Origin of the sequence: Streptomyces venezuelae ATCC 10712 (genome assembly GCF_008639165.1) — a bacterium.
GTDB lineage: Bacteria > Actinomycetota > Actinomycetes > Streptomycetales > Streptomycetaceae > Streptomyces > Streptomyces venezuelae.
This window is the reverse complement of record NZ_CP029197.1, coordinates 3,965,636-4,079,513: the sequence shown is the minus strand read 5'-3', so window position 1 is coordinate 4,079,513 and position 113,878 is coordinate 3,965,636. Positions and strand designations below refer to the sequence as shown.

Annotated in this window: 104 protein-coding genes and 1 tRNA gene (2 of these 105 cut by a window edge); 57 read left to right on the top strand and 48 right to left on the bottom strand. The window is 70.7% G+C overall.

What is annotated here, in order from left to right; translation table 11 throughout:
- The 8 genes from DEJ43_RS18695 to DEJ43_RS18660 all read right to left on the bottom strand — a co-directional run.
- On the bottom strand, positions 1–190 hold the 5' end (the start) of the coding sequence (locus DEJ43_RS18695) for an acyl-CoA dehydrogenase family protein (protein WP_015034954.1). The gene continues 839 nt to the left of window position 1, outside the view; the window shows 190 of its 1,029 coding nt (coding positions 1–190); its start codon is at positions 188–190; its stop codon lies off the left edge, out of view.
- 1 nt (position 191) lies between these two features.
- The gene (locus DEJ43_RS18690) at positions 192–1,187 is read right to left on the bottom strand and encodes a bifunctional MaoC family dehydratase N-terminal/OB-fold nucleic acid binding domain-containing protein (RefSeq protein ID WP_015034953.1); all 996 of its coding nucleotides are present in this window, start codon (positions 1,185–1,187) and stop codon (positions 192–194) included.
- On the bottom strand, positions 1,184–2,350 hold the full coding sequence (locus DEJ43_RS18685) for an acyl-CoA dehydrogenase family protein (protein WP_041662669.1): 1,167 nt from the start codon (positions 2,348–2,350) through the stop codon (positions 1,184–1,186). The genes DEJ43_RS18690 and DEJ43_RS18685 overlap by 4 nt, the downstream gene beginning before the upstream one ends.
- Positions 2,351–2,595: 245 nt before the next feature.
- Positions 2,596–2,901: a hypothetical protein gene (locus DEJ43_RS18680; protein WP_015034951.1), complete on the bottom strand. Its 306-nt coding sequence runs from the start codon at positions 2,899–2,901 to the stop codon at positions 2,596–2,598.
- 408 nt (positions 2,902–3,309) lie between these two features.
- Entirely contained in the window at positions 3,310–3,834 is a 525-nt protein-coding gene (locus DEJ43_RS18675) for an O-acetyl-ADP-ribose deacetylase (RefSeq protein ID WP_015034950.1), read from the bottom strand.
- Positions 3,835–3,988: 154 nt separating this feature from the next.
- Positions 3,989–4,192, bottom strand: coding sequence for an antitoxin (locus DEJ43_RS18670; RefSeq protein ID WP_015034949.1), 204 nt, complete (start codon positions 4,190–4,192; stop codon positions 3,989–3,991).
- Between the two features lie 212 nt (positions 4,193–4,404).
- A tRNA-Ser gene (locus DEJ43_RS18665) sits at positions 4,405–4,491 on the bottom strand.
- Positions 4,492–4,540: 49 nt separating this feature from the next.
- Positions 4,541–6,073 (bottom strand): S1C family serine protease, encoded by a 1,533-nt coding sequence (locus DEJ43_RS18660; RefSeq protein WP_041662668.1) that lies wholly within the window; start codon positions 6,071–6,073, stop codon positions 4,541–4,543.
- Positions 6,074–6,276: 203 nt separating this feature from the next.
- On the opposite strand from DEJ43_RS18660, the gene DEJ43_RS18655 reads away from it, so the two are divergent.
- From DEJ43_RS18655 to DEJ43_RS18645, 3 genes are all read left to right on the top strand, one after another.
- A complete protein-coding gene (locus DEJ43_RS18655; protein WP_041662666.1) occupies positions 6,277–7,098 on the top strand; it encodes a glycerophosphodiester phosphodiesterase in 822 nt (273 codons plus the stop codon).
- 134 nt (positions 7,099–7,232) lie between these two features.
- Positions 7,233–7,835 carry an ATP-binding protein gene (locus DEJ43_RS18650; protein ID WP_071891400.1) on the top strand — a complete coding sequence of 201 codons (603 nt, stop codon included), beginning with the start codon at positions 7,233–7,235 and terminating at the stop codon, positions 7,833–7,835.
- A gap of 292 nt (positions 7,836–8,127) precedes the next feature.
- Complete coding sequence (locus DEJ43_RS18645; RefSeq protein ID WP_041662663.1) at positions 8,128–9,105, top strand: DUF5926 family protein; 978 nt, start codon at positions 8,128–8,130, stop codon at positions 9,103–9,105.
- 220 nt (positions 9,106–9,325) lie between these two features.
- Here the strand turns inward: DEJ43_RS18645 and DEJ43_RS18640 are convergent, their stop codons facing one another.
- Together DEJ43_RS18640 and DEJ43_RS18635 are read right to left on the bottom strand one after the other, a co-directional pair.
- Positions 9,326–9,967, bottom strand: a complete 642-nt coding sequence (locus tag DEJ43_RS18640) for a hypothetical protein (protein ID WP_051025899.1) — start codon at positions 9,965–9,967, stop codon at positions 9,326–9,328.
- Positions 9,968–10,185: 218 nt separating this feature from the next.
- A complete protein-coding gene (locus DEJ43_RS18635; protein WP_015034944.1) occupies positions 10,186–10,866 on the bottom strand; it encodes a bifunctional DNA primase/polymerase in 681 nt (226 codons plus the stop codon).
- A gap of 565 nt (positions 10,867–11,431) precedes the next feature.
- Here DEJ43_RS18635 and DEJ43_RS18630 point away from each other — a divergent pair.
- Both DEJ43_RS18630 and DEJ43_RS18625 read left to right on the top strand, forming a co-directional pair.
- Positions 11,432–12,883 (top strand): PP2C family protein-serine/threonine phosphatase, encoded by a 1,452-nt coding sequence (locus DEJ43_RS18630; RefSeq protein ID WP_078508690.1) that lies wholly within the window; start codon positions 11,432–11,434, stop codon positions 12,881–12,883.
- Between the two features lie 197 nt (positions 12,884–13,080).
- Positions 13,081–14,541 (top strand): aminopeptidase P family protein, encoded by a 1,461-nt coding sequence (locus tag DEJ43_RS18625; RefSeq protein ID WP_015034942.1) that lies wholly within the window; start codon positions 13,081–13,083, stop codon positions 14,539–14,541.
- 85 nt (positions 14,542–14,626) lie between these two features.
- Here DEJ43_RS18625 and DEJ43_RS18620 read toward each other — a convergent pair whose 3' ends face one another.
- Positions 14,627–15,163 carry an ATP-binding protein gene (locus tag DEJ43_RS18620; protein WP_015034941.1) on the bottom strand — a complete coding sequence of 179 codons (537 nt, stop codon included), beginning with the start codon at positions 15,161–15,163 and terminating at the stop codon, positions 14,627–14,629.
- 213 nt (positions 15,164–15,376) lie between these two features.
- Here DEJ43_RS18620 and DEJ43_RS18615 point away from each other — a divergent pair, with 213 nt between their 5' ends.
- The 9 genes from DEJ43_RS18615 (at position 15,377) to DEJ43_RS18575 (ending at position 25,210) form a co-directional block, all read left to right on the top strand.
- Positions 15,377–16,171: a hypothetical protein gene (locus DEJ43_RS18615; RefSeq protein ID WP_015034940.1), complete on the top strand. Its 795-nt coding sequence runs from the start codon at positions 15,377–15,379 to the stop codon at positions 16,169–16,171.
- A gap of 144 nt (positions 16,172–16,315) precedes the next feature.
- The gene (locus tag DEJ43_RS18610) at positions 16,316–17,089 is read left to right on the top strand and encodes a YcnI family copper-binding membrane protein (protein ID WP_015034939.1); all 774 of its coding nucleotides are present in this window, start codon (positions 16,316–16,318) and stop codon (positions 17,087–17,089) included.
- A gap of 45 nt (positions 17,090–17,134) precedes the next feature.
- The gene (locus DEJ43_RS18605; protein WP_015034938.1) at positions 17,135–17,863 is read left to right on the top strand and encodes an SCO family protein; all 729 of its coding nucleotides are present in this window, start codon (positions 17,135–17,137) and stop codon (positions 17,861–17,863) included.
- Positions 17,860–18,339, top strand: a complete 480-nt coding sequence (locus DEJ43_RS18600) for a copper chaperone PCu(A)C (RefSeq protein ID WP_015034937.1) — start codon at positions 17,860–17,862, stop codon at positions 18,337–18,339. Before DEJ43_RS18605 ends, DEJ43_RS18600 begins: the two co-directional genes overlap by 4 nt.
- 45 nt (positions 18,340–18,384) lie before the next feature.
- Positions 18,385–20,331, top strand: a complete 1,947-nt coding sequence (locus tag DEJ43_RS18595; RefSeq protein ID WP_015034936.1) for a copper resistance CopC/CopD family protein — start codon at positions 18,385–18,387, stop codon at positions 20,329–20,331.
- Between the two features lie 3 nt (positions 20,332–20,334).
- Positions 20,335–21,606 carry an iron uptake transporter deferrochelatase/peroxidase subunit gene (gene efeB, locus DEJ43_RS18590; RefSeq protein WP_015034935.1) on the top strand — a complete coding sequence of 424 codons (1,272 nt, stop codon included), beginning with the start codon at positions 20,335–20,337 and terminating at the stop codon, positions 21,604–21,606.
- A gap of 78 nt (positions 21,607–21,684) precedes the next feature.
- Positions 21,685–22,620: a prephenate dehydratase gene (gene pheA / locus DEJ43_RS18585; protein ID WP_015034934.1), complete on the top strand. Its 936-nt coding sequence runs from the start codon at positions 21,685–21,687 to the stop codon at positions 22,618–22,620.
- 497 nt (positions 22,621–23,117) lie between these two features.
- Entirely contained in the window at positions 23,118–24,407 is a 1,290-nt protein-coding gene (gene serS, locus DEJ43_RS18580; RefSeq protein ID WP_015034933.1) for a serine--tRNA ligase, read from the top strand.
- Positions 24,404–25,210, top strand: coding sequence for an HAD family hydrolase (locus DEJ43_RS18575; protein ID WP_015034932.1), 807 nt, complete (start codon positions 24,404–24,406; stop codon positions 25,208–25,210). The genes serS and DEJ43_RS18575 overlap by 4 nt, the downstream gene beginning before the upstream one ends.
- 167 nt (positions 25,211–25,377) lie before the next feature.
- Here the strand turns inward: DEJ43_RS18575 and DEJ43_RS18570 are convergent, their stop codons facing one another.
- The gene (locus tag DEJ43_RS18570; protein WP_015034931.1) at positions 25,378–26,052 is read right to left on the bottom strand and encodes a rhomboid-like protein; all 675 of its coding nucleotides are present in this window, start codon (positions 26,050–26,052) and stop codon (positions 25,378–25,380) included.
- A gap of 35 nt (positions 26,053–26,087) precedes the next feature.
- Positions 26,088–27,491, bottom strand: a complete 1,404-nt coding sequence (gene lpdA, locus DEJ43_RS18565) for a dihydrolipoyl dehydrogenase (protein WP_015034930.1) — start codon at positions 27,489–27,491, stop codon at positions 26,088–26,090.
- A gap of 121 nt (positions 27,492–27,612) precedes the next feature.
- Between lpdA and DEJ43_RS18560 the strand changes: the two genes are divergently transcribed.
- Positions 27,613–28,362 carry a FadR/GntR family transcriptional regulator gene (locus DEJ43_RS18560; protein WP_015034929.1) on the top strand — a complete coding sequence of 250 codons (750 nt, stop codon included), beginning with the start codon at positions 27,613–27,615 and terminating at the stop codon, positions 28,360–28,362.
- Complete coding sequence (locus DEJ43_RS18555; RefSeq protein WP_015034928.1) at positions 28,362–29,648, top strand: CynX/NimT family MFS transporter; 1,287 nt, start codon at positions 28,362–28,364, stop codon at positions 29,646–29,648. Before DEJ43_RS18560 ends, DEJ43_RS18555 begins: the two co-directional genes overlap by 1 nt.
- Before the next feature lie 83 nt (positions 29,649–29,731).
- Here the strand turns inward: DEJ43_RS18555 and DEJ43_RS18550 are convergent, their stop codons facing one another.
- The 4 genes from DEJ43_RS18550 to DEJ43_RS18535 are packed head-to-tail and all read right to left on the bottom strand — an operon-like array spanning position 29,732 to position 33,291.
- Positions 29,732–30,451, bottom strand: coding sequence for an ABC transporter permease (locus tag DEJ43_RS18550; RefSeq protein WP_015034927.1), 720 nt, complete (start codon positions 30,449–30,451; stop codon positions 29,732–29,734).
- Between the two features lie 14 nt (positions 30,452–30,465).
- Entirely contained in the window at positions 30,466–31,377 is a 912-nt protein-coding gene (locus DEJ43_RS18545; protein ID WP_015034926.1) for an ABC transporter ATP-binding protein, read from the bottom strand.
- Between the two features lie 49 nt (positions 31,378–31,426).
- Positions 31,427–32,329, bottom strand: coding sequence for an ABC transporter permease (locus DEJ43_RS18540; RefSeq protein WP_015034925.1), 903 nt, complete (start codon positions 32,327–32,329; stop codon positions 31,427–31,429).
- A complete protein-coding gene (locus DEJ43_RS18535; RefSeq protein ID WP_041664045.1) occupies positions 32,326–33,291 on the bottom strand; it encodes an ABC transporter ATP-binding protein in 966 nt (321 codons plus the stop codon). Before DEJ43_RS18535 ends, DEJ43_RS18540 begins: the two co-directional genes overlap by 4 nt.
- Positions 33,292–33,566: 275 nt before the next feature.
- Between DEJ43_RS18535 and DEJ43_RS18530 the strand changes: the two genes are divergently transcribed.
- From DEJ43_RS18530 to DEJ43_RS18505, 6 genes are all read left to right on the top strand, one after another.
- Complete coding sequence (locus DEJ43_RS18530) at positions 33,567–34,400, top strand: M24 family metallopeptidase (RefSeq protein ID WP_233447963.1); 834 nt, start codon at positions 33,567–33,569, stop codon at positions 34,398–34,400.
- Positions 34,400–36,193: an SDR family oxidoreductase gene (locus tag DEJ43_RS18525; protein ID WP_015034922.1), complete on the top strand. Its 1,794-nt coding sequence runs from the start codon at positions 34,400–34,402 to the stop codon at positions 36,191–36,193. Before DEJ43_RS18530 ends, DEJ43_RS18525 begins: the two co-directional genes overlap by 1 nt.
- Before the next feature lie 75 nt (positions 36,194–36,268).
- The gene (locus DEJ43_RS18520) at positions 36,269–37,216 is read left to right on the top strand and encodes a MerR family transcriptional regulator (protein WP_041664044.1); all 948 of its coding nucleotides are present in this window, start codon (positions 36,269–36,271) and stop codon (positions 37,214–37,216) included.
- Between the two features lie 123 nt (positions 37,217–37,339).
- The gene (locus DEJ43_RS18515) at positions 37,340–37,900 is read left to right on the top strand and encodes an RNA 2'-phosphotransferase (protein ID WP_015034920.1); all 561 of its coding nucleotides are present in this window, start codon (positions 37,340–37,342) and stop codon (positions 37,898–37,900) included.
- 15 nt (positions 37,901–37,915) lie between these two features.
- Complete coding sequence (locus tag DEJ43_RS18510; protein ID WP_041664043.1) at positions 37,916–38,368, top strand: hypothetical protein; 453 nt, start codon at positions 37,916–37,918, stop codon at positions 38,366–38,368.
- 88 nt (positions 38,369–38,456) lie between these two features.
- A complete protein-coding gene (locus DEJ43_RS18505; RefSeq protein ID WP_015034918.1) occupies positions 38,457–39,350 on the top strand; it encodes an LLM class flavin-dependent oxidoreductase in 894 nt (297 codons plus the stop codon).
- On the opposite strand, the gene DEJ43_RS38145 is transcribed toward DEJ43_RS18505, so the two are convergent.
- Positions 39,259–40,014, bottom strand: a complete 756-nt coding sequence (locus DEJ43_RS38145) for a DUF6083 domain-containing protein (RefSeq protein ID WP_233448067.1) — start codon at positions 40,012–40,014, stop codon at positions 39,259–39,261. The two genes, DEJ43_RS18505 and DEJ43_RS38145, sit on opposite strands and share 92 nt — an antisense overlap.
- Positions 40,015–40,274: 260 nt before the next feature.
- Between DEJ43_RS38145 and DEJ43_RS18495 the strand changes: the two genes are divergently transcribed.
- Complete coding sequence (locus DEJ43_RS18495; RefSeq protein WP_015034916.1) at positions 40,275–41,135, top strand: Cof-type HAD-IIB family hydrolase; 861 nt, start codon at positions 40,275–40,277, stop codon at positions 41,133–41,135.
- A gap of 10 nt (positions 41,136–41,145) precedes the next feature.
- On the opposite strand, the gene DEJ43_RS18490 is transcribed toward DEJ43_RS18495, so the two are convergent.
- The 4 genes from DEJ43_RS18490 to DEJ43_RS18475 are packed head-to-tail and all read right to left on the bottom strand — an operon-like array spanning position 41,146 to position 49,020.
- On the bottom strand, positions 41,146–42,861 hold the full coding sequence (locus DEJ43_RS18490) for a GAF domain-containing sensor histidine kinase (protein ID WP_015034915.1): 1,716 nt from the start codon (positions 42,859–42,861) through the stop codon (positions 41,146–41,148).
- A 19-nt stretch (positions 42,862–42,880) separates the two neighbouring features.
- Positions 42,881–46,462, bottom strand: a complete 3,582-nt coding sequence (gene cydD / locus DEJ43_RS18485) for a thiol reductant ABC exporter subunit CydD (protein WP_051025898.1) — start codon at positions 46,460–46,462, stop codon at positions 42,881–42,883.
- Positions 46,463–46,491: 29 nt separating this feature from the next.
- Positions 46,492–47,493: a cytochrome d ubiquinol oxidase subunit II gene (cydB, locus tag DEJ43_RS18480; RefSeq protein ID WP_015034913.1), complete on the bottom strand. Its 1,002-nt coding sequence runs from the start codon at positions 47,491–47,493 to the stop codon at positions 46,492–46,494.
- 18 nt (positions 47,494–47,511) lie between these two features.
- A complete protein-coding gene (locus DEJ43_RS18475; RefSeq protein ID WP_015034912.1) occupies positions 47,512–49,020 on the bottom strand; it encodes a cytochrome ubiquinol oxidase subunit I in 1,509 nt (502 codons plus the stop codon).
- 205 nt (positions 49,021–49,225) lie between these two features.
- Between DEJ43_RS18475 and DEJ43_RS18470 the strand changes: the two genes are divergently transcribed.
- Complete coding sequence (locus DEJ43_RS18470; protein WP_015034911.1) at positions 49,226–49,606, top strand: cyclophilin-like fold protein; 381 nt, start codon at positions 49,226–49,228, stop codon at positions 49,604–49,606.
- Here DEJ43_RS18470 and hisC read toward each other — a convergent pair whose 3' ends face one another.
- Complete coding sequence (hisC, locus tag DEJ43_RS18465) at positions 49,607–50,704, bottom strand: histidinol-phosphate transaminase (protein ID WP_015034910.1); 1,098 nt, start codon at positions 50,702–50,704, stop codon at positions 49,607–49,609.
- A gap of 394 nt (positions 50,705–51,098) precedes the next feature.
- On the opposite strand from hisC, the gene DEJ43_RS18460 reads away from it, so the two are divergent.
- The 3 genes from DEJ43_RS18460 (at position 51,099) to DEJ43_RS18450 (ending at position 54,759) form a co-directional block, all read left to right on the top strand.
- On the top strand, positions 51,099–52,205 hold the full coding sequence (locus tag DEJ43_RS18460; protein ID WP_015034909.1) for a LacI family DNA-binding transcriptional regulator: 1,107 nt from the start codon (positions 51,099–51,101) through the stop codon (positions 52,203–52,205).
- A 284-nt stretch (positions 52,206–52,489) separates the two neighbouring features.
- Complete coding sequence (locus DEJ43_RS18455) at positions 52,490–53,914, top strand: metallophosphoesterase (protein WP_015034908.1); 1,425 nt, start codon at positions 52,490–52,492, stop codon at positions 53,912–53,914.
- Positions 53,915–54,075: 161 nt separating this feature from the next.
- A complete protein-coding gene (locus DEJ43_RS18450; RefSeq protein WP_106433726.1) occupies positions 54,076–54,759 on the top strand; it encodes a hypothetical protein in 684 nt (227 codons plus the stop codon).
- A 107-nt stretch (positions 54,760–54,866) separates the two neighbouring features.
- Here the strand turns inward: DEJ43_RS18450 and thiC are convergent, their stop codons facing one another.
- Positions 54,867–56,660 carry a phosphomethylpyrimidine synthase ThiC gene (gene thiC, locus DEJ43_RS18445; RefSeq protein ID WP_015034906.1) on the bottom strand — a complete coding sequence of 598 codons (1,794 nt, stop codon included), beginning with the start codon at positions 56,658–56,660 and terminating at the stop codon, positions 54,867–54,869.
- Between the two features lie 179 nt (positions 56,661–56,839).
- On the opposite strand from thiC, the gene DEJ43_RS18440 reads away from it, so the two are divergent.
- Positions 56,840–58,267 (top strand): YibE/F family protein, encoded by a 1,428-nt coding sequence (locus DEJ43_RS18440; protein WP_015034905.1) that lies wholly within the window; start codon positions 56,840–56,842, stop codon positions 58,265–58,267.
- A gap of 58 nt (positions 58,268–58,325) precedes the next feature.
- On the opposite strand, the gene DEJ43_RS18435 is transcribed toward DEJ43_RS18440, so the two are convergent.
- From DEJ43_RS18435 to DEJ43_RS18420, 4 genes are all read right to left on the bottom strand, one after another.
- Positions 58,326–58,769, bottom strand: a complete 444-nt coding sequence (locus tag DEJ43_RS18435) for an SsgA family sporulation/cell division regulator (RefSeq protein WP_041664040.1) — start codon at positions 58,767–58,769, stop codon at positions 58,326–58,328.
- A 138-nt stretch (positions 58,770–58,907) separates the two neighbouring features.
- Complete coding sequence (locus DEJ43_RS18430) at positions 58,908–59,645, bottom strand: IclR family transcriptional regulator (RefSeq protein ID WP_071892466.1); 738 nt, start codon at positions 59,643–59,645, stop codon at positions 58,908–58,910.
- A 270-nt stretch (positions 59,646–59,915) separates the two neighbouring features.
- Positions 59,916–60,134 carry a DUF5326 family protein gene (locus tag DEJ43_RS18425; protein WP_015034902.1) on the bottom strand — a complete coding sequence of 73 codons (219 nt, stop codon included), beginning with the start codon at positions 60,132–60,134 and terminating at the stop codon, positions 59,916–59,918.
- Between the two features lie 214 nt (positions 60,135–60,348).
- Positions 60,349–60,666: a cupin domain-containing protein gene (locus DEJ43_RS18420; RefSeq protein ID WP_015034901.1), complete on the bottom strand. Its 318-nt coding sequence runs from the start codon at positions 60,664–60,666 to the stop codon at positions 60,349–60,351.
- Between the two features lie 51 nt (positions 60,667–60,717).
- On the opposite strand from DEJ43_RS18420, the gene DEJ43_RS18415 reads away from it, so the two are divergent.
- From DEJ43_RS18415 to DEJ43_RS18395, 5 genes are all read left to right on the top strand, one after another.
- Entirely contained in the window at positions 60,718–61,095 is a 378-nt protein-coding gene (locus DEJ43_RS18415) for a phage holin family protein (RefSeq protein ID WP_041662660.1), read from the top strand.
- Between the two features lie 9 nt (positions 61,096–61,104).
- Entirely contained in the window at positions 61,105–61,596 is a 492-nt protein-coding gene (locus tag DEJ43_RS18410; protein ID WP_015034899.1) for a low molecular weight protein-tyrosine-phosphatase, read from the top strand.
- Between the two features lie 5 nt (positions 61,597–61,601).
- Positions 61,602–62,726, top strand: a complete 1,125-nt coding sequence (locus DEJ43_RS18405; RefSeq protein WP_041664038.1) for a cystathionine gamma-lyase — start codon at positions 61,602–61,604, stop codon at positions 62,724–62,726.
- A gap of 248 nt (positions 62,727–62,974) precedes the next feature.
- Positions 62,975–63,871 carry a LysR family transcriptional regulator gene (locus tag DEJ43_RS18400; protein WP_015034897.1) on the top strand — a complete coding sequence of 299 codons (897 nt, stop codon included), beginning with the start codon at positions 62,975–62,977 and terminating at the stop codon, positions 63,869–63,871.
- A 54-nt stretch (positions 63,872–63,925) separates the two neighbouring features.
- Positions 63,926–64,405, top strand: a complete 480-nt coding sequence (locus tag DEJ43_RS18395; RefSeq protein WP_015034896.1) for an NUDIX domain-containing protein — start codon at positions 63,926–63,928, stop codon at positions 64,403–64,405.
- Here the strand turns inward: DEJ43_RS18395 and DEJ43_RS18390 are convergent.
- Both DEJ43_RS18390 and DEJ43_RS18385 read right to left on the bottom strand, forming a co-directional pair.
- On the bottom strand, positions 64,348–65,601 hold the full coding sequence (locus DEJ43_RS18390) for a globin domain-containing protein (protein ID WP_106433725.1): 1,254 nt from the start codon (positions 65,599–65,601) through the stop codon (positions 64,348–64,350). The two genes, DEJ43_RS18395 and DEJ43_RS18390, sit on opposite strands and share 58 nt — an antisense overlap.
- Before the next feature lie 105 nt (positions 65,602–65,706).
- Positions 65,707–66,360 carry an HAD family hydrolase gene (locus DEJ43_RS18385; protein ID WP_015034894.1) on the bottom strand — a complete coding sequence of 218 codons (654 nt, stop codon included), beginning with the start codon at positions 66,358–66,360 and terminating at the stop codon, positions 65,707–65,709.
- 100 nt (positions 66,361–66,460) lie between these two features.
- On the opposite strand from DEJ43_RS18385, the gene DEJ43_RS18380 reads away from it, so the two are divergent.
- The 3 genes from DEJ43_RS18380 (at position 66,461) to DEJ43_RS18370 (ending at position 68,408) form a co-directional block, all read left to right on the top strand.
- Complete coding sequence (locus tag DEJ43_RS18380) at positions 66,461–67,321, top strand: GNAT family N-acetyltransferase (protein ID WP_015034893.1); 861 nt, start codon at positions 66,461–66,463, stop codon at positions 67,319–67,321.
- Between the two features lie 99 nt (positions 67,322–67,420).
- A complete protein-coding gene (locus DEJ43_RS18375) occupies positions 67,421–67,879 on the top strand; it encodes a MarR family winged helix-turn-helix transcriptional regulator (RefSeq protein ID WP_015034892.1) in 459 nt (152 codons plus the stop codon).
- Positions 67,880–67,955: 76 nt separating this feature from the next.
- Entirely contained in the window at positions 67,956–68,408 is a 453-nt protein-coding gene (locus tag DEJ43_RS18370) for a GNAT family N-acetyltransferase (protein WP_015034891.1), read from the top strand.
- Between the two features lie 66 nt (positions 68,409–68,474).
- Here DEJ43_RS18370 and DEJ43_RS18365 read toward each other — a convergent pair whose 3' ends face one another.
- Both DEJ43_RS18365 and dnaB read right to left on the bottom strand, forming a co-directional pair.
- Positions 68,475–69,854, bottom strand: a complete 1,380-nt coding sequence (locus tag DEJ43_RS18365; protein ID WP_041664036.1) for a serine hydrolase domain-containing protein — start codon at positions 69,852–69,854, stop codon at positions 68,475–68,477.
- A gap of 356 nt (positions 69,855–70,210) precedes the next feature.
- Positions 70,211–71,695 carry a replicative DNA helicase gene (gene dnaB, locus DEJ43_RS18360; protein WP_015034887.1) on the bottom strand — a complete coding sequence of 495 codons (1,485 nt, stop codon included), beginning with the start codon at positions 71,693–71,695 and terminating at the stop codon, positions 70,211–70,213.
- Positions 71,696–72,117: 422 nt separating this feature from the next.
- On the opposite strand from dnaB, the gene DEJ43_RS18350 reads away from it, so the two are divergent.
- Positions 72,118–73,455 (top strand): MATE family efflux transporter, encoded by a 1,338-nt coding sequence (locus tag DEJ43_RS18350; RefSeq protein WP_015034886.1) that lies wholly within the window; start codon positions 72,118–72,120, stop codon positions 73,453–73,455.
- 84 nt (positions 73,456–73,539) lie between these two features.
- Here the strand turns inward: DEJ43_RS18350 and rplI are convergent, their stop codons facing one another.
- From rplI to rpsF, 4 genes are all read right to left on the bottom strand, one after another.
- The gene (rplI, locus tag DEJ43_RS18345; protein ID WP_015034884.1) at positions 73,540–73,986 is read right to left on the bottom strand and encodes a 50S ribosomal protein L9; all 447 of its coding nucleotides are present in this window, start codon (positions 73,984–73,986) and stop codon (positions 73,540–73,542) included.
- An 18-nt stretch (positions 73,987–74,004) separates the two neighbouring features.
- Positions 74,005–74,241, bottom strand: a complete 237-nt coding sequence (rpsR, locus tag DEJ43_RS18340; protein ID WP_005315025.1) for a 30S ribosomal protein S18 — start codon at positions 74,239–74,241, stop codon at positions 74,005–74,007.
- 55 nt (positions 74,242–74,296) lie between these two features.
- Positions 74,297–74,887 (bottom strand): single-stranded DNA-binding protein, encoded by a 591-nt coding sequence (locus DEJ43_RS18335; protein WP_015034883.1) that lies wholly within the window; start codon positions 74,885–74,887, stop codon positions 74,297–74,299.
- Positions 74,888–74,961: 74 nt separating this feature from the next.
- The gene (gene rpsF, locus DEJ43_RS18330; RefSeq protein ID WP_015034882.1) at positions 74,962–75,252 is read right to left on the bottom strand and encodes a 30S ribosomal protein S6; all 291 of its coding nucleotides are present in this window, start codon (positions 75,250–75,252) and stop codon (positions 74,962–74,964) included.
- 283 nt (positions 75,253–75,535) lie between these two features.
- Here rpsF and DEJ43_RS18325 point away from each other — a divergent pair, with 283 nt between their 5' ends.
- The 3 genes from DEJ43_RS18325 to DEJ43_RS18315 all read left to right on the top strand — a co-directional run bounded on the left by DEJ43_RS18325 (position 75,536) and on the right by DEJ43_RS18315 (position 78,203).
- Complete coding sequence (locus DEJ43_RS18325) at positions 75,536–75,850, top strand: hypothetical protein (RefSeq protein WP_015034881.1); 315 nt, start codon at positions 75,536–75,538, stop codon at positions 75,848–75,850.
- Between the two features lie 120 nt (positions 75,851–75,970).
- A complete protein-coding gene (locus tag DEJ43_RS18320) occupies positions 75,971–77,089 on the top strand; it encodes a lipid II:glycine glycyltransferase FemX (RefSeq protein ID WP_015034880.1) in 1,119 nt (372 codons plus the stop codon).
- Positions 77,090–77,171: 82 nt separating this feature from the next.
- Positions 77,172–78,203, top strand: a complete 1,032-nt coding sequence (locus DEJ43_RS18315) for an alanine racemase (RefSeq protein WP_015034879.1) — start codon at positions 77,172–77,174, stop codon at positions 78,201–78,203.
- A 15-nt stretch (positions 78,204–78,218) separates the two neighbouring features.
- Here DEJ43_RS18315 and DEJ43_RS18310 read toward each other — a convergent pair whose 3' ends face one another.
- Both DEJ43_RS18310 and DEJ43_RS18305 read right to left on the bottom strand, forming a co-directional pair.
- Positions 78,219–79,736: a glycosyltransferase family 87 protein gene (locus tag DEJ43_RS18310; protein ID WP_041662654.1), complete on the bottom strand. Its 1,518-nt coding sequence runs from the start codon at positions 79,734–79,736 to the stop codon at positions 78,219–78,221.
- Between the two features lie 111 nt (positions 79,737–79,847).
- The gene (locus tag DEJ43_RS18305) at positions 79,848–82,598 is read right to left on the bottom strand and encodes a transglycosylase domain-containing protein (RefSeq protein ID WP_078508688.1); all 2,751 of its coding nucleotides are present in this window, start codon (positions 82,596–82,598) and stop codon (positions 79,848–79,850) included.
- 373 nt (positions 82,599–82,971) lie between these two features.
- Between DEJ43_RS18305 and DEJ43_RS18300 the strand changes: the two genes are divergently transcribed.
- The 3 genes from DEJ43_RS18300 to DEJ43_RS18290 all read left to right on the top strand — a co-directional run bounded on the left by DEJ43_RS18300 (position 82,972) and on the right by DEJ43_RS18290 (position 86,118).
- A complete protein-coding gene (locus DEJ43_RS18300; protein WP_015034876.1) occupies positions 82,972–83,652 on the top strand; it encodes a PadR family transcriptional regulator in 681 nt (226 codons plus the stop codon).
- Between the two features lie 48 nt (positions 83,653–83,700).
- Entirely contained in the window at positions 83,701–84,783 is a 1,083-nt protein-coding gene (locus DEJ43_RS18295; RefSeq protein WP_015034875.1) for an inositol-3-phosphate synthase, read from the top strand.
- Positions 84,784–84,858: 75 nt separating this feature from the next.
- Positions 84,859–86,118: an MFS transporter gene (locus DEJ43_RS18290; protein ID WP_015034874.1), complete on the top strand. Its 1,260-nt coding sequence runs from the start codon at positions 84,859–84,861 to the stop codon at positions 86,116–86,118.
- 85 nt (positions 86,119–86,203) lie between these two features.
- On the opposite strand, the gene DEJ43_RS18285 is transcribed toward DEJ43_RS18290, so the two are convergent.
- Positions 86,204–87,670: a CCA tRNA nucleotidyltransferase gene (locus DEJ43_RS18285; RefSeq protein ID WP_181399505.1), complete on the bottom strand. Its 1,467-nt coding sequence runs from the start codon at positions 87,668–87,670 to the stop codon at positions 86,204–86,206.
- Positions 87,671–87,884: 214 nt separating this feature from the next.
- Here DEJ43_RS18285 and DEJ43_RS18280 point away from each other — a divergent pair, with 214 nt between their 5' ends.
- The 7 genes from DEJ43_RS18280 (at position 87,885) to trxA (ending at position 97,639) form a co-directional block, all read left to right on the top strand.
- A complete protein-coding gene (locus DEJ43_RS18280) occupies positions 87,885–90,254 on the top strand; it encodes a DUF6049 family protein (RefSeq protein WP_015034871.1) in 2,370 nt (789 codons plus the stop codon).
- Positions 90,255–90,299: 45 nt separating this feature from the next.
- The gene (gene murJ, locus DEJ43_RS18275; RefSeq protein WP_015034870.1) at positions 90,300–92,567 is read left to right on the top strand and encodes a murein biosynthesis integral membrane protein MurJ; all 2,268 of its coding nucleotides are present in this window, start codon (positions 90,300–90,302) and stop codon (positions 92,565–92,567) included.
- Positions 92,568–92,685: 118 nt separating this feature from the next.
- Complete coding sequence (locus tag DEJ43_RS18270) at positions 92,686–94,410, top strand: protein kinase family protein (RefSeq protein WP_015034869.1); 1,725 nt, start codon at positions 92,686–92,688, stop codon at positions 94,408–94,410.
- 108 nt (positions 94,411–94,518) lie between these two features.
- Positions 94,519–95,229 (top strand): RNA polymerase sigma factor SigM, encoded by a 711-nt coding sequence (gene sigM / locus DEJ43_RS18265; RefSeq protein WP_041662652.1) that lies wholly within the window; start codon positions 94,519–94,521, stop codon positions 95,227–95,229.
- Positions 95,226–96,164 carry an anti-sigma factor gene (locus tag DEJ43_RS18260; RefSeq protein ID WP_015034867.1) on the top strand — a complete coding sequence of 313 codons (939 nt, stop codon included), beginning with the start codon at positions 95,226–95,228 and terminating at the stop codon, positions 96,162–96,164. The genes sigM and DEJ43_RS18260 overlap by 4 nt, the downstream gene beginning before the upstream one ends.
- A gap of 139 nt (positions 96,165–96,303) precedes the next feature.
- Complete coding sequence (trxB, locus tag DEJ43_RS18255; protein ID WP_015034866.1) at positions 96,304–97,269, top strand: thioredoxin-disulfide reductase; 966 nt, start codon at positions 96,304–96,306, stop codon at positions 97,267–97,269.
- Positions 97,270–97,315: 46 nt separating this feature from the next.
- Positions 97,316–97,639: a thioredoxin gene (gene trxA, locus DEJ43_RS18250; protein ID WP_015034865.1), complete on the top strand. Its 324-nt coding sequence runs from the start codon at positions 97,316–97,318 to the stop codon at positions 97,637–97,639.
- A 113-nt stretch (positions 97,640–97,752) separates the two neighbouring features.
- Here the strand turns inward: trxA and DEJ43_RS18245 are convergent, their stop codons facing one another.
- The 9 genes from DEJ43_RS18245 to rpmH all read right to left on the bottom strand — a co-directional run bounded on the left by DEJ43_RS18245 (position 97,753) and on the right by rpmH (position 104,498).
- Positions 97,753–98,370: a GNAT family N-acetyltransferase gene (locus tag DEJ43_RS18245; protein ID WP_015034864.1), complete on the bottom strand. Its 618-nt coding sequence runs from the start codon at positions 98,368–98,370 to the stop codon at positions 97,753–97,755.
- A 160-nt stretch (positions 98,371–98,530) separates the two neighbouring features.
- A complete protein-coding gene (locus tag DEJ43_RS18240) occupies positions 98,531–99,631 on the bottom strand; it encodes a ParB/RepB/Spo0J family partition protein (RefSeq protein ID WP_071891394.1) in 1,101 nt (366 codons plus the stop codon).
- Complete coding sequence (locus tag DEJ43_RS18235) at positions 99,628–100,704, bottom strand: ParA family protein (protein ID WP_078508685.1); 1,077 nt, start codon at positions 100,702–100,704, stop codon at positions 99,628–99,630. Before DEJ43_RS18235 ends, DEJ43_RS18240 begins: the two co-directional genes overlap by 4 nt.
- A 236-nt stretch (positions 100,705–100,940) precedes the next feature.
- The gene (rsmG, locus tag DEJ43_RS18230; protein ID WP_041662647.1) at positions 100,941–101,657 is read right to left on the bottom strand and encodes a 16S rRNA (guanine(527)-N(7))-methyltransferase RsmG; all 717 of its coding nucleotides are present in this window, start codon (positions 101,655–101,657) and stop codon (positions 100,941–100,943) included.
- 117 nt (positions 101,658–101,774) lie between these two features.
- The gene (locus DEJ43_RS18225; RefSeq protein ID WP_015034860.1) at positions 101,775–102,287 is read right to left on the bottom strand and encodes a Jag family protein; all 513 of its coding nucleotides are present in this window, start codon (positions 102,285–102,287) and stop codon (positions 101,775–101,777) included.
- Positions 102,288–102,316: 29 nt separating this feature from the next.
- Positions 102,317–103,642 (bottom strand): membrane protein insertase YidC, encoded by a 1,326-nt coding sequence (gene yidC, locus DEJ43_RS18220; RefSeq protein ID WP_015034859.1) that lies wholly within the window; start codon positions 103,640–103,642, stop codon positions 102,317–102,319.
- Positions 103,643–103,645: 3 nt separating this feature from the next.
- A complete protein-coding gene (gene yidD / locus DEJ43_RS18215) occupies positions 103,646–103,972 on the bottom strand; it encodes a membrane protein insertion efficiency factor YidD (RefSeq protein ID WP_015034858.1) in 327 nt (108 codons plus the stop codon).
- Complete coding sequence (rnpA, locus tag DEJ43_RS18210) at positions 103,969–104,340, bottom strand: ribonuclease P protein component (protein ID WP_071891391.1); 372 nt, start codon at positions 104,338–104,340, stop codon at positions 103,969–103,971. Before rnpA ends, yidD begins: the two co-directional genes overlap by 4 nt.
- Before the next feature lie 20 nt (positions 104,341–104,360).
- A complete protein-coding gene (rpmH, locus tag DEJ43_RS18205; RefSeq protein ID WP_030205020.1) occupies positions 104,361–104,498 on the bottom strand; it encodes a 50S ribosomal protein L34 in 138 nt (45 codons plus the stop codon).
- Positions 104,499–104,894: 396 nt separating this feature from the next.
- On the opposite strand from rpmH, the gene dnaA reads away from it, so the two are divergent.
- From dnaA to gyrA, 7 genes are all read left to right on the top strand, one after another.
- Positions 104,895–106,670 (top strand): chromosomal replication initiator protein DnaA, encoded by a 1,776-nt coding sequence (gene dnaA, locus DEJ43_RS18200; RefSeq protein WP_015034856.1) that lies wholly within the window; start codon positions 104,895–104,897, stop codon positions 106,668–106,670.
- A gap of 841 nt (positions 106,671–107,511) precedes the next feature.
- Entirely contained in the window at positions 107,512–108,642 is a 1,131-nt protein-coding gene (gene dnaN, locus DEJ43_RS18190) for a DNA polymerase III subunit beta (protein WP_015034855.1), read from the top strand.
- A 109-nt stretch (positions 108,643–108,751) separates the two neighbouring features.
- Positions 108,752–109,630 carry a phosphogluconate dehydrogenase (NAD(+)-dependent, decarboxylating) gene (gene gnd / locus DEJ43_RS18185; protein WP_041662643.1) on the top strand — a complete coding sequence of 293 codons (879 nt, stop codon included), beginning with the start codon at positions 108,752–108,754 and terminating at the stop codon, positions 109,628–109,630.
- A 60-nt stretch (positions 109,631–109,690) separates the two neighbouring features.
- Positions 109,691–110,812 (top strand): DNA replication/repair protein RecF, encoded by a 1,122-nt coding sequence (recF, locus tag DEJ43_RS18180; protein WP_015034853.1) that lies wholly within the window; start codon positions 109,691–109,693, stop codon positions 110,810–110,812.
- Positions 110,809–111,372 carry a DciA family protein gene (locus DEJ43_RS18175; protein ID WP_015034852.1) on the top strand — a complete coding sequence of 188 codons (564 nt, stop codon included), beginning with the start codon at positions 110,809–110,811 and terminating at the stop codon, positions 111,370–111,372. The genes recF and DEJ43_RS18175 overlap by 4 nt, the downstream gene beginning before the upstream one ends.
- A gap of 263 nt (positions 111,373–111,635) precedes the next feature.
- The gene (gene gyrB / locus DEJ43_RS18170) at positions 111,636–113,666 is read left to right on the top strand and encodes a DNA topoisomerase (ATP-hydrolyzing) subunit B (RefSeq protein ID WP_015034851.1); all 2,031 of its coding nucleotides are present in this window, start codon (positions 111,636–111,638) and stop codon (positions 113,664–113,666) included.
- 41 nt (positions 113,667–113,707) lie between these two features.
- Positions 113,708–113,878 carry the start of a DNA gyrase subunit A gene (gyrA, locus tag DEJ43_RS18165; RefSeq protein ID WP_015034850.1) on the top strand. 2,460 nt of this gene lie beyond the right edge of the window, so 171 of the gene's 2,631 nt are visible here — the first part of the coding sequence; its start codon is at positions 113,708–113,710; the stop codon falls past the right edge of the window.

The following is a 113,878-nucleotide window of genomic DNA, read 5'->3' as shown; positions in this document are numbered from 1 at the left end:
GGAGGACCAGGCCGAGCAGTCCGGTCTCCTCGACGGCGCCGGGGAGTCCGGCGGCGCAGAGCGCCTTCCAGAGCTCGGCGTCGGTGCCGGTGCCGGCCGCCCTGAGCCGCTCGTGGGTGGCGAGATCGGTGAAGATCCGGGCCGCGAGCTCGCGGGCGGCCTCCTGCTCCTCGGTGGGGGTGAAGTCCATGTCAGTCCTCCTCTCCCGCGCGGAACACGGGAAGTTCCAGCTCTTCGTCGACCCGCAGGAACTCCAGCCGCACCGGCATCCCGATCCGCACCTTGTCGTACGGCACCCCCACCACGTTGCTGATCATCCGTACGCCCTCGGCGAGTTCGATCAGTCCGACCGCGTACGGCGGGTCGAAGGCCGGGAAGGGCGGGTGGTGCATCACCACGTACGAGAAGACGGTGCCGGTGCCGCTCGCCTCGACCGTGTCCCACACGCCCGAACCGCAGTCGGCGCACCCCGGGAGCCAGGGGAGGCGGAGCGCCGCACAGTCGCCGCAGCGCTGGATGAGCAGCCGGTGCTCGGCCACGCCCTCCCAGAATCCGGCGTTGTCCCGGTTGATCACCGGCCGGGGCCGCCGGGCCTCGGCCTGGGGCCCGCCCGCCCGGGCGCCTTGGCCGCCCCCACTGGCCCGGGCCTCGCGCTCGGGCCCGCGCGGCCGCCCGGCGGGGGCGTACTTGAGGATGCGGAAGCGGTGGGTGCCCGCGAGCTCGCCGTCGGCGCGGACGTCGGTCCTGGTGGTGACGAAGTGTCCCGCCCCGAGTTTGGTGGTCTTGAGCGCCGACACGGACTCGATGACGGTGTCGAAGGTGATCCGGTCACCGGGCCGCAGCGGCTTGAGGTACTCCTGCTCGCAGTCGGTCGCGACCACCGACGTGTATCCGGCGCCGTCGAGGAGGGCGAACAGCTCGTCGTAGGCGGACGAGCGGTCCGTGTGCCCCGAGAGTCCGCCCATCGTCCAGGCCTGGAGCATGGTCGGGGGCGCGACGGCGTCGGGCCCCCGGTAGGCGGGGTGGGTGTCCCCCATGGCCTCGCACCAGTGCCTGATCATGGGCAGGTTGACCGGGTCCTTGCCGGTGCCCGCGGTGGCGGCGGCCTTCCCCTCGAACTCCACGAGCCGCTCGTACAGCCCGTCCGGCGACGGGACCGGTCCGCCCTGTGTCCGTGTGAGGGTCATCGTCGACCCCTCCCCTTCATGCCGAGCCGCATCCTCGCGACGATCTCGCGCTGCACCTCGCTCACCCCTCCCCCGAAGGTGTTGATCTGCGCGGCCCGGTTCATGCGCTCCAGCTCACCGCCGTCGAACTCCCCCGGCGATCCCGCTCGCACCGTCCCCGACCCACCCGCGATCTCCTGACATATTCGATACACCTCCACCGCCGATTCGGTTCCCACGAACTTCACGCCGCTCGCGTCCCCCGGGGCCAGTCGGCCGGCCCCCACATCACCCACCAGACGCCAGTTGAGCAGGCGTGTCGCCGCCAGCCTGGCGTGTGCCTCGGCGGCTCGGATCCGCACCCAGGGCTCGTCAATGCGGCGCCTGCCCGTCACCGGATCGGGGGTGCGGGCCCGGTCGAGCACGGCGGTGAAGAAGTCCTCGGCCTGCATGCCGATCGCGGCGAGGGCGACCCGCTCGTGGTTGAGCTGGTTGGTGATGAGGCCCCAGCCGCCGTGCTCCGGCCCGACGAGGTTCCCGGCGGGGACCCGTATCCGGTCGTAGTACGTGGCCGTGGTCGTCAGGCCGCCCACGGTCGCGATCGGCGTCCAGGAGAAGCCGGGGGCGTCGGTGGGGACGAGGACGATCGAGATGCCCCGGTGCGGGGGCGCGTCGGGGTCGGTGCGGCAGGCGAGCCAGATCCAGTCGGCGTTCTGGGCGTTGGAGGTGAAGATCTTCTGGCCGTCGATCAGCCAGGAGTCACCGTCGCGGACCGCCCGCGTCCGGAGGGAGGCGAGGTCCGTGCCCGCCTCGGGCTCGCTGTAGCCGATGGCGAAGACGGTCTCGCCGCGCAGGATCCGGGGCAGGAAGAAGGCCTTCTGCTCCTCGGTGCCGTAGGCCATGAGGGTGGGGCCGACGGTGTTGAGGGTGACCATCGAGACGGGGGCGCCGGCGCGGTAGGCCTCGTCGAAGAATACGAACTGCTCGTCGGGTCCGCGGCCCTGACCGCCGTACTCCTCCGGCCAGCCGAGGCCCAGCATCCCGTCGGCGCCGATCCGGCGGAGCAGCAGGCGGTGGGCGGCGGTGTCCGTCGCGGGGGGCGGCCCTTCGGGCATCACATCCCGGAAGTACGCGCGGAGTTCGGCGCGCAGCCGCAGCTGCCGCTCGGTCGGGGCGAGGTGCACGGCGACGGCCTCCCGTGGGACGACTGAGGTTTCTGACTGTCCGTCAGATTCAGGACCCCTGTCAAGGTCGACGACCGACCGCGCCCGCGTGGGGCACACGAGGAACGGCGGCGGGGGGCGCACGAGGGACGACTGCGGGGCGCACGCGAGGACGGCCCGCACGCCGGTACCGAAGTACCGTCGTGCGGGCCGTCGTTCACACCGCGGTCACGCCCCCCGACGAGCCGACTGTGAGGCCTTCGGGGTCACCACCACGGGTTGAAGTTGACCACCGCGTTGTTCTGCGCGATGTGGGTGAACGCGGAGCCGTTCACGCTGGCCGTGTTGTTCTGGTTGGAGGCACCGGAACCGGTCGCCACCTGCTGCGTCGTGGTCGAGTTGCCGAAGTTGTCCCCGCCCACGCCGCTGCCGATGATCGTGGCGACGCTCGTGTTCGATCCGTCGTCCGCGAACCCTCCGTTGTCGGCCTGGGCCACCCCGGTGAAGAGCGCGGCGGCGAGGGGCAGGGCGGCGGCAGCGGCGAGGATGCGGGCGGTACGGATGCTTGCCATGTCTGTTCCTCCGGGAACCTGAAGCTGGTGCTGTTGCACGGAACTGCTCTGAATGGATCTGAAGTACGGCCATGTCCAAGGCAGTTGGCCGACCGCCCCGGTCGTTTGTGCTCGACGTCGCGAATCCAGAGTTGCCCACCGAATCCCCGGCGAACCACCCCGGAGCGCCCGATTCCCCCGCAAGCGTGAGGACAAGCAGATAAACCCCGGCACTCCCGGAAAAGGCCCAGCTCACCGCGGCGGAGCGGGCACGGAACCGGCGCGGCCCGTATGCCGCAAGGGAGGAAGCGTTCCGGCAGATTTTCTGCAAACCTCTTCCTCGGAAGAACGCCACGGCGCGTCTCCGGAACGAATGAATCGAACATTCGCGTCACGCGGGCCGAGGAATTCGATCCCGCTCTCGCGCCCCTAAGGGAGGTCCCGCTCGCCCACCGCCGCCTCGAAGGCCGCGTAGGCGCCGGCGTCGAAGAGGACGAACCTGACCTCTTCCACGGCGGTACGGGCGCCCCGTACGGTCTCGACGGCGATCCGGGCCCCGTCCTCCATCGGCCAGCCGTAGATTCCCGTGGAGATGGCGGGGAAGGCGACCGTGCGGTCCCCCGACTCGTCGGCGACACGCAGGGATTCGCGGTAGCAGGAGGCCAGCAGCGCCGACCGGTCCTCGTCGCGCGACCAGACCGGTCCGACCGTGTGGATCACGTGCCGGGCCGCCAGGCGTCCCGCCGTGGTCGCCACGGCCCGCCCGGTCGGCAGCCCCTTGCCGTAGTGGGAGCGGCGCAGATCCTGGCAGGCCGCGAGGATCTCCGGGCCGCCCTTCCGATGGATCGCGCCGTCGACCCCGCCGCCGCCGAGCAGCGAGGAGTTCGCGGCGTTCACGATCGCGTCCACCGCCTCGGCGGTGATGTCTCCTTGCACGAGCACGATCCGCACCACGACGCGCCCCCTTTCGCTGCTGTCACACCGTTCCCAGGGGGTCCATTGAAAACCCGGAAGGGGCGCCCCGGATATCGATTTCGGGGGCGCCCCTGCCGGTCGCTTCGCGCTTTCACGCACCTACACGCTTTCGCGCGGCTTTCGTGCCTCCGCGTTACGCCTGCGGCGGGGGCGGGGGCGGGGGATTCTGGCCGGTGCCTCCGAGCTGCTCCTTGAGCTTCTCCTGGGCGGTGTCGACCTGACTGCTGTACTTGCCCTGGGTCTTCCCGTCGACGAAGTCGCCTGCCTTGTCGACGCCCTGGGAGGCCTTGTCCTCGTGGCCCTTCAGCATTCCCTTGAGCTTGTCCAACATAGACATCCTGGCCCTCCTAGCCACTGGTCCAGCCCCTCCAGCATCAGGGCACCACCCGAGTCCCGCATCCGCAGAGCCGACCGGCCCCTACGCTCCCGGCCCGCGCCGGGCCGCCGGACGCCCGCCCGCCGGGGGCACGCCGGCCCGACAGGCGCACGCAGAAGGGGCGCCCCGTCGCCGGGACGCCCCTTCTGGTCAGCGCGTTCACTGAGCTGCTGCGGTGGGTGTGGGATTTGAACCCACGGAGACATCGCTGCCTCGACGGTTTTCAAGACCGTTCCCTTAGGCCGCTCGGGCAACCCACCCCGCGCCGCCGGTGGTGGCCACGGGCGACGCGGGGGACAGCCTAGCCGGTCAGCTGTCGCCGGTGCGTTCGCCGAGGACGACCGTGGCCGTGGAGGTCTTGCCGTCGCGCTCGTAAGTGATCTTGACCGAGTCGCCGGGCTTGTGGGTCCAGATCTCGCTGATGAGGGTCGGACCGCTGTCGATCTGGTGGTCGCCGAAGCCCGTGATCACGTCCCCGGGCTTCAGGCCGGCCTTCGCCGCCGGGCCGTCGGGGGTGACCGAGGGCGTGCCGCCCGAGCCCTGCGCGGCGATCTTCGCGCCCTCGCCCTGCTGCTGCATGTTCACCGTCGCGCCGATCACCGGGTACACCGGCTTGCCCGTCTTGATCAGCTGCTGGGCCACGTTCTTCGCCTGGTTCACCGGGATGGCGAAGCCCAGGCCGATCGAGCCCGCCTGGGACTGGCCGAAGCCGCTTCCGGTGGACTGGATCGCGGAGTTGATGCCGATCACCGCTCCGCTCGCGTCGAGCAGCGGCCCGCCCGAGTTGCCCGGGTTGATCGACGCGTCCGTCTGCAGCGCGCTCATGTACGAGTTGCTGCCGCCCGAACCGTCGCCCGAGGCGACCGGGCGGTTCTTGGCGCTGATGATGCCGGTGGTCACGGTGTTGGACAGGCCGAAGGGCGCCCCGATCGCGATCGTCGAGTCGCCGACCGCGACCTTGTCGGAGTCGCCGAGCGGCAGCGGCTTCAGCCCCTTCGGGGCGTTGGTGAGCTTGAGTACGGCCACGTCGTAGCCCTCGGCGCGGCCGACGACCTCCGCGTCGTACGCCTTGCCGTTCGGGAAGGTCACGGAGAGCGTGCCGCCGTCCGCCGCCGACGCCACCACGTGGTTGTTGGTGACGATGTGGCCTTCCTGGTCGTACACGAAGCCCGTGCCCGTACCGCCCTCGCCCTGCGAACCGCCGGACTTCGCCTGGATCGTGACCACGCTCGGCAGGGCCTGCGCGGCGACCGCCGCGACCGTCCCCGGCTCGCGCTTGAAGCTCGCCGGGGCGTCGCCCGAGGACACCGTCGTCGAGCTGACGTCGTTGTCTCCGCGCTGGGCGGCCCAGTACCCGATGCCGCCGCCGATGCCGCCCGCGACGAGCGCCGCGACCAGGACCGCCGCCACCAGGCCGCCGGTGCGCCGCCGTCCCGCGGGGGCGGCGGGCACGGGCGGGACGGGGGCGCCCCAGGCGGGCACGGCCGGCGGAGGCGGCGGCCAGCCGCCGGCGCCCGCGGCATGGGAGGGCTCGGCGTGCGCCGGGGTGTGCGCCTGAGAGTGGGGCTGGGGGTGCGCCTCGGGGTGGGGCTGGGGGTGCGCGAGTGTCGGGGGGTCGTTCGGGGCCGGGGGCGGGGTCTGCGCTGCCGCAGGGGCGGGCGCCGCATGCGCCGGGGCGGGCGTCGTCTGGCCGGCCGGGGCGTGGGTCGGCTCGGCCTGGCCCGCCCGCGCGCTGTCCGGCTCCGTGGCGGAGGAAGACGTGGGAGGCGTGGGAGGCGTGGGAGGTGCGGACGGGGCAGCCGGTTCCGCCGGTACCGCCGTGCCCTCGTTCTCGGTGCTCACAGCTCGCTCTCCTCGTTGACTGCGCGGGGTGGTGGTACCTACGGGGGCACCTGCCTGGCTCCAGGGTGCTGCACAAGCTTTTCCCACAGGACGTCAGACCGCTGTAAGGCGGAGCTGTGCGTTCGCACCCCCACCTTTATATACGGACAGAACGGACGCCTTCCGGTGTGCCCGCCCCACCCCGCCAATGGCACCATGACGCCGTGACTCACGCACGGCAGCACCCGAACCGCGGCCCCGTCCAGGTCGTCGCCCACCGCGGAGCCTCCGAGGACGCTCCGGAACACACCCTGGCCGCCTATGTGAAGGCCATCGAGGACGGCGCCGACGCCCTGGAGTGCGACGTCCGGCTCACCGCCGACGGCCACCTCGTCTGCGTCCACGACCGCCGCGTCGACCGCACCTCCAACGGCCGCGGCGCCGTCTCCGCCCTCGAACTCGCCGATCTCGCCGCCCTCGACTTCGGCACCTGGAAGGGCCGCGAGGACTCCCGAGAGAGCCCCGACCGGAGCGACCCCGGATCGACCTCGGTCCTCACCCTGGAGCGCCTCCTGGAGCTGGTCTCCGACGCCGGGCGCCGGGTCGAGCTGGCCATCGAGACCAAGCACCCCACCCGCTGGGCGGGCCAGGTCGAGGAGCGGCTGCTCCAGCTCCTCAAGCGGTTCGGCCTGGACGCGCCCGCGTCCGCCGCGGACTCCCCCGTACGCGTCATGAGCTTCTCGGCCCGCTCCCTGCACCGGATCGCCGCGGCCTCGCCGACGCTCCCCACCGTCTCCCTCGCCCAGTTCGTCTCGCCGAGGCTGCGCGACGGGCGGCTCCCCGCGGGCGCGCGCATCGCCGGGCCTTCGATCCGGATCGTCCGGCACAATCCGGCGGTGATCCTGCGGCTGCAGAAGGCCGGTCACCAGGTGCACGTCTGGACCGTGGACGAGGCGGAGGACGTCGAGCTCTGCGAGCGGCTGGGCGTGGACGCGATCATCACCAACCGTCCCAAGCAGGTGCTCGCGCAGCTGGGCCGCGACTGAGTCTTCCGACCTGCCGACACCCGCCGGGCGTCCGATTCCCGTCCCCTGAACCCCTCCTTTCCCTTACGCCACAAGGGTCGGCGGGGCCTGCGGGGAGTGCACCGGCGCGTTCACCGCGTACGCGATCGTCACGAGTGCCTCATCGAACGCGGATTGGCCGGTTTCCGGTCCAGTCCATTGGGGCATCCACACGGTGGCGTGGGGCAAAGGAGGTCTCGGGGGTGGCGTTGGTGGTGGCACAGGAGGTGCCCACGTCGTCGAGCATGGCCGTACCCCATGGCCCTGCGGGCGTGGGTGAGGCGAGACACCGGATGCGGGACGAGCTGTACCGCAGCGGGGTGTCCGATTCGGTCGTCGACGACGCGGTGCTGATCCTTTCCGAGCTGCTCAGCAATGCCTGCCGGTACGGCAGGCCGCTGGGGCGGGCGGATCGTGGCGACGGGGATGTACGGGCGGCCTGGCGGGTCGACTCGGCGGGCGGTCTCAGGGTCGAGGTCACGGACGGCGGCGGGCCGACGCGGCCCGTTCCGGCGACGCCCTCGGTCACCGCACGGGGCGGGCGCGGGCTGAACATCATCAGCGCGCTGGCCCAGGACTGGGGCGTACGGGACAGCGCGACCGGCGAGGTCACGGTCTGGGTGGTGGTCACCGAGGGACACCGCCGTGAGGACTTCGCGGCCCGAGTGGGCGGCGGCTCCCGCTTCGACATCCTGGACGCGTACGACGACCTGGACTGACGGGGTACGGCGCTCTGGACTGACGGCATTCGGGGACCTGGAGGACGACGTACGACGACCGGCTGGCGGCGTACGGCGAGCTGGACTGGCGGCGTACGGCGCGGCGCACGGCGAGTCGGCCGGCCGGCCGCGTTCGGCGCTCCCCACCGATCGCGTACGGCCCCGGTGGCCGCCGTCCCGCTCATGGGGCAGCGGCCCGCCTGAGGGGTGTGGGTGCCCGGTGCGGCTAGGCTCGCGCCGGAACAAGCACCGCACACGCACCGCACCGCCGCGATCGGGAGAAAGCCACACCATGGCCAAGAAGCGCCCCCAGACGAAGGCCGGCAAGACCGGCCAGGCACAGGTCACGAACGGGGAGATCCCGGTCGTCGGGGCGCGCGAGCCGTGCCCGTGCGGTTCGGGCCGCCGCTACAAGGCGTGTCACGGCCGGGCCGCCGCGCACGCCGTCACCGAGCTCGTCCAGCGTCCCTTCGAGGGCCTGGCCGGCGAGTGCGACTGGGTCGCGCTGCGCGAGCTGGTGCCCGCCGCGACCGTGCCGCTCACCCTGAAGGACGGCCTCCCGGAGGGCGTTCCCTCGGTGACGCTCGCGACCGTGCTGCCGATGGCCTGGCCGGCGCTCCGCCGGGACGACGGCTCGGTCCTGCTCGCCCTGCAGAACGAGGCCACCTCCGGCGACCTCGCCCGCGACCTCGCCGACACCCTTCAGCGCGCCCTTGAGGCCGAGCCGGGCACGCCGATCCCGGCGCGCCGGGTTCCGGCCGAGGGCCCGCGCCTCCAGGACCTGCTCGACGCGGACGCCGAGTTCGCGCCGGAGGTCCACACGGGCTTCGAGTTCTGGATCCCGCAGTCCGCCGACGGTGCCGACCCGGAGGTCGCCGCCTCCCTGGAGCGTGCCAACGCCGCCGCGATCCCGACGGTGAAGCTGGCGAGCGTCGACTCGGCGTACTGGTGCGAGACCCCGGAGAAGAACCACCTGCGCTGGGTCATGCCGTACCCGGAGGAGAAGCTCCTCGACGCGCTCGCCCGCCTGCAGGCCGCCGGTTCGACCTCCCTGGGTGCCGACACCCGCTTGGTCGGTTCGTTCCGTGCCCACGGGCTGATGGTGCCGGTCTGGGACCTGCCGACGGCGATGACGGCCGAGGAGTGCGAGAAGCCGGCCGCCGAGTTCGCCGAGCGGCTGGCCGGGGCGCTCGCCTCGGACGCCCCGCTCACGGCCGAGGAGCGGCGGGCGCGCGGCGGCCTCACGAACCGTCAGGTGACTCTCAGCTGATACCCCAGGTGGTATCGGTGACTGACAGACCGACCAGTCGGTGACTTCGGCCACAACCTGGTCTTCGGACAGGTAAATCCCTGTCCGAATAACCGAGATCGAATTTGCGAACAGCAGATCTCTTGTTACCGTTCTGGAAGCCCGGTCGCTGGTGCATCCCCCGTCGCCAGCGATCGGGCCTTTCCATGTCCGCTTCCGGCGAGGTCCGGGGCGTCGACCCTCAACTTCCTTCGCTGTCCGCGGTGTTGCTGCCCGCTCGGAGCAGCAGCGGAGTGTTGTCCCCCTCGCCCGTACCCGCGAATTCCGCCACCGCCGTATACGCCGTGGACGCGCCCTTGCCGCGCTCCCTGGGTGTTTCACAGGTTCCCGGTTCGTCCTGCGCGGGGACCGGGCAGCGGACTTGTACGGTCCGCCCACCGGGTGCCAGGAGGGTCAGAAACGCGTCGAGATTCTGGCCGGTCGCGTTCCGGTAGTACGTACGCGCCCAGGTGTCCGGTCCTTCCGCGAGCACACAGGTCTGCGCCTCGACCCCCTCGGGAGAGGCTAGTTCCGGCCCACAGTGCGTGACCCGCTCGGGGGAGTCCTGACCGGCTCCAGCCACGGAGCCCGGAGTGGACCCGGCGGCGGGCCCGGATACGGGCCCCGGAGCGGCGGAGGTCGCCGGCGCGGGAGCGGCCTCCGGCGCGCGGGGCTCCAGGCCGAGGCCCTCCCACAGGTCGCCGGGCTTCGCGTCGGCCCCTCCGGCCGCCCCGGCCGGTCGTACGGGTTCGCCCGTTGGGCCCGCCATCGCGACGAGCGGCAACAGGACGGCGGCCGTGACGACGGCCCCGAGTCCGACCACGCGGAGGTTCACCGGACTCATGTGCCCCACCTGCTCCTGCTCGGCTGGAGATCTTGAACGGTGGGGTGAACATAGCGGCGGCCGACGGGCGCCCGGTCGGCCGCGCGCCCGTTTCCCGTACAAGTCGGACCAGGACACACCCGTTCGGGTGAAGAGAAGTGCCGGCCGCCGCCTCAGTACGCCGACGGCGACCCCCTCAGTACGCCAGCCGCCGCCTCAGTACGCCGCCGGCCGCCGCCTCAGTACGCCAGCCGGCTCCCGCCGCCCGGGGTGCTCGTGCTCGCCTCGATCAGCGCGTCGACCACGGCCTCCACGTCCGGCAGCCACGGCCGGGCCGAACCGGCGAGCGGAGCCCGCTCCCAGCGCACCTGGCCGGTCCCGGCGACCGACGGCGGCAGGAGTAGATAGCCGCCCTCTCCATGGAACCGCAGCGAACTGGGCACGCTGTCCTTCGCGTACAGCAGCTCACCGAGCCGTTCGAGGCCGTACGGGGCCACGAGGATCGACCACCGCGTCGGGGTGGCCACCACCGGGCCGAGCCGCATGCCCGTCGCGTCGAGCGCGGCGAGCGCCCGCGCGCCCGCCACCGCGGGCAGGCTGACCGCGCAGGGCGCGCGGCCGCCGGTGGCGAGGACGACCGGCGCGTCCGGGCGCCTGGTCCACCACCAGCGGATCATCCGCTCGTCCGTGGTGGCGGCGAGCAGTCCGGGGTCGTAGGGGTGGGCGCCGGGCACCACGCAGTCCGGGTCGGGGCAGGAGCAGGCCGGGCCCGCGGCCGTGCGGGTCGTCGCTCTCAGGCCCGCTCCCGGCAGGACGGGCCAGCCCCACTCGACGGCGAAGGTGACCGCCGCGTCGAGCCGGGCGGTCCTCGCCTTGCGCCGGAACCGGAGCCTGCGTCGCCTTCCGAGGATCTCGCGCATGTGCGCTCGTTCCTTTCCGTTGAACGCCGAATCCACATCACACCATGTGCAGGACACTTCACCGTGCGTATCAGCGCGTACCGGGTCGGCGGAATGGCGGCCCCCGTCGCAGCGGGGGCGGCCGGGCCGGAACCAGGTGGAACCACGTGGAACCAGATGGAGCGAGCTCAGTACCAGGTGGAGCCGGGTCAGAACGAGGTGGAGCCGGGGTCGGAACCAGGGCGGGTCAGAACACGTTCCCCGCCACTCGGTGACGGGCTGCGGCCTGCGGCGAGAAGGACGCCGGGGTTCCGCGTCACGGTCCGGGGCGGCTTCAACTGCCCCTGCCTGTCATCGATTACGTACCCAGCACGCTCGGAATGACGCGCCTTCAAACGACGCCAGTCGACCGCAAAAGGTGCACACCGAGGACAATTTTCGGCCAACTTCCCTCGTACTTCAACCCCCTCGCACGACCTCACGGACACCACAAGTCCCGTGGGGACAATGCTGGACATCGTTCCTCTTGTGCGTGTACATGTGGATGCATCGAGCGGCTCAGAATGACATGGGGGTTTGCGATGCTATGGCGTCAAACGCACCGGTCGGAAAGCCGACTGACATGAGTGCCCCGCACTTGCCGAAAGTGGCTGGAATCGATTCCACGGTTCCCGGGTCCCCGCACACTACGTCGCCCCTTCCCGGGGTCCCCGCGGCCGCGGCACCCTCCGACCCGGTCCCCCCGCCCGGCGCGCTGATCCAGGACCGCCTCGCCTCCTGGGTCTCCGACCTCACCACCCTCCACGAACTCACCGAGCGCCTCATCAGGACCGCCGTCCTCGACGAGGCCCTCCGTGAGGTGCTCGCCGCCGGCGCCGCCCTCGTCGGGGCCCGCCGCGGCATGGCCGTCCTCGAACCGGCCGACGGGCTCGGCCCCGCCTCCACCATCGGACTCGGCCTCGCCCACGCCGATCTGGGCACCATCGAGACCGTCCCGCGCGGAACCAGCAGCTACGGCCGTCTCCTCGACGGCCTTCCCGATCCGGTCCACCCCGAGCGGGTCCCCGATCCGATCGCCATCCGTGACGTCCGCACCGAGGAAGGCCTCGATCCGCGCCACCGCGAGGTCGCCGCCCGCCTCGGCTACGCCGCCAGTTACGCCCTGCCCCTCGCCACCGAGGAGGCGGGCCGGCTCGGTGCCGCCGTCTGGCTCTACGACGAACCCGCCGAACCCACCGACCGCCAGCGCCACCTCATCGGGCTCTACGGCCGGTTCGCCACCGAGCACCTCGCCCGCCTGCTCCAGGTCGAGCGCGCCCGCGTCCAGGTCGCGACCGTCGCGGAGGAGCTGCTGCCCAGCCGTCTCCCCCGCGTCCCCGGCGTCCAGCTCGCCGCCCGCCACCGCACCGGGCCCCGCGGCGGGGGCGACTGGTACGACGCGCTGCCGCTGCCCGAGGGGGCCCTCGGCCTCGCCGTCGGCTCCGTCTCCGGCACCGGGCCCAGCGCGCTCGCCGCCATGGGGCGGCTGCGCGCCTCCCTCCGGGCGTACGCGGTGATGGAGGGCGAGGACCCGGTGGCCGTCCTCTCCGACCTGGAGCTGCTGCTCCGGCTCACCGAACCGGCCCGGTCGGCGACCGCGCTCTTCGCCTACGCCGAGCCTGCCCGGCGCAGGATCGTCCTCGCCGGGGCCGGCCACGCCCCGCCGCTGGTCATCGGCGACCGGCGGACCGAGTTCGTCGAGACCTCGCTCTCGGCCCCGCTCGGGATGCTCTCCTGCTGGGAGGCGCCGAGCGTGGAGCTGTCCCCGGCGCCCGGAGAAACGGTGCTTCTGTACACGGACGGGCTGCTGCGCCGTACCGGCGACGCCATGGACCGGGCCTTCGCCCGGCTCCACGCGGCGGCGTCGAGCGTGCCGAAGGCGGACCGGCACGACCCGGGCGCCGTCGCCGACCACGTGCTGCGGACCCTGCTGCCCGAGGGCCTCGACCCGGCCGTGGACGGTGAGGACGTGGTGCTGCTCGCCGCGCGCTTCGACTAGGGGGCGTCTTGCCGATGGGCGGGGGGGTGCCTTGCCGATCAGGCACCTGACGGCACCGGTGAGGAGGAGTAAGCGGACCGGTGAGGACGAATAAGCGGAGCGTGAGATTCCGGTAATGGGTCTTCCGGCCCTGGGCCCCCTTCCGTACGACCGTACGATGGTGGGGGTTCAGTGTCGTACCAAGAGGAGGCAGACCCGTGGCCGAGGAGCTCACGCCGGAGACCCCGGAAGAGACTGAGGAACAGGCGATCAAGCAGCGGAAGAACGGCCTGTACCCGGGCGTCTCCGACGAGCTGGCCGAGAACATGAAGTCCGGCTGGGCCGACACCGAGCTGCACGGCCTCGAGCCGATCGCCCAGGCCGACAAGACCGCTGCGCGCCGCGCCGCGCTCTCCGCCCGCTTCCCGGGCGAGCGCCTGGTGATCCCGGCCGGCAACCTGAAGACCCGGTCGAACGACACCGAGTACAGCTTCCGCGCCTCCACCGAGTACGCGTACCTCACCGGCGACCAGACCCAGGACGGCGTCCTCGTCCTGGAGCCGGTGAAGGACGGCCACGAGGCCACCCTCTACCTGCTGCCGCGCTCCAACCGCGAGAACGGCGAGTTCTGGCTGGACGGCCAGGGCGAGCTGTGGGTCGGCCGCCGCCACTCCCTCACCGAGGCCGAGCAGCTCCTCGGCCTCCCCGCCAAGGACGTCCGCGAGCTCGCCGACGCGCTGCGCGAGGCCACCGGCCCCGTCCGCGCCGTCCGCGGCCACGACGCCGGCATCGAGGCCGCGCTCACCGACAAGGTCACCGCCGAGCGCGACGAGGAACTCCGCGTCTACCTCTCCGAGGCCCGGCTCATCAAGGACTCCTTCGAGATCGCCGAGCTGGAGAAGGCCTGCGCCTCCACCGCCCGCGGCTTCGAGGACGTCGTCAAGGTCCTCGACAAGGCCGAGGCCACCAGCGAGCGCTACATCGAGGGAACCTTCTTCCTGCGCGCCCGCGTCGAGGGCAACGACATCGGCTACGGCTCCATCTGCGCCGCCGGCCCGCACGCCACCACCCTGCACTGGGTCCGCAACGACGGCGACGTCCGCTCCGGCGACCTGCTGCTGCTCGACGCCGGCGTCGAGACCACCGAGCTCTACACCGCGGACATCACCCGCACCCTGCCGATCAACGGCCGGTACACCGAGCTCCAGCGCAAGATCTACGACGCCGTGTACGAGGCGCAGGAGGCCGGCATCGCCGCGGTGAAGCCCGGCGCCGCCTACCGCGACTTCCACGACGCCGCCCAGCGCGTCCTCGCCGAGAAGCTCGTCGAGTGGGGCCTCGTCGAGGGCCCGGTCGAGCGCGTCCTTGAGCTCGGCCTGCAGCGCCGCTGGACCCTGCACGGCACCGGTCACATGCTCGGCATGGACGTCCACGACTGCGCCGCCGCGCGCACCGAGGCGTACGTCGACACGACCCTGGCGCCGGGCATGTGCCTGACCGTCGAGCCGGGACTTTACTTCCAGGCCGACGACCTGACCGTGCCCGAGGAGTACCGCGGCATCGGCGTCCGGATCGAGGACGACATCCTCGTCACCGAGGACGGCAACCGGAACCTTTCGGAGGCGCTGCCCCGGCGCGCCGACGAGGTCGAGGCGTGGATGGCCGCGCTGAAGGGCTGAACACCGCGTACGTTGGAACCGAAGGGCCCTCGCCGACCGACCGGCGGGGGCCCTTCCCCGTGCCGTACGGCTCCCGCGCGACGGCTCACGCCATGAGCAGGGAGGGGGTGTCCTTCCACTTCAGGATCTTGTCGAAGCTGACCACCGCACCGCCCCTGGCCGACCGGTTGCCGAACTGCACGTGGTCCGCGAGCTCCTCGATCAGCCGCAGCCCCCGGCCGTGCTCGGCGTCCGCCGGCGCCACCGGCCGCGCGGCACCGGGACGGCCCCCGCCCCGAGCGCCGTTCTCGACACCGGTCTCGGCACCGGTCTCGGCGCCGGCCTCGGTCCGCGTCTCGGCACGCGGGAAGCCCGGGCCCGAATCGGCCACCTCGATGCGGCAGGTCTCGCCGTCCAGATACGCCGTCACCCGGTACGCCCCCGCCGCCGCGCCCGGCCCCGGGGCGGCACCCGCGCCGCCGTGCTCCACCGCGTTCGCACAGGCCTCCGTCAGCGCGACCGACAGTTCGTAGGACACGTCCGGATCGACGCCCGCCGTCTCCATCGTGCCCATCAGAAGCCTTCGCGCGAGCGGCACGCTCGCGGCCTCACGCCGCAGATGGAGTGACCACCAGATGCTCATGCTCCAGCCTCCCGGCAGCGGCTCGACATACCGATACCTATTGCCGGACAGAACCCTTCGTAAGCGCGAAGAAGCGTCAAGAGCGCTCGTTCGGCGGATGCACCGGGCGCGTGCGCCGGTGTATGTCACCTCGAAGACCCCCAAGGACCCCAAGAACGACCTTCCGGACCTGCCTCATCCCGGTGGGGCCCGTGGTGCGATGATGGGCCCGCCATGTCTGCCCCCGCGCTCGCTCCACGGCTGCTGAGGGCCGCGGTGTTCACCGCGGTCTGCGTCGTGCTGTCCGCGCTCGGCCACGCCCTCGCCGCCTGCGCGGGCATCGCCCTGTGGACCATGCTCGCCGGATTCCTCGGTGTCTTCGGGATCACCGTCCTGTTCACCGGACGCGAGCGCTCCCTCGGCTTCGTCGTCGGCGCCCTCGCCGGCGGACAGCTCGGCCTGCACCTCCTCTTCGGCCTCGGCCAGCGCCACCTCGGCCTGAGCGCCCAGGCCGACGACGCCCTGGTGCGCATGGCGGCCCGGCTGGTCTGCGGCGCGGGGACGGCGTCCCTCAGCACCGCCGACGCCACCCGGATCGTCCGCGACGCGGGACTCGACCCGGCCGGCGTCCAGGCCGGCGGACACGCCCACCTCGGACACGCGGCCGCCACGGCCACCGCGCCCACCGGTGAGCTGCTGCCCGGTCTGCCCATGGTCCTCGGCCACCTGCTCGCCGCGCTCGCCGCCGGCTGGCTGCTGCGCCGGGGCGACCACGCCCTCACCCGGCTCGTCGAGCTCTCCGAGCAGGGCGCGGCCGAGCTCGCCGAATGCGCCCTCGTGCGCTCCCTGTGGGCCGCGCTCCGTCTCGTACGCGCGCTGCTCACCGGTCTCGCGGGCGCCCCGGCCGACGGGGCGCGGCGGACGGTCCGCACGTCCTTCGACTCCTCGCCGCCGCCGGTGGCCGAGGCCCTCCAGCACACCGTGATCCGGCGCGGCCCGCCGGCCGGGGACTGCGTCCTCGCAGCCTGACGCGGACCGCTCATCGGGAGCGGGGCCGCGCCCGTCCGCACGCCTGCCCAGGGCCGCCGCCGGTGCACCGCCCGGTCGTCGTTCCCTTCGCTCTCTGGCGCGTCGGATCTCCTCGACCTTCTTCGAGCTGGAGTGTCTTCTGCCATGAACGTTTCCCGTATTTCCGCCTCCCGTGCCGTCCTCGCCGGGGGCATCGCCCTCACGTCCGTCGTGCTGCTGTCCGGCACGGCCTTCGCGCACGTGAGCGTGCAGCCGCAGGGCGAGGCCGCCAAGGGCGGCTACGCGACCGTCAACATCAAGGTCCCGAACGAGCGCGACAACGCCTCCACCGTGAAGCTCGAGGTCAGCTTCCCGCTCGACCACCCGCTGGCCTCCGTCATGCCGCAGCCCATCCCCGGCTGGAAGGCCGAGGTGACCAAGAGCAAGCTCAGCAAGCCGCTGCAGCTGCACGGCAAGACCATCAACGAGGCCGTGTCCAAGGTGACCTGGACCGCCGACGGCTCGAAGATCGGCCCCGGCCAGTTCCAGCAGTTCCCGCTCTCCCTCGGCCAGCTCCCCGAGGACGCCGACCAGCTCGTCCTCAAGGCCGTCCAGACGTACGACAACAAGGAGGTCGTGCGCTGGATCGAGGAGCAGAAGGAGGGCGCGGAGGAGCCGCAGAACCCCGCCCCCGTCCTGAAGCTCTCCGCCGCCTCCGCCGACCACCACGGCGGCGGCGCCGCCCCGTCCGCCTCGGCCTCCGCCGACGAGAAGGCCGGGCACGACGCCAAGTCCGGTCACGACGCGGACGCGAAGAAGGAGACGGCCTCCGCCGACTCCTCCGACACCACCGCCCGGATCCTCGGCGTCATCGGCATCCTCGTCGGTGTCGCGGGCGTCGCCTTCGGTGTCCTCGCCGGCCGCCGCCGCTCGGCCTGACGGCCGCACCTCACCCAGCGAAGCGAAAGAAGCGGAAGACTCAGCATGTCCGCAGAGAAGACCTCTCCGAAGCCCGAGGCCGGCCCGGCCCGGCCCGGTCGGCGCACCCCGCTGATCGTCGCCGCGGTCGCGATCGTCGCCGCGCTCGGCATCACCGCGGCCGTCGGCCTCGGCAACGACGACAAGCCCTCGGGCAGCGGCGCCGGCTCCGTCGCCGTGGTCTCCGGTGGCGACGACTCGACCAAGGCCGCGACCGTCCTCGACCGGCCGTTCACCAAGCCCGGACTCGTCCTCACGGACACCAAGGGCCAGAAGTACGACCTGCGGGAGCGGACCAAGGGCAAGCCGACGCTCATCTACTTCGGCTACACGCACTGCCCCGACGTCTGCCCCCTGACGATGAGCAACATCGCCATCGCCAAGAAGCAGCTCCCCAAGGCCGACCAGGACAAGCTCCAGGTCGTCTTCGTCACCACCGACCCCGAACGGGACACCTCCGCCGAGCTGGCCAAGTGGCTGCCCGCCGCCGGTGACCCCTCCTTCACCGGGCTCACCGGCGAGTTCTCCACCATCCAGGCGGGGGCCCGGCAGATCGGCATCGGCATCGACCCGCCGAAGAAGGAGAAGGACGGCACGGTCGTCTCCATGCACGGGGCACAGGTGATCGCCTTCTCGCCGACGACCGACCAGGGCTACGTCCTGTACGGCGAGGACGCGACCGTCGACGACTACGCCAAGGATCTGCCGAAGCTCATCAAGGGGGAGAACCCGTGAACCGCCGCACCACCACCCTGTCCGCCTCCGTGGCGCTCGCCGCCGCGCTCGCACTGACCGGGTGTTCGTCCTCGTCCGACAGCTCCGACGGCGCCGCCTCCGGCGGCAAGCCGAAGCTGGAGGTCAGCGGCGCCTTCATGCCCCAGCCCGTGATGGACATGGCCGGCGGCTTCCTCACCATCAAGAACGACAGCGCCACCGCGGACAAGCTCACCTCGGTCACCAGCGACATCTCGGACGACGTCACGATCCACGAGACGAAGAACCAGAAGATGCAGGCGGTGAAGTCCTTCGACATCCCCGCGAACGGGGAGCTGAAGCTGGCCCGCGGGGGCAACCACATCATGTTCATGGAGCTGAAGAAGAAGCCCAAGCAGGGCGAGAAGGTCAGCATCGAGCTCCACTTCGAGAAGTCCGACCCGATCAAGGTCGACCTTCCCGTCGAAGCCGCCAACCACAACCCGCAGCAGCACTGAGCGCGTTGACGGAGTTCTCACAGAACTGACGGAGTGAACCGGAAGATGACAACCACCGCCCCGCGCCTCGGTACCGCCCTGGCCCGGCTGCTGATCCTCGCGGCCGCGCTGCTCGGCACGCTGCTCGCCGGTGCCGCCCCCGCCTCCGCGCACGCGGCACTGACCGGAAGCGATCCGAAGGACGGGGCGGTGGTCGCCACCGCTCCCAAGGAGGTCAACCTCACCTTCTCCGAGCAGGTCGCCATGAGCCCCGACTCGATCCGGGTCCTCGACCCGGCGGGCCGCAGGGCCGACACCGGCGAGATACGCGACCTGTGCAGCGGCTCCATCGTCCGGTACGGCGTGGGGCTCCGCGCCGGGCTGCCGGACGGCACGTACACCGTGGCCTGGCAGACCGTGTCGGCCGACAGCCACCCCATCGCGGGTGCCTTCACCTTCTCCATCGGCGCCCCTTCCACGACGTCCGTGGCGCTGCCCGACCGCACCGCCGGCGGCGGACTCGTCGGCGCCCTCTACGGCATCGCGCGCTACGTCTCGTACGCCGGCTTCGCCGTCCTCGTCGGCGGCGGTGCCTTCGTCCTGGCCTGCTGGCCGCGCGGCGCGAGCGTCCGTCCCGTCCAGCAGACCGTGGTCCGGGGCTGGCTCGCCCTCACCGGCGCCACCCTCGCCATGCTGCTCCTGCGCAGTCCGTACACCGGCTCCGGCGAGCTCTCCGACGCCTTCGACCTGGCGGGTCTGAAGGCGGTCCTGGAGACCAAGACCGGCGCCGCGCTCACCTCCCGGCTGCTGCTGCTCGGCGCGGCCGCGCTGTTCGTGGCCGTCCTCTTCGGCGCCTACGCCCGGCGCACCGACCCCAAGGAGAAGAAGGACCTCTCCTTCGGGCTCGGTCTCGGCGGCACCGTCGTCGCCGCCGGGATCGCCGGCACCTGGGCCCTGGCCGAGCACGCGTCGACCGGTCTCCAGCCCGGCATCGCCATGCCGGTCGACATCCTGCACCTGCTGGCCGTCGCCGCCTGGCTCGGCGGGCTCACGGTGCTCCTCGTCTCCCTCTACAAGGCACCCTCCGTCGAACGCTCGGCGGTCGAGCGCTTCTCCAAGGTGGCCTTCGGGGCCGTGGCCGTCCTCGCCGCCACCGGGATCTACCAGTCCTGGCGGCAGGTCGGCTCCTGGTCGGCCCTGACCGGGACCCGCTACGGACAGCTGCTGCTCGTCAAGATCGGTCTGATGTGCGTCCTCATCGGCATCGCGTGGATCTCGCGCCGCTGGACCCAGCGCCTGGCCGACACCAAGCCGACCGGGGAAACCGGGGAGGGTGAAGAGGCCGGCGAGGCCGAGGAAGGCGACGAGGCCGGGGAAGGCGACGAGGCCGAGGAGCGTGAAGAGGCCGAGCAGAACGGCGCGGAGGCCGCCGATCCCGAGCGGGCCGCGCAGCTCGCCCGGCAGCGGGCCGCCGTCGCCACCGCGCGGCGCAAGAGGGAGCGGGACGCCGACCCGGAGCGGGCCGGTCTGCGCCGCTCGGTGCTGACCGAGGCCGCCGTCGCCGTCGTGCTGCTCGCCGTGACCACCGTCCTCACCTCGACCGAACCCGGCCGCACTGAGGAGGAGGCGGCGCGGGGCACCGCCGCCTCCGGCCCGGCGGCCGTACCGGACCGGCCCGTGGACATCCGGCTGCCCTTCGACACCGGCGGCGTCGACGGCAAGGGCGTCGTCCGGCTGAGCCTCGACCCCGGCCGCACCGGCGCCAACGCGCTCCACCTCTTCGTCGAGCGCCCCAACGGCAAGCCGCTGGACGTCCCCGAGATCAAGGTCGCGCTCACCCTGGAGGCGAAGAACGTCGGCCCGCTGCCCGTCGCCCCCGACCGGATCCAGACCGGGCACTGGAGCGCGAGCGGCGTCCAGATCCCGATGCCCGGGGAGTGGCGGATCCAGGTGACCGTCCGTACCTCCGACATCGACCAGACCACCATCGAGAAGAACGTGAAGATCGGCTGACCCGTGACCGAGAACGACAACCTTGAGATCTCCCGGCGCCGGCTGCTCGGCACCGTCGGCGCGGCGGGCGCGGCCGGACTGGTCATCGGCGCCGCGGGCGGCGCCGGGGTCTCCGCCGCCGTGTCCGGCGACGGCACCGCCGCCGGGACCGGAGCCGGCGGCGCCCCCGCGCTGACGACGGTCGGTGCGACCGAGGTGATGTTTCACGGGAAACATCAGGCCGGCATCACCGATCCCCTCCAGTCCCGCGGTCATCTGATCGCCTTCGACCTCGCCCCCGGCGCCGGCCGCAAGGAGGCGATCGCCCTGCTGCGCCGCTGGTCGGTGTCGGCCAAGGCGCTGATGGCGGGCAAGGCCCCGGCCGGGGACACCGGCGTCGCGCTCGACGCGGGCCCCTCCTCCCTCACGGTCACGATCGGCTTCGGCCGGACGTTCTTCGACCGCACCGGGCTGGCGGCGCGCCGCCCCGCCCAGCTCGACCCGCTGCCCGCGTTCTCCTCGGACGCGCTCGATCCGCGGCGCTCGGAGGGTGATCTGTGGGTGCAGATCGGCGCCGACGACGCGCTCGTCGCCTTCCACGCGCTGCGGACCCTCCAGAAGGACGCGGGCGACGCGGCCCGGGTGCGCTGGCAGATGAACGGCTTCAACCGCTCGGCCGGGGCCACCGCGAAGCCGATGACCGCGCGCAACCTCATGGGGCAGGTCGACGGCACGGGCAACCCGAAGCCGACCGACCCCGACTTCGACCGGCGGATCTTCGTCCCGGCCGGGGCGACCGGCCCGGCCGCCTGGATGGCCGGTGGCTCGTACGCGGTGGTGCGCCGGATCCGGATGCTCCTGGACGACTGGGAGAAGCTGCCGCTCGACCGGCAGGAGAAGGTGATCGGGCGGCGGAAGTCCGACGGGGCACCGCTCACCGGCGGCACCGAGACCACCGAGCTCGAACTGAACAAGCTCGGTCCGGACGGGAAGCTGGTCATCCCGGACAACGCGCACTCCCGGATCTCCGCCCCCGAACAGAACGGCGGGGCGGCCATGCTGCGCAGGCCGTTCTCCTTCCACGACGGCATCGGTCCGGACGGGACGCCGGACGCGGGTCTCCTCTTCATCTGCTGGCAGGCGGATCCGCTGCGCGGCTTCGTCCCGGTGCAGCGCAAGCTCGACCGGGGCGACGCGCTGTCGGAGTTCATCCGGCACGAGTCGAGCGGTCTCTTCGCGGTCCCGGGCGGCCCCGCCGAGGGCGAGTACGTGGGCCAGCGGCTCCTGGAGTCGTGACGCCGTCGGACGCGGGCGGGACGTCCGCGTCCCTCCGGGCGGGCGGCCCGCGGCCCCCGGGCCCATTAGGGTGACGGTATGTCCGCCACCCGGTACACGTATCTCGGCCCCGAGGGCACCTTCACCGAGGCCGCGCTGCGTACGCTGCCCGAGGCCGCGACGAGGGAACTCGTCCCGATGGTCTCGGTCCCGGCCGCGCTCGACGCCGTACGGAACGGGGAGGCCGCCGCCGCGCTCGTACCGATCGAGAACTCGGTCGAGGGCGGGGTGACCGCGACCCTGGACGAGCTGGCCTCCGGCGAGCCGCTGATGATCTACCGCGAGGTGCTGCTCCCGATCGCCTTCGCGCTGCTGGTGCGCCCGGGGACCAGGCTGTCGGAGATCAAGACGGTGACGGGTCACCCGGTGGCCCAGCCGCAGGTCCGGAACTGGCTGCGGGCGCATCTGCCCGAGGCGGTGTGGGAGTCGGCCGCGTCCAACGCGGACGGCGCCCGGCTGGTGCAGGAGGGCCGCTTCGACGCCGCCTTCGCGGGGGAGTTCGCGGCGGCCACGTACGGCCTGGAAGCGCTGGTCACCGAGATCCACGACGCGGAGAACGCGGAGACGCGGTTCGTCCTGGTGGGCAGGCCGGCCCGGCCCGCGGCGCCGACCGGCGCGGACAAGACCTCGGTGGTGCTCTGGCTGGGTGACGATCATCCGGGTGCCCTCCTCGAACTGCTCCAGGAATTCGCGGTGCGCGGGGTGAACCTGATGCTGATCCAGTCCCGGCCCACGGGGGCGGGGATCGGGAACTACTGCTTCGCCGTGGACGCCGAGGGACATATCTCGGACCGGCGGGTGGGCGAGGCGCTGATGGGGCTCAAGCGGATCTGCCCCAAGGTGCGCTTCCTCGGCTCGTACCCGAGGGCGGGCGTCGCGGTGGAGGACGTGCGCGCACTGCGGCGCGGCACGTCGGACCAGGAGTTCATGGCGGCCTCCGACTGGCTGGCGAGGGCCCAGGACGGTCGGGCCTGACCCGATACTGACCGAACGCTCCCGACGGCGGGAGCGTTCGTCCACAGGTGCGAACCGATAGTCCTACCTGCGTATTTTCACTTCCCCACAGCAGTTATCCACAGGCTCCGCGTGCGACCTGGGGACAAGTCGACAGCCCACCCCGACAAGGTCGACAAATCGCCCTAGCAACTCCCCGGCGGCATCCTGCCTGTCCACAGCGCTGGGAAGACGCCCTCGTCAGCACCCCTCGCGCGACCAACTCTTTGGAGCGAGCAATTCCCACCCAAATGAGTGGCTCAATGGTGTTTGATCACGGAATTCGCAGGTGCGGGGCGGGAAATCCACGCGATCTTCCCGGTAGTCCACAGATCTTCCGCACAGCCTGTGGATAACTGAATGAGCGCGCCGTGAGCCCAGCATTTCCGGGTATCCCAATTCGGGCAAAACAACACGCGTGACGTTCGCGTGACGTTATCCGGTGGGGTGGGACGAACGCGCACCGGTAGCCTGGTGGGGTGATTGACCTTCGCCTGCTCCGTGAGGACCCCGACCGTGTTCGCGCCTCCCAGCGCGCCCGTGGAGAGGACGTCGCGCTCGTCGACGCCCTGCTCTCCGCCGATGAGCGGCGCAGGTCGTCCGGCGTCCGCTTCGACGAGCTCCGATCCGAGCAGAAGGCGCTCGGCAAGCTGATCCCCAAGGCCACCCCCGAGGAGCGCGCCGAGCTCCTGCAGAAGGCCGAGCAGCTCAAGACCGACGTCAAGGCCGCCGAGGCCGAGCAGAACGAGGCCGACGAGACGGCCAGGAAGCTGCTGCTCCAGCTCGGGAACATCGTCCACACGGACGTCCCGGTCGGCGGCGAGGAGGACTTCGTCGTCCTCGAGACGCACGGCACCATCCGCGACTTCGCGGCCGAGGGCTTCGAGCCCAAGGACCACCTGGAGCTCGGCGAGGCGCTCGGCGCCATCGACGTCGAGCGGGGCGCCAAGGTCTCCGGCTCGCGCTTCTACTACCTGACCGGCGTGGGCGCCCTCCTGGAGCTCGCCCTGGTCAACGCGGCGATCGCCCAGGCCACCGAGGCCGGCTTCATCCCCATGCTGACCCCGGCGCTGGTCCGTCCGCGCGCCATGGAGGGCACCGGCTTCCTCGGCCAGGCCGCGGAGAACGTGTACCACCTGGAGAAGGACGACTACTACCTCGTCGGCACGTCCGAGGTGCCCCTCGCTGCGTACCACATGGACGAGATCATCGAGGCGGACAAGCTGCCGCTGCGGTACGCGGGCTTCTCGCCCTGCTTCCGCCGCGAGGCCGGCACGTACGGCAAGGACACCCGCGGCATCTTCCGCGTCCACCAGTTCGACAAGGTCGAGATGTTCTCCTATGTCGCTCCGGAGGACGCCGAGGCCGAGCACAAGCGGCTCCTGGAGTGGGAGAAGCAGTGGCTGACCGGCCTTGAGCTGCCCTTCCAGGTCATCGACGTCGCCACCGGCGACCTCGGTGCCTCCGCCTCCCGCAAGTTCGACTGCGAGGCGTGGATCCCGACCCAGGGCAAGTACCGCGAGCTGACCTCGGCCTCCAACTGCGACAGCTTCCAGGCCCGTCGCCTCTCCGTCCGCATGCGCGACGACCAGGGCGGCAAGAAGGTCGTGCAGCCGCTGGCCACCCTCAACGGCACGCTCTGCGCCGTCCCGCGCACCATCGTGGCGATCCTGGAGAACCACCAGCTCGCCGACGGCTCGGTGCGGGTGCCGGAGATGCTGCGGCCTTACCTCGGCGGCCGTGAGGTCCTGGAGCCGATCGCCAAGTGAGCCCCTTCCCCTACCGCCTGGTCGCGACGGATCTCGACGGCACGCTGCTGCGCGCCGACGAGTCCGTCTCGGACCGTACGCGGGACGCGCTCGCCGCCGTCACGGCGGCGGGCGCCGCGCACATCGTGGTCACCGGCCGGGCGGTGCCCTGGACCCGGCACATCCTGGACGACCTCGGCTACGAGGGCATCGCGGTGTGCGGGCAGGGCGCGCAGGTCTACCACGCGGGGGAGCACCGGCTGCTCACCTCGCTGACCCTGGACCGGCAGCTCGCCGGTCTCGCCCTCTCCAAGATCGAGGCGGAGGTGGGCCCGCTGGCGCTGGCCGCCAGCCGTGACGGTCTGGAGGGCGAGGTCCTGATGGGCCCCGGCTACCGGGCGCACGAAGGGCCGCTGCCGTACGTGCCGTACGAGGACCCGGCGGAGCTGTGGGCGGCGCCGCTGACCAAGCTGTACCTCCAGCACCCGACGCTGACGGACGACGAGCTCACCCGGGCCGCCCGGGAGACGGTCGGCGGTCTGGTGGACGTCGTCATGGCCGGTCCGGGCATCGTGGAGATCCTGCCGCTCGGCCTGAGCAAGGCGACGGGCCTCTCGCTCGCGGCGCGCCGGCTGGGTGTGAAGGCCGCGGAGACGATCGCCTTCGGCGACATGCCGAACGACATCCCGATGTTCGGCTGGGCGGCCCACGGCGTGGCCATGGGCAACGCGCACGACGAACTGCGGGCGGTGGCGGACGAGGTCACCACCTCGAACGAGGAGGACGGCATCGCGGTCGTCCTGGAGCGTCTTCTGTCGGCCTGACCGGCTGAGGGGTTCTGTCGGCCTGACCGGCTGAGGGAAGACCCGATCGGCTACGGGGAGACCCGACCGGAACGAGGCAGGGAAGAGGGGGCGGCCTCGCGCGGACCAGGTCCGCGCGCTCGAAGCGGCCGCCCCCCTTCGGGAGGTCCCCCGTGCCCCCCGTACAACTAGTGTGCGCCGGGGGTCTGTTCGGGAGCGACTGGTTTTCCGCGGGTGAGCGGGTAACAGGCGAGGCCGATCGCCAGCGAGATCGCGTGCCCGAGGTCGGTGTACGTGCGGTCGGTGAGCAGCGGGACGACGAAGAAGGCCACGACCGCCGCGAGGTAGAGCCAGCGCCAGGGCCTGGGCAGCCGGTAGGTGAGGATGCCCGCCGAGGCGGCGAGGCCGTAGCTGACGCCGATGTCGACGACGTGCGCCATGCTGCGCGGCACGTCGTGGAGGCGGATGGCCACCAGGACGACCTGCTGGCTGATCAGGGTCGCCGCGACATGGGCGGTGGCGACGACGAAGAGCCATTTCGCCGTGCCGAGCCAGCGCTCCACGGGCGCGTGGATCAGCTCGAACAGCGCCGCGTACAGCAGCAGGTCGGCCGGGTCCTCGATCCAGAACGCGCTGCCGAGCAGGGCCCGCAGCGGGTGGTGGGACAGCTGGTGGAGATTGCTGCTGTTGCGGTGCAGGAGATAGGTCTCGAGTCCCTGGGGGGACAGCGCGATGACGAGGCTGGTGATCGCGATGACCGCCAGCCAGACATGCGTACCGGGTGACGAACGCACCCACGACCTGATCGGTCGGGACGGTTCGCCACCCGGAAGGATTCCGCTGTTTCCAGCTTCGATCGGCACGTTCCCGTGCCTATCACCCCAAGCTGGGAGAAACCTCAGAAATTGATCATGTGTCCCGCGATGCCGTGGATCGCTTCCTTCACGGCCTCGCCCAGCGTCGGGTGCGCGTGGACGTTCCGCGCGACCTCGTGGACCGTGAGGTCCCACTGCTGGGCCAGGGTCAGCTCGGGCAGCAGCTCGGTGACGTCGGGGCCGATCAGGTGGGCGCCGATGATCTCGCCGTACTTCGCGTCGGCGACGATCTTGACGAAGCCGGTGGCGTCGCCGAGACCGTGCGCCTTGCCGTTGGCCACGAAGGGGAACTTGGCGACCTTGACGTCGAAGCCCTTCTCGCGGGCCTGCGCCTCGGTCCAGCCGAAGCTGGCGATCTGCGGCTGGCAGTAGGTGGCGCGCGGGATCATCGGGTAGTCGAGCTCCATCGTCTCGGCGTCCCCGATGGTCTCGGCGGCGATGACGCCCATGGCCTCGGCGGTGTGCGCGAGCATCAGCTTCGCGGTGACGTCACCGATGGCGTAGATGTGCGGCACGGAGGTGCGGCAGCGGCCGTCGACGTCGATCGCGCCGCGCTCGGTGAGCGCGACGCCGGTGGCCTCGAGGCCGTAGCCGGTGACGTTCGGGGCGAAGCCGATGGCCTGCAGGACCTTGTCGGCCTCCAGGACCTTGCTCGCGCCGTCCTTGCCGGTGACGGTGACGCGGACCTGCGGGCCGGACTCGTCGATGGCCTCGACCCGGGTGGAGGTCAGGACGTCGATGCCGAGCTTGCGGTACTGCTTCGCGAGCTCCTTGGAGACCTCTTCGTCCTCCAGCGGCGCGATGCGGTCGAGGAACTCGACGATCGTGACCTTGGTGCCGTAGTTGTTGAGGACGTACGCGAACTCGATGCCGATCGCGCCGGCGCCGGCGATGACGATCGACTTCGGGGCGTCCTCGGCGAGGATCTGCTGCTCGTACGAGACGACGCGGTCGCTGAGGGCGGTGCCCGGGAGCAGGCGCGGGGTGGCGCCGGTCGCGATGATGCAGTTGTCGAACGTGATCGTCTCCGAGGTGCCGTCGGACTTGGCGACCTGGAGGGTGTTCGCGTCGAGGAAGGTTCCCCGGCCGTCGAACTCGGTGATCCCGTTCTTCTTCATCAGGAAGTGGACGCCCTTGACGCGGCCGTCCGCGACCGAGCGGCTGCGCCGGAACGCCTCGCTGTAGTCGAAGGTCACGGTGCCGTCGACCTTGATGCCGAAGGTCTTGGCCTCGTGATTGAAGATGTGGGCCAGTTCGGCGTTGCGCAGCAGTGCCTTGGTGGGGATGCAGCCGACGTTCAGGCAGACACCGCCCCAGTACTTCTCCTCGACGACCGCGACCCGCTTGCCCAGCTGGGCGGCGCGGATGGCGGCGACGTAGCCGCCGGGGCCAGCTCCGAGTACGACGACGTCGAAGCGGTCTGACATGACTGACTCCCGAGGGTGGTGAGGGTGTTCGGTCCGCGTACGGGCCCACAGTAGTCCGGTGTCCCCCGCGCGGTCAGTTGTAGGATGACTGGGCAACCGGGCAAATGGAGGTCTGATCGGCATGGCACTCAGAGCGGCGGGACGGACCTCGCTGGTGGACTCCGTCGTGGAGCAGCTGCGCACCCAGCTCACGGACGGCGAGTGGGCGGTCGGCGACCGCATCCCGACCGAGCACGAGCTCGCGCAGCAGCTCGGCGTGGGCCGCAACACCGTCCGCGAGGCGGTCCGCGTCCTCGTCCACGCGGGCCTGCTCGAATCCCGTCAGGGCAACGGCACCTTCGTCAGGTCGACCGCCGACCCGGCGGCCGTTCTGCGCGGGGTCCGGCACGCGGGCGCGGCCGACGTCCTCGAACTCCGGGTCGCCCTGGAGGCCGAGGCCGCCCGGCTCGCGGCCGCCCGCCGCGACACCCACGACCTGCTGCGACTGCGGGCCGCCCTGACCACCCTGCGCGAGGAGGGCGACCGGGACGCGGACGCGGACCTCGCCTTCCACCTGGCGGTCGTCGGCGCGACCCACAACGCCGCCTTCGTCGAGGTGTACCGGTTCTTCTCCGCACAGGTCCACGAGGTGCTCGTCGAGGCCCTCGGCGACGGGGAGATGCCCCCGGTCGACATCGACGCCCACGAGGCCCTGGTGGCGGCGATCGAGGCGGCCGACCCGGAGACCGCGGAGCGGCAGGCCCGCGAGCTGCTGCGGGCGCCGATGGAGACCGTCGCGGCACTCACGGAGAGCTCCTCGCGGACGGAGACCTCCTCGCCGACGGAAAGCTCCTCGCCCACGGGGAACTCCTCGCTGACGGAGAACCGCTGATGACCGCCGAGACCCGTACGCCGGGTTCCCCCGCGCCCACGTCCGTACTGGTCGACGCCGAGGCCGAGGTCCTGGGATCGGCGGCGGGGGCGGCGGCCCGGCGGGCCCTGCTCGCCCACCCGGCCCTGCTCCTGGTCGGGATCGTGCTGGCCTCCCTGAACATGCGGGCCGCGCTGGCGAGCGTCGCGCCGCTGGTCAGCGAGATATCCGGGGCCTACGGGCTCTCCGCGACGGCCGGCTCGCTCGTCACCTCGGTGCCCGTGCTGTTCCTCGGCGTGGGCGCGCTGGTCGCGCCCTGGCTGGGCCGCCGCTTCGGCGCCGAGCGCGTGCTGTTCGCGGCCCTGCTCCTGCTCGGCGTCGGCATCCTCGCGCGCGTGCTGCCGTCCGTGTACGCGCTGTACGGCGGCGGCATCCTGGTCGGTACGGCGATCGCCCTGCTCAACGTGCTGATGCCGGGCCTGATCAAGCGGGACTTCCCCGACCGGGCGGCCGCGATGACCTCCGTCTACACGGGCGCGATGATCGCCGGAGCGACCGTGGCGGCGGCGGCCGCCGTGCCGCTGGAGAAGGCGCTCGGCGGCGGCTGGGCGGGCTCGCTGGGCTTCTGGTCGCTGCTGGCCGCGGTCGCCGCCCTCGCCTGGCTGCCGCAGGTGCTGATCGCCCGGGGCCGTACGGGGCACGAGGTACGGGCCGTACCGGCCGCCGACGCCCGCCCGGTGAGCGTCTGGCGCTCGCCCCTGGCCTGGCAGGTCACCCTCTTCATGGGACTGCAGTCGCTCTGGTCGTACGTGCTGATCGCCTGGATGCCGACGATCTTCACCGACCACGGGATGAGCCGCTCCACGGCCGGTGTGGTCTTCGCCTTCAACAACCTGATCCAGGTCGCCGGCGCCTTCGTGGTGCCGCTGCTCGCGGGCCGGATGCGAAGCCAGCGACCGCTGATCGTGCTGGTCACGACGCTCGTCGCGGCCGGTTACGCCGGTCTGATGGTGGCGCCGGTGGAGGGCGCCTGGCTCTGGTCGGCGGTGCTCGGCGTCGGCCAGGGCGGTGCGGTCGGGCTCGCCCTGACCCTGATCGTGCTGCGCGCCGGGGACGCCGCGACCGCCGCCCGGCTCTCCGGTATGGCGCAGACCGTCGGCTATCTGCTCGCCGCGGCGGGCCCGCTCGCGGCCGGTGCCCTGCACCAGGCCACCGGCTCCTGGACGCTGCCGATCTGCGTGGTCCTCGCCGTCTGCGCGACGGCGCTCGGCGTCGGTCTGCTCGCCGCCCGCGACCGGAAGGTCTGAGACACGTCAGGGGCGGTACGGCTCCCGGGTGGCCCTCCCGGGGCGGGGCGACGAGCCTCGGAGCCGTACCGCGTCATCGGTTCCTACTCCTCGCCCGCCAGCTTCAGCGTGCGGAGCTTGAAGCCGGCGAACCAGGTCGCGACGATCGTGACCGCCGCGAGGAGCACCACCGCCGTGGTGAGTCCGACCTCGGAGGTGATCAGGCCGTCGCCGGTGACCTTCTGCGCGAGGGCCAGCGCCCACTGCTGGACGCTCAGGGTGCGCGCGCCCGCGATCAGGGAGCCGAACAGGGCCTCCCACACCAGGGCGTAGACCAGGCCGATGACCACGGCGTGCCGGCTGATCGTGCCGAGCAGCAGGAACAGCGCACTGTAGGCGATGGAGGCCACCAGGGCCGCGACCGTGTACGCCACGGCCACCTGCTGGCCGTTGCCGTTGAGGATGAACCCGGCGATGAAGGTCGGGACGGCCGAGAAGGCCATCGTCACCGCGATCGCCACGATCAGCTTCGTGAAGATGATCGAGGGCCGCTTCACCGGCTTGGACAGCAGATAGACGATCGAGCCGTCGTCGATCTCCGGGCCGATCGCGCCCGTGCCCGCGATCACACCGATCAGCGGCACCATCGTGGCGAGCGCGAAGCCGCCGAGGACATCGGCCGCGACCTGGTCGTCCGCGCCGTTGAACGCGCGCACCGCCGCGGCGATGAGCAGCAGCATGCCGGGCAGCAGGAAGAGGATCATGGCCCGGCGGCGGCCGAGGAGGGCCCGGTAGGTGAGCCGGGCGACTGTGGGGTTGTACATCGGTCAGGCTCCTTTCAGGCCGCGACGAGGTACGAGAAGACCGATTCGAGGGACTCGTCCGAGGGCGAGACCGTCAGGAGACGGATCCCCCGCTCGCGCGCGACCTTCGGGAGCAGCTCCGTGAAGCGGCCGAAGTCCACCGCCTGCACGCGCAGTCCGCCTTCCGCGTGGTCGACCTCGATGCCGGCCGTGGACGGGTCGGCGATGAGCGCCGCGGCGAGTGCCCGGTCGTCGCTCGAGCGGACCAGGTAGCGGTGCGGCCGGTCCGTCATCAGTCGGCGGATCTTGCGGAAGTCGCCGGAGGCGGCGTGCCGCCCGGCCACGATCACCTCGATGTGGGAGGCGAGTTGCTCGACCTCCTCCAGGATGTGCGAGGAGAACAGGACCGTACGGCCGTCCGCGCCCATCTGCCGCAGCAGGTCCATGAGCTGCATGCGCTGGCGCGGGTCCATGCCGTTGAACGGCTCGTCGAGCAGCAGCACGGACGGCTCGTGGACGAGGGCCGAGGCCATCTTCACGCGCTGCCGCATGCCCTTGCTGTACGTGGAGATCTTGCGGTCCTGCGCGTACTCCATCTCGACGGTGGCCAGGGCCCGCTGGGCCTCCTTGGCGCCGAGGCCCTGCAGTTCCGCGTTGGCCAGGACGAACTCGCGGCCGGTGAGGAAGTCGTACATCGCCTCCCGCTCGGGCACGACGCCGATCTCGCGGTAGACCGCCTCGTTCCCCCAGATCGTCTGCCCGTCGAGGGTGACGCTGCCGGTGGACGGGTCGAGGAAGCCGCCCATCATGTTGATCAGGGTGGACTTCCCCGCGCCGTTCGGCCCGAGGAGGCCGGTGACGCCCGGGCCCACCGTCATGGTGACGTCGTTCACGGCCACGACGTTTCCGAACCAGCGGGAGACGTGGTCGATGGAGAGGATGCTCATGGGCGCGGCCCATTCCTTAGAGGGGTGATGGCGGGCGACGGGAGGGCGCTCACAGCCCGACCTTTCGGTAGCGGCGCATCAGGATGCCGTACGAGCCGGCGACGAGCGCGAGGACGACCAGCAGATAGACCGCGCCGACACCGGCGCCCGGTCCCTCGCCTCCGGGGAAGGAGGAGGGCGCGCCGAGGAAGGCGGTCTGCACGCCGTCGATGAGCGTGATCGGCGAGAACAGGCCGAGCCAGGAGATGGCGCCCAGATTGTCCGTGCCGTACGCGATGCCCTGGAGCGTCGAGACCGCTCCGTACGAGATGGTCAGGACGGCGATCACGGCGGCGACGCCGAAGCCGCGGCGCGGGGTGAGGGCCGCCATGACGAGGCCGATGCCGCCGAAGAGCAGCGAGAGCAGGATCACGGAGAGCAGTCCCTGGCCGAACATCTGCGTCTGGGTGCCGAAGTCCATCTTGGCGAGCAGCGAGCCGATCCAGAGGATGAGGAGCGGGACCGAGGTCAGCAGGAAGAGCGCCGAGGCCATCGCGCCGAACTTGGCGAGCACGTAGTCCACGCGCTCGATCGGCCGCGAGAAGTAGAGCGGCACGGTCCTGAACCGCAGGTCGCGGGAGACCGACTGCGGTGCCTGCGAGGCCAGGTAGATGCCGATGACGACCTGCAGGAAGATCGCGTACTGGGTGTACTCGATCGACAGCTTGGTCTGCTTGGTGACGACCGCGACCGCGACGATGATCAGCGCGGGCACGCACATCACGCCGAAGAGCAGCATCGGCAGCACCTTGGACTTGGCGCTGCGGCCGAGGCCGTACGCGCCGCGCAGCGACTGCGAGAACAGCGACCTGCGCGCGTACGCCCGGCCGAGCCGCGGGCCGTCGTAGGAGCGGTAGCCGATGTTGTGGATGCGGGTCGTGTCGGGAGCGGCCTGGGGCGCGGGGGTGCTCATCGGGCCTGCACCTCCTCCTGCTGCGGGGACGCCTCGGGGCGGAAGACCTCGGCGATGTGGTGGCGGCGCTGCTCCATGCGGACGAGACCGAGGCCGAGGCCGGCGACGGTGTCCCGCACGAGGTCGTACGTCTCCTCGCCCGGGGCCTCCAGGAGCAGGATGTGGCCGGCGCCGGGCAGGCCCTCCTCCACTCCCGCGTGGAGGGTGACGCCCGCGGCGGCGAGGGCCGCGCGGAGCGCCCCCGTGCCGTCGGGGTGGGTGTCGGAGTCGGTGACCTCGACGGCGAGCGTCGTGGTGGTCCGGGTGAAGTCGCTGGTGGAGCTGGAGCGCAGGAGCCGGCCGCCGTCGATGACGACGACGTGGTCGCAGGTGCGCTCCAGCTCGCCGAGGAGGTGCGAGGTGACGAGGACGGAGATGCCGAAGTCGGTCCAGACCCGGCGGATCAGTCCGAGCATCTCGTCCCGGCCGACCGGGTCGAGGCCGTTGGTCGGCTCGTCGAGGAGGACCAGCTTGGGGTCGTGGACCAGGGCCTGGGCCAGCTTCACCCGCTGCTTCATGCCCGTCGAGTAGCCGCCCATGGGGCGGTACCGCTCCTCGTACAGCCCGACGTGGCGCAGGGTGTCGGCGGTCCGCTCGCGGGCGGCGGTCGCGGGCAGGCCGGACATGCGCGCCATGTGGACGACGAACTCGGTGGCCGAGACGTCCGGCGGGAGGCAGTCGTGCTCGGGCATGTATCCCACGCGCTCACGGATCTGGGCGCCGGAGGTCCGGACGTCCATGCCCAGGACCTCGGCGCGGCCCTCCGTGGCGGGGGAGAGTCCGAGCAGGATTTTGATCATGGTGGACTTGCCGGCTCCGTTGGCACCCACGAGTCCGGTCACACCGGGTCCGATGTCCAGGGAGAGCCGGTCAAGAGCGGTCACCCGGGGGAACCGCTTGCTGAGGCTTTCGGTCGCGATCACAGTCACGCCTTCGACGGTAGTGGTGTGCGCCACAGCGGTCGTCAGCCCAACGGCTCGATCCTTGTCCGACCAGAGGATTACAAGCCAGTAGGGGAGGTCGCGACGAAAGTCTTTTCCACCGGCCCGGCCGGACGGTCCGCCGGTGGGTTTTCCACAGGGTGCCGTCGGACCCCTTGACGCAGCCGCCGGGCATTGTCACATTCATCGGTGTCAAGTTACGGACGCGTAGCGCAGTCGGGCGCTCACACGGGACGGCGGGTGGCATGGCCTCAGCGATGACAGGCGAACTCTCCGCGGAGCTGCGGGGATTCAGAGAAGTGCAGCGGCTCTCCTACGCGTGCGCGGAGGCCGTCGCCGCACAGCTCAAGCCGGGGGTGACCGAGCGCGAGGCCGCGCGGATGCAGCGCGAATGGCTGTACGAGCGGGGGGTGCGGGACTGGTTCCACCGGCCGTTCGCCTGGTTCGGGGACCGCACGGCCTTCGTCGACTTCAAGATCCCGCTGCAGTTCTTCCCGACCAACCGGCGCCTGGAAGCCGGGATGCCCTTCATCCTCGACATGGCCCCGGTCTACAAGGGCCACACGGCCGACATCGGCTACAGCGGCTGCCTGGGCCTCAACCCCCTGCACGACAAGCTGCTCGCCGATCTGAAGGACCACCGCGAGCTGATCCTGCGCGAGGTCCGCGAGCGCCGCCCGCTCCGCGAGATCTACGAGGACGTGGACCGGCTCATGGTCCGCCAGGGATACGCGAACCGGCACCGGGCCTATCCTTTCGGCGTCATCGCCCACAAGATCGACCGGGTGAAGGAGCGCCGCTGGTCGCCGACGCTCTTCGGCTTCGGCACCCAGTCGCTCAAGGGCCTCGCGAGCGACGCCCTGCACGGCCACCGCGACGGCTGGTCGCCGCTCTGGTCGCCGTACAAGTTCTCCGACCACCCGCCGAGGCCGGGCCTCTGGGCGGTCGAGCCGCACCTCGGATTCCGGGGGACGGGCGCGAAGTTCGAGGAGATCCTGGTCGTCACCGACTCCCGGGACCCCGAGCAGAGCGCGTTCTGGCTGGACGACAATCTGCCGCACGTGCGGCGCTGGAACGAGGGGGCGGTCTGATGGCAGGGCTCGAGGGAGCGCGGGAGCGCTGGGTCCGTACGGGCGGGATAGAGCTGTGTGTCGCCGAGCTCGGCGAGCGGGGCCGGCCCACCGTCGTCCTCGTGCACGGGTACCCGGACTCCAAGGAGGTCTGGTCGGAGGTCGCGGTCCGGCTCGCCGAGGACTTCCACGTGGTGCTCTACGACGTGCGGGGCCACGGCCGTTCGACCGCGCCCGCCCCGCTGCGCGGCGGCTTCACCCTGGAGAAGCTGACGGACGACTTCCTCGCGGTCGCCGACGCCGTCAGCCCGGACCGGCCAGTCCACCTCGTCGGTCACGACTGGGGATCGGTGCAGTCCTGGGAATTCGTCACCGTCCGGCGCACCGAGGGCCGCATCGCGTCCTTCACCTCGATGTCGGGGCCGTCCCTCGACCACTTCGGGCACTGGATCAAGCAGCGGATGACCCGGCCCACCCCGCGCCGGGTCGGTCAGCTCCTCGGCCAGGGCGCCAAGTCCTGGTACGTGTACATGCTGCACACGCCCGTGCTGCCGGAGCTCGCCTGGCGCGGCCCGCTCGGCAGGCGGTGGCCGAAGATCCTGGAGCGCGTCGAGAAGGTCCCGGCCGGCGCGTACCCGACGCCGTCGCTGCCGAGCGACGCGGCGCACGGCGCCTGGCTCTACCGGGACAACGTCCGCGCCCGTCTCGGCAGGCCGCGCCCCGACGCGTTCGCGCACGTGCCCGTGCAGCTGATCACGCCGACCGGTGACGCCTTCCTCTCCGAGCGGCTCTACGACGACCTGGGCAGCTGGGCGCCCGATCTGACCCGGCGCACGCTGCCCGCCAAGCACTGGGTGCCGCGCACCCGGCCGGACCAGCTGTCCGCGTGGATCGGCGAGTTCGTCCGGGCCAACGAGGAACCGGCGACCAAGGCGCCGAAGCCGGTCGCGGCGACGGCGGTGAAGAGCGGTGTGAAGCCGGCCCACGCGGAGCGGTTCGGCGGCCAGCTGGTCCTGGTGACCGGGGCGGCCAGCGGCATCGGGCGGGCCACCGCGTTCGCCTTCGCCGAGGCCGGCGCCCGGGTCGTGGCCGTCGACCGGGACGCCGAAGGGGCGGTCAGGACGGCCGAGATGGCCCGGCTGATCGGCGCCCCGGAGGCCTGGGGCGAGACGGTGGACGTCGCCGACGAGCAGGCGATGGAGAAGCTCGCCGCCAAGGTCGCGAGCGAGTACGGCGTCGTCGACGTCCTCGTCAACAACGCGGGCATCGGGCTCACCGGCTCCTTCTTCGACACGACGAGCGAGGAGTGGAAGCGGGTCCTGGACGTCAATCTGTGGGGTGTGATCCACGGCTGCCGGGTCTTCGGGGCGCAGATGACCGCGCGCGGCCAGGGCGGCCACATCGTCAACACCGCCTCCGCGGCCGCCTTCCAGCCTTCCCGCGCCCTGCCCGCGTACAGCACGTCGAAGGCGGCGGTGCTGATGCTCAGCGAGTGTCTGCGCGCCGAACTGGCGGGCCAGGGCATCGGGGTGTCCGCGATATGCCCCGGCATCGTCAACACCAACATCACGGCGACCACGCGGTTCGCCGGAGTGTCGGACGCGGGGGAGGAGAAGCGGCGCCAGACGAAGGCGTCCCGGCTGTACGGCCTGCGGAACTTCCCGCCGGAGAAGGTCGCCGACGCGATCCTGGACGCGGTGCTGCACGACCGCGCGGTCGTGCCGGTGACGCCCGAGGCCCGGGGCGTGCACTTCCTGTCCCGGCTCAGCCCGGGAACGCTGCGGGCCTTCGCCCGGTGGCAGCCGCCGGCGTAGCCGGACGGTCGTACGATCCCTTCCAGGAGGGGCCCCGCGGCGGTGGGGTGGAGCGAACGGTCGGTGGGAGCGGGTTTGTCCGAGCAGTCAGCACAGCCGGAGTACCGGATCGAGGATCTCGCCCACCACAGCGGGGCCACGGTCCGGACCATCCGCGCCTACCAGGACCGCGGGCTGCTGCCCCGCCCGGAGCGACGGGGCAGGTCGAACGTGTACGGAGACGCGCACCTCGCGCGGCTCCGGCAGATCGCCGACCTCCTCGACCGGGGCTACACCCTGGCCTCGATCAAGGAGCTCCTTGAGGCCTGGGACACCGGCCGTGGACTCGGTGGCGTGCTCGGTCTGGTCGCCGAGGTGCACGGCCCGTGGACGGACGAGGAGGCGGACCGGATCTCCCGCGCGGAGCTGGACGCCCGCTTCGGCGGCACGCCGGACGAGGACGCCATCCGGGAGGCCGTCGAGCTCGGCGTACTGGAGCGGCTGCCGGACCGGGAGGGCGAGGAGTACCTGGTACCGAGCCCCCAGGAGCTGGCGGTGGCCGCCGAGTTGTACGCGGCGGGAGTGCCGCTTCCGGCAATCACCGGACATCTGAGGGAGCTTCGGGACCAGGTGGAGCACATAGCGTCCCGTTTCCTGGAGTTCACGACCGAGCACGTCTTCGCGCGCTATCTGGAGCACCGCCCGCCGACGGACGCGGACGCGGCCGAGGCGGCGACGATGGTGCGGCGGCTCCGGCCGCTCGCCCAGCAGACCGTGGACGCCGAACTGGCGCGGGCGATGCGCCTGTTGGCCACCCGGCATCTGCAGCTCCATCTGTCGCCGGACGCGCTCCCGGCGAGGGACGACGAGCCGCGGCCCGTTTCGCTACCGGCCGGGACGGTGCGGGCCGTTCAGGATCTGGTGGGTCCGGAGGGGGTCACCGCCTTCGTCGCCGCCGCCACGGAACGCGAGGTCCATAAAAGGGCATTGGATACCCTTGCCTCAAATCACCACATAAACAACGAAATTACTCAATCCACCTGAAATGCCAGGGCTGTTGTCCACAGAATTCTCAACTGGCCTGTGGATAACTCACTTTGGCTGTGGATCAAACCTGCCTGCCCAAAATGGCTGGTCCGGCGCTCCGGCCTCCGCCATCCTGACGGAATGACCCGACCCCAACCACCGGACGAACGCCGCACGGTGAAGATCTCGAAGTACCTCTCCAAGCATCTCCGCCACCAGCCCGAGCGCATCGGCCTCGTCCTCGACGCCCAGGGCTGGACCGAGATCGACGCCCTGCTCCAGGCCACCGCGCGGGGCGGCTTCCCCGTCACCCGCGAGGAACTCGACCACGTCGTCGCGACCAACGACAAGAAGCGCTTCGCGATCGAGGGCACCCGCATCCGCGCCAGCCAGGGCCACACGATCGAGGTCGACCTGGACCTGCCGGCCGCCGAACCGCCCGCGTACCTCTACCACGGTACGGTCGCGGACCGGCTTCCCGCGATCCGGGCGGAGGGGCTGCGCCCCATGGCCCGCCACCACGTGCACCTCTCCCCCGACCGGGAGACCGCCACCCGGGTCGGTGCCCGCCGCGGACGGCCGATCGTGATCAGCGTCGACGCCGGCGCCATGCACCGGGCCGGGCACGTCTTCCGCGTCAGCGCCAACGGGGTCTGGCTGGCGGACGCCGTCCCGCCGCAGTTCCTCCGATTTCCCGACTGAGGCATGATCGCCTCCATGGCTCACCCGCACCTGCCCAGTACCGAAGCGGCCGTCACCGCCATCCGCGAGATCGCCCGGGAGTTCGGCCTGGAGATGACGGTGACCGACGACATCGGCGCGGACCAGACGTCCCGGCGCACCTCGTCCGGCGCCTTCACCGTCCTCGACCCGGACGGCTCGCTTCCGCACGAGGCCTACGTCGAGCTCGGCGGGTCCCCCTCGGTCACCGTCCAGATCTTCCCCGAGGACGACGCCAGGATCTTCGTGGACGGCATCGAGTTCGCGGACGTGCCCCGCGACGCCGTTCCCGCCTTCCTCCGGTCCGTCCACGGCGGCCTCGCCCATGTGAAGGGCCGTCTCTTCCCGCCCGGCTGGTGGCTGGTCGTCCCGCTGCCCGGCGACGAGACGTACAAGGAACTCGTCCCCGACGCCACGCTCACCCCCTGGCTGAGCAGCCGCGTCCGCTGACGACCGGGCCCGCCGGCCCCGCGCGGGTCCCGCGAAGCCCGTCTCTCCGCCCCGGGGCGGGGCGCCCCCGCGCGCGTATCGTGGCGTCATGCGCTTGAGTACGGTGATCCTCCCCATCCACCGATGGAGCGAGGGGCAGAAGACCTGGCGGCGGGCCGAGGACCTCGGGTTCCACGCCGCGTACACCTACGACCACCTGTCCTGGCGGACCTTCCGGGACGGCCCCTGGTTCGGAGCACTGCCCACGCTCACCGCGGCGGCGACGGCCACCGAGCGGATCCGGCTCGGCACGCTCGTGACCTCCCCGAACTTCCGGCACCCGGTCACCCTGGCCAAGGAGCTGATGGCCCTCGACGACGTCTCCGACGGGCGGATCACCCTCGGCATCGGCGCGGGCGGCAACGGCTTCGACGCCACCGCGCTGGGGCAGGAGCCGTGGTCGCCGAAGGAGCGGGCGGACCGCTTCGGCGAGTTCGTGGCCCTGCTCGACCGGCTGCTCACCGAGGAGGCGGTGACCCAGCGGGGCACCTTCTACTCGGCCGACGAGGCCCGGAACATCCCCGGCTGCGTCCAGCGCCCGAGGCTGCCGTTCGCGGTGGCGGCGACCGGGCCGCGCGGGCTCAAGCTGGCCGCGCGGTACGGGCAGGCGTGGGTGACGACCGGGGACCCGAAGATCTTCGATGAGGGCACCCCCGAGCAGTCGGTGGCCGCCCTGCGCGGCCAGATCGAGAAGCTCGGCAAGGCGTGCGCCGAGACCGGCCGGGACGTGGACGAGCTCGACAAGATCCTGCTGACCGGCTTCACCCCGGACCGGAGCCGCCCGCTGGAGTCCCTGGACGCCTTCGTCGACTTCGCCGGTCGCCACCGCGATCTCGGCTTCACCGAGATCGTCATCCACTGGCCGATCCCGGACTCGGACTTCGCCGCCGACCAGGCGGTCTTCGAGCAGATCGCCACCGAGGCCCTCGCCCAGCTGGGCTGACGGGCACCCCGCACGGCCGCACGGCGGAGTCGGCCACGTCAGGCGATGCGTCGGGCGTGGCCCCGCCACAGGGCGAGCAGGGCCGGAGAGCCGGCGGGCGCGGGAGCCGCCGCGCAGACGTCGAAGTGGCTGACCCGGCAGGTGTCGGACGGCAGGCCGCACCCAGCTGGACCGCGGTCCCGTCCCCCGCCACGCGCCAGCGGCTGCCCGCGGGGACGGCGCGGGTGGGCAGGTCCCCGGGCTCGATCAGAATCCAGCGGCCCCGGACCGTACGGTGCCACTCGGCACGGGCCCCGCAGCGGCGGCACGGCGAGGTGGCCGGACCCGCCGGCGCGGGGGAGGAACCACCGGACCGAGGCTCCGGTACGCCCACGGGGCCGGGCCCGAGATCCCGCACGGCCTCCGGGAGACGCGGCTCCGGTACGACCACGGCGCCCGCACCGAGATCCCGCACCGCCTCCCGGAGACGCGGCTCCGGTACGACCACGGGTCCCGCACCGAGATCCCGCACCGCCTCCGCGAGACGCGGCTCCGGTACGCCGCGCCCCCCGCGGACCTCGAACCTCGCCGCGTCGACCAGGCCCGCCAGCACCTCGCCCACCAGCACCGGGTCCCGGGCGGCCTGTCCCGCTCCGGCCCGCTCGCACCCCCGGCACAGGGCCATGCCGAGGCTCGGGACCCACGTCCCGTACGGCGTGCCGCAGGAGTCGCACTCGTCGCTTCGCCGGCCCGAGCCCATGCCCCGCCCCCTTGAGACGCCATCAGCTCCGAGGGATCTTCCCCGCCACAGCCGAAAACGAACGGACGTTTACGGCCACGTCGGGGCGTAAACACCCGGCCGCCGGGGCAGCGCCTGACCCGAATCCACCACTCATATGTGCGGCTCCCCGCACGCCCGTGCGTCCGGTGCGGAAGAATGGGGCGGTGACCTCTCCCGATTCCCCCCGCACCTCCGCCCCGGCGCCCCGGCTGATCGCCACCGACCTCGACGGCACCCTGCTGCGCGACGACAAGTCCGTCTCCGCGCGCACGGTCGCCGCCCTCGCCGCGGCCGAGCGGGCGGGGATCGAGGTCTTCTTCGTCACCGGCCGCCCCGCCCGCTGGATGGACGTCGTCAGCGACCACGTCCACGGCCACGGCCTGGCGATCTGCGCCAACGGCGCCGCCGTCGTCGACCTCCACGCCGGGGGCACCTTCCTGGAGGTCCGCCCGCTGGAGCGGCCCGCCGCCCTCGCCGTGGTCAAGGCCCTGCGCGCGGCCGCGCCGGGGACCTCCTTCGCGGTGGAGCTCACCACCGGCATCCACTACGAGCCCGATTACCCGCCGTTCTTCCTCGACCCCGGCGCGACCGTCGCCACCGCCGAGAAGCTCCTCTTCGAGGAGGCGCCCGGCGCCGCGGCGCCCGTCCTGAAGCTGCTCGCCCAGCACCCGGAGCTCGACCCCGACGTGTTCCTCGCCGTCGCCCGGGAGGCCGCCGGGGACCAGGCCTCCTTCACCCGGTCCAGCCCCACCGCCCTCATCGAGATCAGCGGGCTCGGCGTCTCCAAGGCGTCCACGCTGGCCCGGTGCTGCGCCGAGCGCGGCATCACGGCCGAGGAGGTCGTGGCCTTCGGCGACATGCCCAACGACATCGAGATGCTCAGCTGGGCGGGCCGCGGGTACGCCATGGGCAACGCCCACCCCGAGGTGATCGCCGCCGCCTCCGGCCGTACCGTCGGCAACATGGACGACGGGGTCGCCGTCGTCATCGAGCAGCTCGTGGCCGAGGTGTCCGCCACGAGCTAGCGGGCGCCGGCTACAGCGGGGCCTCCCACACCACCGTCGTACCGCCGCCGTCCTCCCCGATGCCCGGGCCGCACCAGCTCGCGCCGCCGAGCGACTCGGCCCGGCGCGCGAGATTGCGCAGTCCGCTGCGCCGCCCGCCCGCCGGGATGCCGATGCCGTCGTCGGCGACCTCCAGCCGTACCCCGGCGGAGCCGTCGGGCAGGGTGACACCGGCGTCGACGACCACGTCGATGCGGCTCGCCTCGGCGTGCCGGAAGGCGTTGGAGAGCGCCTCGCGCAGGGCGGCGATGAGGTTCTTGCCGGTGAGTTCGCCGACCGTCGCGTCGATCGCGCCGAGGAAGCGGTGCGCGGGCTTGAAGCCGAGCGGGACGGCCGCCATGTTGATCTCCCGCAGGACCCGGGTGCGCAGCCCCGACGGCGCCTCGGCCGGACCTTGTTGCAGCGCGAAGATCGCCGTACGGATCTCCTGGATGGTCACGTCCAGCTCGTCCACGGCCTTGCCGACGCCCTCGCGTACCGCCGGCACGATCGACCTGCGCTGAGCGCTCTCCAGCATCATGCCGGTGGCGAAGAGCCGCTGGATGACCAGATCGTGCAGGTCACGCGCGATCCGGTCGCGGTCCTCGTACACGGCGAGGCGCTCCCGGTCCCGCTGCGCGTCGGCCATCATCAGGGCCAGCGCCGCCTGCGAGGCGAACTGGGTGGCCAGGGTCCGCTCCGCCTCCGTGAACTGCCGGGCACCCCGCACCCGGGGCGTCGCGAGCGCGCCGAGCACCCGCCCGCCGCTCTGCAGCGGCAGCATCATGCTCGGTCCGTACGCGGAGGTCAGCCGGCTGATCATGCGCGGGTCCGTCGAGGCGTCCGCCACGAAGACCGCCTCGCCCTCCAGGAGCCGCTGCACCACGGCGCTCTCGGGCGGGATCACCACGCCCAGCGACTTCGTCGGCCGGGGCGAGGAGACGGCGACGATCTCCAGACCGCCGTCGTCGGCGGCCGGCAGCATCACGATCCCGGCGTCGGCGTCGGCGAGGCGACGGGCCTGTTCGGCGACGACCGTGAGGGCGTCGTCCGCGTCACCGCCGGAGAGCAGCGCGGTGGTGACGGCGACGGAGCCGTCGATCCACCGCTCGCGCTGCCGGGCGGCCTCGTACAGCCGGGCGTTGCCGATGGCGATGCCCGCCTCGGTGGCGAGCACCCGGACCATGTGCACGTCGTAGTCGTTGAACTCGCCCCCGCCGTGCTTCTCCGCGAGGTACAGATTGCCGAAGATCTCGCCCTGCACCCTGATGGGGACGCCGAGGAAGCTCCGCATCGGAGGATGTCCGGGCGGGAAGCCCGCCGAGCGGGGATCGCTGGACAGGTCGGCGAGACGGATCGTCTGGGGGTCGAGGATCAGCGCGCCGAGCAGCCCGGCGTGCCCGTCGGGGCGGTGCCCGATCCGGCGGGCCACGTCCTCGCCGACGCCGAAGGTGACGAAGTCGGAGAGGCCCTTGCCCTCGTCGTCGACGACGCCGATCGCGGCGTAGCGGGCGTCGGCGAGTTCGGCGGCGGTCTCGCAGATGCGGTCGAGGGTGGAGTGGAGTTCGAGCCCGGTACCGACCGAGCGCATGGCTTCCAGGAGCTGGGGCACTCGGGCGGTGAGCTCCGTGGACAGCCCCTGGAGGCTGCGGGTGGCCTGAGTGGCGGCTTCCAGGGGGTCCGAGGCGTCGGACGCGGCGGCGGTCATGGCTTGAGCCTAGTAAGTCCTATTTGGCGAGAAAAGTCGGCCGCCCGTCATGATCGTGGGCCGGGGTGGCCCCGGTCGTGGGCGCGCCCGGGCCGACGGCCAGCAGGTCGGTCTCCCGTTCCTGCTCCAGCATCCGCCGCAGCGGACCGTCCGCCTCGGCGAGTTCCGCGTACGGGCCTCGCTGCACGGTCCGGCCGCCGTCCAGGACCAGCACCTCGTCGACCGCGTCGAGGCCGTGCAGCCGGTGGGTGATGAGGACGGTCGTCCGGCCCTCGGTGGCCCGGAGCAGATCGTCGGTGAGCGCGTCGGCGGTGGTCAGGTCCAGGTGCTCGGCCGGCTCGTCGAGGACGAGCACGGGGAAGTCGGCGAGCAGGGCGCGGGCGAGCGCCAGCCGCTGCCGCTGGCCTCCGGAGAGCCGCGAGCCGTGCTCGCCCACGAGGGTGTCGAGCCCGGCCGGGAGCCCGTCCACCCAGTCGAGCAGCCGGGCCCGGCGCAGTGCCTCGCGCAGCTCCTCGTCGCTCGCGCCCGTGCGGGCGAGTCGCAGGTTCTCCCGGACCGAGCTGTCGAACAGGTGCGCGTCCTGGGCGCAGAGCCCGACGAGCCCCCGTACGGCGTCCCCGTCCAGCTCCCAGGCGGGCACACCGCCGAGCCGGTACATGCCCTGCTCCACGTCCAGGAACCGCAGCAGCACCTGGGCGAGGGTGGTCTTGCCGGAGCCGGAGGCCCCGACGACGGCCACCCTGCGCCCGGCCTCCAGGGTGAGCCGGAAGTCGGCGAGCGCCTCCCGCTCCTGCCCGGCGTGCCGGGCGGAGAGTCCGGACAGCTCCAGCGGGAACGGGCTCGCCGGGGGAGTCTCCGGCCGGGCTGGCTCGTGTACGGGGACGGGGGCGTCCAGCACCTCGAAGACCCGCTCGGCACTGTGCTTGACGCGCTGCCGGTACTGGACGGCGAGCGGCAGCCCTGTGACGGCCTCGAAGGCGGCGAGCGGCGTGAGGACGACCACGGCGAGGGCCACCCCGTCGAGCCGCCCGTCCCGCACGGCCTGGACGCCGACGACCGCGGCGGCCGCGACCGTCAGGCCGCAGACCAGGGCGGAGAGACCGGCGCCGAGCGCGGCGGCGGCGGCCTGCCGGGAGGCGATGCCGGTGAGCACCCGGTCGGCGGCGCGGGTCCGTTCGATCCTGCGCCGCAGCGCCCCGGCCACCGTCAGCTCCGCGCAGCCGCGCAGCAGATCGGCCACGGCGGTGGCCAGTGCCCCGCGCGCGGGGGCGAGGCGCCGCTCGGCCCGGCGGGCGAGCGTCCCGCCGATCGCCGGGACGAGGACGCCCGCGACCAGCAGGCCCACGGCGAGGACGGCACCCGCCTCGGGCAGCAGCCAGGCGGTGAAGCCGGCGGACGCGACCCCCACGACGAGCGCGGCGCCGGCCGGGAGCAGCCAGCGGAGCCAGTAGTCCTGCAGCGCGTCGACGTCCTGGACGAGCCGGGCGAGCAGGTCCCCGCGGCGGGTTCGGCGCAGCCCGGCCGGGGCGATCCGCTCCAGCCGCCGGTAGACGGAGACCCGGAGCTCGGCCAGCATCCGGAGCACGGCGTCGTGCGAGACGAGCCGCTCGGCGTACCGGAACACGGCCCGCCCGATCCCGAAGGCGCGGGTGGCGGTCACGGCCACCATCAGGTAGAGCACGGGCGGCTGTTCGGAGGCGCGGGAGATGAGCCAGCCGGAGACGGCCATGAGTCCGACGGCGGACCCGAGGGCGAGGCTCCCGAGCAGCAGGGCGAGTCCCATCCGCCCCTTGAGTTCCCCGGCCATTCCCCGCACCCGTGCCAGGACCGACCGGCCTGCCGTGGGCGGGTGTTCCGGAGCCGGGGTGGGCATGGCTTCCGCCCGGGGCGGGCCTGCCGGACGCGACGGCTCGACGGCCCCGTCACCTTCCGCCGCGCCCGCCCGCTCGGGATGCGTGCCCGGCAGGGCGCCGCCCACCCGCACCACCCGGTCCGCCACCGCCAGCAGTGCCGGCCGGTGGGCGACCAGCAGCACGGTCCGCCCGGCGGCGAGCCGGCGCACCGCGTCGACCACGCCCGCCTCGGTCTCGCCGTCGAGCGCCGCCGTCGGCTCGTCGAGCAGCAGCAGCGGCCGGTCCGCGAGGAATCCCCGGGCGAGCGCGAGCCGCTGTCGCTGTCCCGCGGAGAGTCCGGCCCCGTCCTCGCCCAGCGGGGTGTCGAGCCCCTGCGGCAGCCCCGCGACGAACCCGTCCGCCCCGGCGTCCCGCAGGGCCTCCCGTACCGCCTCGTCGGAGGCGTCCGGGCGGGCGAGCCGGACGTTCTCGGCGATCGTCCCCGCGAAGAGGTACGGCCGCTGCGGCACCCAGGCGATCCGCGCCCGCCAGGCCTCCAGGTCCAGCGTCGCGAGCTCCTCGCCGCCGACGCGTACGGAACCACCCTGCTCCGGTTCGGCGAACCCGAGGACGACATCGAGCAGGGTCGACTTCCCGGCCCCGCTCGGCCCGATCAGGGCCACCGTCTCACCGGGCTCGACCGTCAGGGACATCGCGTCGAGCGAGGGTTCGGCCCGCCCGGCATGCCGCACGGTCACGCCGTCCAGCTCAAGCCATACGGAGTCGGGGACCGCACCCGCGCCCCCGTCCCGTACCGGCTGTTCGAGGACGTCGAAGATCTCCTCGGCCGCCGCCAGACCCTCCGCCGCCGCGTGGAACTGCGCACCGACCTGGCGCAGCGGCAGATACGCCTCGGGCGCCAGGACCAGGATGACGAGCCCCGTGTACAGATCGAGGTCACCGTGGACGAGCCGCATGCCGATGCTGACGGCGACGAGTGCGACCGACAGGGTGGAGAGGAGCTCCAGGGCGAAGGAGGAGATGAAGGCGATCCGCAGGGTGCGCATCGTCGCCTGGCGGTATTCCGAGGTGATCGCGCGGATCGACTCGGCCTGGGCCTTCGCCCGGCCGAAGATCTTGAGGGTGGGCAGACCGGCGACGACGTCCAGGAAGTGCCCTGAGAGCCGGGAGAGCAGCTTCCACTGCCGGTCCATCCGGGCCTGGGTGTACCAGCCGATCAGGATCATGAAGACCGGGATGAGCGGCAGGGTGACGACGATGATCGCCGCCGAGACCCAGTCCTCGGTGACGATCCGGGCCAGGACGGCGAGCGGCACGACGACCGCGAGCCCGAGCTGGGGCAGGTAGCGGGCGAAGTAGTCGTCGAGGGCGTCGACCCCGCGCGTGGCGAGGGCGATCAGCGAGCCGGCCTTCTGGCCGCTCAGCCAGCCCGGCCCGAGCGCGGCCGCCCGGTCCAGGAGCCGGCCGCGCAGTTCGGACTTGACCGCCGCGCTCGCCCGATGGGCGGCGAGCTCGGTCAGCCAGGAGACCAGCCCCCGTGCCACCGCGAGTCCCGCGAGCAGCAGCAGGGGCGTGGTCAGCTCGGAAACCGACTGGCCCTTCTGGAAGGACCCCACCACGATCTCGGCGATGAGCATCGCCTGGGCGATGACCAGCGCCGCCCCGACGAGGCCGAGGCCGACCACCCCGAGGAGGAAGACCCGGGTGGCCTTGGCGTACCGGAGCAGACGCGGATCGATCGGTTTCACGTGAAACATTGCTCCCTGGACAGGACCGGCTAGTGGGTCTCGGCGAGGTGCTGCGTACCGATCCGCTTGCGGAACACCCAGTAGGTCCAGCTCTGGTAGAGCAGCACCAGCGGGGTGGCGATCGCCGCGCACCAGGTCATGATCTTGAGCGTGTACGGGCTCGACGACGCGTTCGTCACGGTAAGGCTCCACTCCGCGTTGAGCGAAGAGGGCATGACGTTCGGGAACAGCGCGAGGAAGAGCATCGCCACGGCGGCGGCGATGGTGATGCCCGAGAGCGCGAACGACCAGCCCTCACGTCCCACCCTGATCGCGCCGATGGCGCCGACCAGGGCCACCACGGCGATCACCATCGCCATGAAGCTCCAGCTGTCCCCGGAGTCGAGCTGGGTCCAGACCAGGAAGAGCAGCGCGAGCACCGCCGTGACCAGACCGAGCTTGAGCGCGAGCGCCCGGGCCCGCGCCCTGATGTCGCCGACCGTCTTGAGCGAGGCGAACACCGCGCCGTGGAAGGTGAAGAGCGTGAGGGTGACGAGACCGCCGAGGAGCGCGTACGGGTTCAGCAGGTCCCAGAAGGTGCCGACGTACTCCATGTTCCCGTCGATCTTCACGCCCCGGACGATGTTGCCGAAGGCCACACCCCAGAGGAACGCGGGGATCAGCGAGGTCCAGAAGATGGCCGCTTCCCAGTTGCGCTGCCAGTTCTCCTCCGGCCGCTTCACGCGGTACTCGAAGGCGACACCCCGGACGATCAGGCAGACCAGGATGATCAGCAGCGGCAGGTAGAAGCCGGAGAAGAGCGTCGCGTACCACTCGGGGAAGGCCGCGAAGGTCGCGCCGCCGGCGGTGAGCAGCCACACCTCGTTGCCGTCCCAGACGGGTCCGATGGTGTTGATGAGGACCCGCTTCTCGGGCCTGCCACGGGCGAGCACCTTGGTCAGGACACCGATCCCGAAGTCGAAGCCTTCGAGGAAGAAGTAGCCGATCCAGAGGACGGCGATGAGTACGAACCAGACGTCGTGGAGTTCCATGCCTCGATCTCCTGAGCCTCAGTACGAGAAGGCCATGGGCCGGTCGGGGTCACGAGAGTCCCCGCCGATCTTGGTGGGCGGGTTGAGGTCGTCCTCGGTGAGCTCCGGCGGTCCCGCCTTGACGTACTTCACGAGGAGCTTGACCTCGATCACGGCGAGGACGGCGTAGAGCGTGGTGAAGACGATCATCGAGGTGAGGACCTCACCCTGGGAGACACCGGGGGAGACCGCGTCCCGGGTGCGCAGCACTCCGTAGACGACCCAGGGCTGACGGCCCATCTCGGTGAAGATCCAGCCCCAGGAGTTGGCGATCAGCGGGAACGCCATGGTCCACAGGGCGATGATCCAGTACCACCTGCCCAGGCGGGGGCTGAGTGCCTTCCGCTTGAACAGGACCAGATTCGGCACCTCGTCCTCACCGGTCCGCAGTCCGGGCGCCAGCATGAACTTCTTGCGGGTCAGCCAGAGGCCGAGCATGCCGATGCCCAGCGAGGCCATGCCGAAGCCGATCATCCAGCGGAAGCCCCAGTAGGCGACGGGGATGTTGGGCCGGTAGTCGCCGGGGCCGAACTTCTCCTGCTCGGCCTTGTTGATGTCGTTGATGCCCGGGACGTACGAGGTGAAGTCGTCGTTCGCGAGGAAGGACAGCAGTCCCGGGATCTCTATGGCGACCGAGTTGTGGCCCTTGTCGACGTCGCCGTAGGCGAAGACCGAGAAGGGGGCGGGTGCCTCGCCGTCCCAGAGCGCCTCGGCGGCGGCCATCTTCATGGGCTGCTGCTTGAACATGACCTTGCCGAGCAGGTCACCGCTGATGGCGGTGCCGAGACCGGCGATGATCAGGGTGATCAGGCCCAGCCGCAGGGAGGTCCGCATCACGGGGATGTGCTTCTTGCGTGCCAGGTGGAAGGCCGAGATGCCGACCATGAACGCGCCACCGACCAGGAAGGCCGCCGTCATGGTGTGGAAGAACTGGGTGAGGGCGGTGTTCTGGGTGAGCACCTGCCAGAAGTCGGTGAGTTCGGCCCGGCCGCGTTCCTCGTTGATCCGGTAGCCCACCGGGTGCTGCATCCAGGAGTTGGCCGCGAGGATGAAGTACGCGGAGAGGATGGTGCCGATCGACACCATCCACATGCAGGCGAGGTGGATCCGCTTCGGGAGCTTGTCCCAGCCGAAGATCCACAGACCGATGAAGGTCGACTCGAAGAAGAACGCGATGAGCGCCTCGAAGGCGAGCGGAGCGCCGAAGATGTCTCCGACGAACCGGGAGTAGTCGGACCAGTTCATGCCGAACTGGAACTCCTGCACGATGCCCGTGACGACACCCATGGCGATGTTGATCAGGAAGAGCTTGCCCCAGAACTTCGTCGCCCTGAGGTACTTCTCGTTCTCGGTGCGCACCCAGGCGGTCTGGAGACCGGCCGTGAGGGCGGCGAGGGAGATCGTCAGGGGGACGAAGAGGAAGTGGTAGACGGTGGTGATGCCGAACTGCCAGCGCGCCAGAGTCTCTGGCGCCAGAGCGAGGTCCACGTCGTTTTCTCCTTACATCGCCGTGGTCACATCGGCAGTTTGCCCCGATAATCCCACTCATTACGGGACCAACCGGGACACGCTTGTGAACGCGTTCACATTCACAAGCATTATGGCTCATACGAAATCCGTACCTTCGGTCGGGGGTCCCCTTATCGAAGGTCACCTCTTCCCAGCGGCTTCAACATATTGTTGAATCCGGGGCATGACCCTTCGGATACGCATCGTCTGGCCGGCCGGACACACCACGGCCACCCTTGAGGAGACCCCCACGAGCACGGCGCTCGCAGGGGCCCTCCCGATCTCCTCCACCGCCCGGACCTGGGGCGAGGAGGTCTACTTCGACACTCCGGTCTCCACCGCCGTCGAGGACGGCGCCCGCCAGGTCGTCGATCCCGGCACGGTCGCCTTCTGGACGGAGGGCGACGCGCTCGCCCTCCCCTACGGACCGACCCCGATCTCACGCGGCGAGGAGTGCCGGCTCGCGAGCCCCTGCAACGTCCTGGGCGCGCTCGACGGCGACCCCCGGGTCCTGGCCACCGTCCGGGACGGCGACCCGATCCGCGTGGAGCTCGTCAGCGGCTGATCAGCCCTCCTTGCGGAAGCCCTCCGCCGCCTTCAGGAACAGGTCGTTCGCCTCGGTCTCACCGATCGTGACGCGCACGCCCTCGCCCGCGAACGGCCGCACCATCACGCCGTGCCGCTCGCACTCCGCCGCGAAGTCCAGCGTCCGCTCCCCGAGCCGCAGCCAGACGAAGTTCGCCTGGGTGTCCGGCACCGTCCAGCCCTGGGCCACGAGCCCGGCGTGGACCCGCTCGCGCTCGGCCACCAGCGAGCCGACCCGGCCCAGCAGCTCGTCCTCCGCGCGCAGCGAGGCCACCGCCGCGTCCTGCGCCAGCTGGCTCACCCCGAACGGCACCGCCGTCTTGCGCAGCGCGGCCGCCACCGGCTCGTGGGCGACCGCGAAGCCGACCCGCAGCCCCGCCAGGCCGTACGCCTTGGAGAAGGTCCGCAGCACGGCGACGTTGGGCCGGTCACGGTAGAGCTCGATGCCGTCCGGGATCTCGGTGTCACGGACGAACTCGCGGTACGCCTCGTCGAGCACCACCAGGACGTCGGAGGGCACCCGGTCCAGGAAGCGCTCCAGCTCCGCCCTGCGCACAGCGGTGCCCGTGGGGTTGTTGGGGTTGCAGACGAAGATCAGCCGTGTCCGGTCGGTGATCGCCTCCGCCATCGCGTCGAGGTCGTGGACCTCGCCCTCGGTCAGCGGCACCTGCACCGAGGTGGCGCCGCTGATCTGCGTGATGATCGGGTACGCCTCGAAGGAGCGCCAGGCGTAGACGACCTCGTCGCCGGGGCCCGAGGTCGCCTGGAGCAGGGACTGGGCGACGCCGACCGACCCGGTGCCGGTGGCCAGGTGCGAGACGGGCACGCCGAAGCGGTCGGCGAGCTCCTCCGTCAGCCCCGTGCACGCCATGTCCGGGTACCGGTTGAAGTTCGCGGCGGCGGCCAGCGTGGTCTCCATGACCCCGGGCAGCGGCGGATACGGGTTCTCGTTGGAGGACAGCTTGAAGGCCACGGGGCCGCCCGAGGCCGCCGGCCTGCCCGGCTTGTAGGTGGGGACGCCGTCCAGCTCGGCGCGCAGCTTCGGGCTGCCCGTACTCGTCCCGCTGGTCTCGCTCACTGTGTGGCCTCCTCGACCGTCCGTACCGCCAATGCTCCTCACCTTAAGAGGATTCCGCCCCGCTGCGAATGGGCTGTGGACAACAGGAGGGACACGCTGTGGACAAAGCCTCCCCGGAGCGGTGCGGAGGAGGGGGGAGCGCGCGCCTGGGTGGCGTGCGCGGGTGGCGAGCGCCCTGGCGCGCATCCCCCGTAGAGGTGAGTTGAGACCTCTTCGAGACCTCGCCCCCTCGCCAGGCCTACGCCGTTCGGCAACCACAGGTCCTATGGCGAAGGCCCTAACTGCCTTGGATTTATTGCCCCTTGACCCATGAAGACCATGCAGAAACGTGCCTGTCAACGCTTGCATATGCGACCGTCCCAACCGCCCCTCATCGCCCTACTATCGGCTCGCCATGACAGCAGCAGGGAAGCACCAGGTGAGCCGGGCACAGACCCGGGGAAGCCGGCAGGGCCGGGCAGGCATCCGGGACGTGGCCGCCGCCGCCGGGGTCTCCATCACGACTGTCTCCGACGCGCTCAACGGCAAGGGCCGACTCCCCGACGCCACCCGCCGTCACGTTCGCGAGGTCGCCGACCGGCTGGGCTACCGCCCATCCGCGGCGGCCCGCACGCTCCGCACCGGGAAGTCGGGACTCATCGGCCTCACCGTGACCACGTACGGGGATGAACCTTTCACCTTCACCGAATTCGCGTACTTCGCGGAGATGGCCAGAGCAGCCACATCGGCGGCGCTCGCGCGGGGCTACGCCCTGGTCATCCTCCCCGCGACCTCCCGCCATGACGTCTGGTCGAACGTCGCCCTCGACGGCACCGTCGTCATCGACCCCTCCGACCACGACCCGGTCGTCACCGAACTGGTCCGCCAAGGCCTACCCGTCGTCTCCGACGGACGCCCGGCCGGCACCCTTCCGGTCACCGCCTGGGTCGACAACGACCACGAAGCCGCCGTCCTCGACCTGCTCGACCACCTCGCCGACGCCGGCGCCCGCCGCATCGGCCTCCTCACCGGAACCACCACCGACACGTACACCCGCCTGTCCACGACCGCGTACCTCAACTGGTGCGAGCGGGTGGGACAGGACCCCGTCTACGAGGCCTATCCGGCGCACGACCCGTGCGCGGGTGCCGTCGCGGCCGACCGGCTGCTCGCCCGACCGGACCGGCCCGACGCCGTGTACGGCCTCTTCGACCCCAACGGAACCGACCTCCTCGCGGCCGCGCGCCGCTACGGCCTGCGCGTCCCGGACGACCTGCTGCTGGTCTGCTGCAGCGAGTCGACCGTCTACGCCACCACCGAACCGCCCATCACGACGCTCTCGCTCAAGCCGCGCCGGATCGGCACGGCCGTCGTCCAGCTCCTCATCGACGCCATCGAGGGGATCGACACCGACGGACCGGTCGAGCAGGTGATACCGACCGAACTCATCGTCCGCACCTCCTCGCAACGCCGTTCGCCGCGGACGACCGTCAGCCCGCCACGCTCTCCCTCGAAGGACTGACACCCCGCCAACCGGCTCCACCGAACCAGCCGTCCCCGCCCCCGCCCGTGGGTCGGGGCGGCGAAACCGGCCACCTCACCGGACTCAAACCGGACTCAACCCTGAACTCGACCTTCTCAATTCGGGCGAAACAACCGGTGAACCCGGAGTGGACCCGGATTCACCACCCCTGGTGCGTCACACAGGAGGACCCTCATTCCTATGATGGGCGCACGACACCGCGGACCACCCCGACCAGGCCGGTCCGCGATGTGCAGGGCATCGCGACGGTGGTGGAGGGGTCCATGACTCAGGGGGCCGGGCAGGAGCCCGTGGTGCGCACGGCGACATTGCGTGACTTCCGCGTACCGCCGTACGCCCGCGTGCCCGTACAGGGCCATGCCACCGATCCGACGTCCGCGCACCCCCTTCCGGTGCCGCCGCCCGCCGGACCGGTCTCGGCGGAGCCCACGACGGACGCCGCGCCGACGCAGCACGCACCCGCCGAGCACGCACCGGCACCGGCACCCGCGTCGGCCGAGCACGCACCGGCACCCGCTCCCGCCGAGCACGCGCGCGGAGCGGCACCCGCGGCCGCCGAGCACGACCCCACACCCGCACCCGCGCCTGCCGAGCACCCGCCCGTGCCCACGCACGCGCCGGCGCCCACCGCGCCGATGCCCGCGGATCCGACCCTGCACCTCGGGGCCCGCCTCGCCGGGGCCGGCTCCTCCATCGTCTCCGTCGCCACCGGCCACCCCGGCAACGCCTTCCCGGAGGGCGAGATGCCCGAGGGGTACACCCCGACCGAGCGCGACCTCCCGGTCATCAACCGGGGGGACACCGTCCAGGTCCCGGTCGCCGCCGAGCCCGCCCCCGCCGCGGAGCCCGCCCCGGCGAACGGCGAAGGCCCCGGCCCGCTCTACGTCGTCGGCGACGTCCACGGCTACCTCGACGAGCTCGTCGCCGCCCTCCGCGCCCAGGGCCTCATCGACGAGAACGGCGGCTGGGCCGCCGGCAACGCCCGCCTCTGGTTCCTCGGCGACTTCACCGACCGCGGCCCCGACGGCATCGGCGTCATCGACCTCGTCATGCGGCTCTCCGCCGAGGCCGCCGCCGCCGGCGGCTACTGCAAGGCCCTCATGGGCAACCACGAACTGCTGCTCATCGGCGCCAAGCGCTTCGGCGACACCCCGGTGAACTCCGGAGCGGGCACCGCCACCTTCCAGGCCGCCTGGCTGCTCAACGGCGGCCAGAAGCACGACATGGACCGGCTCCAGGACGTCCACCTCCAGTGGATGTCCCGGCTCGACGCCGTGGTGCGGGAGGACGACCACCTCCTGGTGCACTCCGACACCACCGCGTACCTCGAATACGGCCAGACCATCGAGGACGTCAACGAGACGGTCCACGAGATCCTCAACCGGAACGACGCCGACGAGGTCTGGGACGTCTTCCGCAAGTTCACCAAGCGCTTCGCGTTCCGTGACGACGGCGGCCCGGAGGCCGTCCAGGAGCTGCTCTCCACCTACGGCGGGCACCGGATCGTGCACGGCCACAGCCCCATCCCGTACCTCCTCGGCCAGGTCGGTACGGAGGACGGCGAGGGCGACTCGGGCCCGGTCGTCGACGGACCGCACGTCTACGCCGACGGTCTGGCGATCGCGATGGACGGCGGGGTGACCATGGCCGGAAAGCTACTGGTCGTCCAACTCCCCCTGAACGGCTGACGCATAACGCTGCGCATCCGGGGAAGGCGAATTCCGGAAACACCCTGTCAGCGCGTGGCACCGCCGCAATACCATCGGGTCCATCCGTAGCAGGCTCTCCTCCGTTTCCGCCCAACCCACCGTTTCCACACGGCTGATCCGGGCCTACGGAGCATCGGGGGATGCACATGAACGTGGCTCCGCACCTGCTGACCGAGGACCGTGCCGAGTACGAGCGGGTCCTCGACGACGCACTGAGCACCGCCCACGCACGTCCGGATCTCGCCGGAGCCGGCACCCGGCTCACGCTCGCGCAGCTGCGCTCCCTGACGCTGAACGCGACGACTCTGGTCACCAGCGCGGCGGCGAGCGAGTACGACCACTTCGTGAAGGTCCGCGAGCAGCACCGCGCGGCCCTCGGCGCCCGGGCACCGGTCTCCACCGACCGGCCCGGCCCCGGCGCCGGCGTGGTCGCGATCTTCACCGTCCTGGTGCCCGTCCTCGCGGGCGCGGCCGCCGTGATCTTCCTGCTGGTCGGCGCCGTCCTGCACGTGATGGCCCCCACGGTGGCGTTCGGGGCGACCCTGCTCACCGCCGGCCTGGTCTTCGGCGCCGTGGCCGCGGCCGGACTGCTCTGCGCGGCCGCCGGGCTCCTCGTCACGGCCCTGCGCAACAGCCCGGCCGAGGTGAGCGCGGGCGGGCTGCTCGTCGGCCCGGACGACGAGCTGGCCCGGGCCCGGGAGGCCTGGCGCAGCGCCCTCCTGGAGCGCGGCATCCTTCCCTTCCTCCGCGACGTCCTCGCCGCAACGGCCCCACCCCCGGGCCCCAGGGCCCCCGAGACACCGCCGACGTCACCGACCCCCTAGAAACCGCACGCCTGCCCTGGGGCACACCAGCCCCATCGGCCCCGGAGACACCACCGGCCCGCGACTCCCCCGGGGTCGCGGGCCGATGGCGCCTTCGCCGGCGGGGGTCAGTCCGCCAGCGGCAGGTACACGCGGTTGCCGGTCGCCGCGAACTCGGCGGACTTCGCCGCCATGCCCGCCTCGATCTCGTCCGCCTTCAGATCGCCGCCGTGCTCGCGCCGGATGTCCTGCGAGATCTTCATCGAGCAGAACTTCGGACCGCACATCGAGCAGAAGTGCGCGGTCTTCGCGGGCTCCGCCGGCAGCGTCTCGTCGTGGAACTCCCGCGCGGTGTCCGGGTCGAGCGCCAGGTTGAACTGGTCCTCCCACCGGAACTCGAAGCGCGCGTCGGACAGCGCGTCGTCCCACTCCTGCGCCCCGGGGTGGCCCTTGGCCAGGTCCGCCGCGTGGGCCGCGATCTTGTACGTGATGACGCCGGTCTTCACGTCGTCGCGGTTGGGCAGGCCCAGGTGCTCCTTGGGGGTGACGTAGCAGAGCATCGCCGTGCCCCACCAGGCGATCATCGCCGCACCGATGCCGGAGGTGATGTGGTCGTAGGCGGGCGCGACATCCGTGGTCAGCGGGCCGAGCGTGTAGAACGGCGCCTCCTCGCAGATCTCCTGCTGGAGGTCGATGTTCTCCTTGATCTTGTGCATCGGGACGTGGCCCGGGCCCTCGATCATCGTCTGCACCTGGTGGCGCTTGGCGATCGTGTTCAGCTCGCCGAGCGTGCGCAGCTCCGCGAACTGCGCCTCGTCGTTGGCGTCCGCGATCGAGCCGGGGCGCAGCCCGTCGCCGAGCGAGTACGTGACGTCGTACGTCGCCAGGATCTCGCAGAGCTCCTCGAAGTGCGTGTAGAGGAAGTTCTCCTTGTGGTGCGCGAGGCACCAGGCGGCCATGATCGAGCCGCCGCGCGAGACGATGCCGGTCTTGCGGCGCGCGGTGAGCGGCACGTACGGCAGGAGTACGCCGGCGTGCACCGTCATGTAGTCCACGCCCTGCTCGGCCTGCTCGATGACCGTGTCCTTGTAGATCTCCCAGGTCAGCTCCTCGGCCCTGCCGTCGACCTTCTCCAGGGCCTGGTAGAGCGGCACGGTGCCGATCGGCACGGGGGAGTTGCGCAGCACCCACTCGCGGGTGGTGTGGATGTTGCGCCCGGTGGACAGGTCCATGACCGTGTCGGCGCCCCACTTGGTCGCCCAGGTCATCTTCTCCACCTCCTCCTCGATGGAGGAGGTGACGGCGGAGTTGCCGATGTTGGCGTTGACCTTCACCAGGAACCGCTTGCCGATGATCATCGGCTCGATCTCCGGGTGGTTGACGTTCGCCGGGAGCACCGCGCGGCCGGCCGCGATCTCCTCGCGCACGACCTCGGGAGAGACGTTCTCCCGGATCGCCACGTACTCCATCTCCGGGGTGATCTCGCCCCGGCGCGCGTACGCGAGCTGGGTCACCGCCTGGCCGGTGCGGCCGCGGCGCGGCAGGCGCGGGCGGCCGGGGAAGACGGCGTCGAGGTTCTTCAGCCCACCACCGCGCGGCGAGGTGTGCTTGATTCCGTCGTCCTCGGGGCGGGCCGGGCGGCCCGCGTACTCCTCGGTGTCGCCGCGCGCGATGATCCAGTTTTCGCGCAGCGGCGGAAGGCCCCGCCGTACGTCGGTGTCGACGGTGGGGTCCGTGTACGGGCCGGACGTGTCGTAGAGCGTGACGTCCTTGCCGTTGGTGAGGTGCACCTGACGGACCGGCACCCGGAGGTCGGGGCGCGAGCCCTGGACGTACCCCTTGTGCCAGCCCGGCGTACGGGCCCCCTCGGCAGAGGTGTCGTCCTGCCCGGAGGCAGGCGTGCGTGCATCCTGAATGGTCATGAGACCGATCTCCCTACGCCGGCATTACCCGGTAACAGGTTCGGCGGTCGGCGCAGCCTCCTCCCGTACGTACATCCAGTACGCGCGTACGGTGATCAGCGCCCTCTCAGCCCGGTGCTCCGAGCTCCCGCGTGTGCAAAGGTGTCACCACGCTAGCGCCCTCCCTGGCGTGCTGAACAGTGGGCCCCCGTCGTTCTTGCGATGATCGGTCGGTGACTCACCCCCAGCAGACCCCCGAGCCGCACGGCCACGACCACGCTCCCGGTCCTTCCACCGGGCACGGGAACAGCCACGATCACGCTCCCGGTCCATCCGCCGGACACGGGCACGGGCACGGGCACAGCCATGGGCCCGCCGCCCCGGTGTCCCGGCATCTGCGCAAGGTCATCGCCGCGGTCCTGATCCCCTTCGCCACCGCCGTCGCCGTCGGCCTCGTGGTCCTGTGGCCCGGCGGCGCACCCGCGCACGAACGCACCGGCGTCGGCTTCGACCGGCAGACCGAGCAGGGCAAGGTCGTCGCCGTCCAGCAGGTGGACTGCGCCTCCGTGAACGCGGGGCAGGTCCCGCCGACCGGCGACACGTCGACCCCCCAGGGGCGCGAGGCGGTCAACGCGCAGCAGGGCGACTGCGACAAGGCGACGATCGAGGTCACCAGCGGCCCGGAGAAGGGACGCAGGTTCACCGAGATCGTGCAGCCGGACGCACCGCGTCAACTGCACGAGGGGCAGGGCGTGGTGGTGGCGTACGCCCCCGACGCACCGCGCGACCTGCAGTACTCCGTGACCGATGTGAACCGGAAGGTCCCGCTCGCGGTGCTCGCCGGGATCTTCGCGCTCGCGGTCGTGGTGGTCGGCAGGATGCGGGGTGTGATGGCGCTCGTCGCGCTGGTCCTGAGCTTCCTGATCCTGACGTTCTTCATCCTGCCGGCGATCCTGGAGGGGTCGAATCCGCTGGTCGTGGCGGTGGTCGGATCGAGCGCGATCATGCTGATCGCGCTCTACATGTGCCACGGACTCTCGGCCCGCACCTCGGTCGCGGTGCTCGGAACGCTCATCTCCCTGATGCTGATCGGCCTGCTCGGCTCGGTCTTCATCGACTGGGCCGCGCTGAGTGGCAACACCGACGACAACACCGGTCTGATCCACGGCCTGTATCCGGACATCGACATGTCCGGACTCCTCCTGGCCGGTGTGATCATCGGTTCGCTCGGTGTGCTCGACGACGTGACGGTCACCCAGACCTCGGCCGTCTGGGAGCTGCACCAAGCCGACCCGGGCATGGGACCGCGCGGGCTGTACCGAGCCGCGATCCGGATCGGCCGCGACCACATCGCCTCGGTCGTGAACACCCTGGTGCTCGCCTACGCGGGTGCCGCCCTCCCCCTGCTGCTGCTCTTCTCCATCGCGCAGAGCAGCATGGGGACGGTGGCCAACAGCGAGCTGGTCGCCGAGGAGATCGTCCGGACGCTCGTCGGATCGATCGGCCTGGTCGCCTCCGTGCCGGTCACCACGGCGCTCGCGGCGCTGGTCGTCTCCGCCGACCGGACGGACACCGCGGCCCGGACCCCCGCCGCCCGACGGGGCGGACGACGCCGCCGCGCCAAGTAGGGCGCCGGCCCAGCGCACCGGTTGGGGACCGACTCGGCCCGCCGGGTGAGGCGCACGCTCAGGCGGTCGGGCCCGCGCTCTCCTCGGCGAGGATCCGGCCCAGCGCTGCCTCCAGGTTGTCCTCGAAGTCACCGAGCGTCCGTTCCTGACCCAGCGGAACCAGCTTGTCCGTCCGGTCGAGGAACGCGACCAGCGGCGGCGCGCTGGCCCTGAACAGGGCGCGGTCGCCACCGACCTGGAGCCGGATGGAGACGTCCGAGAGGCCCTCGGGATCGGTGGGGGCGATGTGCACATCGCCGTCCCCGCTCGGCCGGTTGATGCCGTCGAGCAGTAGTTCCCTGCCGAACGCCCAGGTCACAGGCGCGTCCCCGGGGAGGTGGAAGGTCATCCGCACCGCGTAGGGATCCCGGGTCTCGTATCGCAGTTCGACCGGGATCTTGAAGGAGAGCTCCTCCGAGACGAGGAAGCTCATCAGGACCTCGGCCTGAACCGACTCTCGCATCATGTACCCCGCAGTAGATGAAGCAGTTGTGTAAACACAGCTGCTGAAAGCTGTGACCGAAACGGCCAGGAATGATCCCCCGTGGCCCTCTTGACGCAATCGTGCTGTAAGCACTAGCAGATCACAAGGAGTGATTTTTCAGATACTGATAGAGAAAGCGAGGGAACTGAAGAGCCTCCCGATCTCCGTACGTAGCCGCTCGACTGCTGGGAGCAACCGTTCTTCCTGGTGAAGGGGGAGGGAAATGGCCATCGCGGCGGCTGTGGAGCCCGCTGTGATGGGGATTGCGGCACAGACCGTGCCGAGCGCATATTCCTGCCGCTCCACCAAGGGCTCCATTCGCCCCAAACCGCCCAAACGATCCAAAAGCGCACGGCGGTTACGGAGCGTGTACGGAGTGATCGCTTCCACCGGGTGGCGGTCAAGGTGGTCTTGACGAGATTTCAGATCGAGTTGACTCAGCAGGCACTGCCCGATCGCATGGGCGTGTCCGGTCTCGCGGAAATCGGCCCATTCCTCCACCGCCGGAGCGGAAGGAGTGTCGGCGACAGCGACGAGCTCGATCTCCCCCTCGCGGTAGAGGGCGAAGTAGACGGGCACACCGATCTCGTCCCGCCAGCGGGCAAGGGAGTCTTCGATCTTGATGCGACGATTCTGCACATCTCCGCCGCCGGCCAGTCGGACCGCGGCGTCGCCAAGGACGAACACACCCTTCTCACGGACCAGATAGCCCTCGTGCGTCAGGGTGCGGAGCAGGTGATACGTCGTGGGCAGCGGTAGGCCCGTCTCACGGGCGAGCTGTTTGGCCGGGGCGCCTTCCGCATGGGAGGACACAGCCTCCAGAAGCCTCAGCGCCCGCTGCACCGAGCCGATCAGCGTAGGCGCCGCCGTCTGCGTAGCCGTGGCCAAAGGTCACCCCCAGGCGTGACGACGGGTGCATCGCACCCGCCCGCGGGGGCCGCCCCCGCGCGCCCGCCGGGCCTGGGAAACCGCTGGTCAGTACGGAGGTCTACGCCTGTAGTCCCCAACGCGGCGGAGGGATTCCACTCTAGTGGCAGCCCCTGGGCCCATGCCCTGATTCGACCAGCGCGTTCCCCCGGCCGGGCTAATACCCTCCGTCGGCTTCATACCGATCGGTAGCGTGTGCTACCACTCCTCGCGCGAACGGTCGGAGGAGGTGAACTTCCGTACGACGTAGATCAGTCCGGCGACGAGGCCCACGAAGAGCAGGACCTTGAAGAGCAGCCCGACCACGAAGGCCAGGACGCTGGTGATCAGTCCGCCGAAGACCATCAGGGCGAGCAGGGGTATGGCGACCCACTTCACCCACCAGGGCATCCCCGCGAAAACCTCCTGTACGGCCATCGTCTTCTCCCTCGCTCTCGAAGATCCGTTCCGCACACTCCGCGCCGAACACATCTCAGGCTAGGGGCCGGAAGAGGCCCACGGGGGCCGTGCGGCCCCCGCTGTCCCCTGATCCTCCCCTTAGGGGCTGCCGAGGTACGAAGGCCCGGAGGCTCAGGGTCCGGCCGGGGGCGCCCAGGCCTCCGGCGGGGAACTCAGGGCCCGGCCGGGCAGCTCAGGCCTCCGGCGGGGAGAAGACGACCATCACCCGCAGGTCCTCGCTGATGTGGTGGAACTTGTGCTCCACCCCGGCCGGCACATAGACCACGCTGCCGCGCGCCACCTGCGTCGTCTCCGCCCCGACCGTGATCGACGCCCGGCCGCTCACCACGAAGTACACCTCGTCCTGGCGGTGCGGCTGCTGCGGGTCGAGCTCCCCCGCGTCCAGCGCGTACAGACCGACCGACATGTTCCGCTCCCGCAGGAACTGGAGGTAAGCGCCCTTGTTGGCGGCGCGCTCCGCCTCCAGTTCATCCAGTCGGAATGCCTTCATCGCCTGTCAGCCCCTGCCCTCGGCACGATCATGTCTGCCACGATCAGACACATGATGAATTTCGTAGTCAAGACGCTCGCCAACGCGGGCGCCCTGGGCGTCGCCATCTGGCTGCTCCAGGACATCACCCTGACCGGCGAAAGCACCGGCAAGAAGGTCCTGACCCTCATTCTCGTCGCCCTGGTCTTCGGGCTCGTGAACTTCCTGGTCAAGCCCGTCGTCAAGCTGCTGACGCTGCCGCTCTTCATTCTGACCCTCGGCCTGATCACCCTGGTGGTCAACGCCCTGATGCTGCTCCTCACCTCCTGGCTGGCCGAGCAGTTCAACCTCAGCTTCCACGTGGAGGGCTTCTGGACCGCCGTCCTCGGCGGCCTGATCATCTCCGTCGTCTCGTGGGCCCTGAACGTCGTGCTCCCCGACGGCGACTGAGTGGGGGCCATGACCTACCGCGTCTGCTTCGTCTGCACCGGCAACATCTGCCGCTCGCCGATGGCCGAGCACGTCTTCCGCAGACATGTGGAGGAGGCCGGCCTCGGCGGGCTGGTGGAGGTCGACAGCGCCGGCACCGGAGGCTGGCACGAGGGCGACGGAGCCGACCCGCGCACCGTGGCCGTTCTCGAGGAGAACGGCTACACCTCCGCGCACACGGCCCGACAGTTCAGGGCCTCCTGGTTCCCCGCCCTCGACCTGGTCATCGCGCTGGACGAAGGGCACCTGCGGGATCTGCGCGAGCTGGCCCGCACGCCCGAGGAAGCCGCGCGCATACGACTGCTGCGCTCCTACGACCCCGCCGCCGGGACCGGACTCGACGTCCCCGACCCTTATTACGGGAGCCGCGAGGGCTTCGAGGAGTGCCTGGACATGGTGGAGGCCGCGAGCGAGGGACTGCTCGCCGCCGTACGCCTCGAACTGGAGGAACGGACACCGTGACGGACATGGCATACGGCGACGGCACGCGCGCGGTACGGGCCGGGCTTCCCGACCCCGTGAAGTACGAGCCGACCCTGCCGGGACCGGTCTTCGCCGCACACTTCCATCTGCCCGGTGAGCCGACGGGGCCGTACACCTACGGCCGGGACGAGAACCCCACCTGGACGCACCTGGAGCGGGCGATCGGCGAGCTGGAGGCGCCGGGGGAGCCGGACGTCGAGACGCTGGTCTTCGCCTCCGGCATGGCCGCGATCTCCGCCGTCCTGCTCTCCCAGCTGAAGGCCGGCGACGCGGTGGTCCTGCCCACCGACGGCTACCAGGCCCTGCCGCTGCTGCACGAGCAGCTCCGGGCCTTCGGCATCGAGGTCCGCACCGCGCCCACCGGCGGCGACGGTCAGCTCGCCGTGCTCGAAGGGGCCCGGCTGCTGTGGATCGAGACCCCGTCCAACCCCGGGCTCGACGTCTGCGACATCCGCCGTCTGGTGGCCGCGGCGCATGCCGCAGGGGCGCTCGTCGCCGTGGACAACACCCTGGCCACACCGCTCGGCCAGCGTCCGCTGGAACTGGGCGCGGACTTCTCCGTGGCCAGTGACACCAAGGGCATGACCGGGCACGGGGACATCCTGCTGGGTCACGTCAGCTGCCGTGATCCCCGGCGGGCGGCGGAGGTACGGCGCTGGCGCAAGGTCGTCGGGGCCATCCCGGGGCCCATGGAGGCCTGGCTCGCCCATCGTTCGCTCGCCACGCTCCAGCTGCGGATCGACCGGCAGTGCTCCACCGCGCTCGCGCTCGCGCGGGCGCTCGCCGAGCGGGCGGACGTGACCGGGCTGCGCTACCCGGGGCTGCCCGACGACCCCTCGCACACGGTGGCCGCCCGGCAGATGCGGCGCTTCGGGCCGGTGGTCTCCTTCGAGCTGGCGGACCGGAAGCGGGCCGAGCGGTTCCTCGAAGGACTGCGGATCGTGGACGACGCCACCAGCTTCGGCGGGGTGCGCTCCACCGCGGAGCGGCGCGGGCGCTGGGGCGGGGACGCGGTCGCGGAGGGCTTCGTCCGGTTCTCGGTCGGGGCGGAGGACCCGGAGGACCTGATCGCCGATGTGCTGCGGGCCCTCGACGAGGCCGGCGCGTAGCACCGGCCGGACGCGGTCCGCGCCTGTCCCGGGCGCACGGAACGAGACGCTCCGAGCCTCCCCCCTCGTGGCTCGGAACGCCTCGGTTCCACGCGCGGAGACCGCCTGAACAAGGCTAGTTGACTGTGCGTCAGTGTCCAATCACGGTAGCGACAGAGACCTATCGACTTATTTATAGTTGGACGGTCCTGAGGCGCAGTCAGCCGACCGCCTGAGTCGAACGGCCCCACGGCCGGGAGGGGGCGGACATGGATCTGGCCCTGCTGCGCACGTTCGTCACGGTGCACCGGGCCGGCTCCTTCACCCGGGCCGCCGCGCTCCTCGGCCTCTCCCAGCCCGCCGTCACCAGCCAGATCCGCACGCTCGAACGACAGCTCGGGCGCCCGCTCTTCCTCAGACAGGCCCGCGGGGTCACGCCGACGACCATCGGCGACGAGCTCGCGCACCGCGCCGCACCGCATCTCGACGCGCTCGTCGAGATCGCCGAGACCGGCCTCGACGAGGACAGCGGCGTCCGCACCCTGCACGTCGCCGGGCCCCCGGAGTTCACCGCGCTCCGCGTCCTGCCCGCGCTCACCCCGCTGGTCGGCCAGGGCCTCGCCGTCCGGGCGTCGTTCCTGGGCAACACCGAGGAGATCCTCGACGGGCTGGCCGCCGGGCACCACGACCTGGCCGTCGCCACCGCCCGCCCCCGCGGTGGCCTGCTCGTCTCCACGCCGCTCTGCGACGAGGAGTACGTCCTGGTCGCCGCGCCGCGCTGGGCCGCCCGGCTCTCCCCCGAGGTGCTCCTCCGCAAGGGCGCCGTGGTCCTGGAGCAGCTGCCGGTGGTCGAGGTGCACGAGTCGCTGCCCTTCGTCGCCCGGTACTGGGCGAGCGTCTTCGAGACCAAGCCGGCGGTGGCCGCCACCGTGATCGCGCCCGATCTGCGCGCCGTACGGGAGTCCGCCGCCTCCGGTGCCGGGCTCGCCGTGCTGCCCCGCTATCTGTGCGAGGACGCCCTGGACGAAGGACGGCTGGTGGCGCTGCTCGACCCGCCGGTCCCGCCGCTGCGGACCTATTTCCTCGTCGTGCGGACGGGGACGCTCGCGCTGTCGCCCATCGCGCGGGCTCATGAGGAACTGCTGCGGGCGGCGGGGGACTGGTGAGTCCCTGACGGGCCGGCGCGTTTCAGGGCACCGCGTACGGGCCATTTTCTTCCCATGAACGAACGGCCCGTGATCAAGCGCACCGCACGCGCCATCCTGCTCGACGGGGACGACCTCATCCTCATCAAGCGCACCAAGCCGGGGATGGATCCCTACTGGGTGACGCCCGGCGGTGGCGTCGAGGCCTCCGACTCCACCGTGGTCGAGGCCCTGCACCGCGAAGTGCACGAGGAGCTCGGCGCCAAGATCGTCGACGTCGTGCCCTGCTTCGTCGACACCGTCGAGCACATCGTCGACGGCGGTGTCTCCGGGGTGAAGGTCCAGCACTTCTTCGTCTGCCGGCTCGACTCCATGGACACCTCGCTGCGGCACGGCCCCGAGATGGACGAGCCGGTCGGCGAGTACGAGATCGTCCGCGTGCCCTTCAGCCGGGTGGGCATCGCCGCCGTGCACCTCGTCCCGCTCTCCCTGCGCCACTACCTCGACGGCAACATCGAGGGCGTCCGCGCCATGCACGCCCCCGACCTGGGCTGATCGGGGTCGGCCGGCGCGAGCTCGGTCAGGAAGTCGTGGCGGATGCGCTCGACGGGGACCCCCGCTCCCCGCAGCGCGTCCACCCCGCGGCGCACCATGCCGAGCGGCCCCGAGAGATACGCGTCGCGTTCGCTCCAGGAGCCGTAGCGGCAGACGGCCTCCGGGAGCCGCCCCTGCTCCTCGGTGACGGGGTGGACGGAGAGCCAGGGGAAGGTCTTCTGGAGCCTCAGCATCGTGTCGATGTCGTAGAGGTCGTGGTCGCTGCGCGCTCCGTAGAAGACGTCGACGGGACGCCGGTCCCCGTGCTCGGCGACGTCCTCCACCAGGGCTTTGATCGGTGCTATCCCCGTGCCTCCGCCCACACAGAGCAGGCCGGTGTCCGCGGCGTGGTCGACCGTCATGGAGCCGGCCGGCGGACCGAGCCGCAGGACGTCCCCGGGGCGCGCCCGGTGGACGAGCGCGTTGGACACCCAACCGGCCGGTACCGCCTTGACGTGCAGGGACAGCAGCCCGTCGGGCCGGGGTGCCGATGCGAAGGAGTAGTGACGCCATATCCGCGGCCACCACGGGGTCTCCAGCGTCGTGTACTGCCCCGCGAGGAAGGGGTACGGCTGGTCGGGCCTGAGGGTCACGACGGCGATGTCCGGGGTGCGCAGATCGTGGGAGACCACCTCGGCCTGCCACCAGGCGGGCGCCGAGCGCTCGTCCTCCGCCGCCGCGTCGATCATGATCTGGGAGATCGTCGTGTACGTACGGACCCAGGCCGCCTCCGCCTCGGCGTCCCAGCTCGTCGTCGCGTACCGCGCGAGCGCGCCGATGAGGGCCTCACCGACGGCCGGGTAGTGGGTGGAGTGGGTGCCGTACTTGCGGTGTCCCCTGCCGAGGTTCTCCAGGTACGCGGTGAGCACCGGGGTGTCGTCCAGGTGTTCCGCCGCGGTGAGGAGCGCCTTCAGGAGCCGGTCCCGCTGGGTGTCCATGGCCACGGGGAACATCTCGCGCAGCTCGGGGTTCCGGATGAAGAGCAGGGCGTAGAAGTACGAGGTCACCCGGTCGGCGACGGGTGCGATCTCCGCCAGGGTGCGCCGGACGAGGACCGCGTCGGCGGAGGCCTCGACGGGTATTCCGGGCTCGTTCCCGTCCCCCGCCGAGGAGTCCTGTCCGTCCGCCGACCTCGTGGTGGTCGGAGCATCCATCATGTGCCTCGCCCTCACGCTGGCCGTCTTCCGTGCTCGCAGCTTCTCCTCCCGACGGCCGCTTCGGACGGAAAGCGGCGTTCTCGGGCCATAGATCAGGGTTTCTGGCTAAGCTGCGCTGTTTCGGACCAGGGCATAGGCCTCGCGCAGATCGCCTCCCGTGTAACTGTGGCGGGCGAGCCCGGCGAGATGGTGGTCCGCGTTCACGGCCACGGTGTGCGGGACGAGGGCGAAGAGTTCCGCGTCGGACATCGAGTCGCCGTAGGCGACGCAGTCGGCCGGGTCCATGCCGTATCCCGCGCAGAGCTCTCGCGCGATGCGGACCTTCGCGCTCGCGTTGAGGATGCTGGGCCGGTGGATCGGAGCGGTGAAGGGAACGGCCGGCCACCGCGAACCGTGCGCCGTTTCGACGCCCCAGTCGAGAAGCCGCTCGACGAAGAAGTCGGGCGAGAGGGAGATCACCGCGCAGCGATCGCCCCGGGCCCGGATGTCGGCCCAGACCTCACGGATGCCCGCCAGCCAGGGTGCCCCGTCGAAGGCGGCGGTGACCTGGTCCACGGTGAGCGCGGACCAGAGCTCACGGGCCCGGACGGCGAACTCGTCCGGTGTGAGCCCCTGAAGGAACCCCTGTTCCAGGGCGGCGATCTCCTCGTCGAGTCCCAGCTGCCGGGAGATCTCCACTGCAGCGGCCGAGCCCCTGATCAGAGTCCCGTCGAGGTCGAAGAAGTGCAGTCGCGGCGTGTGGTGTTTCACGTGAAACATCGTCGGCAACCGATGGGGCGGAATCAACGGCCGCTCCGGGTGCCGGTCAGATCCGGTAAAGGGGTGGACGGAAGATCACCGTGTCGGACAGCCTGAAACCATGCCGATCTCCCCCTCCCTCGCGCAGCTCCCCGTCCGGCGTCTCACCTCGGACGACCTCCTCGCCTGCGCCGACCTCTCCGAGAACCGGGGCTGGCCACGGGAGGAGCACAAGTGGGGCCTGCTGCTCACCGCGGGCACCGGCTACGGCATCGACGACCCTTCCGGAGCCGGGCTGCTCGCCTGTTCCGTCGTCACCTCGTACGGCCCCGGGCTCGCCGCGATCGGCATGGTGCTCGTCGCGGAGCGATACGCACGCCAGGGCGTGGGGCGCCGGCTCATGGAGCACGTCGTGACGGAGGCCGGTGACACGCCACTGACGCTGCACGCCACACCGAACGGACAGCCCCTGTACGAGCAGCTGGGTTTCACGGAGACGAGCCGGGCGGAGATGGTCCGCGGGCGCTTCACCTTCAGCACCCCCGCCCCCGCCGTCCCGGTGCGCCCGGCGACGGCGGAGGACCTCCAGACGATCCTGCGTCTGGACCACGAGGTCTTCGGCCTCGACCGCACGCACATGATCACCCGGCTTCCCGCGTTCGCGGACCACCTCCGGGTCGCGGTGGAGGACGGCGAGGTCACGGGCTTCGCGGCGGCCTGGCCCAACATGGACACCCATGTCGTCGGACCGCTGATCGCCCGGGACCCCGCCACCGCCCAGGCCCTCATCGCCTCACTCGCGGCCGCCGGCGACCGCCCCCTGCGCACGGACGTCGATGTGCGTCATACCGCACTGCTGGGCTGGCTGAAGGAGAACGGCGTCGACTCCGTCGCCTCCAACGCGGTGATGGTCCGCTCCCTCCCCGACCTCCCCGGGGACTGGCGGCGCCGCTTCGCGCCGCTGACGGTCGCGGCCGGCTGACCCGGTCACGATTTACTTGCAGACGCGCATTATTGCGTTGCATCGTCTACCCTGGGTCGAGAACACTCCGGTGCCAAGGAGAGACCGAGGAGAGAGACCATGACCGCGACGGATCCCGCACTCACCGCGCTCTCCCAGCGCTGGTGCGCCCTCTCCCTGCTCCACGGCAGGATCGAGTCGCACATCGAGCGCGCCCTGGAGACCCGGCACGGTCTGAGCGTGCGGGAGTTCTCGCTCCTCGACGTCCTCAGCCGCCAGCACAGCGGCCCGGGCGGTCACCTCCAGATGAAGCAGGTCGCCGACGCGGTCGTCCTCAGCCAGAGCGCCACCACCCGGCTGGTCACCCGGCTCGAGGACCGCGGCCTGCTCACCCGGTACCTCTGCGCCACCGACCGGCGCGGCATCTACACCGATGTCACCGAGGCCGGCCTGACGCTCCTTGCGGAGGCGCGCCCCACCAACGACAGCGCCCTGCGCGAGGCCCTCGACGAGGCGGCGAAGAACCCCGAGCTCGCCCCGCTGGTGCAGGTCGTGGAAGGCGTGACCGCCCCGGCGTGAGGCTGAGCACTTCCTCGTGAGGCTGAGCGCCGCCGCGTGAGGAGCGCGGCGGGAGGCTCGGCGTACGCTGCGGAGCATGAGCGATCTTGAGATACGTCCCGCCACCGCCGATGACCTCGCGGCCATCGTCGCGATGCTCGCCGACGACCCCCTGGGCGCCCAGCGGGAGTCTCCGGACGACCTCAGCCCGTACCTCACCGCGTTCGAGCGCCTCGCGAACGACCCGAACCAGCACGTCGTGGTGGCGGTCCGCGAGGACAAGGTCGTCGGCACCCTCCAGCTGACGGTCATCCCCGGACTCTCCCGCCGGGGCACCACGCGCTCGATCATCGAGGGCGTGCGGGTCCACTCCGACGAGCGCGGCAGCGGTCTCGGGTCACAGCTCATCGAATGGGCCGTCGAGGAGTCCGGCCGACAGGGCTGCAAGCTCGTCCAGCTGACCTCCGACGTCACACGCACCGATGCCCACCGCTTCTACGAGCGTCTCGGCTTCGAGGCCTCCCACGTGGGCTTCAAGAAGAGCCTCTGAGGCGGCGGAACAGTGCGCCGGGACGGATCCCGGCGCACTGTTTCACGTGAAACACCGCAGAACGGGTCAGAGACCGCGCCAGCCCGCCTCGTCCACCCCGCCCGGCACCGCGTCCGCCGGCGCATAAGGCTCCCGGGTGAAGACGAAGGAGCCGAGGTCGAGATGGCTCACGCTGCCGTCGGCCCGCCGTACCGCACGCAGCGTCTCTCCCTCGTAGTAGCCGTTCAGCCCGACCCAGCCACCCTCGGGCAGCGCCCGGAAGCGGGCCCGCCGCCCCGCTCCCCTCAGGGGTTCGAGCGACACGCTCCGGTCGGCACCGAGTCGAAGCCCGTAGGCGTACGTGCCCCAGTACCAGGGCCCGGTCAGCGCCAGCAGCTCCTCGTCGAACTCCGCCTCCGGAATCGGCCGCCAGGGCTCCGGGAACCTCGGCTCCGCCTCCGCCACGATCCGTACGAGATCGGCGGCCACGGCGGCCGTCAGCGGCCCTGAGGTGGCATTGGCGAGGGCGATCGCCGCCAGTCCGTCCTCCACGCTTACCCAGAGGGCGGCGACGAAGCCGGGGAGCGAGCCGGTGTGGCCGATCAGGGTCCGGCCGTCCCTGCGCAGCAACTGGAGGCCGAGCCCGTAGCTCCCCTCCCAGTCGCCCTCGCCCGCCGCCGCGGCCGGGGCCCGCATCTCCTCCACGGAGGACGAGACGAGCACCCGCTCGTCACCCGCCGCGAGGAACGCGGCGAAGCGGGCGAGATCCCCCGCCGTCGACCAGAGCTGGCCGGCGGGTGCCATCAGCCCGAGATCCTCCGACGGCTCCGGCAGCATCACATCCGCCCAGGGGTGCACCGCCCAGCCGCCGGCATGCGGGGCGACCGGGTCCACCGTCGTACGGTTCATCCCCAGCGGCTCCAGGATCTCGCGCCGCAGCACCTCGGCCCAGGGAACCCCACGCACGGCCTCGACCAGCGAACCGAGCAGCGTGTACCCGGGGTTGGAGTAGTGGTGACGACGGCCCGGCGCCTGGACGAAGGGCTGCTCCCCCAGGACGTCGGAGAGCTCCGGCCGCAGAGCGGCGGACGAGCGCTCCCACCACTGGCCCGGCGTCTCGGCCGCGAGACCGCTGCTGTGGCCGAGCAGCTGAGCGATCGTCACCTCACCGGCGCCCGTGCCCTTGAGATGCCGCTCCAACGGATCGTCCAGCGCGAGGCGCCCCTCGTCCCGCAGCCGCATCACCAGCACCGCGGTGAAGACCTTGGTGAGGGATCCGATCCTGAACTGCGTGTCGGTGTCCGGCGCGTGCCCGTCCACGCAGCTGCGCGAACCGCTCCACACCAGCGCGCCGTCCCGCACCACCGCCCCGACGAAGGACGGCGCACGCCCCTCGGCCTGAGCAACCGCCACACGGTGCAGCAAAGCCCGCTCGGTACCGGGCAACAGCGCTTCAAAAGATGTCATCATGCCCCCCATCCAACGCGATCCCCCTTCGCGGCGGCCTCCCCATTACGGCTGATCCGGCTGCCGGCACCTCCACCGCAGCGGCACCTCGGGCCGGTGCGTAAGCCGCTGCACGATCGTCGGCAACAGGTAGTGCGTCGCCTCCGCGGCGAGATGCTCCCGAAGCCAGCCGCCCGGGAGCCGCTGGCTGAGGCCGAGAGTTCAGCTGGGCCGGGCTGCAATCTGGCAACGGGCAAGGCCCCACACTGCCTCGAACTCCTCAGAGGAGAGTGGCTCGGGCTCATGGCCTTCCCATTCCGAGACGGGCACCCGCCGCCCACGAGTGGCTTCCCGTGTAGACCCTGCGTCGGCCTCGGTCAGGTCTGGGCCATGTCCACGAAGCGGGAGTAGTGGCCCTGGAAGGCCACGGTGATGGTGGCCGTGGGGCCGTTTCGGTGCTTGCCCACGATGATGTCAGCCTCGCCCGCGCGCGGTGACTCCTTCTCGTAGGCGTCCTCACGGTGCAGCAGGATGACCATGTCCGCGTCCTGCTCGATCGAGCCGGACTCACGGAGGTCGGAGACCATCGGCTTCTTGTCGGTGCGCTGCTCGGGGCCACGGTTCAGCTGCGAGAGCGCGATCACGGGCAGCTCCAGCTCCTTGGCGAGGAGCTTGAGGTTTCGCGACATGTCGGAGACCTCTTGCTGCCGGCTCTCCTGCCGCTTGGAGCCACCCGACTGCATGAGCTGCAGATAGTCGATGATGACGAGCTTGAGGCCGTTGCGCTGCTTGAGCCGGCGGCACTTCGCCCGGATCTCCATCATCGACAGGTTCGGGGAGTCGTCGATGTACAGCGGGGCCTGCGAGACGTCCGGCATCCGGCGGGCGAGGCGGGTCCAGTCCTCGTCGGTCATCGTGCCGGAGCGCATGTGGTGGAGCGCGACCCGGGCCTCCGCCGACAGCAGACGCATCGCGATCTCGTTGCGGCCCATTTCGAGGGAGAAGATGACGCTGGGCAGGTTGTGCTTGATGGACGCCGCCCGGGCGAAGTCCAGGGCGAGCGTCGACTTACCCATGGCGGGACGGGCCGCGATGATGATCATCTGGCCGGGGTGCAGACCGTTGGTCAGCGAGTCGAGGTCGGTGAAGCCGGTGGGGACACCGGTCATCTCGCCGCTGCGGGAGCCGATCGCCTCGATCTCGTCGAGGGCGCCCTCCATGATGTCGCCGAGCGGCAGGTAGTCCTCGGTGGTGCGCTGCTCGGTGACCGCGTAGATCTCGGCCTGGGCCGAGTTCACGATCTCGTCGACGTCGCCGTCGGCCGCGTACCCCATCTGCGTGATCTTGGTGCCGGCTTCGACGAGGCGGCGCAGTACGGCCCGCTCGTGCACGATCTCCGCGTAGTACGAGGCGTTCGCGGCGGTCGGTACCGACTGGACCAGGGTGTGGAGATAGGAGGCTCCGCCGACGCGGGTGATCTCCCCGCGCTTGGTGAGTTCGGCGCCCACCGTGATCGGGTCGGCTGGCTCGCCCTTGGCGTAGAGGTCGAGGATCGCGGCGTAGACGGTCTCGTGGGCGGGCTTGTAGAAGTCGTGGCCCTTGATGATCTCCACGACGTCGGCGATGGCGTCTTTGGAGAGCAGCATGCCGCCGAGGACGGACTGCTCGGCGTCGAGGTCCTGCGGGGGGACGCGCTCGAAGCCGGAGAGTCCGCCGTCCCACGGTCCGCCCTCGCCGCCCCGCTCGTGCTGGTCGTCCCGGCCACGGCCGCGGCCGCGTCCCTCACCCCGGGTGCGGGTGGGCAGTCGGTCGCTCGGTCCGCCGTCGGCCCAGGGGTCGTCCATGGGCTCGGGAACGCTCACCAAGCACCTCCTCCGTCCGCTCCGCGGACCTCGCCATGCCACTCTTTCTTACGCCACGGGCTTGATCAACGAGTGGCTTTGCGACCGCTTCTGGCGCGTCGGGCGCCGGACCACGGTAGGCCCGCGAGGGGCGTCAGCCAATCTGGTTATCCACAGGCCCTGTGGGTGAAGGGCCAGATGCTGTGGAGAACTCGCCGGAACCTGTGCACGGAGCGGGGGACAGCCATGTGGACAAACTCATAGGGCCCTCTGAACCACCTGCCTGACCTGGGGTTTTTCCATCCACGGGCTGTGGGGGAGAAAAACTTTTCCCCCTGGACCAAGATCAGAACAAACGACCCACACCCGAAGCGCCTTGCCCTCGCCAAGTAAGGATCACCCAAGCATTGCATCTCTTACCTGTGGAAGATTAGATTGACCCCATGACCCAGGCTCCCGCGACGTCCAGGGACGTCCGTCGACAGCACGACCGCGAGATCGTCGCCCTCGCCCTGCCGGCCTTCGGCGCCCTTGTCGCCGAGCCGCTCTTCCTGATGGTCGACAGCGCCATCGTCGGGCACCTCGGCACCCCTCAGCTCGCGGGTCTCGCGATCGCCGCGGCCCTGTTGTCCACCGCCGTCAGCGTCTTCGTCTTCCTGGCGTACGCCACCACGGCCGCCGTCGCCCGCCGTGTGGGCTCCGGAGACCTCCAGGCCGCCATCCGGCAGGGCATGGACGGCATCTGGCTCGCTCTCCTCCTCGGCGCCGCCGTCGTCGCGCTGACGCTGCCCACGGCGCCCTGGCTGGTCGACGTCTTCGGCGCCTCCGACACGGCAGCCCCCTACGCCATCACCTATCTCCGCATATCCAGCCTCGGCATCCCCGCGATGCTGGTGGTCCTGGCCGCCACCGGCGTCCTGCGGGGCCTCCAGGACACCCGCACGCCGCTCTACGTGGCCATCGGCGGCTTCGCGGCCAACGGCGCCCTCAACGTGGGCCTGGTCTACGGGGCGGGCCTCGGGATCGCCGGCTCCGCCTGGGGCACGGTCATCGCCCAGTGCGGCATGGCCGCCGCCTATCTCGTCGTGGTCGTACGGGGTGCCCGGCGTCACGGCGCCTCCCTCCGCCCCGACGTGGCCGGCATACGCGCCTCCGCCCAGGCCGGCGTCCCCCTGCTCGTCCGTACGCTCTCGCTCCGCGCGGTTCTGATGATCGCCACGGCCGTCGCCGCACGGCTGGGTGACGCCGAGGTCGCCGCCCATCAGATCATCCTGTCCCTGTGGAGCCTGATGGCCTTCGCCCTCGACGCCATCGCCATCGCGGGCCAGGCCATCATCGGCCGCTATCTCGGAGCGGACGACGCCGAGGGCGCCCGCCAGGTCTGCCGGCGGATGGTCCAGTGGGGCGTGGTCTCCGGTGTGGTCCTCGGCGCCCTGCTCGTGGTCGCCCGTCCCCTGTTCATCCCGCTCTTCACCGGCGACCCCACCGTCCAGGACACCCTGCTGCCCGCCCTGCTCGTGGTCGCGGTCTCACAGCCGATCGCCGGTGTCGTCTTCGTCCTCGACGGCGTCCTCATGGGCGCCGGGGACGGCCCCTACCTGGCCTGGGCCATGTTGCTGACCCTCGCCGTCTTCGCCCCGGTCGCCCTTCTGATCCCGACACTCGGAGGCGGGCTGACGGCGATCTGGTGGGCGATGACGCTGATGATGTCGGTCCGGATGGCGACTCTGTGGCTGCGCTCCCGGTCCGGGCGCTGGATCGTCACCGGCGCCACCCGCTGAATGTTTCACGTGAAACAGCGGAAGGGCCGCACCCCGAGGGGTGCGGCCCTTCCTCACTGCTGAGCGCAGACTGCCGAGGCAGCGTTACGCGGCGACGATCTCGACGCCGAGCTTCGCGGCAACGTCGGCGTGCAGACGCACGGACACCTGGTGCGAGCCCAGGGTCTTGATCGGCGAACCGAGCTCGACGCGACGCTTGTCGACGTCGGGGCCACCCGCGGACTTGATCGCCGAGGCGATGTCGGCCGGGGTCACGGAGCCGAAGAGACGGCCGGCGTCGCCGGAGCGAACGGCCAGGCGCACCTTCGTGCCCTCGAGCTGGGCCTTGATCTCGTTGGCCTGCTCGATGGTCGCGATCTCGTGGATCTTGCGGGCGCGGCGGATCTGCGCCACGTCCTGCTCGCCACCCTTGGTCCAGCGGATCGCGAAACCACGCGGGACCAGGTAGTTGCGGGCGTAACCGTCCTTGACGTCGACGACATCGCCGGCGGCACCGAGGCCAGAGACCTCGTGGGTCAGGATGATCTTCATTAGTCGGTCACCCTTTCCTTATCGCGCGGTGGACGTGTAGGGCAGCAGCGCCATCTCACGGCTGTTCTTGACGGCCGTGGCGACGTCACGCTGGTGCTGCGTGCAGTTGCCGGTCACGCGGCGGGCACGGATCTTGCCGCGGTCGGAAATGAACTTCCGCAGCATGTTCGTGTCCTTGTAGTCCACGTACGCGGTCTTGTCCTTGCAGAACGCGCAGACCTTCTTCTTAGGCTTGCGCACAGGCGGCTTCGCCATGGTGTTTCTCCTGTGTGATCAAGAATGGGGGTACGAGCTGCTTCGCGGGCGTGCCCTAGAAGGGGGGCTCGTCCGAGTAGCCGCCGCCGGAGTTTCCACCCCAGCCGCCTCCGCCGCCCTGCTGCTGGCCGCCGCCGGAGGAGGAAGGACCGCCGGTCGCCCACGGGTCGTCGGCGGGAGCACCGCCACCACCCTGCTGGCCACCGCCGGAGTTCCCACCCCAGCTGCCACCGCCGCCGGACTGCTGACCGCCGCCGCCGTAACCGCCCTGGCCGCCTCGACCGGTGGTCTTGGTGACCTTGGCCGTGGCGTTCTTGAGGCTGGGGCCGACTTCCTCGACGTCCAGCTCGTAGACCGTGCGCTTGACGCCCTCACGGTCCTCGTAGGACCGCTGCTTCAGCCGGCCCTGCACGACGACGCGCATGCCTCGCTGAAGCGACTCGGCGACGTTCTCCGCCGCCTGGCGCCAGACCGAGCAGGTGAGGAACAGGCTCTCGCCGTCCTTCCACTCATTGGTCTGACGGTCGAAGGTGCGGGGGGTGGACGCGATACGGAACTTCGCGACCGCCGCACCGGACGGGGTGAAGCGCAGCTCGGGGTCGTCGACAAGATTGCCGACGACCGTGATGACGGTCTCGCCTGCCATGGGGGTACCTCTCGGCGGGATTGCTTCTGGCTGCTTTGTTGCTACTCGGACCCGATGACCTCTGAGCTAGGAGCTCAGTGGGTCTCGGGACGGAGGACCTTGGTCCGGAGGACCGACTCGTTCAGGTTGAGCTGTCGGTCGAGCTCCTTGACGACCGCAGGCTCGGCCTGCAGGTCGATGACCGAGTAGATGCCCTCGGGCTTCTTCTTGATCTCGTAGGCGAGACGACGACGGCCCCAGGTGTCGACCTTCTCGACCTTTCCGTTGCCCTCACGGACGACGGAAAGGAAGTTCTCGATCAGCGGGGAGACAGCGCGCTCCTCGAGATCGGGGTCGAGGATGACCATCACCTCGTAGTGACGCATGTGGAACCCACCTCCTTTGGACTCAGCGGCCACGGTCGTTCCGTGGCAGGAGGGTCGTGATGCGTAGACAACGGTATCCGCCACCACTGACAGCACCCCTCGGAACGGGGGACGCCGCCGGGATCCAGGACGGACCAGGGCAGACACCGGTGCAGACCGTACAGAGTACCCGCTCACCGCCCTCCGGTTGAAATTCACTGGTGAGGGGACGCAATCTGTACACAACGGATGTCGGCGGCGCTACGATGCGCCGCCTTCCGGCAGCTACGCCAGGAGGTGCCCCATGGCACAGGCAATGCGACCCGACCCCGGCCACTCCCTCTTCGCCACCGACGGCAAACCGCACCCGATCCAGGACACCCTGGTCGGAGTGACGCTGGTGCTCGGCGTCCTCGCCTTCGTCACCGCGCAGTTCCACAACCTGCACCTGCTGAGCTCCTGGTCCGGCCTGATCGGCATCCTGACCGGCGCCTACGGACAGTTCATCTCCGTGACGACCCGCGAGCGCTTCCTGCTGATCCTCGGACTCGGCGCCTCGGCGTTCGGCTTCTACCTCGGCATGGCGCACGGCGGGCTCTTCGGCGGCGTCATCAGCTGAGCCCAGGGGCACGTCAGGACGCACACACCCATTCGGGGCGCCCCTCGGTCACAGTAGGCTTCGGCGCGAGAGCCGGAGCCCCTGAACCGATGGGGACACACCTGCCGAGGAGCGCCCCGCATGAGCCTGACCCTGAGGACCATCAGCCGTGAGCAGCATCTGGCGTACATCCAGAGCCAGCCCGCCGCGAGCCACTGCCAGGTCCCCGCGTGGGCTGATGTGAAGACCGAGTGGCGCTCGGAGAACCTCGGCTGGTTCGACAAGGGCGGCGAGCTCGTCGGCGTCGGCCTGGTGCTCTACCGCCAGCTTCCGAAGATCAAGCGCTACCTGGCCTATCTTCCCGAGGGCCCGGTCATCAACTGGCACGCGCCCAATCTCGACGACTGGCTGACGCCGATGCTGGCGCACCTCAAGCAGCAGGGCGCCTTCTCGGTGAAGATGGGCCCGCCGGTCGTCATCCGGCGCTGGGACTCGGCCGCCATCAAGGCCGGCATCCAGGACCCGGACGTCAAGCGCCTCAAGGACGTCGAGGCCACCCACATCGAGCCGCGCGCCTTCGAAGTCGCGGACCGGCTGCGGAAGATGGGCTGGCAGCAGGCCGAGGACGGCGGCGCCGGCTTCGGTGACGTGCAGCCCCGCTACGTCTTCCAGGTGCCCCTCGCGAACCGCTCGCTCGACGACGTCCTCAAGGGCTTCAACCAGCTGTGGCGCCGCAACATCAAGAAGGCCGAGAAGGCCGGTGTCGAGGTCGTCCAGGGCGGCTACGAGGACCTGGCCGAGTGGCAGCGGCTGTACGAGATCACGGCCGTCCGCGACCACTTCCGGCCCCGCCCGCTCTCGTACTTCCAGCGCATGTGGACCGTCCTCAACAGCGAGGACCCCAACCGCATGCGCCTGTACTTCGCGCGCCACAACGGCGTGAACCTCTCCGCGGCGACGATGCTCGTCGTCGGCGGACACGTCTGGTACTCCTACGGAGCCTCCGACAACATCGGCCGTGAGGTCCGGCCCTCGAACGCGATGCAGTGGCGGATGCTGCGCGACGCGTACGCGATGGGCGCGACCGTCTACGACCTGCGGGGCATCTCGGACTCGCTCGACGAGACCGACCACCTCTTCGGGCTCATCCAGTTCAAGGTGGGCACGGGCGGCGAGGCCGTCGAGTACGTCGGCGAGTGGGACTTCCCGCTGAACAAGCTGCTGCACAAGGCCCTGGACATCTACATGTCGCGCCGCTGAGCCCTGTCGTGTCGCTGACGTTTCCGTAATCTCGTACATACCTTTGATACACCGCTGCCATCAGAAAGGTTCCGGGCCGGCCATGGCGCTCTCCCTCTACGTCGACACCGCTCGCTGGCGCGCGCACCAGAAGACCGTCATCGACCAGTTCCCCGGCGTGATCCCGGTCTGCAAGGGCAACGGCTACGGCTTCGGCCACGAGCGCCTCGCGGACGAGGCGGCGCGGTTCGGTGCCGACATGCTGGCCGTGGGCACCACGTACGAGGCCGCGAAGATCAAGGACTGGTTCAGCGGCGACCTGCTGGTCCTCACCCCGTTCCGCCGGGGTGAGGAACCGGTTCCGCTGCCCGACCGGGTCATCCGCTCCGTGTCGTCCGTGGACGGCGTCCACGCCCTCGTGGGCGCCCGGGTCGTCATCGAGTGCATGAGCTCGATGAAGCGGCACGGCGTCCGCGAGGAGGAGCTCCCGCAGCTCCACTCGGCCATCGAGGACGTCCGCCTCGAAGGCTTCGCGCTGCACCTGCCCCTGGACCGCCCGGACGGCACGGACGCCGTCGAGGAGGTCATCGGCTGGATGGACCGGCTGCGGGCCGCCCGGCTGCCGCTGCACACCATGTTCGTCAGCCACCTGCGGGCGGAGGAGCAGGCCAGGCTCCAGCAGCAGTTCCCGCAGACCCGCTTCCGCGCCCGGATCGGCACCCGGCTGTGGCTGGGCGACCACGAGGCCACGGAGTACCGGGGTGCGGTCCTCGACGTGACCCGGGTCGCCAAGGGCGACCGCTTCGGCTACCGCCAGCAGAAGGCCGCTTCGGACGGCTGGCTGGTCGTCGTCGCCGGCGGTACCTCGCACGGCGTCGGCCTGGAGGCTCCCAAGGCGATGCACGGCGTCATGCCGCGTGCCAAGGGCGTCGCGCGGGCCGGTCTCGCCACCGTCAACCGCAACCTCTCGCCGTTCGTGTGGGCCGGCAAGCAGCGCTGGTTCGCCGAGCCGCCGCATATGCAGGTGTCGATCCTGTTCGTGCCGTCCGACGCGCAGGAGCCCCGGGTCGGCGACGAACTGGTGGCCCATCTGCGGCACACGACGACGCAGTTCGACCGGCTCGTGGAGCGCTGAGCCGGCCGGATCCGCTCACCCCCGGGAGGCCTGGCCCCCGGGGGTTCCCCATTCCACCCGGAGACCGTCCTCAAGGGCCGCGGCCGCGTGCCGGGCCGGGTGCGCGGCCCTGCCCGCGACGACGCGGTCCTCGGCGCCGTCCAGGACGCCCCCGGAGGGGTCGTCCCCGCCGTCCTGCCGGACCGGGTCCTTCTCGGGCGTCAGGATGTCCCGTACGACCATCGCGCACAGGTACAGGGTGCCGAGCAGGTGCAGGACGATCGCGAACTGGTAGCCGTCGACCGGCAGGCCCTGCTTGCTGTTGCCGCTGGTCGTGAACGCCAGGTACATCCAGACACCGGTGAAGTACGCCACCTCGCAGGCCTGCCAGATCAGGAAGTCGCGCCAGCGCGGCCGGGCGAGCACCGCCAGCGGGACCAGCCACAGCACGTATTGCGGCGAGTAGACCTTGTTGGTCAGCACGAAGGCGGCGACGACCAGGAAGGCCAGCTGGACGAAGCGGGGCCTGCGGGGCGCCGTGAACGCCAGGTAGGCGAGGCCGGCGACGGCCGCCAGCATGAGCAGCAGCGCGTACAGGTTGGCCCGGCCCGGCGGGATCGCGTCCCCGGTGCGCTGGCTGACCAGCAGCCAGACGGAACCGAAGTCGACGTTCCGGTCCCGGCTGAAGAGGAAGAACTGCTTCCAGCCCTCGGGGGCCAGCAGCATCACGGGCAGGTTCACCACCAGCCACGCCCCGGCCGCGCCCAGCACCGCGGTCCCGTACTCCCGCCACTTCCCGGCCCGCCAGCAGAGCATCAGCAGCGGGCAGAGGAGCAGTATCGGGTAGAACTTGGCGGCCGTGGCCAGGCCGAGCAGGATGCCGAAGGCCAGCGGCCGGCTCCGCGCCCACATCAGGACCGCCGCGGCGGTCAGCGCGACGGCCAGCAGGTCCCAGTTGATCGTGGCGGTGAGCGCCACCGAGGGCGCCAGGGCGACGAGCAGCCCGTCCCAGGGGCGCAGCCGGTGCGTGCGGGTCACACAGACCGCGAGGACGGCCGCGCAGACCATCAGCATCCCGGCGTTGGCCAGCCAGTACGACTGCTCGCGCTGCATCGTGTCGCCGCCGCCCGGCGTCAGCCAGGACGCGACCTCCATGAAGAGGCCCGTCAGGACCGGGTACTCCAGGAACGGTATGTCGCCGCCCAGCCGGTCGAAGTAGGGCACCAGGCCCTCGGCGAAGCCCCGCCCCGAGAACAGGTGCGGGATGTCGGAGTAGCAGGCGTGGGTGTACTGGGAGGTCGTGCCCCGGAACCAGGCCCAGTTGTAGCAGGGCAGCTTCTGCACCATGCCGAGGGCGAACATGCCGATGGCCACGAGGGCGATCACCCGCACCGGCGTCATCTGCCCGGTGCCGGTCGCGGCCCGGCGGCCGTAGGGGCCGCCGATCAGTTCGCTGCCCGCGGCGGCCACCTTGTCCCGGTGGGTGGGGATGACCGTCTGCGGGCGGCCCTGCGGCCGGTCCTGCGGCGCACTCGTCTTCTGGAGGCTCGGCATGGGGGACATCCTGCCGTACGCGCCGGTGAAAACGGCGAGGGCCGCCGCGCCCGGCCCGTACGCGAGGTACGGAGCGGAGCGCGGCGGCCCTCGAGGACGCCCGACGGAGGATCAGGGGATCCAGGTCCCGTCGTTCGGTTTGCCGTGGCCGTTGGTCTCCGTGTCGGTCGGCGTCGGCGTATCGGTCGGGGTCGCCGTGTCGGTCGGCTTGCCAGTGTTGCCGCCGGGGTCGCCCGGCTCCCCGGTGTGGTTGCAGTCCCAGTCCCAGACGCTGCAGGTCGTCTTGCCCGGCTTGGGCGTCTTGGTCGCCGGGGGAGTCGTGGTCGGCGTCGTCGGGGGAGTCGTGGTCGGCGTCGCCGTCGTCTCGGTGGGCGTCGGGGTGGCCGTCGGCGTCGGCGTCGGGCTGGTGGCGCCGCCACCGAAGACCGGCTTGGCGCCGTCCAGCTTCTCCGGCTCCGGGAAGCTCACGACCGGCATGCCCTCCACGGCATCGGTCATGTAGTCCTTCCAGATCCGCGAGGGGAACGAAGAACCGTGGATCTTCGGCTGGTCACCCGTGCCGAACATCTCCTGGAACTCGCGGTTCTTCTTGGTCTCGTCGTCGTCGAACCGGTACATGTCGATGGCCGTGGCCAGCTGCGCGGTGTAGCCCACGAACCAGGCCGACTTGTTGCCGTCGGTCGTACCGGTCTTGCCGGCCACGTCACGGCCCTCGATGGCGGCCTTGCGGCCGGTGCCCTTGGGGTTCTCCACGACGTCCCGTAGGACGTCGGTGACGTTGCTGGCGATCGCCGAGGAGAAGGCCTCCTTGGTGGCCGACTTGTGCTCGTAGATCGTCTTGCCGCCCTTGGACACCTTGGTCACCGAGAACGGGTCGTTCTGCTCGCCGTTGTTGGCGAAGGTCGCGTAGGCGCCCGCCATCCGGATCGCGCTCGGGCTGGAGATACCGAGGGAGAACGAGGGCACCTCGCCCTGGACGAGCGACTCCTTGCGCAGGCCGGCCGCGATGGCGGTCTCACGGACCTTGTCGATGCCGACGTCCATGCCGAGCTGCACGTACGGCGAGTTCGCCGAGCGGATCATCGCCTCGCGGAGGGACATGTTGCCGTAGCTCGCGCCGTCGTCATTGGTCTGGAGCCACTCCTTGCCCTTCTCGTCGTGCCAGATCTCGCCGTTGTACTTGCGGACCTTCAGCTCGTCCTTGCCGGAGTAGCGGCTCTTGTCCGGGTCGACGATGGTCCGGCTGCTGGCGTCCTGCACCGGCCCCAGGTCCTTGTCGCGGATGCCGTACTGCATCGCGGCGGCCAGCACGAAGGGCTTGAAGGTCGAGCCGACCTGGGCACCGGTCGGGTCGGCGTTGTTCGTGAAGTGCTTGGTGGCGTCGACACCGCCGTAGATCGCGACGATCGCACCGGTCTTCGTGTCCACGGAGGCGCCACCGAACTGCACGTTGGTGTCGGTGTCCGGCCGCTTCTTCGGGTCGATGTACTCGTCGAGGATCTTCTTGACCGACTGCTCCATCGAGGCCACCTTCTTCTTGTCGAAGGTGGTGTGGATCTCGTAGCCGCCGCGCTCCAGCTCCTTGGCGCCGATCCCCTCGGTGTTGCTGTTGATGAAGTTCGCCTTGGCCGTGCTGACCAGGTAGCCGATCTGGCCGGTCAGCTGGGCGTCCTGCTTGCGCTTCTGCACCTTCGGGAAGGTCGTGTACTTGGCGCGCTCCGCGGCGGTGATCTTGTTGTCGTTGACCATCTCGTCGAGGATCCACTTCCACCGCTTGGTGGCGCGGTCGGTGTTCTTCTCGGGAGTGGCCTCGGGGTCGATCTCCGGGTAGCCGCCCGGGTCGTAGTACGTCGCGCCCTTCAGCACCGCGGCGAGCAGTGCCGACTCGCTGGCGTTGAGCTGCTTGGCGTCCTTGTCGAAGTACGCGCGCGACGCGGCCTGGATGCCGTAGGCACCGCGGCCGTAGTACGCGGTGTTCAGATAGCCGGCCATGATGTCGGACTTCTCGAGCTCGTTGCCGACCTTCATGGAGATGAAGAGTTCCTTCACCTTCCGGGTCACCGTCTGCGACTGGTCGTTCAGACGGTTGTTCTTCACGTACTGCTGGGTGATCGTCGAGCCACCCTGGGTCTCGCCGCCCTTGGCCATGTTCCACACGGCGCGGCCGATGCCCATCGGGTCGATGCCCGAGTCGTCCCAGAAGGTCTTGTTCTCGGCCGAGACCACGGCCTCCTGCATCACCTTCGGGATCTGCTCGATCCCGATGATCTGCCGGTTGGTGCCGCTGCCGGTCGCGGCCATGCGCGAGCCGTCGGCCCAGTAGTAGATGTTGTTCTGCGACGTCGCGGTGTCGTCCTCCTTCGGGATCACCACGTTGGAGTACGCGAAGACCGCGCCGCCCATCAGTATCCCGACGCAGACCAGGAACGTGCCCGTCACGAGCTTCCACGACGGCATCCAGCGACGCCAGCCGTACTTCCCGTACCTCGGGTAGTCGATCAGCCGCTTCTTGCCCGGCGGGCGGCCTCCTGAGCCGCGCCCCGGGCCACTGCCACGGCCGCCACCGCCGCCGCCACCACGCCGTCCGCCACCGGAACCACCAGGGCCCCCGGGGCCGGCGTCGGCCCCCCTCCGGCGGCTGCCGCGCTGGGCGGCACGGCGGGCCTCGGCCCGGCCCCCGTAGGGACGCTGCTCCTCGCCGGCGGAGGAGGCAGGCCCGTACGAGGCCGAAGGGGCCCCCGTACCGACGTCTTGGACCGGGGCCGACCTGCGGCCCACCGGCTGCTGGGCGGCGCGCCGTGCCGCCGCGCGACCACCCGTCGGCGGCTGCTGCGGCGGCATTTTGCGACGATGCTCGCTCATCGAACGACTACTCCTCGGGCAGGCGCATACGCCTGGAAGCGGCAGTTGAGTTCCGGTCCCCCCGAAATGCGCACGGCCGGAACCTCATCGGAAGTCCCTCCGTGTCGCAGCCGGTCACCCGGAGCACTGACGCCCCTGGGCATCGCTCGGTTCCCGGTGATCTGCATGGCGCACAGCCTACGCACGGCCAAAACCCACCTAGGGCCGGAGTTCACCCCAAATCAGGCAAGTCGATCGCTGTGAATTGACGATGTGACGCCGGTCACGGCGGTCCCACTTGTCGAGACACAGGGGCCGTTCTATCGTGCTGATGTATCGAGTCGATACATCAGCACGGCATAAGGACCCCCGAAGCGGAGGAGGAGGCGACGACATGAGCAGACGCTCCGGCATCCTCGAGTTCGCCGTCCTCGGCCTGCTGCGCGAGGCCCCGATGCACGGGTACGAGCTGCGGAAGCGCCTCAACACCTCGCTGGGCGTCTTCCGGGCCTTCAGCTACGGAACGCTGTATCCCTGCCTCAAGACGCTGGTCGCCAACGGCTGGTTGATCGAGGAACCGGGCAGCGCTCCCGAGGAGGCCCTCGCCGCTTCACTCGCAGGACGCCGAGCCAAGATCGTCTACCGGTTGACGTCCGCGGGGAAGGACCACTTCGAGGAACTCCTCTCGCACACCGGCCCGGACGCCTGGGAGGACGAGCACTTCGCCGCACGGTTCGCCTTCTTCGGGCAGACCGAGCGCGAGGTGCGGATGCGCGTCCTCGAAGGGCGCCGCAGCCGGCTGGAGGAGCGCCTGGAGAAGATGCGCGCCTCCTTGGCCCGGACACGCGAGCGCCTCGACGACTACACGCTTGAGCTGCAGCGCCACGGTATGGAGTCCGTGGAGCGCGAAGTGCGCTGGCTGAACGAGCTCATCGAGAGCGAGCGGGCAGGGCGGGATCAGCGATCCGGCTCCGACGCCCCCGCTCTGCACGACAACGATTCTGGAGAAACGGGCGGCCTGCCCCGGCACGGGGGCAGTACCCGGCCGGATCCGTCCGACGACACCGCCAAGTGAAACCCTGCGCACAGCAGGGCTTCCACGATCACACAGGGAGCAACCGGAATGGGTTCGGTTCGCGTAGCCATCGTCGGCGTGGGCAACTGCGCCGCCTCGCTGGTCCAGGGCGTCGAGTACTACAAGGACGCCGACCCGGCGGCCAAGGTGCCCGGCCTGATGCACGTCCAGTTCGGCGACTACCACGTCGGTGACGTCGAGTTCGTCGCCGCCTTCGACGTCGACGCGAAGAAGGTCGGCCTCGACCTCTCGGACGCCATCGGCGCCAGCGAGAACAACACCATCAAGATCTGCGACGTCCCGAACAAGGGCGTCACGGTCCAGCGCGGTCACACGCTCGACGGTCTCGGCAAGTACTACCGCCTGACCATCGAGGAGTCCGCCGAGGAGCCGGTCGACGTCGTCCAGATCCTCAAGGACCGCCAGGTCGACGTTCTCGTCTGCTACCTGCCCGTGGGTTCCGAGGACGCCGCGAAGTTCTACGCCCAGTGCGCCATCGACGCCAAGGTCGCCTTCGTCAACGCCCTTCCGGTCTTCATCGCCGGCACCAAGGAGTGGGCCGACAAGTTCACCGAGGCGGGCGTCCCGATCGTCGGCGACGACATCAAGTCGCAGGTCGGCGCCACGATCACGCACCGCGTGATGGCGAAGCTGTTCGAGGACCGCGGTGTCCGTCTTGAGCGCACCATGCAGCTCAACGTCGGCGGCAACATGGACTTCAAGAACATGCTCGAGCGCGACCGCCTCGAGTCCAAGAAGATCTCCAAGACGCAGGCCGTCACCTCGCAGATCCCCGACCGCGAGCTGGGCGAGAAGAACGTCCACATCGGTCCCTCGGACTACGTGGCCTGGCTGGACGACCGCAAGTGGGCGTACGTGCGCCTTGAGGGCCGCGCCTTCGGCGACGTCCCGCTGAACCTCGAGTACAAGCTCGAGGTGTGGGACTCCCCGAACTCCGCGGGTGTCATCATCGACGCCCTGCGCGCCGCGAAGATCGCCAAGGACCGCGGCATCGGCGGCCCGATCCTCTCCGCGTCGAGCTACTTCATGAAGTCGCCGCCGGTTCAGTACTTCGACGACGAGGCCCTGGCCAACGTCGAGAAGTTCATCAAGGGCGAGGTCGAGCGCTAAAGCGCCGCACCCCAGTCGATAGAGGGTCCCCGAGCCACCGCCCGGGGGCCCTCTTCGTATGTGAGTCTTGCTGCCATGTCCGTCGTACGTGATCTGCGCGTACTCCTGCGCCTGACGAACTTCCGCCGCCTGCTCGCCGTTCGGCTGCTCTCGCAGTGCGCCGACGGCGTCTACCAGGTGGCCCTCGCCACGTACGTCGTCTTCTCCCCCGAGAAACAGACCTCCCCCGCCGCGATCGCCTCCGCGATGGCGGTCCTCCTGCTCCCGTACTCCCTCGTCGGCCCGTTCGCCGGTGTCCTTCTGGACCGCTGGCAGCGACGGCAGGTCTTCCTGTACGGCAACCTCCTGCGCGCCCTGCTCGCCGGCGGGACCGCCCTGCTCATCCTCGCGGCCGTCCCCGAGTGGCTCTTCTACGCCTCCGCGCTCTCCGTCACGGCCGTCAACCGCTTCGTCCTCGCGGGTCTCTCGGCCTCGCTCCCACGTGTCGTCGACGCCGAACGGCTCGTGGTGGCCAACTCGCTCTCCCCCACCGCCGGCACCCTCGCCGCGACCGTGGGAGGCGGTCTCGCGTTCGGCATCCAGCTGCTGGCCGACAAGTCCAACGCGGCCGTGGTCGCCTTCGGCGCCCTCCTCTATCTCTGCGCCGGCCTCGCCTCGCTGCGTATGTCCCGGGAGCTCCTCGGGCCCGATCCCGGCCTCGTGCCGCAGCGGCTCGCCTCCACACTCGCCTCGACGGTCCGAGGCCTGATCGCGGGACTGCGCCACCTCGCCGAGCGACGGCGGGCCGCCCGCGCCCTCGCTGCGGTGGGCCTCATGCGCTTCTGTTACGGCGCCCTGTTCGTCACCGTGCTCATGCTCTGCCGCTATGCGTGGAGCTCCACGGAATCCGAGGGACTCGGGCTCCTCGGGCTCGCCGTCGCCGCCTCCGGCGCGGGATTCTTCGCGGCGGCCGTGATCTCCCCCTGGGCTGTGGGACGGCTCGGTCCCTTCGGATGGATGACGGTGTGCGCCGCGGCGGCCGCCGTGCTCGAACCGACACTCGGCCTGACCTTCGCCCCCGCCCCCTTCCTCGTCGCCGCCTTCGTTCTCGGGCTCATCACCCAGGGGTCGAAGATCGCGACGGACACCGTGGTGCAGACGTCCGTGGACGATGCCTACCGAGGGCGGGTCTTCGCGCTGTACGACGTGCTGTTCAACGTCGCCTTCGTGGCCGCCGCCGGAGTGGCGGCGCTGATGCTGCCGCCCGACGGGCGGTCCCCGCTCCTGGTCGTGCTCGTGGCCGTGATCTACGCGGTGATCGCGCTGGCCCTGCGAGGGGAACGCACCGAGGGGTGATGTTTCACGTGAAACATCACCCCTCGGAGGGCCCGGGTTCCGCGATGTTTCACGTGAAACATCGCGGAACCCGGACGTGGTCGGTTCAGCCCTGCGCGGCCCACCACTCCTTCAGCGCGGAGACGGCCTGGTCGTGCTCCATGGGACCGTTCTCCAGCCGGAGCTCCAGCAGGAACTTGTACGCCTGGCCGATGGCCGGACCGGGGCCGATGCCGAGGATCTCCTGGATCTGATTGCCGTCGAGGTCGGGACGGATCGCGTCCAGCTCCTCCTGCTCCTGGAGCTGAGCGATGCGGTCCTCCAGGCCGTCGTAGGCGCGGGAGAGCGCACTCGCCTTGCGCTTGTTGCGCGTGGTGCAGTCCGAGCGGGTCAGCTTGTGCAGACGCGAGAGCATCGGCCCGGCGTCGCGGACGTAACGGCGCACGGCCGAGTCGGTCCACTCGCCGGTCCCGTAGCCGTGGAAGCGCAGATGGAGCTCCACGAGCCGCGAGACGTCCTTGATCATCTCGTTGGAGTACTTCAGCGCGGTCATGCGCTTCTTCGTCATCTTCGCGCCCACCACCTCGTGGTGGTGGAAGGAGACCCGGCCGTCCTTCTCGAAGCGACGGGTCCGCGGCTTGCCGATGTCATGGAGCAGGGCGGCGAGGCGCAGCACCAGATCGGGGCCGTCCTCCTCCAGGTCGATGGCCTGGTCGAGCACGGTCAGGGAGTGCTCGTAGACGTCCTTGTGGCGGTGGTGCTCATCGCTCTCCAGGCGCAGCGCGGGCAGCTCGGGGAGCACGTGCTCGGCGAGGCCCGTGTCCACGAGGAGCCCGAGGCCCTTGCGCGGGTGGGCCGAGAGCAGCAGCTTGTTGAGCTCCTCACGGACGCGCTCGGCGGAGACGATCTCGATCCGGCCGGACATCTCCTTCATCGCCGTGACGACCTCGGGGGCGACCTCGAAGTCCAGCTGCGCGGCGAAGCGCGCGGCCCGCATCATGCGCAGCGGGTCGTCGGAGAAGGACTCCTCGGGCGTACCGGGCGTACGCAGCACCCGGGCGGCGAGGTCCTCAAGACCGCCGTACGGGTCGATGAACTCCTTCTCCGGCAGAGCCACGGCCATGGCGTTGACGGTGAAGTCACGCCGGACGAGATCCTGGTCGATGGAGTCGCCGTAGGAGACCTCAGGCTTGCGGGAGGTCCGGTCGTACGCCTCCGAGCGGTACGTGGTGACCTCGATCTGGAAGCTCTGGTCAGCGTCACCGACGCGCCCCTGCTTCTGGCAGCCGACGGTCCCGAAGGCGATGCCGACCTCCCACACCGAGTCGGCCCACGGACGGACGATCTTCAGTACGTCCTCGGGACGGGCGTCGGTGGTGAAGTCCAGGTCGTTGCCGAGCCGGCCGAGCAGCGCGTCGCGTACCGAGCCGCCGACCAGCGCGAGGCTGAACCCGGCCTCCTGGAAACGGCGGGCGAGGTCGTCGGCGACAGGGGACACACGCAGCAGTTCACTGACCGCGCGGCGTTGCACCTGGCTCAGTGCAGTCGGGGTGTCTTCGTTGGCGTTCGGCACAACAGAAAAGGGTACGTGCCCCGGCTCGCCGTGACGTCCTCGTTTCCGCCCGGGCCGGGCGCCCGGGGCCCCCGACGTCCACGGCCGGCCGGAGATCGCCTGGAGCAGTCCCCGGCACTTGCCCCCGGCGTGCCTCGTTACCATGCCTGGACACAGCAACCGGGAACCACCTACACCACTGGCACCACCGACAACGACGAGGACGGGCGAACGCGTGGCCGAGGCGGCAGACATCCAGGGAACCGGTCCCTCACCTGCCCGCCGGTGGCTGCGGCGCACGATCACCGTCGCCTTCGGGGCGCCGCTTCTCGCCGGCCTGCTCCAGGCTCCGGCCGTCACCTCCTCGGCGTCCGCCGCCGAGGACGGCACCGGTTCGAGGACCGTCGATGTGTCGCTCGACACGCTGGCGCCGAGTGCGCCCGTCGAGGGGGACACGGTCACCGTCACCGGGACGGTCACCAATCACGGCAAGCAGACCGTGACCGATGCCACCGTGGGACTGCGCGTCGGCCCCCGGATGACGAGCCGGAGCGAGATCGAGCAGGTCTCGGGCCGGACCGGCTACCGCAGCGACAGCGACCCGCCCGTCCTCGAGGACGCTCCCACGGTCAAGATCCCCCGACTGGGCGCCGGTCTCAGCGCGGAGTTCTCCGTCTCCGTGCCGGTCTCCGAACTCGGACTCGACGCGGCGGGCGTCTACCAGCTCGGTGTCTCCCTCACCGGACACACCCCGGACCGCCGCGACGACCGGGTGCTCGGCATCGAACGGACCTTCGTGCCGTACCAGCCCGAGGCCACCGAGAAGAAGACCCAGCTCACCTACCTCTGGCCGCTGATCTCCTCGGCCCACGTCTCCGCGGAGACGGCCACCGACGACCAGCAGACCCCCGTCTTCGAGGACGACGACCTGGCGACCGAGCTGAAGCCCGGTGGGCGCCTCGACCAGCTCGTCTCCCTGGGCAAGGACCTCCCGGTCACCTGGGTGGTCGACCCGGACCTGCTGGCCTCCGTCGACGCCATGGCCAACGGCTACCGGGTCAAGGAGGGCGCCCTGCACGTCCCCGGCAAGAACCAGGCCGTCGCCCAGCGATGGCTGGACTCGCTGGAGAAGGCGGTGCAGGGCCGCAAGGTCGTCGCCCTGCCCTTCGCTGACCCCGACATCGCCTCCCTCGCCCACCGCGGCAAGGACGTGCCCGGCTCGCTGGGACACCTCCAGTCGGCCACCGCCCTCGCCGGGACGACGGTCGAGACGGTGTTGCACGTCCAGCCCTCCACGGACTTCGCCTGGCCCGCCGACGGGGCGGTCGACCCCTCCATCCTGGCGGTGGCGACCTCCGCCGGCGCCGACAAGGTGATCGCCCGCAGCGACAGCGTCCGCGACGACCTCTCGTACACCCCGACGGCGGCCCGGCCCTTCGGCGACGGCAGCACCACGGCCGTGGTGAGCGACGCACTCCTGTCCACGGCCTTCGAGGGGGACATGGTCCGCGCGGAGACCTCCACGCTCGCGGTCCAGGAATTCCTCTCCCAGTCCCTCGCGATCACCCTGGAGCAGCCGGAGGACCAGCGCAGCGTCGTCGTCGCCCCCCAGCGGGTGCCGAGCGTCGCCCAGGCGCAGTCCATGGCGACCGCCCTGCGCGGGCTCTCCGGCAAGCGCTGGAGCCAGCCGAGCGACCTCCTGGCGGCCGCCACGGCCAAGCCGGACCCGGACGCCTCCACGGCGGTGCCCGCCGGCTCCCGGTACCCGAAGAAGCTCCGCGACACCGAGCTGCCGGTCCAGGCGTTCCGCGACATGAAGACCACCCGGGACGAGCTGGACGACTTCAAGGTCATCCTGACCATCCAGGACCGGGTCGTGACCCCCTTCGGCAACGCGATCAGCCGCGAGATGTCGACCTCGTGGCGGGGCCAGGCAAGAGCCGCCGCGCTCTACCGGATCAACGTCCTGGACTACCTGCAGACCCTCACCGAAGGCGTGCAGCTGGTCGACAAGTCGGATCTCACGCTCTCCGGGCGCAGCGCGACGATCCCCGTGACCGTCCAGAACAAGCTGCTGCAGGACGTGCACCTCGTGCTGCGGCTCACCTCCGGCAACAAGAACCGGTTGAAGCTGAACGGCGACGGCGTCGCCGAGCTGCCCGTGAAGATCAACGGCGGTCACAGCCAGTCCGTGAAGTTCACCGCCTCCGCCAACGTCAACGGCCAGGTGCCGATGACGGCCCAGCTCTACACCGAGGACGGCACGCCGTACGGGGAGCCGATGACCTTCAACGTGAAGGTCTCCGAGATCACCGCCACGGTGATGCTCGTCATCGCGGGCGGCGTCCTGCTGCTCGTCCTGGCCGGTGTACGGATGTACAGCCAGCGCAAGCGGGTGGCCGCGCGGAACGCCGAGGCGGAGGCCGCCGAGGCCGACGGCGAGGCGGAGGAGACGGACGCGGAGACGGCGGAGGCCGAGGCTCACGCGGAGGCCCCCTCGGAGGACACCGAGGGGCCGGAACCCGTGCAGCCGAGTGACCCGACACCGGACACCGGGTCCGAAAGCGGCGACCCGTCGGGCCCGGGTGAGAAAGTGGACCGTTGAGCGATGTCGTGGCCGGTCGGCCGGGGACGATGAGGTGGGGTAACCATGAACGCGCCGTACGACGGTGACCGCGGCCAGGGCGCGGGTGGCACCGAGCCGTCCGGTGGGACGCCCGCGGCACCCCCCGGCACCGGCTACCCGCCGGTGCCGCCCCCGCAGCAGGGCGCTCCCGGCCCGCAGGGGCACGCGCCCTACGCGCAGGCCCCCTACGCACAGGACCCGTACGCCCAGGACGCCGCCACGCAGAACCCGTACGCCCAGGACCCCTACGTCCAGGACGCCTTCGCCCACGATCCCTACCGGGCGCAGGACCTGTCCGCGCAGGACCCCGTGACCGAGGCGCTCTACGACCGCGCCGCGCACCCGCCGCCCCCGCCCGGCACCTATCAGGAGCCGCAGCCGCTCTACCAGCAGCCGGCCGCGCCCCCGCACGCCCCCGACCCCCGGGTGTGGGCGCAGACCCCCGCGCCGGAGCCCGACGGCCCCTCACGCCACCTGCCGTACGGCGACGACCCGCGCACGGTCCAGTTCACCGGCGTCGACGACCTGGTGACCCGGGCCGGCGAGGAGGAGCCCGAGACGGACGCCTTCGCGCACCTCTACCGGGACCAGCAGACGCCCGGCCAGGTCCCCCCGCCCGCTCCGGAGCCGGACCCCATGCCCGCCCCCGCCCCCAAGAAGACCGGCCGTGCGTCCGGACTGCTGAAGTCGAGCGCGGTGATGGCCGCCGGCACCCTGGTCTCCCGGCTCACCGGCTTCGTCCGCAGCCTCGTCATCACCGGCGCGCTGGGGGCCGCCCTGCTGGGTGACACCTTCACCATCGCCTACACCCTGCCGACGATGATCTACATCCTCACCGTCGGCGGCGGCCTCAACTCGGTCTTCGTCCCGCAGCTCGTCCGCTCGATGAAGAACGACGAGGACGGCGGCGAGGCCTACGCCAACCGCCTGCTCACCCTGGTCATGGTGGCGCTCGGCGCGATCGTGGTCCTCGCCGTCTTCGCGGCGCCGCTGCTGATCCGGCTGATGTCGAACACCATCGCCGACGACGCGGCCGCCAACAGCGTGGCCGTGACCTTCGCCCGCTACTGCCTGCCCACGATCTTCTTCATGGGCGTGCACGTGGTGATGGGTCAGATCCTCAACGCGCGCGGCAAGTTCGGCGCGATGATGTGGACCCCGGTCCTCAACAACATCGTCATGATCGTCACCTTCGGCCTGTTCATCTGGGTCTACGGCACCTCCGCCGAGTCCCACATGGGTGTGCAGACCATCCCGGACGACGGCATCCGCCTGCTCGGCATCGGCACCCTCCTCGGACTCGTCGTCCAGGCCCTGGCCATGATCCCGTACCTGCGCGAGACGGGCTTCCGCTTCCGGCCCCGCTTCGACTGGAAGGGCCACGGACTCGGCAAGACGGTCAAGCTCGCCAAGTGGACGGTGCTCTTCGTCCTCGCCAACCAGGCGGGCGTCCTGGTCGTCACCCAGCTCGCCACCGCGGCCGGTGAGGAGTCCGGCCAGAGCGGCGCCGGCTTCCTCGCCTACTCGAACGCCCAGCTGATCTGGGGCATGCCGCAGGCCATCATCACGGTCTCCGTCATGGCCGCCCTGCTGCCGCGGATCTCCCGGGCCGCCCACGACGACGACCCCGGTGCCGTCCGCGACGACATCTCGCAGGGCCTGCGCAACTCGGCCGTCGCGATCGTCCCGGTCTCCTTCGCCTTCCTGGCACTCGGCGTCCCGATGTGCACCCTGCTGTACGCATCCAGCGGTATCCAGGCCGCGCAGGGCATGGGCTTCATCCTGATGGCCTTCGGCCTCGGCCTGATCCCCTACTCCGTCCAGTACGTCGTGCTCCGTGGCTTCTACGCCTACGAGGACACCCGGACGCCCTTCTACAACACGGTCATCGTCGCGGCCGTCAACGCGGCCGCCTCGGCCGTCTGTTACGTGGTCCTGCCGGCCCGCTGGGCCGTCGTCGGCATGGCGGCCTCGTACGGGCTCGCCTACGCCGTCGGCGTCGGCATCGCCTGGCGCCGCCTCAGCAAGCGCCTCGGAGGCGACCTGGACGGCACCCAGGTACTGCGCACCTACGCCCGTCTCTGCATGGCCTCGGTGCCCGCCGCGATCGTCGCCGGCGCCGTCGGCTTCGGCCTGCTGAAGCTGCTCGGCGAGGGCGCGTTGGGCTCGCTCGTCGCCCTGCTCGTCGGCGGAGCGGTGCTCCTCGGTGTCTTCTTCGTCGCGGCCAAGCGCATGCGGATCGCGGAGCTGAACACCCTGGTCGGGATGGTGCGCGGACGCCTGGGACGCTGAACCGGCGGATCCCGCGCAACCATCGGGGGGAACCGCGTGTCGTGCATAGCGTCCGACTGTGGGCACAATTGGCTTGGCTGTTGGATGTGGCGCAACGGATGGGGAGGCAGGAACGACGGTGGCGGAACGTAGCACGGCTGCCGTCGACGTGGCCGACAACAGCGGTGACGACCCGCTGACCGCCAAGGCGGACACGGCCGCGACCGACGGGGTGGCGGACAAGCAGAAGACGGCGGAGAACTCCGCCGAGGCCACGGAGAAGAAGGCGGTCGAACGACAGAGCGGCGAACAGCCCTCGATCACGGCTCCCGAGCTGCACAGCGGCCACAAGCTGGCCAGACGCTACCGGCTGGAGGAGTGCGTCACCCGTCTGGACGGCTTCAGCAGCTGGCGTGCCGTCGACGAGAAACTGCGGCGTGCCGTCGGGGTCCATCTGCTGCCCGCCGACCACCCCAGGGCCCGCTCGGTCCTCGCCGCGGCCCGCTCCTCGGCCCTGCTCGGCGATCCGCGTTTCGTCCAGGTCCTCGACGCCGTCGAGGAGAACGACCTCGTGTACGTCGTGCACGAGTGGCTGCCCGACTCCACCGAACTGACCACGCTGCTCGCGGCCGGCCCGCTGGAGCCCCACGACGCCTACCAGCTCGTCAGCCAGGTCTCCCAGGCCATGGCCGCCGCGCACCGCGAAGGCCTCGCCCACCTCCGGCTCACGCCGAGCGCCGTCCTGCGCAGCTCCACCGGCCAGTACCGGATCCGCGGGCTCGCCGTGAACGCCGCCCTGCGCGGCATCACCGCCGAACGGCCCCAGCGCACCGACACGGAGGCCATCGGCGCCCTCCTGTACGCGGCGCTCACCCAGCGCTGGCCGTACGACAGCGACGCCCACGGGCTCTCCGGGCTGCCCAAGGGGGTCGGGCTGCTTCCGCCCGACCAGGTCCGCGCCGGGGTCCACCGGGGCCTCTCCGAGATCGCCATGCGCGCCCTGGCCAACGACGGGGCCACCGCCTCGCGGCAGGAGCCGCCCTGCACCACTCCGGACGAGCTGGCCAAGGCCGTGGCGGCGATGCCCCGTGTGAAGCCGCCGGAGCCCGAGTTCACCGCCCCGCCCGAGTACCAGCGCACGACCTATCAGCAGGGCACGTACGGGCGCCCTCAGGCCCGCCCCGTGGTCACCCAGCCCGTGGTCGTCCCGCCGCCCCCGCTGCAGAGCCGTACCGGCAAGGCGTTGAAGTGGGCCGTCTCGGCCCTGCTGATCGCCGCCCTGGGACTCGGCAGCTGGCAGATCGCCGACCGGCTGCTCGGCCAGGACAGCACGCCCAAGCCCCCGAGCACGTCCCCGACGGTCGACGACGAGAAGCCCGAGCCGCCCAAGCCGCTCTCGATCCGGTCGGCCGAGGAGTACGCGCCCGACGGGCTGCCGCAGAACTCCGACGGCGTCGGCAACACCTACGACGGCGACAGCTCCTCGTACTGGCGTACCAAGACCTTCCGCGCCGGCCCCGTCCTGGCGCCGTACAAGCAGGGCGTCGGGATCGTCTACGACCTCGGGAGCGAGCAGAACGTCTCCTCCGCCTCCATAGCGCTCCGCTACGGCGGTCCGAGCACCGCGATCAGCCTGTACGCGGCCGACTCGCTGTCGCCCTCCGGCACCCCGGACTCCATGAAGAAGATCGCCGACGTGGAGACCTCGGATTCGACGGCGAAGCTGGAGACCAAGACACCGGTCAAGACCCGCTACGTGCTGCTCTGGATGACCTCCGTGCCGCACTCCGGTGGCGACCAGTACTTCGGATCCGGCTACAAGCAGGCCATCACCAACCTGTCCTTCCAGGGGACCGCCCCTTAGCCGCCGATCATGTCCACCGATGAGCGCCGAGCCCAGCTCGGCGCTCATTTACTTCCGGGCACGGACCGGATTGAATGCGTGCACGGCTGCCGAGCGAGGAGGGGAACCGTGGCACCAGCGGCTGACGATCCCCGGACGGCGACGGACCAGGATCTTCTGGCGCGCCATGTCGCCGGGGACCCCGACGCCTTCGGTGAGCTCGTACGGCGACACCGCGACCGCCTGTGGGCGGTGGCCCTGCGCACGCTGGGGGACCGCGAGGAGGCCGCCGACGCCGTCCAGGACGCCCTGCTCTCGGCCTTCCGGGCCGCCCACACCTTCCGTGGCCAGTCGGCCGTCACGACCTGGCTCCACCGCATCACGGTGAACGCCTGTCTCGACCGTGCACGCAAGGCGGCCTCCCGCAGGACCTCTCCCGTCGACGACACCGACCGCCTGGAGCAGCTCCTCGATCCCCACGAGTCCGCCGAAGCGCCCGTGGAGCGTCAGGACCTCCACCGGCAGGTCCTCGCCGCGCTCGCGTCCATCCCCGCCGACCAGCGCACCGCGCTCGTCCTGGTCGACATGCAGGGATACCCGGTCGCGGAGGCGGCCCGTATCCTCGGCGTCCCCACCGGCACCGTGAAGAGCCGCTGCGCGCGCGGGCGCGCACGGCTGCTTCCGATGGTCACTCATCTGCGCGCCGACACCGTGGGTAACGAAGCCCCCGATGGGGGAAGGAACCGGACGCCGGGGGCATCCGTCCCACCGGTGCCGGGGCCGACGGACACCGGACCGACTGATCCAGCTGCTGTGAAGGGCGGAGGTGGGCGCACGTGACTTCCACGGCCGGCAGGGCCGACACCACACAGCACCCGGACGTCTCGGAGATCTCCGACCTGGCCGAGGGGCTCCTCTCACCGACCCGTTCCGCGGCGGTGCGGCGGCACGTGGACGGCTGCCCTCTCTGTGCGGACGTACGGACCTCGCTGGAGGAGATCCGCGGTCTGCTCGGCACCTTGCCGGGGCCGCCCCGGATGCCCGCCGAGATCGCCGGCCGGATCGATGCCGCCCTCGCCGCCGAGGCGCTTCTCCATGCGACCACCCCGGAGGACGACGGCGCTGTTTCACGTGAAACATCGCGTACCCCGTCGGAGACGGTTCCCTCCGTCGCTCCCCGCCCCGTCGCCGACCGCCCCGAGGGCCGCTCCGGCGCCGCCACCGGTCCCGGCCGCACCAAGCGGCCCCGCCGTCGGCGGATCGCCCTGTTCTCGACACTGGGCGCCGCTTTCGGCGCCGTGATCCTCGGCACGAGCTTGTACCTCAGCCAGGCTGGCAACGTCACCGCCGGTGGCGAGGCCGCCGACACCAAGAAGGCCGATTCGGCCGCCGCAGCGGTCCTCAGCCCCTTCTCGGGCGCTCCGGTCGAGGACCGGGTGCACGCGCTCCTGGCCGACGGCGGCGCTGTCACGACACCCCAGGGCATCGGCCCCGAGTCGATGTCCGCGGAGGCGAGCACCCCTCCCTCCGCGCGGAACAGGGACACCACTGTCCCCGGCTGTGTCCTGGCCGGCACCGGCCGGACCGACGCGGTCCTCGGCCACGAACGGGGCGAGTACCAGGGCACGCCCGCCTATCTCCTGGTCCTCACCGACCCCGCGGACAGCGCCCGGGTCCAGGCCTATGTGCTCGACGCCTCCTGCGCGAACCGGAGCGCCGGCAACGGAACCCCCGCCGCCGATGTTCTCTTCAGCGAGACCTACCCACGCTCCTGACCTCGCGTCCCGTCCGGCATGGGTGCCGCAAGGCGGTCTCGGGAATGTACGCCCCTTAGGATCCGTTGGGTGGGGTGAGAGTGACCGAGACAAGCGCCCCCGTAGGCAGTGGCAGTCTGCAGAGACGAGGAAGAAACCCGTGAGCGACGTCCGTAACGTGATCATCATCGGCTCCGGGCCCGCGGGTTACACCGCTGCGCTCTACACCGCCCGAGCGTCGCTGAACCCCCTGGTCTTCGAAGGTGCCGTCACCGCCGGTGGCGCCCTGATGAACACGACCGAGGTCGAGAACTTCCCCGGCTTCCGTGACGGCATCATGGGCCCGGACCTCATGGACAACATGCGCGCCCAGGCCGAGCGCTTCGGTGCCGAGCTCGTCCCCGACGACGTGATCGCCGTGGACCTCACCGGTGAGATCAAGACCGTCACCGACACCGCCGGCACCGTGCACCGCGCCAAGGCCGTCATCGTCACCACCGGCTCCCAGCACCGCAAGCTCGGCCTCCCGAACGAGGACACGCTCTCCGGCCGCGGTGTCTCCTGGTGCGCCACCTGCGACGGGTTCTTCTTCAAGGACCAGGACATCGCCGTCGTCGGCGGCGGCGACACCGCGATCGAGGAGGCGACCTTCCTCTCGCGCTTCGCCAAGTCCGTCACCATCGTCCACCGCCGCGACACCCTGCGTGCCTCCAAGGCCATGCAGGAGCGCGCCTTCGCCGACCCGAAGATCTCCTTCGCCTGGGACAGCGAGGTCACCGAGATCCACGGCGACCAGAAGCTCAGCGGTGTGACCCTGCGCGACACCAAGACCGGCGAGACCCGCGCGCTGCCCGTCACCGGCCTCTTCATCGCCGTGGGCCACGACCCGCGGACGGAGCTCTTCAAGGGCCAGCTGGACCTCGACGAGGAGGGCTACCTCAAGGTCGCCGCCCCGTCGACGCGGACGAACCTCACGGGTGTCTTCGGCGCCGGTGACGTCGTCGACCACACCTACCGTCAGGCCATCACGGCCGCCGGCACCGGCTGCTCCGCCGCGCTGGACGCCGAGCGCTTCCTGGCCGCCCTCGCCGACAGCGAGAAGCTGGCCGAGACCCCCGCGGTCTGACCCCTCTCTCCTCAACCCACACCCCCGCGAGATCAAGGAGGCCGCTGTGGCCCTGAAGACTGTGACCGACGCTTCCTTCGAAGAGGACGTCCTCAAGAGCGACAAGCCCGTGCTGGTGGACTTCTGGGCCGCTTGGTGCGGCCCGTGCCGCCAGATCGCCCCGTCGCTTGAGGCCATCGCCGCCGAGCACGGCGAGATCGAGGTCGTGAAGCTCAACATCGACGAGAACCCGGCCACGGCTGCGAAGTACGGCGTCATGTCCATCCCGACGCTGAACGTCTACCAGGGCGGCGAGGTCGTGAAGACCATCGTCGGCGCCAAGCCGAAGGCCGCGATCCTGCGCGACCTCGCGGACTTCGTCGAGGCCTGATGCTCTCCCGCTGTTTCACGTGAAACAGCGAGCGATGTTTCACGTGAAACAGCAGCGGCCCGCCCCGGGAAGGGGCGGGCCGTTCGCATGTCCGGATGTCCCAGCGCGGGATGTCAGAGCGGCCGCAGGACGGGTTCCTTCTGCACGGCGCCGAGGAGTCGGTCGAGGGCCATCTCGACGTCCTCCTTCCAGGAGAGCGTCGTCCGGAGTTCCAGCCTCAGCCGGGGGAAGGCGGGGTGCGGCCGCACCGTCTTGAAGCCCACCGCCAGCAGATGATCGGCGGGAAGGACACAGGCGGGCTCCTTCCACCGGGCGTCCCCGAACGCCTCGATCGCCTTGAAGCCCCGCCGCAGCAGATCCTTGGCGACCGTCTGAACGACCACCCGGCCGAGCCCCTGTCCCTGGTACGCGGGCATGATCCACGCCGTCATCAACTGCGCGGCATCTGCGGCCACGGGACTGGTCGGGAAGGCCGTCGAGCGCGGCACATAGGCCGGGGGAGCGTAGAGCACATAGCCCACCGGCACGTCGTCGACATAGACGACCCTGCCGCACGACCCCCACTCCAGGAGAACGCCCGAGATCCAGGCCTCCTTCTCCAGCTCCGGACGCCCCGCCTTCACCGCCGCTTCCCCGCTGACCGGGTCAAGCTCCCAGAAGACACAGGAGCGGCACCGCTTGGGCAGGTCCGGCAGGTTGTCCAGCGTGAGCGGTACGAGCCGACGCCCCACGGCCGCTCCTCACTTCCCTCGCCACCGAGCACGGATACGCCTCTTGGAATCGTATCGATCGGCCCATCCGGAAGACACCGCTCACAGGCAAAGGGCGGGCCGTGTTCCGGTGAAGACCGGAGCACGGCCCGCCCTGGGCGGCCTCAGCGAACGGGAGGGATCAGCCCTCGGCGTCCTCGGCGTTCTCGTTGGTGTTCTTCTGGTCCATGACCCGCCCCTCGCCGGGGGCCAGGGTCGAGAGGATGCGGTCCAGATCCTCCATCGAGGCGAACTCGACGACGATCTTTCCCTTCTTCTGACCGAGGTCGACCTTCACCCGGGTCTCGAAGCGGTCCGAGAGCCGGGAGGCGAGATCCGTCAGCGCGGGCGAGACACGGCCGCCGGCACGCGGCCCCTTCGGCTTGACCGGGGAGGCGGGCTCCGAGGCCATCAGCGTGACGATCTCCTCGACCGCACGCACCGAGAGGCCCTCGGCCACGATCCGGTACGCCAGCTTGTCCTGGGCCTCCGGCTCCTCCACCGCGAGGAGCGCACGGGCGTGTCCGGCGGAGATGACTCCGGCGGCGACCCGGCGCTGCACCGGCGGCGAGAGACGCAGCAGACGCAGCGTGTTGGAGACCTGGGGGCGCGAGCGCCCGATCCGGTCGGCCAGCTGGTCATGGGTGCAGTGGAAGTCCTTGAGCAGCTGGTCGTAGGCGGCCGCTTCCTCCAGCGGGTTCAGCTGGGCCCGGTGGAGGTTCTCCAGGAGGGCGTCCAGCAGAAGCTTCTCGTCCTCGGTGTCCCGGACGATCGCCGGGATCCGCTCCAGACCGGCCTCCCGGCAGGCCCTCCAACGCCGCTCGCCCATGATGAGCTCGTAGCGGTCGGTGCCGGCCCTGCGCACGACCACGGGCTGCAGCAGACCGACCTCCTTGATGGAGGTGACCAGCTCGGCCAGGGCGTCCTCGTCGAAGACCTCACGGGGCTGGCGCGGGTTGGGCGTGATGCTGTCGAGCGGCAGCTCCGCGAAGTGCGCCCCGGCGGGGGACTCCGGTACGGCCGCCGGCTCCGGCTCGGTCCACGACAGCGCGGCCTCAGGGGACTTCGCACTCTGCGGGAGCGTCGCCAGCTTCGCGGCAGCCACTCCCCGATCCGGGGCCATGCCGGGAACCGCACTCGCGGAGCCCGCACCCGCACCGACCGACGGCGCCTGCCGTTCCTGGGGAGCAGCGGGGATCAGCGCACCGAGCCCACGCCCCAATCCCCTACGTCGCTCACTCACTGGATCCCCTCCGACATGTTGCGCTGGTTGTTCTGCTGCCCTACGTGGGCGTGCTGCGGGTCATAGTGCACGGCGACCCCCCGCAGGGCGATCTCGCGGGCCGCTTCGAGGTACGACAGGGCGCCGCTGGAGCCCGGGTCGTAGGTGAGCACCGTCTGCCCGTAGCTCGGGGCCTCCGAGATGCGGACGGACCTCGGAATGCTGGTCCGCAGCACCTCCTCGGCGAAGTGCGTGCGCACCTCGTCGGCGACCTGGGAGGCGAGCCTCGTCCGGCCGTCGTACATGGTGAGCAGGATCGTCGAGACATGGAGCGCGGGGTTGAGGTGTCCCCGCACCAGGTCCACGTTCCGCAGGAGCTGACCGAGTCCCTCCAGTGCGTAGTACTCGCACTGGATCGGGATGAGCACCTCGGCTCCGGCCACCATGGCGTTGACCGTGAGGAGGCCGAGCGAGGGCGGGCAGTCGATCAGGATGTAGTCGAGCGGCTGCTCGTAGGCCTGGATCGCCCGCTGCAGGCGGCTCTCACGGGCCACCAGCGACACCAGCTCGATCTCCGCACCGGCGAGATCGATGGTGGCGGGGGCGCAGAAGAGACCCTCGACGTCCGTGACGGGCTGCACCACTTCGGAGAGCGGCTTGCTGTCCACGAGGACGTCGTAGATGGAGGGGACCTCGGCGTGGTGGTCGATACCGAGCGCCGTGGAGGCGTTGCCCTGGGGGTCCAGGTCGATGACCAGGACCCGGGCCCCGTGCAGGGCCAAGGACGCGGCAAGGTTGACCGTCGTGGTCGTCTTGCCCACGCCGCCCTTCTGGTTGGCGACCACCATCACGCGAGTCTGCGCCGGGCGGGGAAGTCCCTCACCGGCACGACCCAGCGCCTCTACTGCCAGCTGGGCAGCACGACCAATGGGGGTGTCGTCCATCGGGGGCGGTGTTTCACGTGAAACATCCTCCCCCGCCGATTCGGTTCGGGGACCGGGGACCGGATCGGTCATCGGTCCCGCGATGTTGGCGTCGGACCGCAAGGATTCACTCTCCTCGGCTTCAGGCTCGCGATGGGGAGAGCCTGCCATGCTTTCGGGGTCGTGAACCAGCGAGGTCGGTGGTTCTGTGGGTGAATCCACCTCTGTGGACAACTCCGTAACCCTCGCGGGTGGCGTCACGCGGGGTTTACGGTCCCGGGGCGTGGCAGCCGCGCGACCGCGGCTGATGATCCCCTGCAGCAGTGAGCGACGTTTCACGTGAAACACCATGCCCCCGCTGCCCGGCCGGGACCGTTCGACACTCCGAAATGGTGCGTATGCGACGCTCAGCGGCGTCGGCGGGTCTTGCTCGTCCTGGCCGCCTTGGCCCTCTTGGCCGCGAACCGCACACCACCGGGGCTCTCGCCGACCTCCACCCGGACGACCGTGGAGAGCGGATCGACGATCCCCTCGCCCACCTGCATCACAGAGGTCTCCACCACACCGAGGCGGGAGAGCGCGGCGCGAGCACCGGTGATCTCCTCCTCCGCAGTGTCGCCCTTGAGCGCCAGCATCTCGCCGTACGGGCGCAGCAGGGGGACTCCCCAGCCGGCCAGCCGGTCGAGGGGGGCCACCGCGCGGGCGGTCACCACGTGCACGGGCGTGATCTTGCCGAGCATCTCCTCGGCGCGGCCCCGGACCACGGTCACATGGTCGAGACCGAGCAGCTCGACGACCTCCTGGAGGAAGTTCGTCCGGCGGAGAAGGGGCTCCAGGAGCGTGATCTTCAGATCGGGGCGTACCAGGGCCAGGGGGATACCGGGAAGGCCGGCACCCGAGCCCACGTCGCAGACGGTGACGCCCTCGGGGACGACCTCCGAGAGGACGGCGCAGTTCAGCAGATGGCGCTCCCACAGACGCGGCACCTCACGTGGCCCGATCAGGCCCCGCTTCACACCGGCGTCCGCGAGGAGCTCGGCGTACCGCACGGCCTCCGGGAAGTACTCGCCGAAGACTGTCCGGGCCTGCTCCGGAGCCTCGGGGAGCTCCGCTTCCTCCGTCACGGGAACCGTCCTTCCGTACCGCACGCGTCGCGTGCGAGCGCACTGTGGTGGCTGACTATCAGGCTGACAAAGATCGGCCCCGCCTGCGAACAGACGGGGCCGACACTACGTGAGGGGTCAGGCCGGGAGCACAACGACGAAGCGCTGCGGCTCCTCGCCCTCGGACTCGCTGCGCAGACCGGCGGCGGCGATCGCGTCATGCACGACCTTGCGCTCGAACGGCGTCATCGGGTCCAGCTTGACCGGCTGTCCGGTCGACTTCACCTCGACCGCGGCCTTGGCGCCCAGCTCGGCGAGTTCGGCGCGCTTCTTGGCGCGGAAGCCGGCGATGTCGAGCATCAGACGGCTGCGGTCACCGGTCTCGCGGTGCACGGCCAGTCGGGTCAGCTCCTGGAGGGCCTCCAGGACCTCGCCGTCACGACCCACGAGCTTCTGCAGCTCACGGCTGCTGGAGTCGCTGATGATCGAGACCGCGGCCCGGTCCGCCTCGACGTCCATGTCGATGTCGCCGTCGAGGTCGGCGATGTCGAGCAGGCCTTCGAGGTAGTCGGCCGCGATCTCACCCTCCTGCTCCAGGCGGGTCAGGGTGTCGCCACCCTCGGCGGCGGCGGAGGTGGTGCCTTCCGTCACGGATGGACTCCTTCTTGCTTCGACGAGGCTTACTTCTTGGAGGACGGGTGCTTGGGCCGCTGCTGGCCCTTGCGCTGACCGGACTTGCCCTGACGGGAGCCGCCGGAGTTGGCGCGGCTCGGACGCGCGGGCTTGTCGCCCTGTGCCTCGTCCTTCGGCTCGTCCTTCGCGGTGGCCTTGGCCGTGCCCTGGGGCTTCTTCTCGAGGGAGGTGGTCGGCGCCGCTTCGGCGGCCGGCTCCGAGCCTTCCTCTGCGTCCTTCGTCACGGCGTGCTGGGCCGCGGCCTGACGCTGGGACTTGGTCTGGCGCTTGGGCTGCTGACGCTTGGCGGTGGCGACGCCACCCTCGGCGTCGGCCACGAGCGTGTCGCTCTTGATCACGGTGCCGTCGGCCTGGGCGGCGAAGCCGGCCTTGCTCAGGCCCGCGAAGAAGCGGCGCTCGTTCTCGTTGCGGTCGCTGCCCTTGGCGACGATCACCTTGACGATGTTCTTGCGGCGGCGGCCGCGGACCTCACCGTGCTGCGTGACGCTCTTCAGCAGGCGCTGGAGGTAGGAGTCCTGCGCCTTGCTGCCCGGGGTCGGGTTCTGGTTGATCACGTACATCTGCTGGCCCATGGTCCACACGTTGGTGGTCAGCCAGTAGACGAGGACACCGACGGGGAAGTTGATGCCCATGACGGCGAAGATCACCGGAAAGATGTACATGAGCATCTTCTGCTGCTGCATGTACGGGGTCTTCACCGAGAGGTCGACGTTCTTCATCATCAGCTGGCGCTGGGTGAAGAACTGCGAGGCCGACATCAGGACGATCATGATCGCGGTGACGATGCGGACCGAGGTCAGCGAGGCGTCGAGCGCGGCGACCTCGGCGGCGCTGTCCGTGAACTTCGAGGCGAGCGGGGCGCCGAAGATGTGTGCCTGACGGGCGCTGGCGAGCAGCGAGTCGTCGATGACGCCGATCGTCTTGCCCGAGGCGATGCTGGAGAGCACGTGGTAGAGGGCGAAGAAGAACGGCGACTGCGCCAGGATGGGAAGGCACGAGGAGAGCGGGTTGGTACCCGTCTCCTTGTACAGCTTCATCATCTCTTCGGACTGACGCTGCTTGTCGCTCTTGTAGCGCTCCTGGATCGCCTTCATCTTCGGCTGGAGCGCCTGCATGTTCCGGGTCGACTTGATCTGCTTGACGAACAGCGGGATCAGACAGATACGGATCAGCACCACGAGGGACACGATGGACAGGCCCCAGGCCCAGCCCGTGTCAGGGCCGAAGATCGCCCCGTACACCTTGTGGAACTGGACGATCACCCATGAGACAGGTGTGGTGATGAAGCTGAACAGACTGGCAATCGTGTCCACTAATCAGGCTCCTTGAGCATTGGGCGAGGTCTCTGCGGCCGGGCTCGTCTCGGCGGTGGACCCGCCCTTGTCGCCGCGCAGCGCGTTCCTCAGCATTTCGTGCCAGCGGGGGCGCTTACGCGGGGGGACATGGTCCACACCGCCGGGCGACCACGGGTTGCACCGCAGGATCCGCCAGGCGGTCAGGGCCGTGCCCTTGATCGCGCCATGCCGGTCGATGGCCGTGAATCCGTAGTGGGAACACGACGGGTAGTACCGGCAGACGGGCCCGAGAAGCGGGCTGATCGTCCACTGATACAGCTTGATGAGAGCCAGCAGCGGGTACTTCATCGCGCGCCCCCTCCCAGCAGCCGCTGGAGAGCGGCGTCCAGGTCTCGGGCCAGCTGTGCGTGGTCGGCGTCGCCGGCTCCGGGCAACGCCCGTACGACCACCAGGCTACCGGGGGGCAGCTCGGCGAGCCGGTCGCGGACGAGGTGGCGCAGACGACGCTTCACTTGGTTGCGTACGACCGCACCGCCCACGGCCTTGCTCACGACGAAACCCGCACGCGACGGGGGAGCGCTCTCCCCAGGCGCGTGCGGGTTCGATGCACCGCTGCGTAGGTGGACGACGAGGAGCGGGCGACCGGCCCGGCGCCCTCGGCGTACCGCGGTTGCGAAGTCCTCGCGCCGCCTCAGCCGATTGTCGGTAGGCAGCACGTCATGACCCGTTTAGCGGATCAGGCGGACAGCTCAGAGCGACCCTTGGAACGACGGTTCGCAAGGATGGCTCGGCCGGCACGCGTACGCATCCGCAGGCGGAAGCCGTGGGTCTTGGCGCGACGACGGTTGTTCGGCTGGAAGGTGCGCTTGCTCACTCGGGGGCTCCAGAAATGATTCGTAGATGGCGGGACATCGCCTGGCTGTCACCGTGCGCCCACGAGTAGCTCGCAATACGCCCGAGTGCACCGCTTCACGATCACTGACCGTGATCTTTGCCCATCGGAGGCAGGCGGCAGCAGCCATCGACAACTCGACCTGGTTACGGTACGCGCGGCTACGCCATCCGGTCAAACCGACCTGTCGCCACCCCCCATTGTGCACAGGCTGTGGACAACAACTTGAACCACGTCATCCGGCGCGACTACCGTGGATGGACTCCACAATCTTTTCCGTTCTGTCCTTACCTGTCCTCACGGGTTCTGTCCTCACGGACATCGACCCACCGTCCCCGAGAACCACACCATCAGGGGACCTGCGAGAAAGCGTGCCCTGTGGCTGACGTTCCTGCTGATCTTGCCGCAGTGTGGCCACGCGTCCTCGAGCAGCTCCTCGCCGAGGGTCAGCAGGGAATCGAGGCCAAGGACAAGCAGTGGATCGAGCGCTGCCAGCCGCTCGCCCTGGTCGCCGACACGGCGCTCCTCGCCGTGCCCAACGAATGGGGCAAGCGGGTCCTGGAGGGCCGGCTCGCCCCGTTGATCAGCGAGACCCTGAGCCGTGAGTGCGGCCGGCCGATCCGGATCGCGATCACCGTCGACGACTCCGTCGGCGAGCCGACCCCGCCGGCGCCCCCCGTGCAGCAGCCGCAGCAGTCCCGCTACGACGAGCGCCAGCAGCCCGAGCCGTACGAGAAGTACGACGGCTACGGCCATCGGCCGATGCCCGACGACGGCCTGCCCACCGCGCGCCCCGCCTACCCGGACTACCAGCAGCAGCGGCCCGACCCCGGCGCCTGGCCGCGCACGCAGGAGGACCTGTCCTGGCAGCAGCCCCGGCTCGGCGGCTACCAGGAGCGGGCCCCGTACACCGGCCCGACCGGCCCCGAGCAGTCCCGCCCGTCGCGCTACGACGAGCCGACCCGCGGCTACGAGCAGCAGCGGCCCGAGCGTGCCGAGCTGCCCGACCCGCAGAACCACGGTGCCCGCCCCGGCCCCCGGCCGGGCGGTCCCATGGGTGTCCCGGGCGGCGGCCACGGCTCCTCTTCCTCCGCGCAGGGTTCCGGCGCTCCGGGTGAGCAGCACGCCCGGCTGAACCCCAAGTACCTCTTCGACACCTTCGTGATCGGTTCCTCGAACCGGTTCGCCCACGCCGCCGCGGTCGCGGTGGCCGAGGCGCCGGCGAAGGCGTACAACCCGCTCTTCATCTACGGGGAGTCGGGCCTCGGCAAGACCCACCTGCTGCACGCGATCGGACACTACGCGCGGAGCCTCTACCCCGGCACGCGCGTGCGGTACGTGAGCTCCGAGGAGTTCACGAACGAGTTCATCAACTCGATCCGTGACGGCAAGGGCGACGCCTTCCGCAAGCGCTACCGCGATGTGGACATCCTGCTCGTCGACGACATCCAGTTCCTCGCGAGCAAGGAGTCGACGCAGGAGGAGTTCTTCCACACCTTCAACACCCTGCACAACGCGAACAAGCAGATCGTGCTCTCCTCGGACCGGCCGCCCAAGCAGCTGGTGACCCTGGAGGACCGGCTGCGGAACCGCTTCGAGTGGGGCCTCACCACCGACGTGCAGCCGCCCGAGCTGGAGACGCGCATCGCGATCCTCCGCAAGAAGGCGGTGCAGGAGCAGCTGAACGCCCCGCCGGAGGTGCTGGAGTTCATCGCCTCCCGGATCTCGCGGAACATCCGTGAGCTGGAGGGCGCGCTGATCCGGGTGACGGCCTTCGCCAGCCTGAACCGGCAGCCGGTGGACCTGGGGCTCACCGAGATCGTCCTCAAGGACCTGATCCCGGGCGGCGAGGACTCCTCGCCGGAGATCACAGCGCCGGCGATCATGGCCGCCACGGCCGACTACTTCGGTCTGACGGTGGAGGACCTCTGCGGATCCTCGCGCAGCCGCGTGCTGGTGACGGCCCGGCAGATCGCCATGTATCTGTGCCGTGAGCTCACGGACCTGTCGCTGCCGAAGATCGGCGCGCAGTTCGGCGGCCGTGACCATACGACGGTGATGCACGCGGACCGGAAGATCCGGGCCCTGATGGCGGAGCGGCGCTCCATCTACAACCAGGTCACCGAGCTCACCAACCGCATCAAGAACGGCTGACACAGGGCCGTCGAAGCCCCTGAAGGGCGCCCCGGGACTCCTCCTGGGGCGCCCTTCGGCGTTCTCGGACCCGCTCCAAGGGACGCCTCTGTTCGCTGTGCACAGCTGTGTACGAGCGCGGAGTGTTCGATTACTCCGTTCCGGTGGCGGGTTCTCCACAGATTGGGGGATGATCTCCCGTCCACAGGGTGGGGACTGTCGAGTTATCCGGATCGTGTCCACAGGCTGGGCTGCTGACTGATCATCACCCCAGGTCAGACCCTTGTGGAATTGTTGGTAAAAGATCTCCACAGGCTGTGGATGAATCTTTCGTCCACAGGGGGTCCGAAGGGTTGTCCACCGGCAACCCACAGGGAGGGCCTGGTTGCCCACAGCTTCTCCACACCCCTGTCCACTGTTCGGCAACGAATCACCCCCTCTCACCGCGTCGAGTGAAAGGCGTCACACCAAGGGGGACGGTTGGGCTGTGGGGAACGTGGGTAAAGCTGGGGACAGCGCTGGGGAGAACTCCCCATGGCCTGTGTATCGGGTGTGCAGAACTTTCGGGTGTCCACAGAGCACCCCGGTTGTCCACCGACTCCACCCACAGGCGCAGTGGACAAAAAACCGGGCCTGACCTGGGAAAACGACGTTATCCACCGTTTCCACAGGCCCTACTACTACTCCCACATAGAGTTAGCCCGGAATTCGCTTCGAAGTGGGACCTGTGCACAACTCGGCGCCGGAGCTCCGACGCGCTCTCGTCGCGACTTGACCCCGAGCAGCACCGAGTGTCGGCGGCGTACGTCAGACTGGTTCCCGCAGTCGACGAAGAGCCAGCAACAAGCAGGAGGCGGTTCCGGTGAAGATCCGGGTGGAGCGCGACGTACTCGCCGAGGCGGTGGCCTGGGTGGCCCGCAGCCTCCCGGCCCGTCCGCCGGCGCCCGTCCTCGCGGGCCTTCTGCTGAAGGCCGAGGACGGCGCACTGAGCTTCTCGAGCTTCGACTACGAGGTCTCGGCCCGTGTCTCCGTCGAGGCGGAGGTCGAGGAGGACGGCACCGTCCTGGTCTCCGGCCGACTGCTCGCCGACATCTGCCGCGCCCTCCCCAACCGGCCCGTGGAGATTTCCACAGACGGTGTACGGGCGACCGTGGTCTGCGGCTCCTCCCGCTTCACCCTCCACACCCTGCCTGTGGAGGAGTACCCGGCGCTGCCGGAGATGCCCACCGCGACCGGCACCGTCCCCGGCGAGGTCTTCGCCTCCGCCGCCGCCCAGGTGGCCATCGCCGCCGGCCGCGACGACACGCTGCCCGTCCTCACCGGTGTGCGCATCGAGATCGAGGGCGACACGGTCACCCTGGCCTCCACCGACCGCTACCGCTTCGCGGTCCGCGAGTTCCTGTGGAAGCCGGAGTCCCCGGACGCCTCCGCGGTCGCCCTGGTGCCCGCGAAGACCCTGCTGGACACCGCCAAGGCGCTGACCAGCGGCGACACCGTCACCCTGGCGCTCTCGGGCTCCGGCAAGGGCGAGGGCCTCATCGGCTTCGAGGGCGCGGGCCGCCGCACCACCACCCGCCTTCTCGAGGGCGACCTGCCGAAGTACCGGACGCTCTTCCCCACCGAGTTCAACTCGGTCGCGGTGATCGAGACCGCCCCCTTCGTCGAGGCCGTCAAGCGCGTGGCCCTGGTGGCCGAGCGCAACACCCCGGTGCGGCTGAGCTTCGAGCAGGGCGTGCTCATCCTGGAGGCCGGCTCCAGCGACGACGCACAGGCTGTGGAGCGGGTCGACGCGCAGCTGGAGGGCGACGACATCTCGATCGCCTTCAACCCGACCTTCCTCCTGGACGGCCTGAGCGCGATCGACTCCCCGGTCGCCCAGCTCTCCTTCACGACCTCGACGAAGCCGGCGCTGCTGAGCGGCAAGCCCGCGCTCGACGCCGAGGCGGACGAGGCGTACAAGTACCTGATCATGCCGGTGCGCCTCAGCGGCTGACCGTCTGCTCCAGGGCGTCGCCTGAGCGGCTGACCCCACAGGTGTGCACCCGGGTCCGGGCGTAGGCTCGGACCCGGGTAAACCGCACACGACGCTTAAGGAATCTCTGATGGAGCTCGGTCTCGTCGGTCTCGGCAAGATGGGCGGCAACATGCGTGAGCGCATCCGCCGCGCAGGCCACACCGTCATCGGATACGACCGCAATCCGGACCTCGCCGATGTCCACAGCCTCGAAGAGCTTGTGGGCAAGCTCAAGGGGCCCCGCGTCGTGTGGGTCATGGTCCCGGCCGGTGCCGCGACCCAGTCCACCATCGACGAGCTGGCCGAGCTGCTCTCCCCCGGCGACATCGTCGTGGACGGCGGGAACTCCCGCTGGACGGACGACGAGAAGCACGCCGAGGAGCTGGCGGCCAAGGGCATCGGCTTCGTCGACTGCGGCGTCTCCGGTGGCGTCTGGGGCCTGGAGAACGGCTACGCGCTGATGTACGGCGGCTCCGCCGAGGACGTCGCGAGGGTCCAGCCGATCTTCGACGCGCTCAAGCCCGAGGGCGAGTACGGCTCGGTCCACGCCGGCAAGGTCGGCGCCGGCCACTTCGCGAAGATGGTCCACAACGGCATCGAGTACGCCATGATGCAGGCCTACGCCGAGGGCTGGGAGCTCCTGGAGAAGGTCGACTCCGTCACCGACGTGCGCGAGGTCTTCCGCTCCTGGCAGGAGGGCACGGTCATCCGTTCCTGGCTGCTGGACCTCGCGGTCAACGCCCTGGACGAGGACGAGCACCTGGACAAGCTGCGCGGCTACGCGTCGGACTCCGGCGAGGGGCGGTGGACGGTCGAGGCCGCCATCGACAACGCCGTACCGCTGCCGGCGATCACCGCCTCGCTGTTCGCGCGGTTCGCCTCCCGTCAGGACGACTCCCCGCAGATGAAGATGATCGCCGCGCTGCGCAACCAGTTCGGTGGCCACGCGGTCGAGACGAAGAAGTAATCCACAGGCTGTGCACCCCGCGGTGCACAGCCGCCGGGGGAAGAAGGTCGGCGCCCAACCATGCACGTCACGCATCTCTCGCTGGCCGACTTCCGCTCCTACGCCCGGGTCGAGGTCCCGCTCGACCCGGGCGTCACCGCTTTCGTGGGCGCGAACGGCCAGGGCAAGACCAATCTGGTCGAGGCCGTCGGCTATCTCGCGACCCTCTCCAGCCACCGCGTCGCCTCCGACGCCCCGCTCGTCCGGATGGGGGCGGAGCGGGCGGTGATCCGGGCGGCCGTCACCCAGGGCGAGCGCTCCCAGCTGATCGAGCTCGAACTCAATCCGGGCCGGGCCAACCGTGCCCGTATCAACAGGTCCTCGCAGGTCAGACCGCGTGATGTGCTCGGCATCGTACGGACCGTGCTGTTCGCGCCCGAGGACCTCTCCCTGGTGAAGGGCGACCCCGGCGAGCGCCGGCGCTTCCTCGACGAACTGATCACGGCGCGCACGCCGCGCATGGCGGGCGTGCGCTCCGACTACGAGCGCGTGCTCAAACAGCGCAACACCCTCCTGAAGTCCGCCGCCATGGCGCGGCGGCACGGCGGCCGGGGCATGGACCTGTCGACGCTGGACGTCTGGGACCAGCACCTGGCGCGGGCGGGCGCCGAGCTGCTGGCGCAGCGGCTGGAGCTGATCGCCGTACTGCAGCCGCTGGCGGACAAGGCGTACGAGCAGCTCGCGCCCGGCGGCGGACCGATCCTGCTGGAGTACCGGCCTTCCGCGCCGGGCGCCGGGCACACCCGCGAGGAGCTCTACGCACAGCTGATCGACGCGCTCGCGGAGGTCCGCAAGCAGGAGATCGAGCGCGGTGTCACGCTCGTCGGGCCCCACCGGGACGAGCTGCTGCTCAAGCTCGGCGACCTGCCCGCCAAGGGGTACGCGAGCCATGGCGAGTCCTGGTCGTACGCGCTGGCGCTGCGGCTCGCCTCGTACGACCTGCTGCGCTCCGAGGGCAACGAGCCCGTGCTCGTCCTCGACGACGTCTTCGCCGAGTTGGACGCGCGGCGCCGCGAACGGCTCGCGGAGCTGGTGGCGGGCGGCGAGCAGGTCCTGGTGACGGCCGCCGTGGACGACGACGTGCCGGGGGTCCTCGCGGGCACGAGGTACGGGGTGGCCGGAGGAACGGTGGAGCGGGTATGAGCGAGGAAAACCTTCCCCAGCCTGTGGATACGCCTCCGGCGCCGTCCGTTCCCGAATCCTCCGGGGTCGATCTCGCCCGGGTCGCGCTGCGCGCCGCCAAGGAGCAGGCCAAGGCGAAGGGCGCGGCCGCCCAGCAGAAGAAGCAGGCCAGGCGCGGGGGCGGCCTGCGCTCCGGCGCGCGCGCCGACGGGCGCGACCCCATGGCGCTCGGCGCCGCGATCAACCGGCTCATCACCGAGCGCGGCTGGGAGACGCCGGCGGCGGTCGGCGGGGTCATGGGCCGCTGGCCGCAGATCGTCGGCGAGGACCTGGCGAAGCACTGCGTACCGCTGAGGTTCGACGACGAGCCGGACGCGCGCGTGCTCACCGTCCAGTGCGACTCGACGGCGTGGGCCACGCAGCTGCGGCTGCTCGCGCCGACGCTCGTCGCGCGGCTGAACGAGGACCTGGGGCACGGCACCGTGCGGTTGATCAAGGTGCTGGGTCCCGGGGCGCCGCGGCGGGGGTACGGCCCGCTGCGGGCGCCGGGGTCCGTGGGTCCCGGCGACACGTACGGCTGAGGCGGCGGGACCGCTCGCGGACGCGGTCGCTCGGTGCCCACTGCGCGCTACGGGCCGAAGCGCTGGGTGGCCGTCAGGGGGCTCTGGAGACCCTGTCCGGATATGGGGAGTCGTCTCGCTCCCGCTCAGGGCGGCACATGCGGACTCAGGCACCGGCAAACCCCCATGACTGTCTGCGCTACCGGTAGACTGGGAGACAATCCCGCCACCCTGCGGAACATGTCGAACGACGCAGCCGCTCCCGTATGCCCGGAGAACGGCCTGTGCTGTGCCAGAAAGGGCGCTTCGTGGCCGATTCCGGCAACCCCAACGAGAACAACCAGTACACCGCCAGCAACATCCAGGTCCTCGAAGGCCTGGATGCGGTGCGCAAGCGCCCTGGCATGTACATCGGCTCGACCGGTGAGCGCGGTCTGCACCACATGGTGCAGGAGGTCGTCGACAACTCCGTCGACGAGGCCCTGGCCGGCCACGCGGACACCATCGACGTCACGATCCTGGCCGACGGCGCCGTGCGGGTCGTCGACAACGGCCGCGGCATCCCGGTCGGCATCGTCGCCTCCGAGGGCAAGCCGGCCGTCGAGGTTGTGCTGACCGTGCTGCACGCGGGCGGCAAGTTCGGCGGCGGCGGCTACGCCGTCTCCGGCGGTCTGCACGGTGTCGGTGTCTCGGTCGTGAACGCCCTGTCCACCAAGGTCTCCGTCGAGATCAAGACCGACGGCCACCGCTGGACGCAGGACTACAAGATGGGCGCCCCGACCGCGCCCCTCGCGCAGCACGAGAAGACGGACGAGACCGGCACCTCGGTCACCTTCTGGGCCGACCCGGACATCTTCGAGACGACCGAGTACTCCTTCGAGACGCTCTCGCGCCGCTTCCAGGAGATGGCCTTCCTCAACAAGGGCCTGACGATCACGCTCACCGACGAGCGCGAGTCCGCCAAGGCCACGGTCGGCGCCGACGACCCGGACGCCGAGGCGGCCGCCGAGCCGGCCGCGCGCACGGTGAAGTACCACTACGAGGGCGGCATCGTCGACTTCGTGAAGTACCTCAACTCGCGCAAGGGCGAGCTGGTCCACCCGACCGTCATCGACCTGGAGGCGGAGGACAAGGACAAGGCCCTGTCCCTCGAGGTCGCGATGCAGTGGAACAGCGGCTACAGCGAGGGCGTGTACTCCTTCGCCAACATCATCCACACCCACGAGGGCGGCACGCACGAGGAGGGCTTCCGTGCGGCGCTGACCTCGCTGATCAACAAGTACGCGCGCGACAAGAAGCTGCTCCGCGAAAAGGACGACAACCTCACGGGTGACGACATCCGCGAGGGTCTGACGGCGATCATCTCGGTCAAGCTGAGCGAGCCGCAGTTCGAGGGCCAGACCAAGACCAAGCTGGGCAACACGGAGGTCAAGACCTTCGTCCAGCGGGCGGTCTACGAGCACCTCAACGACTGGCTGGACCGCAACCCGGTCGAGGCCGCGGACATCATCCGCAAGTCGATCCAGGCCGCCACCGCGCGCGTGGCCGCCCGCAAGGCGCGCGACCTGACCCGCCGCAAGGGTCTGCTGGAGTCGGCGTCGCTGCCCGGCAAGCTCTCCGACTGCCAGTCGAACGACCCCTCGAAGTGCGAGATCTTCATCGTCGAGGGTGACTCCGCCGGCGGTTCGGCGAAGTCCGGCCGCAACCCGATGTACCAGGCCATCCTGCCGATCCGCGGCAAGATCCTGAACGTCGAGAAGGCCCGGATCGACAAGATCCTGCAGAACACCGAGGTCCAGGCGCTGATCTCCGCCTTCGGCACCGGTGTGCACGAGGACTTCGACATCGAGAAGCTCCGCTATCACAAGATCATCCTGATGGCGGACGCCGACGTCGACGGTCAGCACATCAACACCCTGCTGCTGACCTTCCTGTTCCGCTTCATGCGGCCGCTGGTCGAGGCCGGTCACGTCTTCCTCTCCCGTCCGCCGCTCTACAAGATCAAGTGGGGCCGGGACGACTTCGAGTACGCGTACTCGGACCGGGAGCGGGACGCGCTCGTCGAGCTCGGCAAGCAGAGCGGCAAGCGGATCAAGGAAGACTCGATCCAGCGCTTCAAGGGTCTCGGCGAGATGAACGCCGAGGAGCTGCGCGTCACCACCATGGACGTCGAGCACCGTGTCCTCGGCCAGGTCACGCTGGACGACGCCGCGCAGGCCGACGACCTGTTCTCGGTGCTGATGGGCGAGGACGTCGAGGCACGCCGCTCGTTCATCCAGCGCAACGCCAAGGACGTTCGCTTCCTCGACATCTGAGTCGGTCTCAGCTGACCGTACGAAAGGACTGACGACCAGCAATGGCCGACGAAACCACCCCGACCGGGACCACCGAAGAGCAGGAGCCCACGCTGCGGATCGAGCCCGTCGGGCTCGAGACCGAGATGCAGCGCTCGTACCTCGACTACGCGATGTCCGTCATCGTGTCCCGCGCGCTGCCCGACGTACGGGACGGCCTCAAGCCCGTCCAC

Excerpts from the sequence above, each read along its gene's own strand:
- DEJ43_RS18405 (WP_041664038.1), top strand. The coding sequence starts at position 61,602 with ATGGCATACGGCGACGGCACGCGCGCGGTACGGGCCGGGCTTCCCGAC.
- murJ (WP_015034870.1), top strand. The coding sequence starts at position 90,300 with ATGAACGCGCCGTACGACGGTGACCGCGGCCAGGGCGCGGGTGGCACC.
- DEJ43_RS18550 (WP_015034927.1), bottom strand. The coding sequence starts at position 30,451 with ATGTACAACCCCACAGTCGCCCGGCTCACCTACCGGGCCCTCCTCGGC.
- DEJ43_RS18605 (WP_015034938.1), top strand. The coding sequence starts at position 17,135 with ATGTCCGCAGAGAAGACCTCTCCGAAGCCCGAGGCCGGCCCGGCCCGG.
- DEJ43_RS18615 (WP_015034940.1), top strand. The coding sequence starts at position 15,377 with ATGTCTGCCCCCGCGCTCGCTCCACGGCTGCTGAGGGCCGCGGTGTTC.
- DEJ43_RS18470 (WP_015034911.1), top strand. The coding sequence starts at position 49,226 with ATGACCCTTCGGATACGCATCGTCTGGCCGGCCGGACACACCACGGCC.
- DEJ43_RS18540 (WP_015034925.1), bottom strand. The coding sequence starts at position 32,329 with ATGAGCACCCCCGCGCCCCAGGCCGCTCCCGACACGACCCGCATCCAC.
- DEJ43_RS18335 (WP_015034883.1), bottom strand. The coding sequence starts at position 74,887 with ATGGCAGGCGAGACCGTCATCACGGTCGTCGGCAATCTTGTCGACGAC.
- DEJ43_RS18365 (WP_041664036.1), bottom strand. The coding sequence starts at position 69,854 with ATGACATCTTTTGAAGCGCTGTTGCCCGGTACCGAGCGGGCTTTGCTG.
- rpsF (WP_015034882.1), bottom strand. The coding sequence starts at position 75,252 with ATGCGTCACTACGAGGTGATGGTCATCCTCGACCCCGATCTCGAGGAG.
- DEJ43_RS18690 (WP_015034953.1), bottom strand. The coding sequence starts at position 1,187 with ATGACCCTCACACGGACACAGGGCGGACCGGTCCCGTCGCCGGACGGG.
- DEJ43_RS18310 (WP_041662654.1), bottom strand. The coding sequence starts at position 79,736 with ATGCCGAGCCTCCAGAAGACGAGTGCGCCGCAGGACCGGCCGCAGGGC.
- DEJ43_RS18595 (WP_015034936.1), top strand. The coding sequence starts at position 18,385 with ATGACAACCACCGCCCCGCGCCTCGGTACCGCCCTGGCCCGGCTGCTG.
- thiC (WP_015034906.1), bottom strand. The coding sequence starts at position 56,660 with ATGACCATTCAGGATGCACGCACGCCTGCCTCCGGGCAGGACGACACC.
- DEJ43_RS18455 (WP_015034908.1), top strand. The coding sequence starts at position 52,490 with ATGACTCAGGGGGCCGGGCAGGAGCCCGTGGTGCGCACGGCGACATTG.
- DEJ43_RS18420 (WP_015034901.1), bottom strand. The coding sequence starts at position 60,666 with ATGAAGGCATTCCGACTGGATGAACTGGAGGCGGAGCGCGCCGCCAAC.
- pheA (WP_015034934.1), top strand. The coding sequence starts at position 21,685 with ATGTCCGCCACCCGGTACACGTATCTCGGCCCCGAGGGCACCTTCACC.
- DEJ43_RS38145 (WP_233448067.1), bottom strand. The coding sequence starts at position 40,014 with ATGGCCCTGTGCCGGGGGTGCGAGCGGGCCGGAGCGGGACAGGCCGCC.
- DEJ43_RS18395 (WP_015034896.1), top strand. The coding sequence starts at position 63,926 with ATGAACGAACGGCCCGTGATCAAGCGCACCGCACGCGCCATCCTGCTC.
- DEJ43_RS18305 (WP_078508688.1), bottom strand. The coding sequence starts at position 82,598 with ATGAGCGAGCATCGTCGCAAAATGCCGCCGCAGCAGCCGCCGACGGGT.
- gnd (WP_041662643.1), top strand. The coding sequence starts at position 108,752 with ATGGAGCTCGGTCTCGTCGGTCTCGGCAAGATGGGCGGCAACATGCGT.
- DEJ43_RS18510 (WP_041664043.1), top strand. The coding sequence starts at position 37,916 with ATGGCTCACCCGCACCTGCCCAGTACCGAAGCGGCCGTCACCGCCATC.
- DEJ43_RS18380 (WP_015034893.1), top strand. The coding sequence starts at position 66,461 with ATGCCGATCTCCCCCTCCCTCGCGCAGCTCCCCGTCCGGCGTCTCACC.
- DEJ43_RS18525 (WP_015034922.1), top strand. The coding sequence starts at position 34,400 with ATGGCAGGGCTCGAGGGAGCGCGGGAGCGCTGGGTCCGTACGGGCGGG.
- DEJ43_RS18505 (WP_015034918.1), top strand. The coding sequence starts at position 38,457 with ATGCGCTTGAGTACGGTGATCCTCCCCATCCACCGATGGAGCGAGGGG.
- DEJ43_RS18235 (WP_078508685.1), bottom strand. The coding sequence starts at position 100,704 with ATGGCAGGCTCTCCCCATCGCGAGCCTGAAGCCGAGGAGAGTGAATCC.
- DEJ43_RS18290 (WP_015034874.1), top strand. The coding sequence starts at position 84,859 with ATGTCCGTCGTACGTGATCTGCGCGTACTCCTGCGCCTGACGAACTTC.
- DEJ43_RS18460 (WP_015034909.1), top strand. The coding sequence starts at position 51,099 with ATGACAGCAGCAGGGAAGCACCAGGTGAGCCGGGCACAGACCCGGGGA.
- DEJ43_RS18350 (WP_015034886.1), top strand. The coding sequence starts at position 72,118 with ATGACCCAGGCTCCCGCGACGTCCAGGGACGTCCGTCGACAGCACGAC.
- DEJ43_RS18390 (WP_106433725.1), bottom strand. The coding sequence starts at position 65,601 with ATGATGGATGCTCCGACCACCACGAGGTCGGCGGACGGACAGGACTCC.
- DEJ43_RS18300 (WP_015034876.1), top strand. The coding sequence starts at position 82,972 with ATGAGCAGACGCTCCGGCATCCTCGAGTTCGCCGTCCTCGGCCTGCTG.
- DEJ43_RS18555 (WP_015034928.1), top strand. The coding sequence starts at position 28,362 with ATGACCGCCGAGACCCGTACGCCGGGTTCCCCCGCGCCCACGTCCGTA.
- yidD (WP_015034858.1), bottom strand. The coding sequence starts at position 103,972 with ATGAAGTACCCGCTGCTGGCTCTCATCAAGCTGTATCAGTGGACGATC.
- DEJ43_RS18425 (WP_015034902.1), bottom strand. The coding sequence starts at position 60,134 with ATGGCCGTACAGGAGGTTTTCGCGGGGATGCCCTGGTGGGTGAAGTGG.
- DEJ43_RS18670 (WP_015034949.1), bottom strand. The coding sequence starts at position 4,192 with ATGTCTATGTTGGACAAGCTCAAGGGAATGCTGAAGGGCCACGAGGAC.
- DEJ43_RS18325 (WP_015034881.1), top strand. The coding sequence starts at position 75,536 with ATGGCACAGGCAATGCGACCCGACCCCGGCCACTCCCTCTTCGCCACC.
- DEJ43_RS18375 (WP_015034892.1), top strand. The coding sequence starts at position 67,421 with ATGACCGCGACGGATCCCGCACTCACCGCGCTCTCCCAGCGCTGGTGC.
- DEJ43_RS18680 (WP_015034951.1), bottom strand. The coding sequence starts at position 2,901 with ATGGCAAGCATCCGTACCGCCCGCATCCTCGCCGCTGCCGCCGCCCTG.
- DEJ43_RS18635 (WP_015034944.1), bottom strand. The coding sequence starts at position 10,866 with ATGCGCGAGATCCTCGGAAGGCGACGCAGGCTCCGGTTCCGGCGCAAG.
- DEJ43_RS18315 (WP_015034879.1), top strand. The coding sequence starts at position 77,172 with ATGGCGCTCTCCCTCTACGTCGACACCGCTCGCTGGCGCGCGCACCAG.
- DEJ43_RS18640 (WP_051025899.1), bottom strand. The coding sequence starts at position 9,967 with ATGAGTCCGGTGAACCTCCGCGTGGTCGGACTCGGGGCCGTCGTCACG.
- DEJ43_RS18435 (WP_041664040.1), bottom strand. The coding sequence starts at position 58,769 with ATGCGAGAGTCGGTTCAGGCCGAGGTCCTGATGAGCTTCCTCGTCTCG.
- rpsR (WP_005315025.1), bottom strand. The coding sequence starts at position 74,241 with ATGGCGAAGCCGCCTGTGCGCAAGCCTAAGAAGAAGGTCTGCGCGTTC.
- rplI (WP_015034884.1), bottom strand. The coding sequence starts at position 73,986 with ATGAAGATCATCCTGACCCACGAGGTCTCTGGCCTCGGTGCCGCCGGC.
- DEJ43_RS18450 (WP_106433726.1), top strand. The coding sequence starts at position 54,076 with ATGCACATGAACGTGGCTCCGCACCTGCTGACCGAGGACCGTGCCGAG.
- DEJ43_RS18385 (WP_015034894.1), bottom strand. The coding sequence starts at position 66,360 with ATGTTTCACGTGAAACACCACACGCCGCGACTGCACTTCTTCGACCTC.
- DEJ43_RS18545 (WP_015034926.1), bottom strand. The coding sequence starts at position 31,377 with ATGAGCATCCTCTCCATCGACCACGTCTCCCGCTGGTTCGGAAACGTC.
- DEJ43_RS18175 (WP_015034852.1), top strand. The coding sequence starts at position 110,809 with ATGAGCGAGGAAAACCTTCCCCAGCCTGTGGATACGCCTCCGGCGCCG.
- DEJ43_RS18490 (WP_015034915.1), bottom strand. The coding sequence starts at position 42,861 with ATGACCGCCGCCGCGTCCGACGCCTCGGACCCCCTGGAAGCCGCCACT.
- DEJ43_RS18410 (WP_015034899.1), top strand. The coding sequence starts at position 61,105 with ATGACCTACCGCGTCTGCTTCGTCTGCACCGGCAACATCTGCCGCTCG.
- DEJ43_RS18620 (WP_015034941.1), bottom strand. The coding sequence starts at position 15,163 with ATGAGCATCTGGTGGTCACTCCATCTGCGGCGTGAGGCCGCGAGCGTG.
- DEJ43_RS18530 (WP_233447963.1), top strand. The coding sequence starts at position 33,567 with ATGACAGGCGAACTCTCCGCGGAGCTGCGGGGATTCAGAGAAGTGCAG.
- DEJ43_RS18515 (WP_015034920.1), top strand. The coding sequence starts at position 37,340 with ATGACCCGACCCCAACCACCGGACGAACGCCGCACGGTGAAGATCTCG.
- DEJ43_RS18370 (WP_015034891.1), top strand. The coding sequence starts at position 67,956 with ATGAGCGATCTTGAGATACGTCCCGCCACCGCCGATGACCTCGCGGCC.
- lpdA (WP_015034930.1), bottom strand. The coding sequence starts at position 27,491 with ATGTCAGACCGCTTCGACGTCGTCGTACTCGGAGCTGGCCCCGGCGGC.
- recF (WP_015034853.1), top strand. The coding sequence starts at position 109,691 with ATGCACGTCACGCATCTCTCGCTGGCCGACTTCCGCTCCTACGCCCGG.
- DEJ43_RS18610 (WP_015034939.1), top strand. The coding sequence starts at position 16,316 with ATGAACGTTTCCCGTATTTCCGCCTCCCGTGCCGTCCTCGCCGGGGGC.
- DEJ43_RS18645 (WP_041662663.1), top strand. The coding sequence starts at position 8,128 with ATGGCCAAGAAGCGCCCCCAGACGAAGGCCGGCAAGACCGGCCAGGCA.
- DEJ43_RS18400 (WP_015034897.1), top strand. The coding sequence starts at position 62,975 with ATGGATCTGGCCCTGCTGCGCACGTTCGTCACGGTGCACCGGGCCGGC.
- DEJ43_RS18295 (WP_015034875.1), top strand. The coding sequence starts at position 83,701 with ATGGGTTCGGTTCGCGTAGCCATCGTCGGCGTGGGCAACTGCGCCGCC.
- DEJ43_RS18630 (WP_078508690.1), top strand. The coding sequence starts at position 11,432 with ATGGCGTCAAACGCACCGGTCGGAAAGCCGACTGACATGAGTGCCCCG.
- DEJ43_RS18560 (WP_015034929.1), top strand. The coding sequence starts at position 27,613 with ATGGCACTCAGAGCGGCGGGACGGACCTCGCTGGTGGACTCCGTCGTG.
- DEJ43_RS18320 (WP_015034880.1), top strand. The coding sequence starts at position 75,971 with ATGAGCCTGACCCTGAGGACCATCAGCCGTGAGCAGCATCTGGCGTAC.
- cydB (WP_015034913.1), bottom strand. The coding sequence starts at position 47,493 with ATGGAACTCCACGACGTCTGGTTCGTACTCATCGCCGTCCTCTGGATC.
- DEJ43_RS18415 (WP_041662660.1), top strand. The coding sequence starts at position 60,718 with ATGATGAATTTCGTAGTCAAGACGCTCGCCAACGCGGGCGCCCTGGGC.